This is a genomic window from Sphingomonas sp. T1 (assembly GCF_902506585.1).
Lineage (GTDB): Bacteria > Pseudomonadota > Alphaproteobacteria > Sphingomonadales > Sphingomonadaceae > Sphingomonas > Sphingomonas aerolata.
Window position 1 is genome coordinate 2,721,035 of record NZ_LR733875.1, and the last position, 108,557, is coordinate 2,829,591.

Annotated in this window: 109 protein-coding genes and 2 tRNA genes; 62 read left to right on the forward strand and 49 right to left on the reverse strand. The window is 67.4% G+C overall.

Annotated features, from left to right (window positions below):
* The 5 genes from GV027_RS12315 to GV027_RS12335 form a co-directional block, all read left to right on the forward strand.
* The coding region (locus tag GV027_RS12315) for an MFS transporter (protein ID WP_201302619.1) at positions 1 to 1,246 on the forward strand (1,246 nt) is incomplete at its 5' end.
* A gap of 102 nt (positions 1,247 to 1,348) precedes the next feature.
* Positions 1,349 to 2,926: an L-aspartate oxidase gene (gene nadB / locus GV027_RS12320; protein WP_031440868.1), complete on the forward strand. Its 1,578-nt coding sequence runs from the start codon at positions 1,349 to 1,351 to the stop codon at positions 2,924 to 2,926.
* A gap of 116 nt (positions 2,927 to 3,042) precedes the next feature.
* Positions 3,043 to 4,152, forward strand: coding sequence for a serine hydrolase (locus GV027_RS12325; RefSeq protein ID WP_201302620.1), 1,110 nt, complete (start codon positions 3,043 to 3,045; stop codon positions 4,150 to 4,152).
* Between the two features lie 78 nt (positions 4,153 to 4,230).
* A complete protein-coding gene (gene polA / locus GV027_RS12330) occupies positions 4,231 to 7,005 on the forward strand; it encodes a DNA polymerase I (RefSeq protein WP_159512051.1) in 2,775 nt (924 codons plus the stop codon).
* 118 nt (positions 7,006 to 7,123) lie between these two features.
* Entirely contained in the window at positions 7,124 to 8,641 is a 1,518-nt protein-coding gene (locus tag GV027_RS12335; protein WP_159512052.1) for a lipopolysaccharide biosynthesis protein, read from the forward strand.
* A gap of 33 nt (positions 8,642 to 8,674) precedes the next feature.
* Here GV027_RS12335 and purH read toward each other — a convergent pair whose 3' ends face one another.
* The 4 genes from purH to GV027_RS12355 form a co-directional block, all read right to left on the reverse strand.
* The gene (gene purH, locus GV027_RS12340) at positions 8,675 to 10,237 is read right to left on the reverse strand and encodes a bifunctional phosphoribosylaminoimidazolecarboxamide formyltransferase/IMP cyclohydrolase (protein ID WP_159512053.1); all 1,563 of its coding nucleotides are present in this window, start codon (positions 10,235 to 10,237) and stop codon (positions 8,675 to 8,677) included.
* Between the two features lie 253 nt (positions 10,238 to 10,490).
* Positions 10,491 to 12,194 (reverse strand): heparinase II/III family protein, encoded by a 1,704-nt coding sequence (locus tag GV027_RS12345; RefSeq protein ID WP_159512890.1) that lies wholly within the window; start codon positions 12,192 to 12,194, stop codon positions 10,491 to 10,493.
* A gap of 29 nt (positions 12,195 to 12,223) precedes the next feature.
* A complete protein-coding gene (gene rpe / locus GV027_RS12350; protein WP_031396295.1) occupies positions 12,224 to 12,883 on the reverse strand; it encodes a ribulose-phosphate 3-epimerase in 660 nt (219 codons plus the stop codon).
* Between the two features lie 70 nt (positions 12,884 to 12,953).
* A complete protein-coding gene (locus tag GV027_RS12355; protein WP_159512054.1) occupies positions 12,954 to 14,231 on the reverse strand; it encodes an RsmB/NOP family class I SAM-dependent RNA methyltransferase in 1,278 nt (425 codons plus the stop codon).
* Positions 14,232 to 14,333: 102 nt separating this feature from the next.
* Here GV027_RS12355 and GV027_RS12360 point away from each other — a divergent pair, with 102 nt between their 5' ends.
* Both GV027_RS12360 and GV027_RS12365 read left to right on the forward strand, forming a co-directional pair.
* The gene (locus GV027_RS12360; protein WP_081874308.1) at positions 14,334 to 14,492 is read left to right on the forward strand and encodes a DUF1674 domain-containing protein; all 159 of its coding nucleotides are present in this window, start codon (positions 14,334 to 14,336) and stop codon (positions 14,490 to 14,492) included.
* A gap of 231 nt (positions 14,493 to 14,723) precedes the next feature.
* Positions 14,724 to 16,553 carry an AsmA family protein gene (locus GV027_RS12365; protein ID WP_236559199.1) on the forward strand — a complete coding sequence of 610 codons (1,830 nt, stop codon included), beginning with the start codon at positions 14,724 to 14,726 and terminating at the stop codon, positions 16,551 to 16,553.
* Between the two features lie 45 nt (positions 16,554 to 16,598).
* On the opposite strand, the gene GV027_RS12370 is transcribed toward GV027_RS12365, so the two are convergent.
* The gene (locus tag GV027_RS12370) at positions 16,599 to 17,576 is read right to left on the reverse strand and encodes an NAD(P)H-dependent glycerol-3-phosphate dehydrogenase (RefSeq protein ID WP_159512056.1); all 978 of its coding nucleotides are present in this window, start codon (positions 17,574 to 17,576) and stop codon (positions 16,599 to 16,601) included.
* Complete coding sequence (gene tsaD, locus GV027_RS12375; RefSeq protein WP_159512057.1) at positions 17,573 to 18,601, reverse strand: tRNA (adenosine(37)-N6)-threonylcarbamoyltransferase complex transferase subunit TsaD; 1,029 nt, start codon at positions 18,599 to 18,601, stop codon at positions 17,573 to 17,575. Before tsaD ends, GV027_RS12370 begins: the two co-directional genes overlap by 4 nt.
* Before the next feature lie 75 nt (positions 18,602 to 18,676).
* Here tsaD and hemC point away from each other — a divergent pair, with 75 nt between their 5' ends.
* Both hemC and GV027_RS12385 read left to right on the forward strand, forming a co-directional pair.
* Positions 18,677 to 19,585, forward strand: a complete 909-nt coding sequence (gene hemC, locus GV027_RS12380; RefSeq protein WP_159512058.1) for a hydroxymethylbilane synthase — start codon at positions 18,677 to 18,679, stop codon at positions 19,583 to 19,585.
* Positions 19,582 to 21,228 carry a uroporphyrinogen-III synthase gene (locus GV027_RS12385; RefSeq protein ID WP_159512059.1) on the forward strand — a complete coding sequence of 549 codons (1,647 nt, stop codon included), beginning with the start codon at positions 19,582 to 19,584 and terminating at the stop codon, positions 21,226 to 21,228. Before hemC ends, GV027_RS12385 begins: the two co-directional genes overlap by 4 nt.
* Before the next feature lie 52 nt (positions 21,229 to 21,280).
* Here GV027_RS12385 and GV027_RS12390 read toward each other — a convergent pair whose 3' ends face one another.
* On the reverse strand, positions 21,281 to 22,792 hold the full coding sequence (locus GV027_RS12390) for a globin-coupled sensor protein (RefSeq protein ID WP_159512891.1): 1,512 nt from the start codon (positions 22,790 to 22,792) through the stop codon (positions 21,281 to 21,283).
* Positions 22,793 to 23,030: 238 nt separating this feature from the next.
* Positions 23,031 to 23,105 (reverse strand) — tRNA-Gly (locus GV027_RS12395).
* A gap of 163 nt (positions 23,106 to 23,268) precedes the next feature.
* Here GV027_RS12395 and GV027_RS12400 point away from each other — a divergent pair.
* The 7 genes from GV027_RS12400 (at position 23,269) to GV027_RS12430 (ending at position 31,332) form a co-directional block, all read left to right on the forward strand.
* Positions 23,269 to 24,066, forward strand: a complete 798-nt coding sequence (locus tag GV027_RS12400) for an ImuA family protein (protein ID WP_159512060.1) — start codon at positions 23,269 to 23,271, stop codon at positions 24,064 to 24,066.
* Entirely contained in the window at positions 24,035 to 25,540 is a 1,506-nt protein-coding gene (locus tag GV027_RS12405) for a Y-family DNA polymerase (RefSeq protein ID WP_236559338.1), read from the forward strand. The genes GV027_RS12400 and GV027_RS12405 overlap by 32 nt, the downstream gene beginning before the upstream one ends.
* Before the next feature lie 7 nt (positions 25,541 to 25,547).
* A complete protein-coding gene (locus GV027_RS12410; RefSeq protein WP_159512061.1) occupies positions 25,548 to 28,931 on the forward strand; it encodes an error-prone DNA polymerase in 3,384 nt (1,127 codons plus the stop codon).
* Between the two features lie 88 nt (positions 28,932 to 29,019).
* Positions 29,020 to 29,916 (forward strand): tetratricopeptide repeat protein, encoded by an 897-nt coding sequence (locus tag GV027_RS12415; RefSeq protein ID WP_159512893.1) that lies wholly within the window; start codon positions 29,020 to 29,022, stop codon positions 29,914 to 29,916.
* Positions 29,913 to 30,515, forward strand: coding sequence for an LON peptidase substrate-binding domain-containing protein (locus GV027_RS12420; protein WP_031395355.1), 603 nt, complete (start codon positions 29,913 to 29,915; stop codon positions 30,513 to 30,515). Before GV027_RS12415 ends, GV027_RS12420 begins: the two co-directional genes overlap by 4 nt.
* Entirely contained in the window at positions 30,512 to 30,700 is a 189-nt protein-coding gene (locus GV027_RS12425) for a Trm112 family protein (protein ID WP_159512062.1), read from the forward strand. Before GV027_RS12420 ends, GV027_RS12425 begins: the two co-directional genes overlap by 4 nt.
* On the forward strand, positions 30,700 to 31,332 hold the full coding sequence (locus GV027_RS12430; RefSeq protein ID WP_159512063.1) for a DUF2238 domain-containing protein: 633 nt from the start codon (positions 30,700 to 30,702) through the stop codon (positions 31,330 to 31,332). The genes GV027_RS12425 and GV027_RS12430 overlap by 1 nt, the downstream gene beginning before the upstream one ends.
* Here GV027_RS12430 and GV027_RS12435 read toward each other — a convergent pair.
* The gene (locus GV027_RS12435; protein WP_159512064.1) at positions 31,314 to 32,528 is read right to left on the reverse strand and encodes a UbiH/UbiF/VisC/COQ6 family ubiquinone biosynthesis hydroxylase; all 1,215 of its coding nucleotides are present in this window, start codon (positions 32,526 to 32,528) and stop codon (positions 31,314 to 31,316) included. The two genes, GV027_RS12430 and GV027_RS12435, sit on opposite strands and share 19 nt — an antisense overlap.
* A 143-nt stretch (positions 32,529 to 32,671) precedes the next feature.
* On the opposite strand from GV027_RS12435, the gene GV027_RS12440 reads away from it, so the two are divergent.
* From GV027_RS12440 to GV027_RS12460, 5 genes are all read left to right on the forward strand, one after another.
* Complete coding sequence (locus GV027_RS12440; RefSeq protein WP_056406624.1) at positions 32,672 to 34,987, forward strand: DNA translocase FtsK; 2,316 nt, start codon at positions 32,672 to 32,674, stop codon at positions 34,985 to 34,987.
* Positions 34,988 to 35,195: 208 nt separating this feature from the next.
* On the forward strand, positions 35,196 to 35,816 hold the full coding sequence (locus GV027_RS12445) for a LolA family protein (RefSeq protein WP_031395416.1): 621 nt from the start codon (positions 35,196 to 35,198) through the stop codon (positions 35,814 to 35,816).
* Positions 35,817 to 36,077: 261 nt separating this feature from the next.
* Complete coding sequence (xth, locus tag GV027_RS12450) at positions 36,078 to 36,860, forward strand: exodeoxyribonuclease III (protein WP_159512065.1); 783 nt, start codon at positions 36,078 to 36,080, stop codon at positions 36,858 to 36,860.
* Entirely contained in the window at positions 36,857 to 37,912 is a 1,056-nt protein-coding gene (ribA, locus tag GV027_RS12455; RefSeq protein WP_159512066.1) for a GTP cyclohydrolase II, read from the forward strand. The genes xth and ribA overlap by 4 nt, the downstream gene beginning before the upstream one ends.
* Positions 37,909 to 38,421 carry a YdcF family protein gene (locus GV027_RS12460; RefSeq protein ID WP_051916637.1) on the forward strand — a complete coding sequence of 171 codons (513 nt, stop codon included), beginning with the start codon at positions 37,909 to 37,911 and terminating at the stop codon, positions 38,419 to 38,421. The genes ribA and GV027_RS12460 overlap by 4 nt, the downstream gene beginning before the upstream one ends.
* Here GV027_RS12460 and GV027_RS12465 read toward each other — a convergent pair.
* Positions 38,418 to 39,101: an HAD family hydrolase gene (locus tag GV027_RS12465; RefSeq protein ID WP_159512067.1), complete on the reverse strand. Its 684-nt coding sequence runs from the start codon at positions 39,099 to 39,101 to the stop codon at positions 38,418 to 38,420. The genes GV027_RS12460 and GV027_RS12465 overlap by 4 nt on opposite strands.
* Entirely contained in the window at positions 39,098 to 39,778 is a 681-nt protein-coding gene (locus tag GV027_RS12470) for a YggS family pyridoxal phosphate-dependent enzyme (RefSeq protein WP_159512894.1), read from the reverse strand. Before GV027_RS12470 ends, GV027_RS12465 begins: the two co-directional genes overlap by 4 nt.
* Positions 39,779 to 39,818: 40 nt before the next feature.
* Between GV027_RS12470 and GV027_RS12475 the strand changes: the two genes are divergently transcribed.
* Positions 39,819 to 40,331, forward strand: coding sequence for a thiamine phosphate synthase (locus GV027_RS12475; protein WP_201302622.1), 513 nt, complete (start codon positions 39,819 to 39,821; stop codon positions 40,329 to 40,331).
* Between the two features lie 44 nt (positions 40,332 to 40,375).
* Here the strand turns inward: GV027_RS12475 and GV027_RS12480 are convergent, their stop codons facing one another.
* Positions 40,376 to 41,086 (reverse strand): hypothetical protein, encoded by a 711-nt coding sequence (locus GV027_RS12480; protein WP_234387526.1) that lies wholly within the window; start codon positions 41,084 to 41,086, stop codon positions 40,376 to 40,378.
* Positions 41,087 to 41,333: 247 nt separating this feature from the next.
* Here GV027_RS12480 and GV027_RS12485 point away from each other — a divergent pair, with 247 nt between their 5' ends.
* The 4 genes from GV027_RS12485 to holA are packed head-to-tail and all read left to right on the forward strand — an operon-like array spanning position 41,334 to position 45,820.
* Positions 41,334 to 41,765, forward strand: coding sequence for a DUF3576 domain-containing protein (locus tag GV027_RS12485; protein ID WP_031396163.1), 432 nt, complete (start codon positions 41,334 to 41,336; stop codon positions 41,763 to 41,765).
* Between the two features lie 10 nt (positions 41,766 to 41,775).
* Positions 41,776 to 44,289 (forward strand): leucine--tRNA ligase, encoded by a 2,514-nt coding sequence (gene leuS / locus GV027_RS12490; protein WP_159512068.1) that lies wholly within the window; start codon positions 41,776 to 41,778, stop codon positions 44,287 to 44,289.
* Positions 44,286 to 44,804, forward strand: coding sequence for an LPS assembly lipoprotein LptE (lptE, locus tag GV027_RS12495; protein ID WP_031396161.1), 519 nt, complete (start codon positions 44,286 to 44,288; stop codon positions 44,802 to 44,804). The genes leuS and lptE overlap by 4 nt, the downstream gene beginning before the upstream one ends.
* Positions 44,801 to 45,820, forward strand: coding sequence for a DNA polymerase III subunit delta (gene holA, locus GV027_RS12500; protein ID WP_159512069.1), 1,020 nt, complete (start codon positions 44,801 to 44,803; stop codon positions 45,818 to 45,820). The genes lptE and holA overlap by 4 nt, the downstream gene beginning before the upstream one ends.
* Before the next feature lie 71 nt (positions 45,821 to 45,891).
* Here holA and GV027_RS12505 read toward each other — a convergent pair whose 3' ends face one another.
* The 6 genes from GV027_RS12505 to GV027_RS12530 are packed head-to-tail and all read right to left on the reverse strand — an operon-like array spanning position 45,892 to position 51,643.
* Complete coding sequence (locus GV027_RS12505) at positions 45,892 to 46,803, reverse strand: ParB/RepB/Spo0J family partition protein (RefSeq protein WP_056406636.1); 912 nt, start codon at positions 46,801 to 46,803, stop codon at positions 45,892 to 45,894.
* Positions 46,804 to 46,813: 10 nt separating this feature from the next.
* A complete protein-coding gene (locus tag GV027_RS12510) occupies positions 46,814 to 47,596 on the reverse strand; it encodes a ParA family protein (protein ID WP_031396158.1) in 783 nt (260 codons plus the stop codon).
* Complete coding sequence (locus GV027_RS12515) at positions 47,593 to 48,213, reverse strand: 16S rRNA (guanine(527)-N(7))-methyltransferase RsmG (protein ID WP_159512070.1); 621 nt, start codon at positions 48,211 to 48,213, stop codon at positions 47,593 to 47,595. The genes GV027_RS12510 and GV027_RS12515 overlap by 4 nt, the downstream gene beginning before the upstream one ends.
* Positions 48,210 to 50,045 carry a tRNA uridine-5-carboxymethylaminomethyl(34) synthesis enzyme MnmG gene (mnmG, locus tag GV027_RS12520; protein ID WP_159512071.1) on the reverse strand — a complete coding sequence of 612 codons (1,836 nt, stop codon included), beginning with the start codon at positions 50,043 to 50,045 and terminating at the stop codon, positions 48,210 to 48,212. The genes GV027_RS12515 and mnmG overlap by 4 nt, the downstream gene beginning before the upstream one ends.
* Before the next feature lie 54 nt (positions 50,046 to 50,099).
* Positions 50,100 to 51,380: a tRNA uridine-5-carboxymethylaminomethyl(34) synthesis GTPase MnmE gene (mnmE, locus tag GV027_RS12525; protein ID WP_159512072.1), complete on the reverse strand. Its 1,281-nt coding sequence runs from the start codon at positions 51,378 to 51,380 to the stop codon at positions 50,100 to 50,102.
* An 8-nt stretch (positions 51,381 to 51,388) separates the two neighbouring features.
* Complete coding sequence (locus tag GV027_RS12530) at positions 51,389 to 51,643, reverse strand: DUF6489 family protein (protein WP_031440901.1); 255 nt, start codon at positions 51,641 to 51,643, stop codon at positions 51,389 to 51,391.
* A 56-nt stretch (positions 51,644 to 51,699) separates the two neighbouring features.
* On the opposite strand from GV027_RS12530, the gene GV027_RS12535 reads away from it, so the two are divergent.
* Both GV027_RS12535 and GV027_RS12540 read left to right on the forward strand, forming a co-directional pair.
* Positions 51,700 to 52,173, forward strand: coding sequence for a methylated-DNA--[protein]-cysteine S-methyltransferase (locus tag GV027_RS12535; RefSeq protein ID WP_159512073.1), 474 nt, complete (start codon positions 51,700 to 51,702; stop codon positions 52,171 to 52,173).
* Positions 52,170 to 52,871 (forward strand): dienelactone hydrolase family protein, encoded by a 702-nt coding sequence (locus GV027_RS12540; RefSeq protein WP_159512074.1) that lies wholly within the window; start codon positions 52,170 to 52,172, stop codon positions 52,869 to 52,871. The genes GV027_RS12535 and GV027_RS12540 overlap by 4 nt, the downstream gene beginning before the upstream one ends.
* Before the next feature lie 237 nt (positions 52,872 to 53,108).
* On the opposite strand, the gene GV027_RS12545 is transcribed toward GV027_RS12540, so the two are convergent.
* From GV027_RS12545 to hemE, 4 genes are all read right to left on the reverse strand, one after another.
* A complete protein-coding gene (locus tag GV027_RS12545; protein WP_037528574.1) occupies positions 53,109 to 53,828 on the reverse strand; it encodes a TerC family protein in 720 nt (239 codons plus the stop codon).
* A 230-nt stretch (positions 53,829 to 54,058) separates the two neighbouring features.
* Entirely contained in the window at positions 54,059 to 55,315 is a 1,257-nt protein-coding gene (gene rho, locus GV027_RS12550) for a transcription termination factor Rho (RefSeq protein WP_031395107.1), read from the reverse strand.
* 273 nt (positions 55,316 to 55,588) lie between these two features.
* Positions 55,589 to 56,050: a CopD family protein gene (locus GV027_RS12555; protein ID WP_031440904.1), complete on the reverse strand. Its 462-nt coding sequence runs from the start codon at positions 56,048 to 56,050 to the stop codon at positions 55,589 to 55,591.
* Positions 56,047 to 57,075 (reverse strand): uroporphyrinogen decarboxylase, encoded by a 1,029-nt coding sequence (gene hemE / locus GV027_RS12560; protein WP_159512075.1) that lies wholly within the window; start codon positions 57,073 to 57,075, stop codon positions 56,047 to 56,049. The genes GV027_RS12555 and hemE overlap by 4 nt, the downstream gene beginning before the upstream one ends.
* A 349-nt stretch (positions 57,076 to 57,424) precedes the next feature.
* Between hemE and GV027_RS12565 the strand changes: the two genes are divergently transcribed.
* The 11 genes from GV027_RS12565 to GV027_RS12615 all read left to right on the forward strand — a co-directional run bounded on the left by GV027_RS12565 (position 57,425) and on the right by GV027_RS12615 (position 64,505).
* Complete coding sequence (locus GV027_RS12565; RefSeq protein ID WP_159512076.1) at positions 57,425 to 58,240, forward strand: pyruvate, water dikinase regulatory protein; 816 nt, start codon at positions 57,425 to 57,427, stop codon at positions 58,238 to 58,240.
* Positions 58,237 to 58,830: a Maf family protein gene (locus tag GV027_RS12570; protein ID WP_159512077.1), complete on the forward strand. Its 594-nt coding sequence runs from the start codon at positions 58,237 to 58,239 to the stop codon at positions 58,828 to 58,830. The genes GV027_RS12565 and GV027_RS12570 overlap by 4 nt, the downstream gene beginning before the upstream one ends.
* A gap of 125 nt (positions 58,831 to 58,955) precedes the next feature.
* Positions 58,956 to 59,771, forward strand: coding sequence for a shikimate dehydrogenase family protein (locus tag GV027_RS12575; protein WP_159512078.1), 816 nt, complete (start codon positions 58,956 to 58,958; stop codon positions 59,769 to 59,771).
* Positions 59,768 to 60,355 carry a dephospho-CoA kinase gene (gene coaE, locus GV027_RS12580; RefSeq protein WP_159512079.1) on the forward strand — a complete coding sequence of 196 codons (588 nt, stop codon included), beginning with the start codon at positions 59,768 to 59,770 and terminating at the stop codon, positions 60,353 to 60,355. The genes GV027_RS12575 and coaE overlap by 4 nt, the downstream gene beginning before the upstream one ends.
* A 7-nt stretch (positions 60,356 to 60,362) precedes the next feature.
* A complete protein-coding gene (gene dnaQ, locus GV027_RS12585; RefSeq protein WP_159512080.1) occupies positions 60,363 to 61,055 on the forward strand; it encodes a DNA polymerase III subunit epsilon in 693 nt (230 codons plus the stop codon).
* A 49-nt stretch (positions 61,056 to 61,104) separates the two neighbouring features.
* The gene (gene hpf / locus GV027_RS12590; protein WP_159512081.1) at positions 61,105 to 61,701 is read left to right on the forward strand and encodes a ribosome hibernation-promoting factor, HPF/YfiA family; all 597 of its coding nucleotides are present in this window, start codon (positions 61,105 to 61,107) and stop codon (positions 61,699 to 61,701) included.
* A 101-nt stretch (positions 61,702 to 61,802) separates the two neighbouring features.
* Positions 61,803 to 62,270, forward strand: a complete 468-nt coding sequence (locus GV027_RS12595) for a PTS sugar transporter subunit IIA (RefSeq protein WP_107931477.1) — start codon at positions 61,803 to 61,805, stop codon at positions 62,268 to 62,270.
* The gene (locus GV027_RS12600) at positions 62,260 to 62,739 is read left to right on the forward strand and encodes a PaaI family thioesterase (protein WP_031395097.1); all 480 of its coding nucleotides are present in this window, start codon (positions 62,260 to 62,262) and stop codon (positions 62,737 to 62,739) included. The genes GV027_RS12595 and GV027_RS12600 overlap by 11 nt, the downstream gene beginning before the upstream one ends.
* Before the next feature lie 10 nt (positions 62,740 to 62,749).
* The gene (locus tag GV027_RS12605; protein ID WP_159512082.1) at positions 62,750 to 63,076 is read left to right on the forward strand and encodes a DUF1491 family protein; all 327 of its coding nucleotides are present in this window, start codon (positions 62,750 to 62,752) and stop codon (positions 63,074 to 63,076) included.
* Positions 63,077 to 63,265: 189 nt separating this feature from the next.
* Entirely contained in the window at positions 63,266 to 63,889 is a 624-nt protein-coding gene (locus tag GV027_RS12610) for a cell wall hydrolase (protein ID WP_236559201.1), read from the forward strand.
* A gap of 118 nt (positions 63,890 to 64,007) precedes the next feature.
* Positions 64,008 to 64,505: an MmcB family DNA repair protein gene (locus GV027_RS12615; RefSeq protein WP_031395094.1), complete on the forward strand. Its 498-nt coding sequence runs from the start codon at positions 64,008 to 64,010 to the stop codon at positions 64,503 to 64,505.
* A gap of 60 nt (positions 64,506 to 64,565) precedes the next feature.
* On the opposite strand, the gene GV027_RS12620 is transcribed toward GV027_RS12615, so the two are convergent.
* The gene (locus GV027_RS12620; protein ID WP_236559202.1) at positions 64,566 to 65,222 is read right to left on the reverse strand and encodes an ankyrin repeat domain-containing protein; all 657 of its coding nucleotides are present in this window, start codon (positions 65,220 to 65,222) and stop codon (positions 64,566 to 64,568) included.
* A gap of 74 nt (positions 65,223 to 65,296) precedes the next feature.
* Here GV027_RS12620 and GV027_RS12625 point away from each other — a divergent pair, with 74 nt between their 5' ends.
* The 3 genes from GV027_RS12625 to GV027_RS12635 are packed head-to-tail and all read left to right on the forward strand — an operon-like array spanning position 65,297 to position 67,006.
* The gene (locus tag GV027_RS12625) at positions 65,297 to 65,896 is read left to right on the forward strand and encodes an SCO family protein (RefSeq protein WP_159512084.1); all 600 of its coding nucleotides are present in this window, start codon (positions 65,297 to 65,299) and stop codon (positions 65,894 to 65,896) included.
* Complete coding sequence (locus tag GV027_RS12630; protein WP_031395091.1) at positions 65,893 to 66,327, forward strand: YcgN family cysteine cluster protein; 435 nt, start codon at positions 65,893 to 65,895, stop codon at positions 66,325 to 66,327. The genes GV027_RS12625 and GV027_RS12630 overlap by 4 nt, the downstream gene beginning before the upstream one ends.
* Before the next feature lie 4 nt (positions 66,328 to 66,331).
* Entirely contained in the window at positions 66,332 to 67,006 is a 675-nt protein-coding gene (locus GV027_RS12635) for a M48 family metallopeptidase (protein ID WP_159512085.1), read from the forward strand.
* On the opposite strand, the gene GV027_RS12640 is transcribed toward GV027_RS12635, so the two are convergent.
* From GV027_RS12640 to GV027_RS12660, 5 genes are all read right to left on the reverse strand, one after another.
* Positions 66,982 to 69,141 carry a transglycosylase domain-containing protein gene (locus tag GV027_RS12640; RefSeq protein WP_159512086.1) on the reverse strand — a complete coding sequence of 720 codons (2,160 nt, stop codon included), beginning with the start codon at positions 69,139 to 69,141 and terminating at the stop codon, positions 66,982 to 66,984. The genes GV027_RS12635 and GV027_RS12640 overlap by 25 nt on opposite strands.
* 119 nt (positions 69,142 to 69,260) lie before the next feature.
* A complete protein-coding gene (locus GV027_RS12645; protein ID WP_236559203.1) occupies positions 69,261 to 70,346 on the reverse strand; it encodes an NAD(P)/FAD-dependent oxidoreductase in 1,086 nt (361 codons plus the stop codon).
* Positions 70,343 to 71,041, reverse strand: coding sequence for a methyltransferase domain-containing protein (locus GV027_RS12650; RefSeq protein WP_159512088.1), 699 nt, complete (start codon positions 71,039 to 71,041; stop codon positions 70,343 to 70,345). Before GV027_RS12650 ends, GV027_RS12645 begins: the two co-directional genes overlap by 4 nt.
* Entirely contained in the window at positions 71,035 to 72,165 is a 1,131-nt protein-coding gene (locus GV027_RS12655; RefSeq protein WP_443029534.1) for a type III polyketide synthase, read from the reverse strand. Before GV027_RS12655 ends, GV027_RS12650 begins: the two co-directional genes overlap by 7 nt.
* Before the next feature lie 100 nt (positions 72,166 to 72,265).
* Entirely contained in the window at positions 72,266 to 72,427 is a 162-nt protein-coding gene (locus GV027_RS12660; protein WP_156360361.1) for a hypothetical protein, read from the reverse strand.
* Between the two features lie 325 nt (positions 72,428 to 72,752).
* Between GV027_RS12660 and GV027_RS12665 the strand changes: the two genes are divergently transcribed.
* The gene (locus tag GV027_RS12665) at positions 72,753 to 73,220 is read left to right on the forward strand and encodes a hypothetical protein (protein WP_031395526.1); all 468 of its coding nucleotides are present in this window, start codon (positions 72,753 to 72,755) and stop codon (positions 73,218 to 73,220) included.
* A gap of 212 nt (positions 73,221 to 73,432) precedes the next feature.
* Positions 73,433 to 74,140, forward strand: a complete 708-nt coding sequence (locus GV027_RS12670) for a PilZ domain-containing protein (protein ID WP_159512090.1) — start codon at positions 73,433 to 73,435, stop codon at positions 74,138 to 74,140.
* Here the strand turns inward: GV027_RS12670 and GV027_RS21260 are convergent.
* The 3 genes from GV027_RS21260 to GV027_RS21480 all read right to left on the reverse strand — a co-directional run bounded on the left by GV027_RS21260 (position 74,137) and on the right by GV027_RS21480 (position 75,620).
* Entirely contained in the window at positions 74,137 to 74,292 is a 156-nt protein-coding gene (locus GV027_RS21260; RefSeq protein ID WP_166746558.1) for a hypothetical protein, read from the reverse strand. The two genes, GV027_RS12670 and GV027_RS21260, sit on opposite strands and share 4 nt — an antisense overlap.
* Positions 74,293 to 74,384: 92 nt before the next feature.
* Positions 74,385 to 74,471, reverse strand: a tRNA-Leu gene (locus GV027_RS12675).
* Positions 74,472 to 74,633: 162 nt separating this feature from the next.
* Entirely contained in the window at positions 74,634 to 75,620 is a 987-nt protein-coding gene (locus GV027_RS21480; protein WP_236559204.1) for an MJ0042-type zinc finger domain-containing protein, read from the reverse strand.
* A gap of 198 nt (positions 75,621 to 75,818) precedes the next feature.
* On the opposite strand from GV027_RS21480, the gene ftsE reads away from it, so the two are divergent.
* The 4 genes from ftsE to GV027_RS12705 are packed head-to-tail and all read left to right on the forward strand — an operon-like array spanning position 75,819 to position 78,620.
* Positions 75,819 to 76,529, forward strand: a complete 711-nt coding sequence (gene ftsE / locus GV027_RS12690) for a cell division ATP-binding protein FtsE (protein ID WP_056406665.1) — start codon at positions 75,819 to 75,821, stop codon at positions 76,527 to 76,529.
* A complete protein-coding gene (locus GV027_RS12695; RefSeq protein ID WP_082446879.1) occupies positions 76,526 to 77,404 on the forward strand; it encodes a cell division protein FtsX in 879 nt (292 codons plus the stop codon). The genes ftsE and GV027_RS12695 overlap by 4 nt, the downstream gene beginning before the upstream one ends.
* A complete protein-coding gene (locus GV027_RS12700) occupies positions 77,401 to 77,937 on the forward strand; it encodes a YdcF family protein (protein ID WP_031393671.1) in 537 nt (178 codons plus the stop codon). Before GV027_RS12695 ends, GV027_RS12700 begins: the two co-directional genes overlap by 4 nt.
* Positions 77,934 to 78,620, forward strand: a complete 687-nt coding sequence (locus GV027_RS12705) for a lysophospholipid acyltransferase family protein (protein WP_056406671.1) — start codon at positions 77,934 to 77,936, stop codon at positions 78,618 to 78,620. The genes GV027_RS12700 and GV027_RS12705 overlap by 4 nt, the downstream gene beginning before the upstream one ends.
* 26 nt (positions 78,621 to 78,646) lie before the next feature.
* Here GV027_RS12705 and GV027_RS12710 read toward each other — a convergent pair whose 3' ends face one another.
* On the reverse strand, positions 78,647 to 79,555 hold the full coding sequence (locus tag GV027_RS12710) for a prephenate/arogenate dehydrogenase family protein (protein ID WP_159512091.1): 909 nt from the start codon (positions 79,553 to 79,555) through the stop codon (positions 78,647 to 78,649).
* Positions 79,555 to 80,652, reverse strand: a complete 1,098-nt coding sequence (hisC, locus tag GV027_RS12715; RefSeq protein ID WP_159512897.1) for a histidinol-phosphate transaminase — start codon at positions 80,650 to 80,652, stop codon at positions 79,555 to 79,557. The genes GV027_RS12710 and hisC overlap by 1 nt, the downstream gene beginning before the upstream one ends.
* Before the next feature lie 73 nt (positions 80,653 to 80,725).
* On the opposite strand from hisC, the gene metX reads away from it, so the two are divergent.
* The 3 genes from metX (at position 80,726) to GV027_RS12730 (ending at position 82,988) form a co-directional block, all read left to right on the forward strand.
* Entirely contained in the window at positions 80,726 to 81,865 is a 1,140-nt protein-coding gene (metX, locus tag GV027_RS12720) for a homoserine O-acetyltransferase MetX (protein ID WP_056673248.1), read from the forward strand.
* Positions 81,862 to 82,482 carry a methionine biosynthesis protein MetW gene (metW, locus tag GV027_RS12725; RefSeq protein WP_159512092.1) on the forward strand — a complete coding sequence of 207 codons (621 nt, stop codon included), beginning with the start codon at positions 81,862 to 81,864 and terminating at the stop codon, positions 82,480 to 82,482. The genes metX and metW overlap by 4 nt, the downstream gene beginning before the upstream one ends.
* Positions 82,483 to 82,592: 110 nt before the next feature.
* Positions 82,593 to 82,988 (forward strand): response regulator, encoded by a 396-nt coding sequence (locus tag GV027_RS12730; protein ID WP_159512093.1) that lies wholly within the window; start codon positions 82,593 to 82,595, stop codon positions 82,986 to 82,988.
* A gap of 16 nt (positions 82,989 to 83,004) precedes the next feature.
* On the opposite strand, the gene GV027_RS12735 is transcribed toward GV027_RS12730, so the two are convergent.
* The 6 genes from GV027_RS12735 to GV027_RS12760 form a co-directional block, all read right to left on the reverse strand.
* The gene (locus tag GV027_RS12735; protein WP_107931475.1) at positions 83,005 to 84,456 is read right to left on the reverse strand and encodes a sensor histidine kinase; all 1,452 of its coding nucleotides are present in this window, start codon (positions 84,454 to 84,456) and stop codon (positions 83,005 to 83,007) included.
* Positions 84,457 to 84,557: 101 nt separating this feature from the next.
* Positions 84,558 to 85,142 (reverse strand): single-stranded DNA-binding protein, encoded by a 585-nt coding sequence (ssb, locus tag GV027_RS12740; protein WP_056406676.1) that lies wholly within the window; start codon positions 85,140 to 85,142, stop codon positions 84,558 to 84,560.
* 8 nt (positions 85,143 to 85,150) lie between these two features.
* The gene (feoB, locus tag GV027_RS12745) at positions 85,151 to 87,013 is read right to left on the reverse strand and encodes a ferrous iron transport protein B (RefSeq protein ID WP_159512094.1); all 1,863 of its coding nucleotides are present in this window, start codon (positions 87,011 to 87,013) and stop codon (positions 85,151 to 85,153) included.
* 13 nt (positions 87,014 to 87,026) lie between these two features.
* Positions 87,027 to 87,302 carry a FeoA family protein gene (locus GV027_RS12750; RefSeq protein ID WP_159512095.1) on the reverse strand — a complete coding sequence of 92 codons (276 nt, stop codon included), beginning with the start codon at positions 87,300 to 87,302 and terminating at the stop codon, positions 87,027 to 87,029.
* 106 nt (positions 87,303 to 87,408) lie between these two features.
* Entirely contained in the window at positions 87,409 to 88,062 is a 654-nt protein-coding gene (locus GV027_RS12755; protein WP_031439775.1) for a COQ9 family protein, read from the reverse strand.
* On the reverse strand, positions 88,059 to 89,036 hold the full coding sequence (locus GV027_RS12760) for a DMT family transporter (protein WP_107931030.1): 978 nt from the start codon (positions 89,034 to 89,036) through the stop codon (positions 88,059 to 88,061). The genes GV027_RS12755 and GV027_RS12760 overlap by 4 nt, the downstream gene beginning before the upstream one ends.
* Before the next feature lie 50 nt (positions 89,037 to 89,086).
* Between GV027_RS12760 and GV027_RS12765 the strand changes: the two genes are divergently transcribed.
* Positions 89,087 to 90,175 carry an alkene reductase gene (locus tag GV027_RS12765; RefSeq protein ID WP_107931028.1) on the forward strand — a complete coding sequence of 363 codons (1,089 nt, stop codon included), beginning with the start codon at positions 89,087 to 89,089 and terminating at the stop codon, positions 90,173 to 90,175.
* A 90-nt stretch (positions 90,176 to 90,265) separates the two neighbouring features.
* Entirely contained in the window at positions 90,266 to 90,802 is a 537-nt protein-coding gene (locus tag GV027_RS12770; RefSeq protein ID WP_236559205.1) for a hypothetical protein, read from the forward strand.
* A 50-nt stretch (positions 90,803 to 90,852) separates the two neighbouring features.
* Here the strand turns inward: GV027_RS12770 and ribH are convergent, their stop codons facing one another.
* From ribH to gltX, 7 genes are all read right to left on the reverse strand, one after another.
* Complete coding sequence (ribH, locus tag GV027_RS12775) at positions 90,853 to 91,275, reverse strand: 6,7-dimethyl-8-ribityllumazine synthase (RefSeq protein ID WP_159512096.1); 423 nt, start codon at positions 91,273 to 91,275, stop codon at positions 90,853 to 90,855.
* Positions 91,275 to 92,438, reverse strand: a complete 1,164-nt coding sequence (gene ribB, locus GV027_RS12780; protein ID WP_031440487.1) for a 3,4-dihydroxy-2-butanone-4-phosphate synthase — start codon at positions 92,436 to 92,438, stop codon at positions 91,275 to 91,277. The genes ribH and ribB overlap by 1 nt, the downstream gene beginning before the upstream one ends.
* Entirely contained in the window at positions 92,428 to 93,069 is a 642-nt protein-coding gene (locus GV027_RS12785) for a riboflavin synthase (protein WP_159512097.1), read from the reverse strand. The genes ribB and GV027_RS12785 overlap by 11 nt, the downstream gene beginning before the upstream one ends.
* Positions 93,069 to 94,052 carry a bifunctional diaminohydroxyphosphoribosylaminopyrimidine deaminase/5-amino-6-(5-phosphoribosylamino)uracil reductase RibD gene (gene ribD, locus GV027_RS12790; protein ID WP_443029556.1) on the reverse strand — a complete coding sequence of 328 codons (984 nt, stop codon included), beginning with the start codon at positions 94,050 to 94,052 and terminating at the stop codon, positions 93,069 to 93,071. The genes GV027_RS12785 and ribD overlap by 1 nt, the downstream gene beginning before the upstream one ends.
* The gene (locus GV027_RS12795; protein ID WP_236559206.1) at positions 94,049 to 94,426 is read right to left on the reverse strand and encodes a hypothetical protein; all 378 of its coding nucleotides are present in this window, start codon (positions 94,424 to 94,426) and stop codon (positions 94,049 to 94,051) included. The genes ribD and GV027_RS12795 overlap by 4 nt, the downstream gene beginning before the upstream one ends.
* A 73-nt stretch (positions 94,427 to 94,499) precedes the next feature.
* Positions 94,500 to 95,165, reverse strand: coding sequence for an energy transducer TonB (locus GV027_RS12800; protein ID WP_159512098.1), 666 nt, complete (start codon positions 95,163 to 95,165; stop codon positions 94,500 to 94,502).
* 159 nt (positions 95,166 to 95,324) lie between these two features.
* Positions 95,325 to 96,668: a glutamate--tRNA ligase gene (gene gltX, locus GV027_RS12805; RefSeq protein WP_159512099.1), complete on the reverse strand. Its 1,344-nt coding sequence runs from the start codon at positions 96,666 to 96,668 to the stop codon at positions 95,325 to 95,327.
* Between the two features lie 106 nt (positions 96,669 to 96,774).
* On the opposite strand from gltX, the gene GV027_RS12810 reads away from it, so the two are divergent.
* Positions 96,775 to 97,713 carry a ribose-phosphate pyrophosphokinase gene (locus GV027_RS12810; RefSeq protein ID WP_056673279.1) on the forward strand — a complete coding sequence of 313 codons (939 nt, stop codon included), beginning with the start codon at positions 96,775 to 96,777 and terminating at the stop codon, positions 97,711 to 97,713.
* A gap of 36 nt (positions 97,714 to 97,749) precedes the next feature.
* Here the strand turns inward: GV027_RS12810 and GV027_RS12815 are convergent, their stop codons facing one another.
* The gene (locus GV027_RS12815) at positions 97,750 to 98,091 is read right to left on the reverse strand and encodes a PilZ domain-containing protein (protein WP_042466950.1); all 342 of its coding nucleotides are present in this window, start codon (positions 98,089 to 98,091) and stop codon (positions 97,750 to 97,752) included.
* Between the two features lie 230 nt (positions 98,092 to 98,321).
* Here GV027_RS12815 and sucC point away from each other — a divergent pair, with 230 nt between their 5' ends.
* From sucC to GV027_RS12850, 7 genes are all read left to right on the forward strand, one after another.
* Positions 98,322 to 99,524 carry an ADP-forming succinate--CoA ligase subunit beta gene (gene sucC / locus GV027_RS12820; RefSeq protein ID WP_159512100.1) on the forward strand — a complete coding sequence of 401 codons (1,203 nt, stop codon included), beginning with the start codon at positions 98,322 to 98,324 and terminating at the stop codon, positions 99,522 to 99,524.
* A gap of 231 nt (positions 99,525 to 99,755) precedes the next feature.
* Complete coding sequence (locus GV027_RS12825) at positions 99,756 to 100,502, forward strand: electron transfer flavoprotein subunit beta/FixA family protein (protein ID WP_031393439.1); 747 nt, start codon at positions 99,756 to 99,758, stop codon at positions 100,500 to 100,502.
* The gene (locus GV027_RS12830) at positions 100,499 to 101,428 is read left to right on the forward strand and encodes an electron transfer flavoprotein subunit alpha/FixB family protein (protein ID WP_159512101.1); all 930 of its coding nucleotides are present in this window, start codon (positions 100,499 to 100,501) and stop codon (positions 101,426 to 101,428) included. Before GV027_RS12825 ends, GV027_RS12830 begins: the two co-directional genes overlap by 4 nt.
* A gap of 177 nt (positions 101,429 to 101,605) precedes the next feature.
* Entirely contained in the window at positions 101,606 to 103,417 is a 1,812-nt protein-coding gene (locus GV027_RS12835; protein WP_159512102.1) for a DUF885 domain-containing protein, read from the forward strand.
* Positions 103,418 to 103,479: 62 nt separating this feature from the next.
* Positions 103,480 to 104,472, forward strand: coding sequence for a glycosyltransferase family 2 protein (locus GV027_RS12840; RefSeq protein ID WP_107930730.1), 993 nt, complete (start codon positions 103,480 to 103,482; stop codon positions 104,470 to 104,472).
* 123 nt (positions 104,473 to 104,595) lie between these two features.
* Positions 104,596 to 105,021 (forward strand): hypothetical protein, encoded by a 426-nt coding sequence (locus GV027_RS12845; protein WP_159512103.1) that lies wholly within the window; start codon positions 104,596 to 104,598, stop codon positions 105,019 to 105,021.
* Between the two features lie 248 nt (positions 105,022 to 105,269).
* Positions 105,270 to 105,509 carry a hypothetical protein gene (locus GV027_RS12850; protein WP_159512104.1) on the forward strand — a complete coding sequence of 80 codons (240 nt, stop codon included), beginning with the start codon at positions 105,270 to 105,272 and terminating at the stop codon, positions 105,507 to 105,509.
* Between the two features lie 36 nt (positions 105,510 to 105,545).
* Here the strand turns inward: GV027_RS12850 and GV027_RS12855 are convergent, their stop codons facing one another.
* Both GV027_RS12855 and GV027_RS12860 read right to left on the reverse strand, forming a co-directional pair.
* Entirely contained in the window at positions 105,546 to 106,274 is a 729-nt protein-coding gene (locus GV027_RS12855; RefSeq protein WP_056406929.1) for a class I SAM-dependent methyltransferase, read from the reverse strand.
* A 16-nt stretch (positions 106,275 to 106,290) separates the two neighbouring features.
* Positions 106,291 to 106,716 carry a GtrA family protein gene (locus tag GV027_RS12860; protein ID WP_192003263.1) on the reverse strand — a complete coding sequence of 142 codons (426 nt, stop codon included), beginning with the start codon at positions 106,714 to 106,716 and terminating at the stop codon, positions 106,291 to 106,293.
* Between the two features lie 91 nt (positions 106,717 to 106,807).
* On the opposite strand from GV027_RS12860, the gene GV027_RS12865 reads away from it, so the two are divergent.
* Positions 106,808 to 108,557: AcrB/AcrD/AcrF family protein (locus GV027_RS12865; RefSeq protein WP_159512105.1), on the forward strand; the 1,750-nt coding region annotated here is incomplete at its 3' end.

Below are 108,557 nucleotides of genomic sequence, written 5' to 3' on the forward strand. Positions count from 1 at the left end.
CCCCCCCGGCGGCAAGGCCCCGCACCGCCATGCACCGGCGGGACGCACGCTCGATGCGCTCAACTTCTTCCTCGCCGACGTGCGCGACGGGCTCGGGCCCTATCTCGCCATCTATCTGGTCGCGGTCCGCGGCCCCGCGCATGGCTGGAACGAGGCGACGGTCGGGCTGGTCCTGACGATCGCCGGGATCGTCGGCCTGATCGCGCAGACGCCCGCCGGCAGCCTGATCGACAAGAGCCGCAACAAGCCGCGGATCGTCATGGTGGCAGCGTTGCTGGTGACGTTGGCCAGCGTATCGCTGCCGTTCGTCACGGGCTTCACGGTGGTGACCATCACCCAGTCGGTCGCCGCCGTCGCGGGCGCGATCTTCGCCCCCGCGATCTCGGCGATCACGCTCGGTCTGGTCGGGCCGAAGATGTTCGCCAAGCGGGTCGGCCGTAACGAGGCGTTCAACCATGCCGGCAATGCGGTGTCCGCCGGGCTCGCGGGCGTACTCGCCTGGACGTTCGGACCGGTCGTGGTCTTCTGGCTGATGGGCGCGCTGACCGTCGCCAGCATCGTCACTGCGACGCGGCTCCACAACGACGATATCGACAATGCCGTCGCGCGTGGCCTCGACTGCGAGCCCGATGCGGACTGCGACGAGCCGAGCGGCTGGAAGACGCTGATCGAGAACCGGCCGCTGATGACCTTCGCGGTAATCGCGTTCCTCTTCCATCTGGCGAATGCCGCGATGCTGACCTCGGTCAGCCAGCTGCTCGCACGCACCGTCGGCAAGGATCAGGCGACGTCGCTGACCGCCGCGTGCATCGTCGCGGCACAGCTCGTGATGGTTCCCGTCGCGATCTTCGTCGGGCGTCATGCCGAACGGCTCGGCACCAAGCCGCTGTTCCTCGTCGCCTTCGGGTTCCTCGCCGCACGCGGCGCGCTCTACACGCTGTCCGACGATCCCTATTGGCTGGTCGGCGTGCAGGCACTGGACGGCGTCGGCGCGGGCATTTTCGGCGCGCTGTTCCCCGTCGTGATCGCCGACCTGACCGAGGGCAGCGGACGGTTCAACGTCAGTCAGGGCGCGGTCGCGACGACGCAGGGGCTCGGCGCGGCGCTGTCGGCGACGCTGGCGGGATCGATCATCGTCTGGGCAGGCTATAGCGCGAACTTCCTCACCCTCGCGGCGATCGCGGGATGCGGGTTTTTGCTCTATCTGGTCGCGATGCCCGAGACGAAGAAGCGCGCGCGCGGATAAGTCCGGGCGATCGATCCGAACACCCCCCTGTCCTGTGGTCTCACTTTCGTGCAACAGCAGGACCCCGCATCACCCTGTCCCCTGCCCCGGATCCCGAGCCGCATGACCAGTGACATTCTCATCATCGGCTCCGGCGCCGCCGGGCTGACCGCCGCGCTCACCCTCGCCGACCGTTTCACCGTCACCGTGCTCGCCAAGGGGGCGCTGAACGAAGGGTCGACCGCTTGGGCGCAGGGCGGGATCGCCGCGGTACTCGAACCCGGCGACACGTTCGAGAATCATGTCGAGGACACGATGGTCGCCGGCGCCGGGCTGAACGACCGCGGGATCGTCGAGATGGTGGTCGAGGGCGCCCCCGCCGCGATCGAACGGCTCACGCATCTCGGCGTGCCGTTCGAGACCGAGGGGAACGCGCTGCACCTGACGCGCGAGGGCGGCCACAGCCATCGGCGGATCGTCCATGTCGCCGACGCGACCGGCTGGGCGGTGCAGGAGGCGCTGCAAAGGGCCGCCGAGGCGCATCCCAACATCACGCTGGTCCCCGACCAGGTCGCGATCGACCTCGCCACCGGGCGGCACGAGATGCGCTATTCAGGCGCGGGCCGGGTCTGGGGCGTCTATGCGGTCGACCGCGGCACCGGTCGCGTCGCGCTCTACACGGCGCGCGCGACGATCCTCGCGACCGGGGGTGCGGGCCGCACCTATCTGTTCTCGACCGCGCCACGCGGCGCGACGGGCGACGGCATCGCGATGGCCTGGCGCGCGGGCGCGCGCGTGTCGAACATGGAGATGATGCAGTTCCACCCGACCTGCCTCTACAATCTGGAGGTCAAGAATTTCCTGATCACCGAGGCGGTGCGCGGCGAAGGCGGACGGTTGATCAACCCGACCACCGGCAAGCGTTTCATGACCTATTATGATCCCGTCCGGATGGAGCTGGCGCCGCGCGATATCGTCGCGCGCGCGATCGACGCCGAGATCAAGCGCTACGGGCTCGATTACGTTCATCTCGACATCAGCCACATGCCGGCCGACTTCATCCGGCATCATTTTCCGAACATTCACGAAAAGCTGCTGACGGTCGGGATCGACATGACGACGCAGCCGATCCCCGTCGTCCCCGCCCAGCATTACACCTGTGGCGGGATCGTCGTCGACGAGCATGGCAAGACCGACCTTCCCGGGCTCTACGCGGCGGGCGAATGCACCGAATCGGGGCTGCACGGCGCGAACCGGCTGGCGTCCAACTCGCTGCTCGAATGCTTCGTGTTCGGCGAGGCCGCGGCGGACAGCATCGCCGCCGATTGGGACAGCCTGCCCCCGCCGCCGCCGATCCGCCCCTGGGACGAAAGCCGCGTCACCGATTCGGACGAGGAGGTGGTCATCAAGCAGACCTGGACCGAAATCCGCCGCTTCATGTGGAATTATGTCGGCATCGTCCGCACCACCAAAAGGCTCGAACGCGCACAGCACCGGATCGCGATGCTGAACGAGGAGGTCGCCGAATATTACCAGCATTTCCGCGTCACGCCCGACCTGATCGAACTGCGCAACCTGCTTCAGACTGCCGAACTGATCGTCCGCTCGGCGCTGCACCGTCACGAAAGCCGTGGCCTGCACTACACGCTCGATTATCCGCAGATGCTGCCGGAGGCTGTCGATACGGTCCTGACGCCCTGACGTTCCGCGTCCCGGCGCATCGGACGTGCAGTTCGTCGCAGCCAGGCGCGCGGGGCGTATCGCGGCAGTCCGGACCGTATCAGGATCGTAGCGCTATCGCAGGATATCCGACACCCATGGCATTTGGCAGGTTCGCGCGTCTTTTCGTGACCGGCGGCATCGCGATCGCGCTGACCGGCTGTGGCTCGACGTCACGCCCCGGGGCGACCGGCGCCGCGCCGCAGGGCGATGGAACCGCCAGCGTATCGATCCCGGTCCCATTGCCCACCGCACGCGCCACCCGTGCCGCGCCCGCTCCGCTGGTCACCGCGATCGACGCCTTGCACCATGATTTTGCGGGCAAGGCGGGGATCGCGATCCGCGCGGTGGACGAGGGCTGGACGGTCGAGGCCGGCGGGCGCCAGCGCCTGCCGCAGCAATCGGTCAGCAAGCTCTGGGTCGCGATCACGCTGCTCGACCTTCGCGACCAGGGCAAGGCAAAGCTCGAGGATCCGGTCGTCGTCCGCGCGGAGGATCTGACGCTGTTCCATCAGCCGATCGCGATGCTCGTCACCGGCGACGGCTATCACACCACCGTCGGCGAATTGCTCAGGCGTGCGCTGACGCATAGCGACAATACCGCGAACGACCGGCTGCTGAGCTATGTCGGCGGCCCGCGCGCGGTGCGCGGCATGATCCTGCGCAAACAGCTGGGCGAGATCCGCTTCGGTCCGGGCGAGCGGCTGTTGCAGAGCGGGACGGCGGGGCTCGTCTGGCAACCCGCCTATGCGCTCGGCAACGCGTTTGCGGTCGCCCGCGCACGGCTCGATCCGCAGATCCGCGCCGCCGCACTCGACGCCTATGTCGCCAATCCGCCCGATGGCGCCGCGCCGATCGCGATCGCGGATGCGCTGGCCCGGCTCGCGCGGGGCGAATTGCTCAGCGCCAGCTCGACCCAGGTCCTGCTCGACACAATGGGCGCGTCGGTCACCGGCCGCGCGCGGTTGCGCGCCGCGCTGCCCGCGGGGTGGCGGATCGCGCACAAGACCGGCACCGGCCAGGATCTCGGTCATCGCAACGCCGGTTTCAACGATGTCGGACTTCTCACCGCGCCCGACGGCAAGCGCTATGCGATCGCGGTGATGATCGGCGACACGCTGCGGCCGATCCGCGAACGCCAGATGCTGATCCAGGCGGTCGCCGCGGCGGTCGCCGCGCATGCCGGTGGCGCCCGCCCGTCGGTCTGAGATTTTCCTCACACCTGATACCCAACAACCACGCTTCGCCCATTGGTCCGCGCGCGCGCATCCGCTAGACCGCGCGCGATGCCCCATCTCTATCTCGTCGACGGCTCCGGCTATATCTTCCGCGCCTATCACCGGCTGCCGCCGCTTACCAACAAGCATGGCGAGCCGGTCGGCGCGGTGTACGGCTATACCACCATGTTGTGGAAGCTCGCCGATGAGGTCCACGCCGCCGACGGCCCGACGCACATGGCGGTCATTCTCGACAAGTCGTCGAAGACGTTCCGCAACGATCTCTACGACAAGTACAAGGCCCAGCGTCCACCCCCGCCCGAGGATCTCGTCCCGCAGTTCCCGATGATCCGCGACGCGACGCGCGCCTTCTCGCTGCCGTGCATCGAGACCGAGGGGCTCGAGGCGGACGACATCATCGCCTGTTATTCGAAGGCGGCGCTGGCGCAGGGCTGGTCGGTCACGATCGTCTCGTCGGACAAGGACCTGATGCAGCTGATCGAGCCCGGGCTCGACATGTATGACACGATGAACAACCGCCGGCTGGGCGCGGAGCATGTTGCGGAGAAATTCCACGGCGTCACCCCGGCGCAGCTCGGCGACGTGCTCGCGCTGATGGGCGACAGCGTCGACAATGTGCCGGGCGTCCCCGGCGTCGGCCCGAAGACCGCCGCAAAGCTGATCCTCGAGCATGGCGATCTCGAATCGGTGCTTGCCGCCGCTAAGGGCATGAAGAAGGGCAAGCTGCGCGACAATCTGATCGAGCATGCCGAGATGGCGCGGCTGTCGAAGGTGCTGGTCACGCTCAGATGCGACGTCGCGCTGCCCGAGCCGCTCGAGGATCTCGAGCTCAAGGGCATCCCCGACGCACCCTTGCGCGCGTTCCTCGATCATCACGGCTTCAAGTCGCTGATCGCCAAATTGTCGGCCGTCGCCGAAGCACCGGTAGCCGAGTCGACCGTCGTCGCGGACATGGACGCGGACGAGCCCTGCAAGCACGACGATTACGAGACTGTCGTGGACGAGGCGGCGCTCGACCGCTGGATCACGCTGGCGAAGCATCAGGGCTGGATCGCGATCGACACCGAGACAACCGGGATCGACGCGACGCGGGCGGACCTCGTCGGGATCAGCCTCGCGCTGCATCCGAACCTCGCCTGCTACGTGCCCATCGCGCATGGCGGCACCGATCTGCTCGCGGAAAACCCGGTCCAGATCGACCGCGCGATCGTGCTGGCGAAGATGAAGCCGCTGCTGGAGGATCCGGGCATCCTCAAGATCGGCCATAATCTCAAATACGACATGATCGTCCTCGCCCGCGCCTATGCCGCCACCGGAGGCGTGACGATCGCGCCGTTCGACGACACGATCCTGATGAGCTTCGATCTCGATGCCGGGCTTCACGGTCACGGCATGGACGAGCTCGCCGCGACGCACCTTTCGCACAGCTGCATCGCGTTCAAGGACGTGGTCGGCACCGGCAAGTCGCAGCGCAGCTTCAACGAAATCGACCTCAAGGCCGCGACCCATTACGCCGCCGAGGACGCGGACGTGACGCTGCGCCTGTGGCGGCGGTTCAAGCGCCGCCTGCCCGCCGAGGGTTCGACCCGCGTCTACGAGATGGTCGACCGCCCGCTCGTCCCCGTCATCGCGCAGATGGAGATGCACGGGATCAAGGTCGACGCGGCGAAACTGTCGAAGCTGTCGACCGAGTTCGCCGCACAGATGGCGAGCCTCGAGACCGAGATCCACGCACTTGCCGGCGGCCCCTTCACGATCGGCAGCCCCAAGCAGCTCGGCGACGTGCTGTTCGAGAAGATGGGCATCAAGGGCGGCCGCAAGGGCAAGTCCGGAGTCTATTCGACCGACGTCACCGAACTCGAGCGGATCGCCGCCGACAAGGATTCGCCCGGCGCGGTGATCGCGCGCAAGGTGCTCGACTGGCGCCAGCTCTCGAAGCTGAAATCGACCTATACCGATGCGTTGCAGGCGCAGATCAACCCGGCGACGGGCCGCGTCCACACGTCCTACTCGCTGACGGGCGCGCAGACCGGACGGCTGTCGTCGACCGATCCCAACCTGCAGAACATCCCGATCCGCACCGAGATCGGCCGCCAGATCCGTGACGCGTTCGTGGCGGAGCCCGGGAACGTGATCCTCGCCGCCGACTACTCGCAGATCGAACTGCGACTGGCCGCGCACATGGCCAACGTCCCCGCGCTGAAGCAGGCGTTCGCGAATGGCGACGACATCCACAGCCTGACTGCGCAGGAGCTGTTCGGCGAGGTCAACCGCGACACGCGCGGTCGCGCCAAGACGATCAACTTCGCGATCCTCTACGGCATCTCGCGCTGGGGGCTCGCCGGCCGGCTCGACGTGTCCGCGGACGAAGCGCAGGCGATGATCGACCGCTATTTCGATCGCTTCCCCGGCATCTCCAGCTACATCGTCGACACCACCGAAAGCGTTCGCGCGACCGGGTTCACGACGACGCTGTTCGGCCGCAAGACGCATTTCCCGCGGATCCGCTCGAAGATCCAGCATGAACGCCAGGGCGCCGAGCGCGCCGCGATCAACGCGCCGATCCAGGGGACGAGCGCGGACATCATCAAGCGCGCGATGGTCCGCATGGGGCCGGCGCTGCTCGAAGCGGGCCTGCCGAACGTGCGCATGCTGCTCCAAGTCCACGACGAACTCGTGTTCGAACTGCCCGAGGGCGATGTCGAGGCGGCCAAGCCCGTCATCGAACGCGTGATGGCGTCCGCGGCCGAGCCGGCGGTGACGCTCGACGTGCCGCTGGGGATCGAGATCGGCACCGGCCTGAGCTGGGGCGCAGCGCATTGATCGCGCAGGGCGGCAGCCGGCCACGCCCGGCTGACTCGCACCAGCGCGGCTGGCGGAGCGCTTGCTCCGACCGACGACGCGGCCGTGCCGCGGCGCGGCGCACCAGCGGCGCCCGCCAGTGACCGAATCGACCAAGGATATCGACACGCTCGCCAAGGGCGGTCGGACCAACATTGCGGGCTTTGTCCTCCGCCTCGCCGCGCGCATCCCGTTCCTGTTCATCGCGGGCCGCATTTACGGCCCGGACCTGGTCGGCCGGTTCGCGATCGCGGTCGTGGTGGTCGAACTCGCCGCGCTGCTGGCGACGCTCGGCCTCAAGCGCGGTCTCGCGCAGGCGCTGAGCAGCACCGAGCGGCCGCACGCCTATGTCGTGTGGGATGCGATGGCGGTGGCGTTCGTCGCGTCGCTGATCGCGAGCGCGGTGCTCTTCACCTTTCCCGAGATCATGTACCCCAATACGGCGATCACCGGGCTCGACCGGTTCCTGCCGCTGATCATCGTCGCGGTCGCCTGGTCCGACGTCAGCCTGGCGGCACTCGCCTATCGGCTGAACGTCAAGGCCGCGGTCACCGCGCGCGCGGTGGTCGAGCCGTGGACGATCTCGATCGCCGCCTGGGCCTTCTCCTATTTCACGATCCGCGACGGGCTTGTGCTGAGCTATGTCGCGTCGATGACCGCGGCGCTGATCGCCAGCCTCGTGCCGTTCGTGCGCAGCTACGGGCTGCCGCGCGGCTGGTCGCCGCATCTGCGCCCGCTCTACGCGCTCGCCCGCGCCAATGTGCCGCTGGCGGGCGCGGACATCCTCGAATGGGGCAGCCGCAACGTCGACCGCTTCATCCTCGGCGTGATGTTCGAGCCCAAGGTCGTCGGCATCTATTATATGGCGCAACAGGTCGCGAGCCTGCCGCAGAAACTCAAGACGAGCTTCGACCCGATCCTCGGCCCCGTCATCACGCAGAGTCTTGCGATCAACGACCGCGCAGCGATCGCCAATCAGGTCCGCCAGGTCGCGTTCTGGATCATGGCCGCACAGGGCGGCCTCGCGCTGATGGGCTCGATTCCCGGCGAGGCGGTGATGGGCGTGGTCGGGCCGCAATTCGTTGCTGGCACCGCCGCGCTCGCCTTCCTGCTGACCGCCGAATTCCTCGCCTCAAGCGGTGCGGTCAGCGAATCCGCACTCGTCTATATCGCGCGGCACCGCAATCTGATGATCTCGGCGGTGATGCTCGCATTCCAGATTGGCCTCAGCTTCGCGCTGATCTTCACGATCCGCCGCCTTGGCTATCCGGTCAATTATCAGGCTGCGGGGCCCGCGATCGCGCTCATGATCTCGGTCGCGCTGACCTCGGTGATCAAGTCGCGGCTGCTCGGAAGCCTGCTCGGCGCGAGCGTCTCGCCGTGGCGCTGGCCGCTGGTCTGGGCGGCGCTTGCGGCGATCGTCGTGGGCGCGGGCTTTACCGCGCTGCCCAAACGGCTCGAATGGGTCGAACTCGCGGTCGGCGAGCCGGCGATCGCCGCGACCTATCTCTTCATCCTGTGGAAATGGGCGTTCGGGCCAGCCGACCGCGCCCTGTTCGCCAAGACCCCCAAGCCCAGCGAAGCGACGCTGCCGCGGAGCGGGTCGCCGGTCCGCTGATCCGGCCCCCCGAAGCCGGGGGGCCGCCGGCGATCAATGGCGGAAGTGGCGCATCCCGGTAAACACCATCGCCAGCCCCGCCTCGTCAGCCGCCGCGATCACGTCGGCATCGCGGATCGACCCGCCCGGCTGGATCACCGCGGTCGCGCCTGCCTCGACCGCCGCGAGCAGCCCGTCGGCAAACGGGAAGAACGCGTCGGAGGCAACCGCCGAGCCGATCGTCCGCGGCGTCGCCCAGCCCGCCTTGTCCGCCGCATCCTTGGCCTTCCACGCGGCGATGCGCGCGGATTCGAGGCGGTTCATCTGCCCCGCGCCGATGCCTGCGGTGCTGCCGTCCTTGGCATAGACGATCGCGTTCGACTTGGTGTGCTTGGCAACCGTCCAGGCGAAGCGGCAGTCGGAGAGTTCCTGCGGCGTGGGCTGGCGCTTCGTCACGACCTGCAATTCGCCGGGCGTGCCGTTGTCGCGCCCCTGGACGAGCCAGCCGCCCGCGATCGACTTGGCGGTGAGCCCTGCGCGCGCCGCATCGGGCAGGTCGCCGGTCAGAAGCAGACGCAGGTTCTTCTTCGCGGCGAACAACGCGATCGCCTCCTCATCGGCATCGGGTGCGACGACGACTTCGGTAAAGATGCCGGTGATCGCGCGCGCCGTCTCGACATCAAGGTGGCGGTTGACCGCGATGATCCCGCCGAACGCCGACACGGTGTCGCAGGCGAACGCCGCGGCATAGGCCTCCTCAAGCGTCGCGGCGGTCGCGACGCCGCACGGATTGGCGTGCTTGACGATGACGACCGAGGGGGCGGCATCACGGAACTCGGCGACGAGTTCGAGCGCGGCGTCCGCGTCGTTGAGATTGTTGTAGCTCAGCGCCTTGCCCTGCACCTGACGCGCCTGGCCGATGCCGCGGACGCCATCGGTCGCGGTGTAGAAGGCCGCCGACTGGTGCGGGTTCTCGCCGTAGCGGAGCGCATCGCCGCGCTTGAGCGTGATCGGCAACGTGGCCGGAAACTGTTCGCCCTGGTCGACCGTGCCGAACCAGGTCGCGATCGCCGAGTCATAGGCGGCCGTGGTCGCGAACGCCTTGGCGGCGAGGCGCTTGCGGTCGTCGAGCGTCGTGCTGCCGCCCGCGACCAGCGCATAGTCCGCGGGATCGGTGACGATCGCGACATAGGCGTGGTTCTTGGCGGCCGAGCGCACCATGCTGGGGCCGCCAATGTCGATATTCTCGATCACCGTGTCGCGGTCCGCACCCTTCGCGACGGTCGCCTCGAACGGGTAGAGATTGACGATCACGAGGTCGATCGCGCCGATCTGGTGCTCCTCCATCGACGCGGCATGCCCCGCATCGTCGCGCACCGCGAGCAGCCCGCCATGGACCATCGGGTGCAGCGTCTTGACGCGGCCGTCCATCATCTCGGGAAAGCCGGTCAGCTCCGACACGTCGCGCACCGTGAGGCCTGCCGCCCGCAGCGCGGTGGCGGTACCGCCGGTCGATACCAGTTCCACACCGTGGCTCGCAAGCGCGGTGCCGAGATCGACGATCCCGGTCTTGTCGGAGACGGACAGGAGTGCGCGCTTTATCGGGATGCTGGTCATGACAGGTCTTTCGTGATCCGGGTTTCGCCGTGCGGCGGGCCTTAGCGTCGGTTGACGTTGGGGAACAGGGGGCGGGTCGCGCGCAGATGCCGCTGGCTCGCCTCACGCCACGAATATAGCACCTCCCCGGCGGAGGCCGGGGTCCAGTTGGGGAACGTCGCCAACCCAAGACGACGCTTCGTCCCCGCCACCTTTCCAACTGGACCCCGGCCTCCGCCGGGGAGGGTGATTGTAAACGCTCTCGGTTTGGAGCTCAGGCCTTTTTCAGCGCCCAGCTCACGCTGGCGCCACCCGCGGCGGCCTCGCCGGTGATCATCAGTTGCTGCGTCGCGACGGGGCGACCATCCGCGTCGATCCAGACGCTGTCCTCGACCACCAGCGCGCCGCCGCGGCAGCGGAACTGCCAGATCGCGCCGCCCGGCAGGCGGAGGATCGCGCCCAGACCGTCCGCGGTCGGCGACACCTGCACCCCCGCACCCAGATGGAAGCGGATCGCGAACAGCGAAAGGCCCAGGCGCCGCTTGCTGCCCTTGGGCAACAACGCGTCTTCGCCCCGTAATTCACGGCCGTCGCCGGTCAGCATCAGCTGCCGGCGGTGCACAAAGCCCCAGCGCCGGACATAGCCGTCATGGCTCGCTTCGATCCGGCTCGCTGCCTCCGATTCTTGCCGGCTCAGCTCGACTTCGGCAACGCCGCGGCCGAGCGTTCCGTCGGCGTGGATCGCGGTCGAGTTGCTGTCGGCGATCGTCAGCGTCGAATGCGCGGCGGTCGACCGCAGACCTTCGACCATTGCCGGCGGCAGTTGCGCGATCCCTGCCCGTGCGCCGCCGCAATTGACGACAAGCCGCGCCGGGCCATCGGAGAATTCGAACGCGAGCGTCGAAGCGCACCCGCCTTCGACCAGGCGTGCGACGGGTGGCGGCGCGGCGTCGACGATCAGCACCGAGGAGGCCGCCGCCAGCCGCTGATAGCCCCAGTCGCGCGCCTGGCGGAGCGGCCGGGTCCGGACGCCGCTCGCCTCGATCACCGCGGCGACCTGGGTCTCGCTTGCGGGGCCCCCGCCCTGCCAGCTCGACAGCCCAAGATCGCCATGCGTCACGCCGAGCAGCGCCGCGACCATCCTGGTGAGCGTCGTCGCGACGGGTTCGGGCAAGGCCAGATTGCGCGCCAGATAGCTGTCCTGGAGCAGCGTCAGAAGCTGGATCGAGTCGAGCAGCATCGCCGGGCTGCGCGAGACCGAACCGCCATCGTCGAACAACCCCGTGCCGAGCGCGCGCAGCAGCCCGGCCTCACCGAACGCGCGGCGTGGGTCACCGCCCGGGATCAGCAGCCCGGCGGCGACGACGCCGCACCATGCCGCGATCCGCGGTGCGCCCGCGGGCACCTTGTCCGCGCTGCGATCGAGGTGCAGCGCGCCCCGCGCGAGCGCGTTCAGCACCTTCGAGCGGTAGACCAGATCGGACGACGACAGGATCAGCGGCGCATGCGCGGTCCAGAACAGGATCCGCCTGCCCCAGAGGTCCGGCCGCCACGCGATCCCGCCCGGCGCGTCGGCATAGGCGGTCAGCCACAGCCCCATGAGATATTCAGCGATCGGCGCCCCGCGCGCGCGGGTTGCGACGGTCGACAGGTCGCGCAGCCAGGCAAAGCTGTGAAAATAGTCGGCAAAGGGACCGGGCAACGGCTTTGCCAGATCGAGCGTCTCGATATCGCGCGCCTCGCCGCGGAACGACAGCAGGCCCTCGAGCAGCATCGTGCCCCGCGGGATGTCGCCGAGCACCGGATCCTCGGGGACTGCGATCAGCTTGAGCGGATAGCGTCCCTTGAGCCGCAAGGCATGGAGCGGCGTACGCCAGGTCAGGCGGTGAAAGCGCTCCGCCAGCCGGTCGGCGAGCGACAGCCCGTTGTCGCCGCCGAGCCGGATCAGGCGACGTCCTTCGTCGATACCGTCGAGCATTGGATCGGTCACGGGATCGGGCTGGTCGGTCAATCGCCCCTCAATGCCGCGATGTTGGCGGCATACTGTGCCGGCCCCCCGCGAAACACCGACGTCCCCGCGACCAGCGCGTCCGCACCCGCATCGATGCAGCGCTTCGCCCATTCGGCGTCGACACCGCCATCGACCTCGAGATCGATCATGCGACCGCTCTTCTCGATCATCGTCCGGATCGCGGTGATCTTCTTGAGCTGGCTGGGGATGAAGCTCTGCCCGCCAAACCCGGGATTGACGCTCATCACGAGCACGAGGTCGACCATGTCGAGCAGGTAATCGAGCATCTTCGCCGGCGTACCGGGGCAGATCACGACGCCCGCACGCTTGCCGAGCGACTTGATGTGCTGGAGCGAGCGGTGGATGTGCGGGCTGGCCTCGTAATGCACGGTGATGCAGTCCGCGCCGGCCTCCGCGAACGCATCGAGATACGCGTCGACGGGGGCGATCATCAGATGGACGTCGAACGGCTTGGCGGTGACGCCGCGCACCGACTTCATGACTGCGGGGCCGAACGAGATGTTGGGCACGAAATGCCCGTCCATGACGTCGATATGGATCCAGTCGGCGCCAGCCGCATCGATGGCGCGGACCTCCTCACCCAGTTTGGCGAAGTCGGCGGACAGGATCGAGGGGGCGATGCGGACGGGTTGCATGAATGTGTCCTAGCGGGGGATTCACGTGGTGCGAAGGCCTTCAATCCTCCCCCAGGCGGGGGAGGATTGATCAGGCGCGCTTCAGACGGGTGATGAAGAAGCCGTCGCAACCGCCTTGTTCGGCGAGCATGCCCGGCAGCGTGCGAACGGTGCCGGTTTCGGTCGGCGTGATCCCGGCGGGGAGCTCTGCCTGGTCGACCGGCACGATCGAATAGTCGCTGCGCGCAGACAGGAACGCGTCGAGCTGCGCCTCGCCTTCCGACGGTTCGAGCGAGCAGGTGGCGTAGACGAGCGTGCCGCCGGGCTTCACCCAGTCGGCCGCGCGCGCGAAGATCCGCGCCTGCAGCGCGGCGGTCTCGGCGATGATCGAGGGGCGGACGCGGTGGAGCACGTCGGGGTGGCGGCGGAAGATACCGGTCGCGCTGCACGGCGCGTCGATCAGGATCGCGTCGGCGGGCTCGGCGGGCGCCCATTCGAGGAGGTCGGCGTTGACGACCTCGGCCTTCAGATGCGTCCGGTAGAGATTCTCGCGCAGCCGCTTGATCCGGCTCTGCGAATTGTCGACCGAGGTGACGGTCCAGCCCGCCGAAGCGAGCTGCAGCGTCTTGCCGCCGGGCGCCGCGCACAGATCGAGGACATGGCCCTCCCCCTTGCCCAGCAAGCGCGCGGGAAGCGAGGCGGCGATGTCCTGCACCCACCAGGCGCCGTCGCCAAAGCCCTCCATGTCGGGGACCGAGGCGTGATCACCGAGCCGCAGATGCCCGGGCATGAAGCTCTCGCCGCCAAGCTTTTCGCGCCAGCCTTCGGTCTCGGCGGGGTCGGCGATCGTCAGGTCGAGCGGCGGCGGTGCGGCGATCGCACGGCCCGCATCGTCGACCATCTCCTCGCCCCATGCGGCTTCCCAGCGCAGCTCGACCGGAGCGGGCAGCGTTGGCACCTCGGGCAGCAGCATGTTGGCGCGGAACAGCGTCCCGAACACGCCGTGGACCAGCTTGCGCGGGCCACCATCGACCAGCGGCAGCACGGTCGAGATCGCGGCGTGCGACGGCGTGCCCAGGATCAGCACCTGGACGAGCGCGATCCGCAGCGCCATCCGCGCCTTCGCATCGTCGGGCAGATTGGTCTTGGTGACCGAATCGATCATCGCGTCGAGATCGGGGAGCCGGCGCAGCGTCTCGGCGGCGATCGCATGCGCAAGCCCGCGATCGGGTCCGTGGATCGCGCGGGTCGCGGCGGGCAGCGCGGATTCGAGCGATTCCCCGCGACGCAGCACCGCGTCGAGCAGGCGCAGCGCGGCGCGGCGGGTGGGGACGCCAAGCGGCTCGGGGGCGTGGGTATAGTCGGGCATGAGAAGGTCCTTCGCGTTCGGGTGCAGCGCGCTGCATTGGCAAGTCGCACGGCGCGCCCCATGTGGCGGTTACGACGCCAACACGCAATCCGGAGAGCCATGATGGGCCAGCGCCCCGACCATGTGAAGCCACCCGCCTATCTGTCGAAGGATACACCGGTGCCACAGCCCGAGCCGATCGTGCCCGACAAGGACCCCGAACCGCGCGACCCGACGCGCTATGGCGACTGGGAACTCAAGGGCATGGCGATCGACTTCTGATCGCTTCCGACTTCTAATCGCTTCGTCATTCACCCTCCGTCATCCTGACGAAAGTCAGGATCCAGGACCACGAACGGTGACGCTACTGGCTCTGGATCCTGACTTTCGTCAGGATGACGGGGTCAAGTCAGGTTGACGGGGTAAATCTGCGGCAGCGGTCCTGACGCAGGCGGAACGTATTTCACGGCGGCGCGTCGCGGTAGGATGAGGGGATTCTTCGCAAAACGCTGGGTGAAAATCACCGGCATCGTCGTCGCTGGCGTGCTGGTGCTGGGGTTGATCGTGCTCGCCGCCTTCCCTTGGGGGTCTCTCAAGGGGGTGATCCAGCGGCAGCTCACCGCGCGGTTCGGCCGGCCGGTGACGATCGGCGGGATCGAGCGCGTCGACACGTTCGGGTTCAACCCGACAATCCGGATCACCGACGTCCGTATTCCGCAGGCGGAATGGGCCGGAACGGGCGATTTCGTCCGGTTGCGCGAGGCCGAAGCCACCTTTTCCGGGCTCGCACTGCTGAAAGGTGCGTTCGGGCCGCGCGACGTGAAGGCGCGCGGACTGCGGCTTGTGCTGGTCCGCGACAGGAACGGCCGCACCAATTGGGAACGCCCGGGCAAGCCGAAGGGCGGCGGGAGCTCCACCGACCTCGACGGGCTGACGATCAGCGACAGCGTGATCGCCTATCGCGACGACAAGCAGGACCGGTTCGTCACCGCACGCTTCGCCTCCGATCCGGTGCACGGCATCCGCGCGGCCGGCAACGGCACGATCCGCGGTGCGGCGGTGCGGATCGCCGTGGCGGGGCCTTCGGTCGAGCGGTTCCGGGGCAAGCCCTGGCCGTTCACCGCGACGATCGACGGCGACGCGCTTTCGATCACCGCGAAGGGCCGGATGGACCACCCGCTCGACACCGACGCGATGGAGCTCGACGTGACCGCACGCGCGACCGACCTCAAGCTGATCGACGCGGTGATCGAGGCGGGGCTGTTCCGCACGCAACCGGTGTCGTTCTCCGCGCATGTCCGCCACGACCAGCCTAAATGGACCGTCACGCAGCTGAAGGGTGTGGTCGGACGGTCCGATTTCACGGGGCATGTCAGCGTCGACAAGCAGCCCGGCCGGAGCAAGGTCGACGGCGCGATCGTGTCGCGACAGTTTGATTTTGGTGATCTGGCGTCGGACGAGGGGAAGGCGAAGGGGGCCGCGCTCGAACGCGCAATCGGCCCACGGCTCGTGCCCAATACGCGGATCGATATCGGCAAGATCGACACCACCGACGCGCGGATGGCGTTCCGGATCAGGCGGATCGTGAGCGCCAAGGGCGCGTCACCGATCCTGTCCGCCAGGGGCGTGCTGGCGATCGACCACCAGTTGCTGACGCTCAGTGACCTCGACGCGCGATTGCCGCATGGCCGGGTCGAGGGGAAGCTGACGGTCGACCAGCGCGGCGACCGCAAGGTGCCGATGGTTGATATCAACCTACGGCTGCGTGGCAGCAGCGTGCAGGATCTCGCGGGCGGCGGCGGCGATTTCAGCGGCAATGTCAGCGCGCGCGCACGACTGAGGGGGCCCGGCACGACGATCCGCGCGGCGGTCGGCAATGCGAACGGCACGATCGGGTTCGTCGCGCGTGACGGGCAATTGCCGCAGGGAATCGCGGCGGCTCTGGGGTTCGATGCGGCGCGCGCGCTGCTGGCGAAGGATGGCGAGCGCGCGGGGCTGCGTTGCGTCGTGCTGAAACTCGACGTGACGCGCGGCCATGGTCGGATCGATCCGATGATCGTGGACACGACCGCCAGCCTGTTGCGCGGTCAGGGAAGCGTGGTGTTTCCAGGCGAGACGCTGAACATCCGGCTGAGCGGCACGCCGAAACAGCATGCGCTGCTGCGCGTGCCGGGCTCAGCCTATATGACCGGCACGATCGAGCGGCCGGCGGTGACGATCCCGCCCGAGGTGAAGTCGGTCGGCAACATCTTCAAGGCGATCGGCCGCGCGATCACGGGGAAACAGGGCCCGACCGCAAGAGATGCGGATTGCTCGGGGCTCGCGGCGCGCGTGCTGCGCTAGACTGATCCTCCCCCGCCAGGGGGCGGATGAAGCAATCGCCTCCTCTCAGCCCGCCTCGTCCTTGAGCGGTCGCGCGAGGAGGTCGCCGATCACGTCGCGAACCGGTGTCCCTTCCAGCAGGCGGCAGACGGCCTCGGTGATCGGCATGTCGACGCCCGCGTCACGCGCGGCCTCGCCCAGCACGGGGGCGGTGAATGCGCCTTCCGCGACCGTGCGGCGATCAGCCAGCAACGCGGCCGCCGCCTCGCCCCGTCCGAGCCCCACCCCGAGCGAGAAATTGCGCGAACTCGTCGAGGAACAGGTGAGCACGAGGTCGCCGAGCCCCGACAGCCCGGCGAGCGTCTCCGCGCGCGCGCCGCGCGCAAGCCCGAACCGCGTCATCTCGGCAAAGCCGCGCGCGATCAGCGCCGCACGCGCATTCTGGCCAAGCCCGGCCCCTTCGACCACGCCACAGCCGATCGCGAGCACGTTCTTCACTGCCCCGCCAATCTCCGCACCCGCGACGTCGGTCGACGCATAGGTCCGGAAATGCCGCGCCGCGAGCCGGGTCGCGAGTGCCTCGCCAAGCGCCTCGTCCTCGCAGGCAAGCGTCACCGCGGTCGGCAGCCCCGCCGCTACCTCATGCGCGAAGGTCGGCCCCGACAGCACCGCGATCGGCGCGTCGGGATGCACCGCACGCGCGACCTCGCCGACCAGCCGCTTGCTCCCCGCCTCGATCCCCTTGGCGCACAGCACCAGCGGAATGCCGCCGATCGGCGCGGCGGCGAGCACGCTGCCGACATGCTGCGCCGGCGCGACGACAAGGATCGCGTCCATGTCCGCCAGCGCGCCAAGGTCGCCGGTCGCGCGGATCGTCGGCGACAGCGCAACGCCGGCGAGAAACAGCGCGTTCGCATGAGTCGCGTTGATCGAGTCGACGACGGCCGGCTCGCGCGCCCACAGGATCACGTCGCGGCCTTCATGCGCCGCGACCTGTGCCAGCGCGGTGCCCCAGGCGCCGCCACCGATGACGCCGATCCTCATGCCTTCACCCCTGCGCCGCGCACCGCCTCGGCGTCGGGATCAAGCGGCCAGCGCGGGCGAGCCGCGGTATCGAGCGGATCGGTCAGTCCGGCGGCGAACCGCTCCGCCCCGGCCCAGGCGATCATCGCCGCATTGTCCGTGCACAGCCAGAGCGGCGGCGCGACGAACCGCAGGCCGCGGGTCGCGGCAAGCGTCTGCAGTGCGCTGCGGACCGCGCCGTTCGCCGCGACCCCGCCCGCGACGACGAGCGCGGTGGGTGTGACCCTGAGACCGTTCAGCGCCCTGGTCGTGCGGTCGATCAGGCAATCGACCACCGCGGCCTGGAACGACGCAGCGATATCCTCCGGCGGATAGTCCCCGACGACCCGCGCGACCGCGCTTTTAAGACCGGCAAAGGAGAAATGCGGTTCGGCCGAACCCTTGAGCGGGCGCGGCAGCGGCACGGCCTTTGGATTACCCAGCGCGGCGGCGCGCTCGACCGCGGGGCCACCGGGAAAGCCGAGGCCGAGAATCTTCGCAGTCTTGTCGAACGCCTCACCGGCCGCATCGTCGATCGTCGTCGCGAGTCGTCGATACGCGCCGACCCCTTCGACCAGCAGCAACTGGCAATGCCCGCCCGACACGAGCAGCAGGAGATAGGGGAAGGTGAGATCGGGATCGGACAGCCGCGGCGACAGCGCATGGCCTTCCAGATGGTTGACCGCGATCAACGGCTTGCCCGCGGCGTGCGCGAGCGCCTTGCCGGTGACGAGCCCGACCATGACCCCACCGATCAGCCCCGGCCCGGCCGTCGCGGCGATCGCATCGACATCGGCCAGCTTGAGCCCCGCATCGGCCAGGGCCGCGACGATCAGCGGCTCGAGCGCCTCGACATGCGCGCGTGCCGCGATCTCCGGCACGACCCCGCCGAACGGCGCATGCGCCGCCTCCTGCCCGAGCAACCGGTGCGCCAGCACCTGTCGATCGGCGGTGACGAGCGCGGCGGCGGTTTCGTCGCAGGAGGATTCGATACCCAGAATGATCATCCCATATCCCTATCGCGCCGGACAAGGCTTGTCCTCACGCTTGTCGAACGCGCCGCGTTTCTGCATGCAGGCGTCATGACTAGTTTTCGGCTCGGCACACGTGGCTCGCCTCTCGCCCTCGCGCAGGCAGGCATGGTGCGCGACGCCCTGTGCGCCGCGCATGGCTGGTCCCCGGATCGGATCGAGACCGTCGTGATCCGTACCACGGGCGACCGTGTGCAGGATCGCGCGCTCGCCGAGATCGGCGGCAAGGCGCTGTGGACGAAGGAACTCGATCGCGCGCTGCACGACGGCGAGATCGATTGCGCCGTGCATTCGATGAAGGATGTCGAGACGATCCGCCCGCAGACCCTGCAGATCGCCGCTATGCTGCCGCGCGCGGACGTGCGAGACCGGCTGATCGGCGCGGAAACGCTTGCCGACCTGCGCCAGGGTGCTGTCGTCGGCACCAGCTCGCCGCGGCGACGCGCGCAGATGCTGCGATCGCGCCCCGATCTCGACATCGTGCTGATCCGCGGCAACGTCGATACGCGGCTCGCGCGGGTCGCGGCCGGGGACATGGATGCGACGCTGCTCGCCGCCGCCGGGCTCGATCGCCTTGGACGCACGGCGATCGGTCATGCCATCCCCACCGACATCATGCTGCCCGCGCCGGCGCAGGGCGCGGTCGGAATCGAGACCTTGGTCGGTAAGCCGGCCCATGCGATCGTCGCGGCGATCGATCACGCCGATACCAGCCTGTGCGTCCGGACCGAACGCGTGCTGCTCGCGCGGCTGGGAGCGGATTGCCATTCGCCGGTGGCAGCCCTTGCCTCGCTCGCCGGCGAGACGCTGACGCTGCGCGGCGAACTGATCGCCGAGGACGGGTCGTGCGACGTCGCCGGCGCGATCGAAGGCGGGATCGACGAAGATCTGGGTACCGCGCTCGCGCTCGATCTGCTGACCCGCGCCCCCGCCAGCGTCCGGCGCCTGTTCGCCGCATGACCCGCATCGTCGTGCTGCGCCCGGAACCGGGCAATGCCGACACATGCGCCAAGCTTCGCAAGCTGGGGCTCGAGCCCCTGGCGATGCCGGTGTTCACGGTCGTGCCCGTCGCCTGGACGCCGCCCGACCTCGGCGGGTTCGATGCCGTTCTGCTGACCAGCGCGAACGCGATTCGCCATGGCGCCCTGCCCGACACGCTCAAGACGCTGCCGGTGATTGCGGTCGGCGACGCCACCGCCGCCGCCGCCCGGCGCGCAGGCTTCAGTGTCGCGGTGACCGGCACCAGCGACGTCGATGCCGCGATTGACGCGGCGCGGGCATCCGGGTTCGACCGCCTGTTCCACCCGGCGGGTCGCGACCGCAGGCCGACCGGCCCGGGCGTCGTCGCGTGCACCGTCTATGCGAGTGAAGCGCTGCGGATCGGCGATAGCGTGTTGCCTCGGCACGAAGACCTGCTCGTGCTGATCCATTCGCCCCGCGCCGCGCATGCGTTCGCCGAGCATGTCGCACAGGCCGGCGTCGACCGGTCGCGCATCACGATCGCGGCGATCAGCCGCACCGCGGCCGACGCGGCGGGCAGCGGCTGGGCCGCGCTGGTCGTGGCGGAGACTCCCACCGACGATGCGCTTGTCACGATCGCCGCAAAGCGCGCGATTGACCCTGACGCGCGTCGCGGGGATAAGCGCGTCATGAGCGACCACGTGCCGATCGAGCGTCCCCGGGCACGCGGCCCCCGCCTGGGTGTTATCATCATAGTGATCGGACTGGCTTTTATCGCCGGATCGGTGGCGATGGGCTATGCGCTGAAAACGATGCCATGGTTTGGTCAGCGCACCGGTCTGACGGCCGCTGGATCGACTACGGCCGCGGCGGCATCGGGCAATCCCGATTTCACCCCCGCGCAACCGCTCAACGCAAATGGCGAACAGCCGCGGGTCGACACCGCAATGCTGGCGACGCGCGAGGCGACGCTGGCGGGCCAGCTCACCGCGCTCGAGGCCCGGACCGCGGCCGTGTCGAGCGACGCGATGGCAGCCGGGGGTCAGGCGACCCGCGCGGAAGGCCTGATGGTCGCGTTCGCCGCGCGTCGGGCGATCGATCGTGGGGTCGGACTGGGCTATATCGAGGAGCAGCTACGGCTGCGCTTCGGTCGCGCCCAGCCGCGCGCCACGGCCGCGGTGATCCAGGCCGCGCACCAGCCGGTCACGATCGAGGATCTGCGCCAGGGGCTCGATACGATCGCGCCGCAGATCACCAGCACCAACGGGACCACCAATGACAGCTGGCTGCAGACCGTGCGGCGCGAATTCAGCAACCTGATTGTGCTGCGCGAGGAGAGCATGGCCTCGCCCATGCCCGCCGACCGCCTTGCACGGGCGCGTCGTCTGCTCGAGGCCGGCCAGGTCGAGGCGGCCCGCGCCGAGGTCGAGCGCCTGCCCGGCGCGACGCAGGCGAGCAACTGGATGGACGCCGCCCGCCGTTACATCGTCGCGCGCAAGGCGCTGGATATTCTCGAGAACACGGCACTGATGGGCCAGGCAGGCCAGCCCCAGCCCAGCCCGATCGTGGTCACCACCCCGGTGCTGCCACCGGTCGCGACATCGACGCAGAGCGAGGCGCCGGTCGCCGTACCCGCCCCCTGACGCCCCGCCCGGGCGACCGGCCGAGGGCTGTCGCCTAGGACTTGTCAGGGCGTCAGAAGGAGTTCCAGTCGTCCTCGTGGCGAACCATCGCCGGGATTGCGGCTGGCGGCAGCGGCTTGACCGGCGACGTATAGCTTTCGGGCTGGCCATAATCCTGTTTCGGAGATGCGACCGGCGGTCTGGCAACGCGGGAATCGCCGGTGCGGAACCGTCGGGCCTGGTCGGCCAGCGTGCCCACCTCGGCGGCTAGGTTGCGCGCCGCCGCCGACGTTTCCTCCACCATCGCGGCATTTTGCTGCGTCGTCTGGTCCATCGTCCCGATCGTCGCGGAAATCTCGGTGATCGCGACCGACTGCGCCTGATTGTCCCGCGCCATGGTGGCGAGCAGGGCGTGAACCTGAGCCACGTCGTCCGATATCGCCGCGAGCGCGCCATCGACCTTCGTCACCGCATCGACCGCGGTGACGATGTCGGTCTGCGTCACCGTCAGCTGGTCGCGCGCGCGCTTGGCCTCTTCCTCCGCACGCATCGCGAGCGCGGATACCAGATCGGCCACGACCGCGAATCCGCGACCCGCATCGCCGGCCCTTCCCGCCTCGACCGCGGCGTTCATCGCCAGCACGCGCGTCTGGAAGGCGATCTTGTCCAGCCCCTCGATCACGCTGTCGATACCCTTGGCGCTGTCCGATACACGGCCCATCGCCTGAACCGCCAGATCCGCCACCGTGCGACCGCCCCCGACCGTCGCGATCGCCTGATCGGCGCGTTCGACGGTCTGGCCGGCCGCGGTCACGGAAGCACGAAGCCGGCCATCCATCTGAGTTACCGACGCGGCGGTCTCCTCGAGCGACGCGGCATTGCTCTCGGTCCGGCGGGCGAGATCCTCCGACGCCTGCGCGATCTCGTTCGATCCGGTACGGATCGCGGTGGCGCTTTCGGACACCGCGCCGATCAGCGTCCGCAACTGGTTGAGCGCGTCGTTATAGCTGTCCTCGAGCGGCGCGAAGCTGGCCGGGAGCCCCGTCAGCGTCGTCGACAGATCCCCGGCGGCAAGCGCATTGAGCGCCTTGCCCATGGTCGTGATCGCCGCGTTGCGTTCAACCTGGGCTTCCTCGAAATACACCGACAGCGACAATTCCATGTCGAGCAGCGCCGCCTTGACGATCGCGATGCTGGCATCGGTCGCGCTCGGCGTGCGGAGCCCCTTCACCAGCCGCCGCCAGGGACTGTAGTGGCGGCCGATCCCCTCAAGCAGATTTTCGAGGACGAGCGCATAGGCGCCGACATACCATCGCGGCTCGAGCCCGATCCGCGCGTGAACGGTCCCGATCCGCCGTACGCTGTCATAGAAGCTCGCGTCGAACTGGCCTCGCGCGATGTTCATCCAGTGCTTGGCCTGAGCCGACTTGGCCGAAGTCATGTGGCCGGCATCGCGAAAGAAGGGCGAGGTTTCGGGCTGATTGCGGACCCGGTCGTAGAATTTGTCGAGCGCGCCGCCTATCAGGGATTCGATCAAGGGCCGGACGGCGGCGACGGTCGCCTGCTGATCGGCTCCCATTTCCATGAATGCGAGACGCGACGAAACTTGGTCAACGGACACGGACGGCTCCGAATATAGCGGTAGATGACCAATTTATAGCAACGCGGCGCCGCTATCGGTCAGGTCCGCCTCAACAAATCGTCACCGTCGGGCATACATAGATCAAGCATGCCGTACGCACGGCGTGACAGCATCTGATGGTCTGATGTGGAGACTTGGAATAACCCTATCGGCAGAAGTCGCTGCCGTTCGAGGCAGCGACTGGAGCGGGCGAAGGGATTCGAACCCTCGACCCCAACCTTGGCAAGGTTGTGCTCTACCCCTGAGCTACGCCCGCTCTGGCGCCTGTGCCGCCGGTCAGTAACGACACGGTGGCGGGGTGAGGCGCGCTATTAGCCCGGGGTTTCGGATCCGGCAAGCGCCTTCTTTGCAAAATTTGCAGCGATCATCGCGAAGAATGTCCTTGGCGACTCCCCCAATAGAACATTACAAGAACAATTGTGAACGACTCGACCGCCCTGATCGCCCGCCTCAAGCGGATCGCGACGACCGGCCTGCCATCGCAGCGCGATGGCCGGGCGGTCGAGGCCTGGATGACCGAGGGGATGGCCAAGGCGCAGCTGCACGAGATCTTCGCGTCGGTCGACGATTCGGCAAGCGCCGCGGGTTTCGCGGTCGCCACGACTCTGGCCGCACGAGCGGTGCCGCTATTGTGGCTGCGCACCGAGGCGAGCGAGCGCCAGGGCGGGCAACTCCACGCAAACGGTCTGGTGGAAATGGGGCTCGACGTCTCGTCGCTGGTGCTCGCGCTGGTCGATGACGAGGCCAGCCTGTTGCGCACCGCCGCGGATGCCGCACGTTGCCAGGGGCTGGGAACGCTGGTCATCGAATCCTGGGGTCGGGCGGCGAGCATCGACCTGACGGCGACGCGTCGGCTGATGCTGGCCGCCGAAACCTCGGGCGTGACCATCCTCAGCCTCAGGATCGACGCGGCCCCCGTGCCCAGCGCCGCCGCGACGCGATGGCAGGTGACATCGTGCCGGTCGCAACCGCTGGACGCGGACGCCCCGGGCAAGCCGGCCTTCGATATCGAATTGCTGCGTCGACGCGGAGGCCAGGCCGGCCTGCGCTGGCGCGTGGAGTGGAATCGTGACGCGTATGACTTCGAACAAGCCCTCCCCCAACCCGACATCGAAACCGGCATCGATACCGCGCCGCTATCTGGCGCTGGTATTCCCATGGTTGCCGATCGAGCGGCTGCGGACGATGCGTCCCCATCTGTTCGTCGGACGGGCTGAGGCACCGATCGCGTTCGTCGAGACGGTTGCGGGCGGGGTACGGCTCAAGTCGCTCGATCGCGAAGCCGTCCGCGCGGGACTCGAACCCGGACTGACGCTCGCCGATGCTCGGGCGCGCGTACCCGGACTCGAAACCTATCAGCATGATCCGCATGCCGATCACGAATGGCTCGAACGGCTGGCGGACGGATGTCAGCGCTATACCCCGTCGGTCGCGCTCGACGCCCCGGACGGGCTGATCCTCGACATCGCTGGCTGTGTCCATGAATTCGAGGGTGAACGCCGGCTTGCCGCCGATCTCGAGGAACGGCTGGCCCGCCGCGGCTTGCTGGTGCGACATGCCTTTGGCGACACGCCGGATACCGCGCGGGCGCTTGCGCGGTTCGCGGGGGCGCCTGCCCCCGACGAACGCCGCGCGGTGAAGCGCCTGCCGGTCGCAGCACTCGGCCTCGACGACGATGCGACGACCGCCTTGTCGCGCGCCGGGTTGAAGACGGTGGGCGACGTGATGGCACGCCCGCTCAGCGTGATCGCGGCGCGATTCGGCGAAGACGCCGCGATGATGATCCGCAGACTCGACGGATCGGTGAAAGGCCCGATCGTGCCGCGGCAGACGATCGCACGGATCGGCGTCGAACGCCGCTTTGCCGAGCCGATCGCGCGGACCGACTATGCGCTCGAGATCCTGTCTGAGCTTGCGACCGAGGCCGGGATCCAGCTCGCCGAACGCCATGAGGGTGGCAGGCGCTGGGAGGCGAGGCTGTTTCGCGCCGATGGGCTTGTCCAGCGGTTGCGGATCGAGACGGGCCAGCCGACGCGCGACGTCGCCGTGCTGATGCGGCTGTTCCGCGAACGGATCGACAGTCTCGCCGACCCGCTCGACCCCGGCTTCGGCTATGACCTGATCCGCCTCGACATCGCGCTCGCCGAAAGACTGGATGCGACTCAGCTGAAACTGGAGGGCGGGCAGAAGGGAGACGGCCAGGACCGGGATGGCCAGAACCGGAACGTGGCGCAGCTCGTCGACCAGCTCGGCACGCGGCTCGGTCGGGCACGGGTAAGGCGGTTCGCGGCGCGTGACAGCCATATTCCCGAACAGGCCGAACTGATGCTGCCGGCGGCGGACGCCGCCGCGGTCAGTGCACGCCCGGCGCCGTGGGCCGCCCCTGAATCGGGCGAACCGCCGCTGCGCCCGATCTATATGTTCGATCCCCCGCACCCGATCGAATCGATGATGGCCGAGGTCCCGGACGGTCCGCCGCACCGGTTCCGCTGGCGCCGCACCGTCCACGACGTCGCGCACAGCGAAGGCCCCGAACGCATCGCAGGCGAATGGTGGCGGCGTCAGGACATTCCGACGCGCGATTACTACCGGGTCGAGGATCGCCGCGGCCGCCGCTTCTGGATCTTCCGTCACGGCCTGTATTCCGAGGTCGAGACCCCGCGCTGGTATCTCCACGGCGTCTTCGCATGACCGCGCCGTGACCGCCTTTGCCGATTCCGCCTTTGCCGAACTCGTCGCGGCGACCAATTTCTCGTTCCTCGACGGCGCGAGCGATGCCGGAACCATGGTCGGTCGCGCGGTCGAGCTGGGCCTTGGCGGCGTCGGCATCGCCGACCGCAACACCGTCGCCGGCGTGGTCCGCGCGCACCAGGCGTTGAAGAAGGCCAAAGACGGACTGCTGGGGATGATGCTGCCGCCGATCGACTTCCGGCTGATCGTCGGGGCGCGGCTGGTGTTCGAGGACGGGACCCCCGACATCGTCGCCTATCCCTCGACCCGGCGCGGCTGGGGGCGACTTACTCGCTTGCTCACCGTCGGCAACCGTCGCGCCGAAAAAGGCGGCTGCATCTTAGGGCTCGGCGATCTGATCGCGCATCATGCCGACATGATGCTCGTGGTGATGCCCGAGAGCAGCTCGCGTGGCGCAACGGCCGTCTCGCCGCTGCCCGACGGTGACATGCTGCCCGAACGCCGCGACCGCGACCTGTCGAGTGTCCTCCACGCGGTGAAGCGGCTGGGGGCGGAGTGTGTCTGGCTCGGCGTAACGATGCCGCGCGGCGGACGCGATCGGCGGCGGCTGGCACGGCTGGCGGGTCTCGCCGACGCCGCGGGCATACCCGTGCTCGCGACCACCGACGCGCTCTATGCCTATCCCGACGACCGCGACCTGCACGACATCGTCACCTGCATCCGCGAGGGCACCAGCATCCACAAGGCCGGTCGCCTGCTCGCCGCCAATGGCGAACGCCATCTGAAGGACACATACGAGATGGCGCGGCTGTTCCGCGATCGTCCCGATGCGGTCGGGCAAAGCGCCCGCCTGATGGCGCGGATCGCGTTCTCGCTCGACGACCTGCGCTACGAATATCCGCACGAGCCTGTCCCGCCGGGATGGGAGGCGCAGGACTGGCTGGAGCATCTCGTCTGGCAGACCGCGCTCGAACGCTATGACGACCGCGTACCCGACAGGATGCTGGCGCTGCTCCACGAGGAGTTCACGCTGATCCGCGAGAAGAACTACGCCTATTACTTCCTGACCGTCTCCGACATCGTCCGGTTTGCGCGCAGCTGCGACCCGCCGATCCTGTGTCAGGGGCGCGGCTCGGCGGCCAATTCGGTGGTCTGCTATCTGCTCGGCGTCACCTCGGTCGATCCGATGAAATACGACCTGCTCTTCTCGCGCTTCGTGTCCAGCGAACGCGACGAGCCCCCCGATATCGACGTCGATTTCGAGCATGAACGGCGCGAGGAGGTGATGCAGTATATTTATCGTCGCTATGGCCGCGACCGCGCGGCGATCGCCGCGACGGTCATCCATTATCGCCCCAAGAGCACGGTGCGCGAGGTCGGCAAGGCGCTGGGCCTGACCGAAGACGTGACGCAAAAACTGACGAGCACCGTCTGGGGCAGTTTTTCGAGCCGGTTCGACGAACGCCGCTTCACCGAAACCGGGTTCGATCCCGACAATCCGGAGATCGCGCGGCTTCGCGAGATGGTCGACCGGCTGCTCGAATTTCCGCGGCATCTGTCGCAGCATGTCGGCGGGTTCGTGCTGACGCAGGGACGGCTCGACGAAATGGTGCCGATCCACAACGGTGCGATGGCGGACCGCACCTTCATCGAATGGGACAAGGACGATATCGACGCGCTGGGGCTGATGAAGGTCGATATCCTCGCGCTCGGCATGCTGACCTGCATCCGCAAGAGCTTCGACCTGATGCGCGAGCATGGCCACGGCGATCACCTGCTCGACACGATTGCCGTCGCCGAGGACGACCGTGTCTATGACATGCTGTGCAGGGGCGACAGCATCGGCGTGTTCCAGGTCGAAAGCCGCGCGCAGATCAACATGCTGCCGCGGCTGCGTCCGCGCAAACTCTATGATCTGGTCGTACAGGTCGCGATCGTCCGCCCCGGACCGATCGAGGGCGACATGGTCCATCCCTATCTCCGCCGCCGCAGCGGCAAGGAGAAGGTCGACTTCCCCTCGCCCCACCCGCGTTTCGGTCCGCCCGACGAACTTCAGCAACTGCTGCGCTTCACCTATGGCGTGCCGCTGTTCCAGGAACAGGCGATGAAGCTGGCGATCGTCGCGGCCGGGTTCACGCCGAGCGAGGCGAACCAGTTGCGCAAGTCGATGGCGACGTTCCGCAAGGTCGGCGGCATGGATAATTTCCAGGCCAAGCTGATCAGTGGCATGGTCCGCCGTGGCTATGAGGCGGAGTTTGCCGAACGCTGTTTCAAACAGATTGAGGGGTTCGGATCCTACGGCTTTCCCGAAAGCCATGCGCTGTCCTTCGCGCGGCTGGTCTATGTCTCGTCGTGGATCAAATGCTTCCACCCCGCCGTATTCGCCTGCGCGCTGCTCAATTCGCAGCCCATGGGGTTCTATGCCCCGGCACAGCTGGTGCGCGACGCGGTCGAACACGGGGTGACCGTGCTGCCCGTCGATGTGAATGCGAGCCTGTGGGACAATGGCCTCGAAGCTGGCACCACCGCCGGGCAGGAGGCGTTGCGCCTCGGCTTTCGGCAGGTCGACGGGTTCCGCGCGGAATGGGCGCACAATCTCGTCGCGGCGCGCACGCTCGCGCGCTTCACCGGGATCGAGGATCTTGCCCGCCGCGCCGACCTGCCGCAGCGCGCGATGAACCTGCTCGCCGATGCGGATGCGTTCCGCTCGCTCGCCAAGGACCGTCGCGAGGCGCTGTGGGACGTCCGCCGCACCCCGCCCAAACAGCTCGCGCTGTTCGCCGCCGCCGACGTACCCGAGCTGGGCGTCGAACCCGATGCACAGCTTCCCGCGATGCCCCTGTCCGAACAGGTCGCCGCCGATTACCAGACGACCGGCCTGTCGCTGAAGGCGCATCCGATGGCGTTCCTGCGCGATCGCTTCGCCGCCGAGGGGATCCTGTCGAGCGCCCAGGCCTGTGCCACCAGGGACGGCCGGCGCGCCAGAGTTGCAGGCATCGTCCTCGTCCGCCAGCGCCCGGGCAAGGGCAATGCGATTTTCGTGACGATCGAGGACGAGACCGGCGTCACCAACGGGCTGATCTGGGCGCGCGATTTTGAGGCGAACCGCCGCGCGGTGATGGCCTCGCGGCTGATGGTTCTCGAAGGGGTGATCCAGCGCAGCGAGGAAGGTGTCACGCATCTGATCGCATCGCGCGTCCAGGATCGCAGCGCGATGCTCCGGTTCCTGTCCGAGGACCATGCACTCGATGCGCCATTGTGCCGCGCAGATGAAGTGGTCCGATCCGTCCCGACGCGCAGTCCGGATTCACGGACGTCGCTGTCGCAACCCTCGCGCGCGCAGCATCCCCGCGACGTGCGTGTCCTGCCCAAGTCGCGCGACTTCCATTGAGAGTGTCGGTAAGATGGTGGCAATCACCGCGCCGCCGCCCCAGATAGCGCAGAGTTCAATACGGGAGTGTATGTTGGCCACGCTTGGAATGTCGCCTGCCGAGAAGGACGCCGTCGAGGCGTTCCGTCGCGATGTCGTCGAACCGTCGATGACGAAACTCGTGATCATCGACTTCTGGGCGGAATGGTGCGGGCCGTGCAAGGCGCTCGGTCCGACGCTGGAAAAGGTCGCCGCCGATTATGCGGACAAGGGCGTCGTGCTGGCGAAGGTCGACACCGACAAGAACCAGTTCATTGCCGCGCAATTTCAGATCAAGTCGATCCCGACCGTCTATGCGATGTACCAGGGGCAGCTGGTCGCCGACATGACCAGCGCGCGCACCGATTCACAGCTGCGCGTGATCCTCGATCAGTTGCTCAAGCAGCTGCCGATCGAAGCGGAGGCCAATACCGACGCCCCCGACATCGAACCGCTTATCGCGATGGGCGAGGAGGTCCTTGCCGAGGGTGATGGGGAGCGTGCGCTGGGGATCTTCCGCCAGATCGCCGACATGGCGCCCGAGCACCCCGCGGTCCATGCCGGCTTCGTCCGCGCGCTCGTCCTGACCGGGCAGCTCGATGAGGCGGCCGACTGGCTTGCGAACCTGGACCCCGCGATCTCCAAGGATCCGGCGATCCACCGCGCGCAGGCCGCGCTGGCGCTGGCCCAGTCTGCCCCCCCGGTCGCCGACCTGTCACCGCTGATCGCCGCGGTCGAGGCAGCACCAGACGACCTGGCCGCACGCTTCGCACTCGCCAACGGCCAGATGGCGGCGAACGACCGCGATGCCGCCGCGGACAGCTTCCTCGCCATCATCGCTGCGGATCGCGACTGGAACGAGAGCGCCGCGCGGACGCAGCTGCTGAAATTGTTCGAGGTGGTGGGCCTTGAGGATCCCTGGGTCTCTGGACAGCGGCGGCGCCTGTCTGCGATCCTGTTCGGATGACGACCCGGCTCTCCATCTTCCCCCTGCCCGGCGCGCTGCTGTTCCCGGGCATGCAGTTGCCGCTGCACCTGTTCGAGCCGCGCTATCGGGCGATGATCAGCGATGCGATGGCGCGCGACCGGCGGATCGGCATGATCCAGCCGCGCGGTGATGATGGAGAGCTCTACGCACTGGGCTGCGTCGGCAAGATCGCCGAGGTCGAGGCGCTCGAGGACGGCCGGTACAATGTCGTGCTGGAGGGCGTCGCGATGTTTCGCATCGTCCGCGAACTCGATGTCACCACGCCCTTCCGCCAGGTCGAGGCAGAACTGCTGCCAGTGATCGAGGACGACACGCTGTCGCTCGGCCGGCGCTCGTCGCTCGAACTCGAATCGCGTCGCTTTGCCGACGTGCAGGGCTATGCGGTCGACTGGGACGCGGTCGCGCGGCTCGACGATGAGAGCTTGGTCAACGGCATCGCGCAGATCGCCCCGTTCGATTCGGCCGCCAAGCAGGCGCTGCTCGAGGCCCCCGACATCGAAACGCGCGCCGAGCTGATCATCCAGCTGATGCAGTTTTTCGGGCGACACGACGGCGACGAACAGGTGACGCTGCAATGAGCGGGCTCGATCCCTGGCTGCTCGAACGCCTCGTCTGTCCGGTGTCGCGCACCCCCCTGCGCTACGACGAGGCCGCGCAGGAGCTGATCTCCGATGCCGCCGGGCTCGCCTATCCGGTGCGCGACGGCGTGCCGGTGATGCTTGTCGAAGAGGCGCGGCCAATCGATGGTGTCGCAACCGCCTGATGTCGAAACCCGACCGCCGCCTCGTCATTCTGGGGGTGGCCTGGAGCATCGGGCTCGCGGCATCGGGATGGTCGCCCTTCGACCGCGCCACCTGGTGGATGGAGGTAGCGCCCGTCCTGATTGCCTTTCCGATCCTGGTGGCGCTGCGTCACCGGTTCGCCTTCACCCCTCTGGCGCTGGTCCTGATCGCGTTTCACGGCTTCGTGCTGATGCTGGGTGGCGCCTATAGCTATGCCCGCGTCCCGGTCGGTTTCATGGTGCAGGATTGGCTGCATCTGGCGCGCAATCCCTATGACCGGTTCGGTCACCTGATCCAGGGGTTCGTCCCCGCGATCGTGCTGCGCGAGCTGTTGATCCGGGGTCGGCATATCGCGTCGCCACGGCTGCTGACCATCACCGTCCTCGCCTATTGCCTCGCCATCAGCGCGCTGTACGAACTGATCGAATTCGGTGCGGCGGTTTCGCTCGGCGAGGGCGCAGACGCGTTTCTCGGTACGCAGGGCGACCCCTGGGATACGCAGTGGGACATGCTGATGTGCCTGGTCGGCGCCGCGCTTGCCGTCATGCTGCTGTCCCGCCCGCACGATCGCCAGATCGCGCGGACGGGTGATGGTCAGATCGTCAGGCCCTGAAGCAGCTTGGGCAGGTCGCCGCTCTCGCCGCGCGCCTCTGCCATGAAGCGATCCTTGAGCGGCGGTAGTGCGTTGACCGCGCTGATGCCGAAGCGGCGCACCGCGCTCGCGGTCTTGCCGGGCATGCCGAACAGCCGGGTCAACGTGTCGGTCGCGGCCGCGGTCATGAACGTGTCGAGCCCGCGCCAGCGCTGGTAACGCGCGAGAAGCGCCGCGTCGCCGAGGTCGAGGCCGAGGCGTTTGCCCTCGACCAGCACCTCGGCGAGCGTCGCCACGTCGCGAAAGCCGAGATTGAGCCCCTGTCCGGCGATCGGGTGGATGCCGTGCGCTGCATCGCCGACCAGCGCGAGCCGCGTGTCGGTGATCCGCGCGGCATGCTGAAAGCCGAGCGGATAGGAGGAGCGCGGCGTCAGCATCGACAGCTCGCCGAGAAAGCCGCCCATGCGCTTGGTCGCTTCGGCGAGGAAGGCGCGGTCACCCATCTTGAGCATGCCCGCGGCGTTTTTCGTGTCGACCGTCCACACGATCGCCGAGCGATGCCCCTCCGCATCGTCGGGCAACGGCAGCAGCGCGAACGGGCCGCTGGCGTAGAAGATCTCGTAAGCGACATCCTCATGCGAGCGTTCGTGATGAAAGGCGGCGATGATCGCGGTGTGATCATAGGACCAGTGCGCCATCGTGATCCCGGCGGCCTCGCGCGTCGGCGACTTGCGCCCCTCGGCGACGACGACCAGCGGCGCGCGGACCACCGCGCCCGAATCAAGCGTCGCGGTCACCCCCGCAGCGCTGCGGTCGAGATCGGTCGCGCGCGTCATCATCCGCAGGTCGACATGCGCCGCCGCGCTCGCGGCATCGAACAGCGTGTGACGGAGCAGCTTGTTCTCGTACATCGTGCCCAGCGCGCCGTCGTCCGCGGCGGGGACGAAATCGAGCTTGCCCGGTTCCAGCCCGTCGCTGACGCGGATCTGGCGGATCGCGCAGCCCTGCCCCGCCAACGTCGCGCCGACGCCGATCGCATCGAGCATCCGGTGGCTCGCGCTCGCGACGGCCGAGGCGCGGCCATCGAAGCCCGCCGCCAGCGTGACCGCGGGGTCCGCCGGATCGATCACGATCGTCGAGATGCCGTGCACGTCGAGCGCCACGGCGAGCGTCGCACCGACCAGCCCGCCACCGAGGATGAGTACATCTGTGTCCATGGTGCCGCTCTATCCCGCCCGCCCGCCGCTGCCAACGCAGATCCGGGGTCGCTTTAACCCGTGTTGTCGCGTGCTCGCCTTGACGTCGGACCCGCCCGGCGCGATGAAAAGTCGGATTTTCGCACATTGAAGGATTTGAGGTCATGGCCAGCCGCGCGCAGCCAGCCTTATGGCGTGAGACGGTAAAGGCGGGAGCGGTGCGCAGCGGCGCGCTGATTGCCGCGATCGCGCTGTTCGTCGCGACGTTGCTGATGGCACTGGCTTTGGCCAGCTATCATGCCAGCGATCCGGCGCTGAACACCGCGTCGGGCGGCTATCCCGCCAACCTGATCGGCCCGCCGGGCGCGTGGTTCGCCGATATCGCGCTGTCGCTGTTCGGCCCCGCCGTCGCGCTGCTGCTGCCGGTCGGGCCGATCCTCGCGATGCGGCTGTGGCGCGACCTGCCGGTCGGACGCTGGGCACGGATGCTGCGCGGTGCGGCGCTCGGCGTCGCGCTGATGGCCAGCGCGCTCGCCTTCGTGTCCGACGCGTCGGTGCTCGCACTTCCTGCAGGCTGGGGTGGCATCATCGGCCTGTCGGTCGCCAATGCCGTGCATTGGGGTCTTGGATTCCTGGGTCAGCCGGTCGCCGAACTCTGGTCGGCGCGCGCCGTCGGCCTTGTCGCCGCGATCGCCGGCGCGATCGTCTGGGGCAAGAGCATCGAGATCGATCTGGGTGAGCGCAAGTGGCGCTTCCGGCGCAACCGGATCCCGGCGCTCGGCTATGATGACGGGGCCGACGGCTATGTCGGTGGGCCTGACGACGAGGACGAGCCGCTGACGCTGACGCGCAAGCCCGTCGAGCCGCGCGCGATCGCCGAACCCGATCCACGCCCCGCGCCCGTCATCGCCGACCGCCAGAACGCGCCGTCGCAGGCGAAACCCAAGGAACGCCAGCTCGACCTGCGCGACAATTACACGCTGCCGAGCGTCGACCTGCTGACGCCGTCGCCGCCGAGCCAGGGCAATGTCGTCGACAAGGCCGGGCTCGAACGCAACGCGCGGCTGCTGGAGAATGTGCTCGATGATTTCCACGTCAAGGGATCGATCATCGAGGTGCGGCCGGGCCCGGTCGTGACGATGTACGAGCTCGAGCCCGCACCCGGCATCAAGGCGAGCCGCGTGATCGCGCTGGCCGACGACATCGCGCGCAACATGTCGGCGATCTCCGCGCGCGTCGCGGTGATCCCGGGGCGCAATGTGATCGGTATCGAACTGCCCAATGCGCGGCGCGAGGCGGTGTCGCTCCACGAGCTCGTCGGCAGCCAGACGTTCGAGGATCAGGCCGCGCAGCTGCCGATCATCCTGGGCAAGAACATCGCGGGCGATTCGGTGATCGCCGACCTCGCGCCGATGCCGCATCTGCTCGTCGCCGGGACGACGGGCTCGGGCAAGTCGGTCGGGCTCAACAGCATGATCCTGTCGCTGCTGTACAAGCTGACGCCGAACCAGTGCCGGATGATCATGATCGATCCGAAGATGCTCGAACTGAGCATGTACGACGATATCCCGCATCTGCTGTCGCCGGTCGTGACCGATCCCGCCAAGGCGGTGCGCGCGCTGAAATGGGCGGTCGAGACGATGGAGGATCGCTATCGCCAGATGTCCTCCGTCGGCGTGCGCAGCCTCGCCGGCTTCAACGACAAGGTACGCGGTGCCAAGGCCAAGGGGCAACCCCTGGGTCGGAAGGTGCAGACCGGCTATCATCCCGACACCGGCGCGCCGATGTACGAGGAGGAGAAGCTCGAATATGACGTGCTGCCGCAGATCGTGGTGATCGTCGACGAGCTCGCCGACCTGATGATGACCGCGGGCAAGGAGGTCGAATTCCTCATCCAGCGATTGGCGCAGAAGGCACGCGCGGCGGGTATCCACCTGATCATGGCGACTCAGCGGCCGTCGGTCGACGTCATCACCGGCGTCATCAAAGCCAATCTGCCGACGCGAATCAGCTTCCACGTCACGTCGAAGATCGATTCGCGCACCATTCTCGGCGAACAGGGTGCCGAACAGCTGCTCGGCAAGGGCGACATGCTCTACATGCCCGGCGGCAAGGGTATCGTCCGCGTCCACGGTCCGTTCGTCAGCGACGACGAGGTCCGGCTGGTGGCGGATCACTGGCGGTCGCAGGGCCTGCCCGATTACATCTCGTCGGTAACCGAGGAGCCCGAGGACGGCTTCACGCTCGAAGGCTCGCCGACCGGCGAGGATTCGGCGGAGGATCAGCAATATCGCAACGCCATCCAGCTGGTCTGCGAATCGCAAAAGGCGTCGACTTCGTGGCTGCAGCGGCAGTTGCGGATCGGCTACAACTCGGCCGCGCGATTGATCGAGCGGATGGAAAAGGACGGCATCGTCGGCCGGCCCGATCATGTCGGACGCCGCGAGGTCCTGCGCGATACCGAAGGGCATGCGATCTGAGGGGTTGAGGGGGGCGTCCACCACACCCTGCCCGTCATCCCAGCGAGGTCTGGGATCCAGAGCCACGCAGTCCGGCGCTCGTCATCCTGGATCCTGGGTCGAGCCCAGGATGACGGAGGCTCTGGCGGCAATGACCGATCCTCACGCATCCCAGTTCACAACCCGTTCAAGCCGGGCCCGGCATTGCCCGGCGTCCAAGGAGATTTCGATGTTCAACACCCGCCCCGCGGTGATCGCGACGATCGCCGCCCTCTCGGTCGCCGCCGTGCCGTCGCCGATCGCCGCACAGGCGACCGGCGACCTCGCCGCCGTGCAGAAGCACCTGCAATCGGTCACGACGATGACCGCCGACTTCTCGCAGGCGGATCGCAACGGCAAGGTGCTGACCGGCGTGCTGACGCTCAAGAAGCCGGGCAAGCTGCGGTTTCAGTATGAGAAGGGCGTGCCAATCCTGATCGTCGCCGAGGGCGGCGCGCTGACCTTCATCGACTATTCGGTGAAGCAGGTGCAGCGCTGGCCGATCAAGAATTCGCCTCTCGGCGTGCTGCTCGACCCGAGCCGCGACATCACGCGCTATGCCAAGCTGGTCCCCGGCTATGACAACCGCGTCGTCTCGGTCGAGGCGAACGACCCCAAGCACCCCGAATATGGCCGCATCACTTTAGTCTTCGCACGCGATGCCGCCGCCCCCGGCGGGCTGATGCTGCAGGGCTGGGTCGCGCTCGACAGCCAGAACAACCGGACCACCATCCGCCTGTCCAAGCAGAAATTCGGTGGACCGGTCAGCGACAACACCTTCCGGTGGAACGACCCGCGCCGGACGCGGTGAGCCTGGCCACCTCCTGAAAATGAACGGCATTGTCGTTTCATTCATCCCGGCGACAGGTTCCTGGCGCTAGGGCCTGAGTCGCGGATGTGGGGCATTCGGGATTTTTCCCCCTGTTGCCCGGATGGTGTCCCCATTGTCTGCCTGCGTGACGAACGCTGAGTCGGCCCTCGCTCCACGCCCCCGGAGCGGGGGTCTTTTCATTGATCGGCACGCCGCCGCGCGATCCTTGTCGCCACCCCCACGCGGCGCTACATCGCACGCGTGAAAATCGTCTCCTGGAACATCAACTCGGTCCGCTTCCGGATCGCCATCGTCGAGCAGTTTCTGAAGGAAGCCGCGCCCGACATCCTGTGCCTCCAGGAAACCAAGGTCGTCGACGACGACTTCCCCTTCGAGACGTTCCGCGCGCTCGGCTATGATCATATCGTGCTCCACGGCCAGCGCATGCATCACGGCGTCGCGATCCTGAGCAAGGTGCCGATCGTCGCCGACGACCGGTTCGACTGGCAGGCGAACAGCGAAGCCCGCCACGTCGGCGTACGCCTGGAAAACGGCGTGCGGCTGGAGAATGTCTATATTCCTGCGGGCGGCGATGTCCCCGACCGCGACGCCAATCCGAAATTCGGCCAGAAGCTGGATTTTCTGGAGCGGATGACGCGCTGGTCGGAAACGCTCAGCGGCCCGACGATCCTGGTCGGCGATTTCAACATCGCGCCGCTCGAGGCGGACGTCTGGAGCCACAAGCAGCTGCTCGACGTCGTCAGCCACACGCCGGTCGAGGTCGAAGCGCTGGCCCGGCTCCAGGCCGCGGGAAACTGGGTCGATCTCGGCCGCCGCTTCCATCCCGCCCCCGCGCGGCTGTTCACCTGGTGGAGCTACCGCGCGAAGGACTGGGCGACGTCCGATCGCGGGCGGCGGCTTGATCACATGTGGGCGACGGGCGCGGCCGCGGACGCCGCCGTCGCGCATCACGTCTTCGAGCCGTGCCGCAGTTGGCTCAAGCCCTCCGACCATATCCCGATCCTGACCGAGTTCGCCTTTTGAGCGATCGCGCCAATCCGCGCGCCGCGGCCCGCGCGGTCGATGCCCTGCGCCGCGGCTGGCCGATCGCGATCGACGGACTGACGTTGCTCGCGGTCGAGACGGCGGACGCGGATCGGCTCGCGACATTCGATCCGCCGGCGACCGGCGGGGTGCTGATCTCGTCGGGACGGGCGGTGACGCTGAAGCTCGCCAATCAGCTCGAGGCGGCCGACCCGACTGCCCCCGTCCTAGTCGATCGCGCGCCCTGGATCGACTTTCCCGCCGCGACCGCGCTTGCCGATCCGCAGTTCGACCTCGCGACGCCGCTCAAGGGTCCGTTCCGCACCCTGCCCGTCCCGCATCCCGACGCCGCCGCGGCGGCGTTGCGGCTCGCACGGATCGCCGGGCTGTTGCCCGCCTTCTTCCTGGGCAGCGGTGCGCCCGAGGCGACCGCGACCGCCGCCGATATCGACGCGCATGAGGATGCGACCCGGCTGGTCATCGCGACCCGCGCACGCTTGCCGGTCGAGGGTGCGGAGGATGCCGAGATCGTCGCCTTCCGTTCGCCGGAAAGCGCCGACGAACACATCGCCCTCCTGATCGGGCAGCCGAACGGCGATGCCCCGCTCGTCCGGCTGCACAGTGAATGCCTGACCGGTGACGTGCTCGGCAGCCTCAAATGCGACTGCGGGCCGCAGCTCCACGCCGCGATTCACGCGATCCAGCACAGCGGCTGGGGCATATTGCTCTATCTGCGTCAGGAGGGGCGCGGCATCGGCCTGGTCAACAAGCTGCGCGCCTATGCGCTGCAGGATCAGGGGTTCGACACGGTCGATGCGAACACCCGGCTAGGCTTTGCGATCGATGCACGCGATTTCGGCGTTGCCGCGCGGATGCTGAGCCTGCTCGGCCAGAACCGGGTCCGGTTGCTCACCAACAATCCGGCCAAGGTCGCCGGACTCGAAGCGACTGGTGTGACGGTGGCGGAGCGCGTCCCCCATGCGCTGCCCGCCAATCCGCACAATGCCCGCTATCTCGCGACCAAGCGCGACCGCACCGGACATCAGCTTTGATCGATATACCTCCCTCGCGGCGGCTGATCGTCGTGTTCGGCGCCGCGGTCCGCGCGGATGGCAGCCCGAGCCCGACGCTCGAACGACGGATCGCGTTCGCGGCGGCGGCAGCGGCACGCTATACCGAGGCGGACCTGTTCTGCTCGGGGGCGATCGGCCGTCATGGTCCGTCGGAGGCGTCGGTGATGGCCGACCGGCTGGCGGAAACGGTCGATCGGTCGCGGATCCATCTCGACGAAGCCAGTCTCGATACGCTGCAGAGCGTGGTCGCGGCGACCCGGTTCGCCCGCGCGGGGCAGTATGCCCAGTGCATGATCTGCACCGACGGCTATCACCAGCCCCGCATCCGCATGTTGTTCGCGATGCTGGGCATGCCCGCCAGCGCGATTCACGTCCCGCATGGCGGCAGCCGCCGCTACCAGATCAAGATGCGCGCTCGCGAGGCTGCGGCGATCCCCTATGACCTGGTCGCGGGCGTCGGCGCGATCCTGCGCAGGCGGCGGGCCTAGGCCCCCTCTCGCAGGACGCGTGCCACCGCGTCGAAATCGTCGGCCAGCGCATCGACGCCGATCGCCTTCAGCCGCGCGCCGTGGTCCGGCCCGCAATGCGACCCTGCCGACAGTCCGATGACATAGCCGCCCGACGCCACCGCGCCGGTCGCACCGACCGGCGAATCCTCGAGAATGGCGGTCCGGCCGATGTCGACGCCGAGCCGCTCGGCACCGTAGAGATAGAGGTCAGGCGCGGGCTTGCCGTTCGTGACATGCTCGCGGCCGCTGTAGAGATGATCGCCGAACGCGTCGCGCAGGCCGATATGGTCGAGGTGCCGCGCGATCCAGCGGGTCGGGCTCGACGAGACGATCGCCTTGGGCAGGTCGCCCGGCAAGGCGCGCACGAAGGCGACCGCACCCGCGATCGCTTCGATACCGGCGGCCATCACGCGGTCGTCCTCCGCCTTGCGCGCCGCGTAGAACGCCTCGGGCAGCGGCCGGTCGATCCAGCGCTCGATCGCGTCGACGAACTGCGGCCCGGCAAGCCCCATGAAGTTCGCCATCGACTCCTCCGCGGTGATCGGATGCCCTGCCGCGGTCAGCCATTCGGCGATATGCCGGTTGCCGAGCGCCTCGCTGTCGATCAGCACACCGTCGAAATCGAACAGCAGCGCATCGAACCGGACTGCACCGGTCATGCGCGATGCCCCCGCGCGCCGAACAGTGCGCTGCCGATCCGGACGTGCGTCGCGCCGATCGTCACCGCGGTCTCGAAGTCGTCGGACATACCCATGCTCAGCCCCGACAGCCCGCAATCGCGCGCAAGCTTTGCCAGCAGCGCGAAATAGGGCGCAGGCTCGACGTCGGCGGGAGGCAGGCACATCAGCCCCGCGACCGGGAGGTCGGCCGCGCGGGCCGCGTCGAGCAGCGCGGGCAGGTCGGCGATCGCACAGCCGCCCTTTTGCGGCTCATCACCGATATTCACCTGGAGATAGCAGTCGGGGCGCCGCCCGCTCTCGCGCATCGCCTTGCCGAGCGCCGTGACCAGCGACGGGCGATCGACCACATGGATACAGTCGAACAACGCGACGGCATCCGCCGCCTTGTTCGACTGCAACTGCCCGATCAGGTGCAGGACGACGTCGGGGTACCGCGCCTTGAGCGCTGGCCATTTGTCCGCCGCTTCCTGGACGCGGTTCTCGCCGAATACCCGCTGGCCCTGTTCGAGCAGGGGTTCGATCGCCGTCGCCGGATGAGTCTTCGACACCGCGATCAAGGCGACGCCCTCGGGCTTGCGACCGGCAATCTCGGCAGCCTTGGCGATCCGCGCGCGGATCTCGGCCAGGCGCTGCGTGCGGTCGGTTTCGTCGGTCATGCCGTTCGTGTCTGTCATGCGGGGCGCTATAGGCAGCAAGATGCCGCACCGAAACCCCGTCCCGCGCCTCTGGCTGATGACCGACGAGCGGATGAGCGATGCGCTATGGCATGCGCTGCAGCGTATTCCGCCCGGATCGGGGGTCGTGGTCCGCCATTACCAGACGCCCCCGGCGCAGCGTCGGGCGCTGGCGCTACGCATCCGCCGCATTGCGCGGGCGCGACGGCTGGTGGTGGTCGCGCGGCCCGGATTTGCCGGGATCGATGGCGTGCATGGCGCCGGCCGCTGTGGGAGCTTGCGGACCTGGCCCGCGCATGATCGGCGCGAGGCGATGCTCGGCGCGCGGGCCGGTGCCGACGCGCTGTTCGTGTCGCCGATCTATCCGACGCGATCGCATCCGGGAGCGCCAGCGATCGGTCCCGCAGCCGCGCTGCGGGCAGCGCGCGGACTCGGCCTGCCGGTCATCGCGCTGGGCGGTATGACGGCCGCACGGTGGCGACGGCTTCGGGTATTGGGCTTTCACGGCTGGGCCGCGATCGATGCGTGGACGTGATGCGGGGCGGTTCACGGCTTATCGCCGGTCAGGCTGCGCCCGGATCAGAAGCGGAAGGCGGTTCCGAGATAGACGGCCTGACTGTCGCGACGATCGTCCTCGAGCCGAACGAACCGCTCACGATCCGACCGATAGCGGACGCCGGCGGTCACATCGATGTTCCGCGTCAGCGAATAGGATCCGCCAAGATCGACCGAATAGCTCGGCGCATCCTCGACGAGACGCGGCGTATTGGCGAGCGGACGATCCGCCGCAGCCTTGACGCTGCCCGTGAACCGCTTGCCCGCATAGCTGACCGCCACATCGGCGGAGCTCCGGCTGCCCGGCATCCCGGCCAGATCCACGCGTGCCAGATCGCCCGACACCGCAAACCGCTTCCAGCCGACCGACATGCCCAGATTATACGCTATCGGCGCCAATCCGACGGTCGGAGCGGTGCTGGTCGCGAGACGCGTGGTATCGATACCACGGTTGGTCTGCGCGCGGACAGCGACGGTGACGGCGCGATTGTCGCGACGCGTTTCGGCCGGGGTGAAGCGGAAGCTACCGGCATCGAACCCGCCGCGCGCGAACAGCGCCGCAAGCCGGGGATCCGCCGCCGATGGGGTAAAGCCGCCCGTGCCCCGCACCGACAGCGCCGGGCGCTTGGCGATGCGGACCTGCTGTTCGGAGGCGCCGAACGCGGGCGCGACGAAGACCGCAGCGGCAGCAGCCACTCCGGCGAACATCCCGACCATCACGCGCTTGGCGACCAAAACAACAACTCCCTGCGAATCTTTTATAGACGAATCTTGTTACGATTCCTTCGCTGAACGGCAGCTAACACAGATCGATCCCCGTCAGCTATCCGCACCTAATGATTATCCAAAGGTGTTGCATCAGACACACAGAACAGGTCGACCGCCTCGGTTGCCGGACGAATTGCAGACGCCCACCCCATCCTTGCGGGTAGCAGGCCCGCCCTGTAGAGGCTGACGACGATCTATTGCCAGGATGATGCCGATGTTCCGCCCGCGTACCGCCCTCGTGGTTCTCGCCGCTCTGCCGCTGGTTGCGTGCGGCGGCGGCAGCGCCCGTCCCAAGGCCGATCTGGCCGCGTCGAAGATCACCACGATCGGCGTCAACAGCTATCTCTGGCGCGCGACGCTCGACACGCTGAGCTTCATGCCGCTGCTCCAGACCGACTCCAATGGCGGCGTCATCGTCACCGACTGGTACGTCAACCCGCAGACCCCGGCCGAGCGGATGAAGGTAACGGTATCGATCCTCGACCAGGACCTGCGTGCCGATGCCGTCCGCGTCGCGGCGCTGCGCGAGATCAACCGCAACGGCCAGTGGGTGTCCGCACCCGTCCAGGCCGCGACCACGCAGAAGCTCGAGGATATCATCCTGACCAAGGCCCGCGACCTGCGTCGCGCCTCGATCGCGGGCTGAGGACGACATCATGGCGTCGCGTTTCAATGCGTTGAAGGCGGACGCGGCGTGGCAGAAGGTCTGGGACGAACGCAACACGTTCGCCGCCGACGATTCTTCGACCAAGCCGCGCTCGTACGTGCTCGAGATGTTTCCCTATCCGTCGGGGCGCATCCACATGGGGCATGTCCGGAACTACACGATGGGGGACGTGCTCGCGCGGTTCCGTCGGATGAAGGGCATGGAAGTGCTCCATCCGATGGGCTGGGACGCGTTCGGCATGCCCGCCGAGAACGCGGCGATGGAAAAGGGCGTGCATCCGGGCAATTGGACGCGCGCCAACATCGCGACGATGAAGGCGCAGCTGAAGCGGCTGGGCTTCGCGCTCGACTGGACGCGCGAACTGGCGACGTGCGAGCCTGACTATTACGGGCATGAGCAGGCGCTGTTCCTCGACCTGTTCGCGGCAGGCCTGGTCTACCGCAAGGAATCGGCGGTCAACTGGGATCCGGTCGACATGACCGTGCTCGCCAACGAACAGGTGATCGACGGGCGCGGCTGGCGCTCGGGCGCGCTGGTCGAGCGGCGCAAGCTGTCGCAGTGGTTCCTGAAGATCACCGATTTCGCCGACGAGCTGGTCGACGGGCTCGGCGCGCTCGAGCACTGGCCCGACAAGGTCAAGCTGATGCAGGAGAACTGGATCGGCCGCAGCCAGGGCCTGCAGTTCAAGTTCGCGCTGGCGGGCAATGCGACCGGCATCGACTCGGTCGAGGTGTTCACGACGCGTCCCGACACGATGTTCGGGTCGAGCTTCGTCGCGGTCGCTGCGGATCATCCGATCGCGCGCGCCATCGCCGAGACGGACACCGATGCGGCTGCGTTCATCGAACTCTGCAAGCGTGGCGGCACCACCGCGGCCGAACTCGACACGCAGGAGAAGCTGGGCTTCGACACCGGTATCCGCGCGACGCACCCGCTCGACAAGAGCTGGGAGCTTCCGGTCTACATCGCGAACTTCGTGCTGATGGAATATGGCACCGGCGCGGTGTTCGGCGTCCCCGCACATGACCAGCGCGATCTCGATTTCGCGCGCAAATACGATCTGCCCGTCAAGCGCGTCGTCTCCGAAGGCGATGACGAGGCCCCCGTGTTCGTCGGCGACACCGCCTGGACGGGTGCGGGCGCTCTGGTGAACTCGCACTTCCTCGACGGCATGGACATCGAGGACGCCAAGCGCGTCGTGATCGAGCGCGCCGAGGGCGAAGGCTGGGGCAAGGGCACGACCGTGTTCCGCCTGCGCGACTGGGGCGTCAGCCGCCAGCGTTACTGGGGCACGCCGATCCCGATCATCCACTGCGACGCGTGCGGCGCGGTGCCGGTGCCCAAGGACCAGCTGCCGATCGTGCTGCCCGAGGACGTGTCGTTCGACATTCCCGGCAACCCGCTCGATCGCCATCCGACGTGGAAGAACGTCCCCTGCCCTAGCTGTGGCGGGAATGCGCGACGCGAGACCGATACGCTCGACACGTTTGTCGATTCATCGTGGTATTTCATCCGCTTCGCCAGCCAGCCGGACGCCAAGCCGTTCGACCGGACGGGCGCGGAGAAGTGGCTGCCGGTCAACCAGTATATTGGCGGCGTCGAGCATGCGATCCTGCATCTGCTCTACGCCCGCTTCTGGACGCGCGCGCTGAAGCATATCGGCATGCTCGACATCGCCGAGCCGTTTGCTGGGCTGTTCACGCAGGGGATGGTCACGCACGAAACGTACAAGTCCGCGGACGGCCGTTGGCTCGGCCCCGACGACGTGCGCGACGGCATCGAGATCGCGACGGGTGACGCGATCACCGTCGGCCGCGTCGAGAAGATGTCGAAGTCGAAGAAGAACACCGTCGATCCCGAGCCGATCGTCGACCAGTATGGCGCCGATGCGGTGCGCTGGTTCGTGCTCTCCGACTCGCCGCCCGAGCGCGACCTTCCCTGGAGTGAGTCGGGCATTGAGGGCGCGTGGCGGTTCGTCCAGCGTCTCTGGCGCCTGATCGAGGCCGACGGTGCCGCCAAGGCCGAGGGCGACGACATCGCCCTGCGCAAGCTGTGCCATCGCACCACGGTGGGTATCGAGAGCGATATCAATGGCTTGCAGTTCAACAAGGCGGTCGCGCGGCTCTACAGCCTGTGCAGCGCAATCGAGAAGGCACCGCAGTCTGCCGACCGCGAACAGGCGATCCGTACGTTGCTGCTGCTCGTCAGCCCGATGGTCCCGCACGTTGCCGAGGAAGCCTGGGCGACCGCGGGTAACGACGGCCTGATCGCCGACGCTGTGTGGCCCGAAGTCGATCCGGCACTACTGGTCGATGACGAGGTCACCATCGCGGTGCAGGTCAACGGCAAGCTGCGTGATACGCTCGTCTTCCCCAAGGGCGCGCCGAAGGACGAGGTCGAGGCGGCCGCGCTGGCCTCCGACAAGATCGTCCGCCTGCTCGAGGGCAAGCCGCCCCGGAAAGTGATCGTCGTGCCCGACCGCCTCGTGAACATCGTCGCATGACGCGGTACGCGCTTCTTGCCGGAGCCCTGTTGCTCTCGACCAGCCTGGCGGGTTGCGGGCTGCATCCGCTCTATTCGGGCGGCAGCAGCGGCGCGGTTGCCGGCACGCTCGGCCAGGTCGAGATCACGCCGATCGAGGGCAAGTCCGGGTGGCTGATGGCGACCGCGCTCCGCGACCGGTTGCCGTCGAACGGCGCGGCGCCGCTGTATCGGATCGACATCCGGCTCGAGGACCAGATCAACGGCCTCGGCGTTCGTCGCGACGACAGCGTCTCGCGCGAACGCCGGATCCTGCGCGCGCGCTATCAGCTCGTCCGGATCGGTGACGGCACCGTCCTGCTCGACGCGACCGCCGGATCCGACGCCGGCATCGATGTCGTCCGGTCCGAATATGCCACGATCGCCGCGGAAAACACTGCGCTGGAACGTCTGTCGGGAATCGTCGCGGATCAGATCGTCGCGCGGATCGCGCTCTATGCGCAGCGGACCCCGCCGGCCCCCACGCCGGCCCCGTGAAGGCCAGCGCCAACCAGATCCGCGCGGCATTGGCCAGGCCCGGCCCCGATATCCGTCTCTATCTTCTCCACGGCCCTGACGAGGCCGGCGCAAGCGACCTCGCCCGCACGCTCGCCAAGGCGATGGGCCCCGATGCGGAGCGCGTCGATCTGGATGGCGCACAGCTCAGATCGGATCCCTCGCGGCTCGCCGACGAGGCGGCCGCCCTGTCGCTCTTCGCCACCGCGCGTCACGTCCGCGTCGCGTCGGCTGGCGAGGAGAGCCTCGATGCGTTCACCACGCTGTTGAACGCTGATCGCGCGGGCAACCCGGTCGTCGCGATCGCGCCCAACGTCAAGACGAGTGCGAAGATCGTCAAGCTGGCGCTGGAATCGCCGCGTGCGATGGCGTTCGCCTGCTACGCACCGACCGCCGCCGATGCAGAGCGGCTTGCCAGCACGATGGCAGGCGAGCAGGGCCTGCGCCCTGCCCCCGGCGTCGCGCGCCGCCTCGTCGAAACCACCGGTGGCGACCGTGCGGTCATCGCGCGCGAGATCGACAAGCTCGCGCTGTATCTCGACGCGAGCCCCGAACGACCGCATGATCTCGACCACGCTGCGCTCGATGCGATCGGCGCAGACCTCGGCGAGGCGGAGATGGGTCAGGCGATCGACGCGGCGATCGAGGGGCGTGTCGCCGATCTCGGGACCGAACTCGCGCGGCTGGAAGAAGCCGGTACCTCGCCGATCCCGTGGCTGCGGCAGCTCGTCCGCAGGCTGATCGCGCTTGCCGAGATGCGCGGCGAGATCGATCGCGGCGAAGCGGTCGATACGGTGATGAAGCGCCACCGCGTCTTCTTCCGCGACGAGGCACAGACCGCCAAGTCGCTCCGCCGCTGGTCGCCAGTGATGCTCGCTACGGCCATCGCCCGAGTCCGCACCGCCGAACGCGCGATCATGGCCCCGGGCAATCCCGGCGGGGTCGTCGCGGATGCCGCCATCGTCGCCCTTGCCCAGGCGATCGCGCGCAGAAACTGAAGCGGGTAAATGCCTTCCCCGTCAGGCGGACTTACCGGAGGAGAGGACGCTAACCGCTCCGCCCCGGACGTTCAGATCGCCCCGCCCGTCAGCCGCTGGCACACCATGTCGAGCTGATCGAGCGTCGAATAACTCAGCGTCAGCGTGCCGCCGGTCTCACTATGCGCAACGCGCACTTGAAGCCCCAGCAGATCGGCCAGCTGCCGCTCCAGAGCCGCGATATCCGCGTCGGGGATCCGTGCCTCGTTCACCGTAGTCGCCGCAGCTCCGCCCGACCGAGTCCGGCCCGGCTTGGCATCACGCGCCAGCTTTTCGGTCTCGCGCACCGATAGGCCGCGGGCGATCACCTGGTCCGCCAGTGTCTCGACATCGGGCGAACCAAGCAGCGCGCGCGCATGGCCCATCGACAGCGATCCTTCGACCACCTGCGACTGAACCTGTGCAGGCAGTTCGAGCAGCCGCAACAAATTGGCGACATGGCTGCGCGACTTATGGACGATCTTGGCCAGCACCTCCTGTGTATGGCCATATTCGCCCGCCAGCCGCTGATAGGCCTGTGCCTCCTCGATCGCGTTGAGATCCTCGCGCTGGATGTTCTCGATCAGCGCAATTTCGAGCGTCTCGGCGTCGTCGAAGTCGCGGACGACCACCGGGACCTCATGCAGCCGCGCCCGTTGCGCCGCGCGCCAACGGCGCTCGCCCGCGACGATCTGATAATCATGGCCGTGCGGCCGAACGATGATCGGCTGGATCAAGCCGCGTGCAGCGATCGAGGCGGCAAGTTCGCTCAGCATCGCTTCGTCGAAATGTCGGCGGGGCTGGTCCGGATGCGGCGACAGCGAACTGACCGGCAGCATGCGCACGCCGCTATTGATCGGCGCATCACCGCTCGCGCTGACCGGCGCCTCGCGGGCCATCTCGCCGAGCAGCGCGTTCAGCCCGCGCCCAAGTCCCGGCCGGCCGCGCTTGGTACCTTCACTCATGCCAATACCCTCACGCGGCTGCTCGTGCCGATACCGGAAGCCGGCCGATCATCTCGCGGGCGAGCGCGATATACGCCTGCGATCCGCTGCAGCGATGGTCGTAGATCAGCGCCGGAAGTCCGTGACTGGGTGCTTCCGACAGCCGTACGTTACGCGGGATGACCGTTTCGAACACGACCTTGCCCAGCACCGCGCGGACATCCGCCGAGACCTGATCGGTCAGCCGGTTGCGGCGATCATACATTGTCAGTGCAACGCCCAGGATCGACAGGCCGGGGTTGAACCGCTGACGGATACGTTCGACCGTGCTGAGCAACTGCGACAGGCCCTCGAGCGCGAAGAATTCGCACTGGAGCGGCACGAGCAGCGCATCCGCTGCAACCATCGCATTGATCGTAAGCAGCCCGAGCGACGGCGGACAATCGATCAGCGCGATATCCCAATGCCCTGTCGAGTCCTGCATCGCACGATCGAGCCGATGCGTCCGCGCATCGAATTCTACGAGCTCGATCTCTGCCCCCGACAGATCGACCGTCGCGGGGATCACGTCCAACCGGGGCACGCGGCTGTGCACCACGGCCTGGTCGATCGTCGCTTCGCCGATGAGGACGTCATAGCTAGATTTGACGCGTTGCGCATGGCCGATGCCAAGGCCGGTCGAGGCGTTGCCCTGCGGGTCGATATCGACCAGCAGCACCCGCATTCCCGTCGCCGCCAATGCGGTCGCGAGATTGATGGCACTGGTGGTCTTGCCCACCCCACCCTTCTGATTGGCGACCGCGATGGTGATCATCGCGCGCGGACTCGATCCAGAACCACGATAGACGACTCCGGGTTCGTGACGCTTTGTTCCACGTGGAACATAAAGTGCCAAGGCTTCTGAAGCGCGGTGATCTCTGCCTCATCGAGACGCCCCCGAGGCAACAGCCACCGCGTCTCTGTTGTGGCGCAGTGCGCCGCGCCACGCAAAAGGTTTTCGAGCGAGGCGACGGCGCGCGCCGAAATGATCCGCGCCGTTGCAGTGACGGACTCGACCTTGGTCGGATGCACCCGGACCTGCTCGCCAAGCCCGAGCCTGGCGACGCAGAGCTGGAGAAAGTCCGCGCGACGCCGGCGTGGTTCGACGAGATCGACCGGCCCATTGCGGACCAGTGCGACGACCATGCCAGGAAATCCACCTCCGGTCCCGATGTCGAGCCAGCGCATCGCATCTGTCTCCGGGCCCGCGAGTGCAACCAGCTGAAGCGAGTCGACGACATGCCGCTCCCAGATCGTCGGGATCGTCGAAGGTGCGATCAGATTCTGATGCGCGGCTTCCTCGACGACCATCGTGACGAACGTCGCAACCCGCTCGGTCGCGACGGGGCCAAACCGCTCGAGGACCCAGGTCCGTGCTTCGTCTTCGGTCATGCCGGTACTCGTTTCGTATGGAGAAGCACCGCAGACAGCGCCGCAGGCGTGATGCCCCGGATCCGTGCCGCGGCGGCCAGGGACAGCGGTCGTGCCGCACTCAATCGATCGATCATCTCGTTCGACAGACCCGGAACCCGATCATAGGCGAGATCCTGGGGTAACAGGATCGCCTCGTCCGCGCGCAACCGCGCGACCTCCTGCGCCTGCCGTTCGATATAAGGGGCGTAGCGCGCATCCTCGACGACCTCGTCGACCACTGCCGCCGGGATTCCGATCGCCGCATCGGGCGCGACATGCGCAAGCTTCACGCCCTCGAAGCGCAACCAGTCGAACGCCGTCCGGCGCGCGCCGTCGCGGCCGACCGCAACACCCTGATCCGCGATCTCCGTCGCGGTCCGTTCGCCGTGCAGTGCGGATCGGAATCGCACCCGGTCTTCGCCACGCGCGCGCTGATGCGCGAGCCGCGCGGTGCAGAGGCATCCCGCCGCCTCCGCAATCCCGCCCAGCCGTGTCTCGGCATTGTCCGCGCGGAGCGACAGCCGGAACTCGGCACGCGCGGTCAGCATCCGGTACGGCTCGGTAACGCCCTGCAGGACAAGGTCGTCGATCATCACGCCAAGATAGCTCGATGCGCGATCGAGGATCACCGGTGCCAGATCACAGGCATGCGCCGCGGCGTTCAGGCCAGCGACCAGCCCCTGCCCCGCTGCCTCTTCATAGCCCGTGGTCCCGTTAAGCTGGCCGGCACAGAACACGCCGTCGATCGCGGGAAGCGCCAATCGCGGATCGAGCGCGCGCGGATCGATATAATCATATTCGACGGCATAGCCCGGCATCGTCATCACGACACGCTCGAGCCCGGGAATGCTCGCGAGCATCGCTGCCTGCACCTCGACCGGCAAGGACGTCGACAGACCATTGGGATAGATCGTTGGGTCGTCGAGACCCTCGGGTTCGAGGAACAGCTGATGGCCGTCGCGGTCACCAAAGCGGGAAACCTTGTCCTCGATCGACGGACAGTAGCGCGGGCCGGCCGCCTCGATCGCGCCGGTGAACAGCGGCGATCGGTGGAACGCGTCGCGGATGATCGCATGCGTCTCGTCCGTCGTCCGCGTGATGGCACAGGCGACCTGCGGCAGGATACGGCCGGTCGTCATCGGCGACATCGTCCATGGCTCGGGATCGGAGGGTTGCTCGGCAAGCGCCCCCCAGTTGATCGTCCGACCGTCGAGCCGTGGTGGAGTTCCCGTCTTCAGCCGCGCCATGGGCAGCGCGCGCGCGCGGAGCTGGTCCGCCAGTGGCTTCGCCGCACGCTCCCCGATCCGGCCCCCCTCCTCACGGTCATCACCGCGGAAGATCCGCCCGCCCAGAAACGTCCCGGTCGCGAGGACCACCGCGCGCGCTGCGACCACGGCGCCGTCGGCGAGCACGACACCCGCGACGCGATCACCGTCCAGATGCAGCGCGCTGACCTCGCCGGCGATGATCGACAAGTTTGGCGTCGCCGCCAGCTGTGCCTGGATCGCCGCCGCATAGAGCCTGCGGTCCGCCTGGATCCTCGGCCCCTGGACCGCGGATCCCTTGCTGCGATTGAGCATCCGGTGATGGATTGCTGCGGCATCGGCAGCACGACCGATCAGCCCGTCAAAGGCATCGACCTCGCGCACCATATGGCCCTTGCCAAGCCCGCCGATCGCCGGGTTGCATGACATCGCACCGATCTGCCGCGCGTCGAACGACACCAGCGCAGTACGCGCGCCTCTCCGCGCTGCCGCGGCTGCGGCCTCGGTCCCGGCATGGCCACCGCCAACCACCACTACATCGAACATGCCATCGCCGTAGAGCGACGCAACGATCGCGTCAAAGTTGTTCCACGTGGAACATCATTTGCCGATACAGAACCGGCCGAACAGTGCGTCGAGCATCTCCCCGGTTGCGTCGAGACCCAGCACCGCGGCGAGCCCGGTGCGGGCTTCGCGAAGATGCTCCGCAACGATCAACGGGTCGTTGCCCGCCGCACGCAGTGTCACCGCAGCCCGCTCGCAGCGCAGGCGTTGATCTGCCTTGAGCGCCAGATCGTCGTTGCGCGGAAGCAAAGCGGCTGCGCGATCATGGACGACAGCCCAGAGCCGATCGAGCGATGCCTGGTCGCTTTGTGAGAAGGCAATTACCCGACCGGGCGGGACGCCCCCGTCCCGCCCCGGCAGATCGGCTCGGGCGTGAACCCAGATCGCATCCTCGCGTGGCGGCGCCGTGTCAGCCAGCCACAGCAGCAGGTCCGCCGTCGCCATCGCCGTCTCCGCCCGGGCAACACCGATCGCCTCGATCGGATCGATGGTATCGACCAGCCCCGCGGTATCGGTCAGGACGTAGGCGACCCCGTTCCGCAGGACGGGGACATCGATGCGGTCACGCGTCGTTCCAGAGATCGGCGATACGATCGCCGCATCGCGCTCCCCCATCAGATTGAGCAAGGTCGATTTGCCGCTGTTGGGGGGCCCGCCGATCACGACGCGAAGACCGTCTTTCAGTCGCTCGACCGGGGGGCTCGCCACCACCGTCTCGATCTCAGCCGCCAGCGCTGCGATATCGGCGAGCACCGCGTCGAAGGCCGCCGCATCGCTGGTCACGTCATCCTCGTCGGCAAAGTCGAGCATCGCCTCGATCCGTGCGGACAGCATCGCGACCGCGTCCATCCAGCCGCGCACCGCTTGGCTCACCCGCCCCTCGGTCGCGTTGATCGCGGCAACACGCTGCGCTTCGGTTTCGGCTTCGAGCAGATCCGCGAGCCCTTCGGCTTGGGTCAGGTCGATCCGTCCGTTGCCAAGCGCGCGACGGGTGAATTCGCCCGGCTCGGCCAGTCGTAACCCGGTCATCGCCGCAAGCGTGCGTTCGACTGCGGCGATGACCGCCCGCCCCCCGTGACAGTGGAGCTCGACCAGATCCTCGCCCGTCGCAGTGGTCGGGCCCGGAAAGATGATGACCAATGCACGATCGAGCATCGTCCCGCTCGCATCACGCAGAGCACGCAAACTGGCATGCCGCGCGGTGGGGAGCGGCCCGGCGAGCGCGACGGCTGCCGCAAACGCCTCGGGCCCCGATATCCGCACCACCGCGATCGCCGCGGGCGGGCGTCCGTTCGACACCGCAAAGATCGTCGTCATTCTGTTGCTCAACCGCCCGTTTTGCCCGTCTGCGTCGCGCCGTCGAACATCCGTTTCCAGAACGCCATCCCCGCTTCGCCCATCGGCTGCCACCCGCGCATCATCGTCTCGATCATCTCGGGCTGCATCGCCCCGTCGCCGAGCCCAGGCATCGCCTCGATCATCATCGCGACATAGCGGTCATGGATCGGCGTCAGGTCGGGCAGCCCGACCGCGCGGCGGGCCTCTTCGGGCGTGCATTCGATTTCGATGTTCATCTTCATGGACAGCCCTTTCGGTGGCGCTTGAGCCGCACGGCGGGGCACGGCATAGCGTGGCAATGTATGCGCGGGATGCCGCCTCGATCGCAACGCCTATCGGGCTGATCCGCGTGACCGGCAGCACCGACCGGATCGACGCGATCGCGATCGACCGGGACGGCATCGTCGAGGCGACCACGAACCCGGCGATCCACGAAGCGCTCCGCCAGCTCGACGCGTATTTCGCCGGTCGTCTCACCGTCTTCGACCTCCCGCTCGCGCCGTCCCTTACCCCCCGCGGCGACGCGCTGCGCCAGGCGATCGTTGCGGTCCCTTACGGCCGGACCGCCAGCTATGGCGACCTCGCCCGGGCGATCGGGTCGAGCCCGCGCGCGATCGGTCAGGCCTGTGCGCGCAATCCGTTTCCGATCGTCGTCCCCTGCCACCGAATTCTCGGAGCCGGGGGCAGGCTTGGTGCGTATTCCGCAGGCCAAGGCCCGATCACAAAATCCCGGCTGCTCGATCTCGAACGGCCGCAAGGAGCATTGCTATGACCAACACCACCACCATCCCGACGCTCGCGGGCGACGGCAGCTTCACCGCCTATCGCGCGGTCCCCGCCGGCACGCCCAAGGCCGCGATCGTCGTGATCCAGGAAATCTTCGGCGTGAATGCCGGCATCCGCCGCAAGTGCGACACGCTCGCTGAGGCCGGCTATCTCGCGATCGCCCCGGACCTGTTCTGGCGGCTGGAGCCGGGCATCGAGCTCGACCCGGACGTGAAGCCCGAATTCGAGCGTGCACTCGAACTCATGGGCCAGTTCGACCAGGACAAGGGTATCGCCGATATCGAGGCAACGATCCGCGCCGCGCGCGGCGAACTTGGTGACGGCGCAAAGGTCGGCGCGGTCGGCTATTGCCTGGGTGGCCGCCTCGCCTTCATGACCGCGGCGCGTACCAACATCGATGCGAGCGTCGGCTATTACGGCGTCGGGATCGACGGCCTGCTCGGCGAGAAGCACGCGGTCGCAAACCCAGTGCTGCTCCACGTCCCCGAGGAGGATCACTTCGTCGACAAGGACGCGCAGGCGGCGATGCACGTCGGGCTCGACGATCACCCCAAGGTCACGATCTACGATTATGCAGGCGAGGATCACGGCTTCGCGACCGAGTTCGGCGAGCGCCGGTCGGATGCATCGGCCAAGCTGGCGGACGAACGCACCGCGGCGTTCTTTGCCGAGCATCTGGGCTGAGGGCAGAAAGGCACCCCTCCCCCCTCGTCATTCCCGCGAAGGCGGGAATCCATACTGGCTGGCGTCGCTTACGAGATCGCCGACCTTTGAGGATATGGATCCCCGCCTCCGCGGGGATGACGGTGGGGATCGTGTCTGAACGCACTATAAGCGGCATGACAAACGAACAAACGCCACAAAAAAGGCCTCGCCGGACGATCCCGGCGAGGCCTTTTCCTTATCCGGACACTGCCCCGATCAGCCGAGCAGCGACACAATTCCGAGCGTTTCGCCGGTACCGGTCCAGCCCTCGTAGATCATCTTCACCGCGACCACGAGGATCACCGCCAGGCCGATATAGGCGATCCAGCGATAGCGGTTGATGATCCGCGCGATGAAGTTCGCTGCCAGGCCCATCATCGCGACCGACAGCAACAGGCCGATCACGAGGATCCCCGGATGCTCGCGCGCTGCGCCCGCGACCGCGAGCACATTGTCGAGGCTCATCGACACGTCGGCGACCGCGACCGCCCAGGCGGCGCTGGCAAAGCCCTTGGACGACTTGATGCCCGAACGCTCGTCGCCCTCGATTTCCTCGGAGCCGGCGTTCTCCGCACCCTCGCGGATTTCACGCCAGAACTTCCAGCTGACCCACAGCAGCAGCAGGCCGCCCGCAAAGATCAGCCCGACGATCCCCATCAGCCACGTTACGATCAGCGCGAAGAAGATGCGCAGGACGAGCGCCGCACCGATGCCGATCAGGATGACCTTCTTGCGCTGGTCGGCGGGAAGCCCCGCGGCGAGCGCGCCGACGACGATCGCATTGTCGCCGGCAAGGACGAGGTCGATCATCAGGACCGATCCGAACGCGGCCAGCGCCTTCGGGTCGCCGAGATTGGAGAAGTCGGCGACGATGTGCTGCCAGATTTCCAGCGGTGAACCGGGTCCGGTTACTCCCGATGCCGCGGTGGCCAGCATGGCGATGATACTCAAGATGTCAGCTCCCGGTGACGGGCCACCACCGACGTGCGGAGATGGCGGATTTCAATGGGTTTCATAGCAAAGCGGCACACGAAAGCCATTGCTCTCGCGTGCCGCTGCGGAACTGTTGGCCGGCGCCGCGGCAAAGCCGCGTCGTCGGTCGGGGCGGTGCCCCGCCGGCCGGATCGATGCGAGTCCCGCTGCAGCGTGCAGCGGGCCGCATTCGATCACTGATTCATGCTGTCGAAGAAATTCTCGTTGGTCTTCGAATCCTTCATCTTGTCGAGCAGGAACTCCATCGCGTCGATCGTGCCCATCTGCATGAGGATACGACGCAGCACCCACATCTTGGAGAGCTTGGCCTTGTCGACCAGCAGCTCTTCCTTGCGGGTACCCGACTTGCCGACGTCGAGCGCCGGGAAGATGCGCTTGTCCGCGACCTTGCGATCGAGCACGATTTCCGAGTTGCCGGTGCCCTTGAACTCCTCGAAGATCACCTCGTCCATGCGGCTGCCCGTGTCGATCAGCGCGGTCGCTATGATCGAGAGCGAGCCGCCCTCCTCGATGTTGCGCGCGGCACCGAAGAAGCGCTTCGGACGCTGCAGCGCGTTCGCATCGACACCGCCGGTCAGGACCTTGCCCGACGACGGCACGACGGTGTTATACGCACGACCCAGACGCGTGATCGAGTCGAGCAGGATCACCACGTCCTTCTTGTGCTCGACCAGGCGCTTGGCCTTTTCGATCACCATCTCGGCGACCTGCACGTGGCGCTGCGCGGGTTCGTCGAACGTCGAGCTTACGACCTCGCCCTTCACGCTGCGCTGCATGTCGGTGACTTCCTCGGGGCGCTCGTCGATCAGCAGGACGATCAGGAACACCTCGGGGTGATTGTCGGTGATCGCCTTGGCCATATTCTGCAACATGACCGTCTTGCCGACGCGCGGCGGGGCGACGATCAGCGTGCGCTGGCCCTTGCCCTGCGGCGACACGATGTCGATCACCCGCGCCGACTTGTCCTTGACGGTCGGGTCGGCGGGATCGAGCGTCAGCTTGCTCTCGGGATAGAGAGGCGTGAGATTGTCGAAATTGACGCGGTGGCGCACGACGTCGGGATCGTCGAAATTGACCGCCGTCAGCTTCACCAGCGAGAAATAGCGTTCGCCATCCTTCGGCCCGCGAATCTCGCCCTCGACCGTGTCACCGGTGCGCAGGCCGAACTTCCGCACCTGGTTCGGCGAGATGTAGATGTCGTCGGGCCCTGCGAGATAGTTGGACTCGGGCGAGCGCAGGAAGCCGAAACCATCGGGCAGCACTTCGATCGTGCCGAGCCCCATGATCTGGTCGCCATTGTCCGCCTGCACCTTCAGGATCGCGAACAACAGGTCCTGCTTGCGCAGCGTCGAGGCGCTCTCGACCCCCAGTTCCTCGGCCAGCTGGACCAGCTCGGCGGGTTTCTTCTTCTTCAGGTCTTTGAGATGCATGGGGATTTCCGGATAGCGATCAACGGGAACAGGTTCGGTCTGCGGGTGCGCTGGAAAGCGGAACTGGGCGAGCCGAACAGGCAGGACCACACGACCGGGCAGGACGCCAGGAGGCCGTGCTGGGAATCGAGGTAGAATTGGGGGGACGGTTAGTCAAGCAGAGACGGGGCGACCGCCCTCGCCGTCATCCTGGGCTCGACCCAGGATCCAGAGCCACAAACGGTGTCCTCCGCCGCTCTGGATCCTGGATCAAGTCCAGGATGACGTGGGGAGTCAGAACGGCTTGACGATCACCAGCACGACGATGAGCGTCACCGCCAGCGCAGGAATCTCATTGAGCATCCGCAACTGCTTGCCCGTCAGCGTCGGCTTCCCCGCCGCGAGCTTCTTCGCATAGCCGACCGTCCAGCCATGATAGCCCGTCAGCAGGAACACCAGCAGCAGCTTGAGATGCAGCCACCCCAGCCCCGGCGCGCCGTCCGCCAGCCCGAGGTTGAGCGCGAGCGCGAGGCCCAGCACCCAGACGACGATCATCGCCGGCGTCAGGATGATCTTGCGGATCTTGCCCTCGCGCTCGATCCAGCTCGCCGCCTCGGCTGCATTGCCCGCGGCCAGCGCTTCCTGATGATAGACGAGATAGCGCGGCAGCATGAACAGCCCCGCCATCCAGAAGATCACGAAGATCAGGTGCGCGGCCTTCACCCAGTCATAGGCCGCCCCGAGAAAACCGCTCATGTCGTGCTCCTGACGCGGGCGATCAGTTGCTCGACATGCGTGATTGGCGTGTCGGGCAGGATACCATGCCCCAGATTGAAGACGTGCGGACGATCACCGAACGCCCCGAGGATCCGGTCGATCGCGGCATCGAGATCCGCACCGCCCGCGATCAGCGCGAGCGGATCGAGATTGCCCTGCACCGGCAGGTCGGCGGGCAGTGACGCGTGTGCCCAGACCGGATCGACCGTCTCGTCGAGCCCGATTGCATCGGCACCCGTCTCGCGCGCATAGGCGGGAAGCTTGCCCCCTGCCCCCTTCGGAAAGCCGATCACCGGCACGCCGGGGCAGCGCGCATGGAGGTCGTCGATGATCCGCGCGGTCGGCGCGATCACCCAGCGTTCGAACTGTGCGGGCGACAACGATCCCGACCAGCTGTCGAACAACTGGACCGCATCGACCCCCGCCTCGATCTGGCGGACAAGATACTCGACGGTGTTGCACGCGATCGCATCGATGATCGCTCCGAAGGCCGCCGGATCGCGATAGGCGAAACGTCGCGTCTCGCCCTGATCCTTGCTGCCCTTGCCCGCCACCATATAGGTCGCAACCGTCCAGGGAGACCCCGCAAAGCCCAGGAACGTCGTCTCGGGCGGCAAGGCCTCGGCGACCCGTGCGACGGTCTCGTAGACCGGCTCCAGCCGCTCCGGCACCGACTGCAGGCGATCAAGCGCATGATCGACCAGCGCGGGTTCGAGCCGCGGCCCCTCGCCCACCCCGAAGCTCAGATCCTGCCCCAGTGCCCAGGGAATCATCAGGATGTCCGAGAACAGGATCGAGCCGTCGAAGCCGAACCGGCGGATCGGTTGCAGCGTCACCTCGCCTGCGGCCTCGGGATCGGTCGCGAGCGCGAGGAACCCGCCCTTTTCCGCTCTAAGCGCGCGATATTCGGGAAGATAGCGCCCGGCCTGGCGCATCAACCACAGCGGCGGAGTCGCCTGACGGTCGCCGCGCAATGTCGCCAGAAGCGGCTTGAAAGTCGGCATATTGGGGGTCGGATCGGTCAGCGGAGCACCCTTCTTCTACTATAAGAAGATTCAAGAAAGAGGTTGTTGCAGTGGTTGGGCGGTTGATCACGGGACTTATGCGGTGATCCCGGAAATGCCAACAGCTTGACCTCTGCACACCCGTACAAACGCGCTGATTCGATTCAACCGTTCCCGCAACCCACAGCCTGTGGATAACTTTTCGGCCTGTGCGCGGCCCTGTGGATAAAAGGTGACTTATCCACAGCAACCGGCCTGCTTGGCGGGAGGCGTGAGTTACGCTAGCCCTTATCCGCATGTTATCCACAGATTCATCCCGATGGCCCCTCGCAGCAGGGCTATGCGACCTATGATACGGCTCCATCTTCACCTGCTGTCGGACTCGACGGGCGAGACGCTGGAGAACATCGCCAAGGCGGCGCTCGCGCAATATGACGATGTCGAGACCGTCCGCCATTTCTGGCCGATGGTCCGTACCGAGGCGCATCTCGAGCGCATCCTTCAGGAGGTCGCGCAGAATCCCGGGCTCGTGATCTTCACCCTGGTGAACCCCGCGACGCGGCGGATCCTCGAACAACGCTGCCTTGCGCTTGGTCTCCCCGCGGTCGCGCCGCTCGATCCGGTCAACGATGCGCTGTCGGGACTGCTGGGTCAGCAGGCCAAGGCGCGGCCGGGTCGCCAGCACGTCCTCGACGCCGCCTATTTCGCGCGCGTCGACGCGATCCAGTGGACGATCGCGCATGACGACGGGATCGCGTGGGAAGAATGGGAGGAGGCCGACATCGTCCTCGCCGGCGTCTCGCGCTCGTCGAAAACGCCGACCTCGATCTATCTCGCCAATCGCGGCTACAAGACCGCCAACATTCCGGTCGTCGTCGAAAGCCCGCCGCCGAAGATCCTCTACACCTTGCGGAAGCCGCTGATCGTCGGGCTGACGACGAGCGCTGACCGGCTGATCCAGGTGCGCCGCAACCGTCTGCTGTCACTGCATCAGGCACCGGACACCTCCTATGTCGAGGAAGAGGCCGTGATGCGCGAACTCGCCTTTGCGCGGCGGATGTTCGCGGACAATGGCTGGCCGGTGATCGACGTGACACGGCGGTCGATCGAGGAAACCGCGGCGGCGATCATCGCGCTGTGCAACCAGCGCCGGCCCGAGGCATGAGCCTGGTGATCCTCGCCTCGCAGAGTGCGTCGCGTCGCGCGATGCTCACCGCGGCGGGCGTCGCGTTCGATGCGACCTTTGCAGGGGTCGACGAGGATGCGGCCAAGGCGGCCCTGGTCGCGCTGTCACCGCGCGATCTGGCCGACGCGCTTGCCGAGCTCAAGGCGACGAAGGTCTCGACGCGGATGCCGGGGCATCTCGTCCTCGGCAGTGACTCGCTTGTCGCGCTGGAGGACGGCACGATCCTCGACAAACCGGTCGATCGCGATGACGCGGCCGCGCATCTGCGACGGATGTCGGGCACCCATCATGACTTGTGGAGCGCGGCGGTCATCGCGGAGAATGGCCGACCGGTGTGGCGCCATGTCGAGCGTGCGCGGATGCATGTCCGGCCGCTGTCCGACGCCTTCATCGAAACCTATCTCGAAGCCGAGTGGCCGGCGATCGCGGGGTGCGTCGGCTGTTACCGGATCGAGGGTCCGGGCGCGCAGCTCTTCACGAAGATCGACGGCAGCCAGTTCACCGTTCTCGGCATGCCGCTGCTGAACGTGCTCGATTTTCTCCGCACACGCGGTGCACTCCCCGCCTAGCACGTGGGCCGCTGACGGGCATCGGCGTTCGTCTGGCAATCCCGGCGGTATCGATTACACGCGATCGATGCGCGGTGGCGGCGTCGAACGCCGGCCAGCCAGCCCGGGATCTTATGGAGCTCTGAATGACCCCTCGCCCCTATGCTGAAGTGATCGGCGATCCGATCGCCCAATCGAAATCGCCGCTGATCCACGGCTTCTGGCTCGACGCGCTCGGGGTCGACGCCGAGTACCGGCACAAGCACGTTACCGCGGAAGAGCTTCCCGCCTATTTTGCCGAGCGGAAGAGCGATCCCGCATGGCGGGGGTGCAATATCACCATGCCGCACAAGCTGGCGGCGCTCGACCACGTGTCCGACCCCGGCGACGTCCGGGGTTCGATCGGCGCGATCAATACCGTGTTCCGCAATTCCGCCGGGGATTGCATCGGTACGAATACCGATGCCGCGGGGTTCTGGGCGCCGATCGATGATCTCGATATCGCCGGCCAGCCCGTCACCGTGATCGGTGCAGGCGGCGCAGCGCGCGCGATTCTGTTCGCGCTGTCGCGTATGGGCGTCGGTCCGGTGACGATCTTCAACCGCAATTCTTTGAAGGCGGCGGCGTTGCTGTCGACATTCGGGCTCAAGGGACAGGCGCTGCCGATCGGCCCGGCGGTCCCGCCGTCGCGGCTGCTGGTCAATGCGAGCATCCTCGGCATGGCCGGTCAGCCGCCCCTCGACCTCGATCTCGGCGCGCTCGATCCCGACTCGCTCGTCTATGACATCGTCTATTCGCCGCTCGAGACCGGACTGCTCAAGGCCGCCCGGGCGCGTGATCTCGAAACCGTCGACGGGCTCGAAATGCTGATCGGTCAGGCGGCGGTCGCGTTCGAGATTTTGTTCCACGTGGAACCTCCGCGGGATCGCGACGAGGCCTTGCGCGTGCTGCTCACCGCATGATTATCGGCCTCACCGGCTCGATCGGCATGGGCAAATCCGCCGTTGCCGCGATGTTCGCGGAAGAAGGCGTCCCCGTGTTCGACGCTGATGCGACGGTCCACCGACTGCAGAGTGTCGGTGGCCGACTCGTCGAACCGATCGGCGCCGCGTTTCCCGGCACCGTCCAGGACGGCGCGGTCGACCGTACACGCCTGGGGGCGGCGGTGTTCGGCGACGACGATGCGATCCGCCGTCTCGAGGCGATCGTGCATCCCGCGGTCGGTGAGGAGCGTCAGGCGTTTCTCGATTCTCATGCCGGCGCACTGGTCGTGTTCGACGTGCCGCTGTTGTTCGAAACCGGCGGTGACGCGCGCGTTGACTGCATCGTCGTCGTGACCGCCGCCGCCGATGTCCAGCGGGCCCGCGTGCTTGCCCGCCCCGGCATGACAGCCGAGCGTTTCGCCGCAATCCTCGCCCGCCAGACACCCGATTCCGAAAAACGCGCGCGTGCCGATCATGTCATTCGGACCGACACGAGTTTCGACGAAACCCGCGCGCAGGTTCGTGCGGTGATCGCTTGCGTGACGGGACGTGAGCGCCGATAACAGCCGGATGCGTGAGATCGTCTTCGATACCGAAACCACCGGCCTCAGCTTTTTCGGTGGCGATCGCATGGTCGAGATCGGCTGTGTCGAGATGGTCAACCGGGTCGAGACCGGGCGCACCTTCCACGCTTATTACCATCCCGAACGGGACATGCCGGTCGAGGCGTTCAACGTCCACGGGCTGAGCCAGGCGTTCCTCGCCGACAAGCCGCGGTTCGGCGACGGCGTGGCGGACCTGCTCGATTTCGTCGGCGATGCGCCGATGATCGCGCATAATGCGAGCTTCGATTTCTCGTTTCTCAACGGCGAGCTCGTCAAATGCGGACGGCCGATTATTCACCTGAACCGGATGATCGATACGCTGCAGATCGCCCGCAGCCGTCATCCGGGCGCGAAGCATTCGCTTGATGCGCTGTGTTCGCGGTTCGGGATCGATCGGAGTCACCGCGTTCTCCACGGCGCGCTGCTCGACGCGCAGCTTCTGGCGCAGGTCTATGTCGAGCTGTTGGGTGGTCGCCAGATCGGTCTCGGCCTGCTCAGCGAGCGGACCGTCACCGCTGCGACTCCGGTCGTCGCACCGGCGCCTCGTGTCGTTCGGCAACCGCGTGTTTTCACGGTCAGCAAGGGAGACCTTGCGGCCCATGCCGCGTTTATGAAGGGGATCAAGGATCCGATTTGGGGGGCCGTGGCGTCCGGATGACGCCGGGCGGACGGAGCCAATAGGACCGTCCGATGAGAAGGAGACGATAATGGATATCCGGATTTCTGGTCATCAGGTCGCCACTGGCGATGCGCTCAACAGCCATGTGGAAGACCGACTCCAGGGTATCGCCGACAAGTATTTCTCGCGCGCCATTTCTGCCGAGGTCACGTTCGGCAAGGGGCCGCATGATGCCGGCTTCAAATGCGATATCGTCGCGCATGTCATGAAGGGGCTGGTGCTCAAGGGCCATGCCGATGCCTATGACGCCCGTGCCGCGTTCGACGGCGCCGCGGCCAAGATCGAAACCCAGCTTCGCCGCTATATGCGTCGCCTCAAGGATCGCCATGCCGGTGAAGCCGTGGCGATCGCGGAAAGCAACGGCTATGACAATGCAAGCTATACGCTGTTTCAGGAGCAGGTCACCGAGGACGATGCCCCCGATGCGCCCCTGATCATTGCCGAGACGCGCGTCGACATTCCCGAGGCCAGCGTATCCGACGCGGTGATGATGCTCGATCTTCGCAATACCGCCGCACTATTGTTTATGAATGCGGGTACTGGCGCGCATAACATGGTCTATCGCCGCGGTGACGGCACGATCGGCTGGGTCGAACCGCAACGCTCCGCATCCGCCGCACCCTAATAGAGCGCGCGAGCCGCAACAGCTGTTGTGACGCTGCGCTTTACGCCCCCGTGCAAACCGTTAAGGCGGGGCGTGCGGGGGCGCTTTGAGACATGAACAGCATGAATGACTTCAGTGATATGCTGCGTCCGGACGCGGTCCTGACCGGCATGGTCGCGGCAAACAAAAAGGCCGTGCTTCACCATGTCGCCACGCTTGCGGCCGACATTGTCGAAGGCGACGCAAAAACTATCGCGGACCGTCTGATTGCCCGCGAAAAGCTGGGCTCGACGGGATTTGGCGGTGGTGTCGCGATCCCGCATGCCAAGCTCGACGGACTGACACAGGTCACGGCGGTGTTCGCGCGACTGGCGCAGCCGATCGATTTTCAGGCCGTCGACGATCTGCCTGTCGATCTCGTCTTCATGCTGTTGTCGCCGACCGATGCGGGCGCGGTTCACCTGAAGGCGCTTGCCCGGATATCGCGGCGGCTGCGCGACAAGCTGTTCCTTGACAAGCTCCGCGGTGCGGGTTCGACCGATGCGCTTTATGCGCTGTTCACCGCCGATGCGGTCCGCGATGCCGCCTGAACTGGCCTCCGCCGGCGCCGAGGCGCATTTTCGCGCGCTGGAATCGCTCTACGCCTGTGCGCCGATCAACCGCTTCTTCGAATCGACGCTCGAGATACCAGAGGCCGGTGTTGCGCGGATCCGGTTCACGATCGACGAACGTCATTATCATGCCGGCGGTGCCGCGCACGGGACGAGCTATTTCAAGATGCTCGACGATGCCGCCTTCTATGCCGCCAACAGTCTCGTCACCGATCGCTTTCTCCTGACGACCGCGTTCAACCTGTTGCTGACCCGCCCGTTAAAGGCGGGGCCGGTCATCGCCGAAGGCCGCTGGATCAGCGGGAAGCGCCGCGTGTTCGTCGCCGATGCCCGGCTGATCGACGCCGAGGGGGAGGAGGCGGCGCGGGGCACGGGTACGTTCATGCGCTCACGGATCGCCCTGGCCGGGCTTCCCGGATACCGCGTCTCGCCGCGCCCGCTGCCGTGATCGTCCTGCGATGAGCGGCCGTCTTCCCAGCGGCGTCGTCGTCAGTGCGCTGCTCCGACGGGTCAACGACGCCGGCGGTTTTGGCGCGGTGCTCGCCAAAGGGGACGCGCAGGGCGGCGCGATCCTCGTGATCGCCATCGACCGTGGTGCCCTGCCCCGCCTGCTCGAGCGCGGAATCGGCGCCGACGGGCGAACGGCGCTGATCGACTCGACTCCGGCCGAAGATCTCGACGGCTATTGGCGTCGACGGCGGTCGAGCGATCCAGATCTCTGGGTGATCGAGGTGGATGTCGCAGCGGCGGAACGGTTCGCCGCTGAAACGATCCTGGCCGATTGACTCCAAAGTCCCCCCGATAGAGGGGATATTCAACATTGATTGGCGTTGTGCTGGGACGGGTGCGATCCGGATCAGTTACGCAGTCGGGGGGATGCCTGGACGATCGGCTCGTACGATTGGTTCCGTGGTCCAACCGCATCTGAATAAGTTTGAATGACGATTTTGCAGCGGGCCGCAACGATTGTGGTCATGACCTTCTCTCTCGCCGGCCTGTTCGGCAACAGCGCGCCCAGCCAGGCGACCGGCGTCGATCGCTCGACCGCCAGCCTCACCGCACTCGCAAATCTAAACGCCCTCTCCTCTCAGAATGTTCCGCAGACCGTTCCCGCCGTGACGCCCGTCACCGCCGTCGAGCCCGCTGCACAGACCGCCGTCCCGACGTCGGCCGAAATCGAAGACGAAGAATTCGAAACGCTCGCCCAGGCCGTTGCCGCGCAGGATAGCGCCGCCGCCGACGAAGCGCTCCAGTGCCTTGCCGGCGCCATCTATTTTGAATCCAAGGGCGAGCCGCTCACCGGTCAGCTCGCCGTCGCCGAAGTCATCATCAACCGCGCCAAGTCGGGCCGCTTCCCCGCCGACGTCTGCGACGTCGTCAAGCAGCGCGGCCAGTTCAGCTTTGTCCGCGGCGGTCAGATCCCCGCGATCAACAAGGGCACGTCGTACCGCACCGCCATCGCCGTCGCGAAGGTCGCACTGGCCGATGCATGGAACAGCCCGGCCGAGAAGGCGCTGTATTTCAACACCGCCGATCGCCGCCCTGCGGGCCGCGTGATCAAGGTCGCTTCGATCGGCAACCACGTCTTTTATCGCTGATCGACAGCCGATCCGGAGAGGGTCCGGGATCATGATCAGGATCCCACCTGCATCGCTAACGCTATAAACAATCCGTGAACGCGCTTGCGTCGTTCGCGGATTGTTCTATTTCTGGCGCATGCTCGACAGCCCCCCGGACTCCTGCATCGACGAACCCGGATCGCCCTTATGTGCCGCCGACGTGGCACGCGGCGTGATCCGGATGTTATTGCGCCACGACTTGACCGCGATGGCGGAAGTTCCCCTCGACGGGGGGCGTCGCGCCGATCTGATGGCGATCGATGCCCGCGGGCAGATCGTCGTCGTCGAGATCAAGGTGTCGCGCGCGGATCTGGTCGGGGATGGCAAATGGCCTGAGTATCTCGGGCATTGCGATCGCTATTTCTGGGCGGTGCCGGCCGGGTTCGACATGCGGCCGCTGCAGGGGGCGGCGTTTCTGCCCGAACGTACCGGGATCATCGTCGCTGACCGCTATGACGCCGCGATCGTCCGTGAGGCGCATACGACCCCCCTGCCCGCGCATGTCCGCAAGCGCTGCACTTTAGCCTTTGCCAGACGCGCCGCACGACGCCTGATCGCACAGGTCGATCCCGACGCCGCCGGTCTTGCCTTCTGATCCGGCTGGCGGCTGATCCTCACGATACGCGGCAGGATCAGCCGCCCGGCGACGTGATCGTCAGAATTTCGGCCCCGCGACCGCCTTGCGGGTCTTCTTCGGCGCATCGGCCAGCAGCTTGGTCACCACGACGTTGCGACCATCCTGCTTGGCATAATCGCGCGCCGACATGCCGGCGATGATATCGGCCTGATCGGGGTCGGCGTTTTCGTTGAGCAGCACGCGGATCATGGCAACGTCGCGGCGCTGAACGGCGCGGATCAACGGCGTTTCCCCTGCCGAATTGGCAAGATTCGGATTGGCGCCGGCTGCGGTCAGGATCGGGATCATGTCTGTCTGGCCGAGCGTCACCGCGAGGAGCAGCGGCGTGTTGCCCTTGCCGTCGCGCAGATTGGCGTCGGCGCCTTTCTGCAGCAGGAACCGCAGATAGGTCTCGTCGGCACGTTTGATGACGATGTGCAGCGCACCCTCGCCGGTCGAGACGTCGCGCGCATTGACGATGCTGCTGCCCGGACGCCCGAGCATTTCGAGGACCTCGTTGTTCTTCGACTCGCGAACCGCGTTCAGGAATTTATAGCCTTCCGACTGGTTCTGGGCATGCGCGGCACGCGGGGCGACCACAGTGGCGGCGGGAAGCGCGATCACGGCTCCCATCAACAGGGCGCCCATGGTCTTGGCGCCCGTCGTCAGGGCGGGGCACTGGCGGATATACGACATCGATAGATCCTCGGGACGCGGGTGATGTGCGACGCTTGCGCCGCACGGGCTAACAGATCAAGGCTGGCTGTATCATGACCAATCGACGCCCCGCCCTTCTCGCCGCCCTCGCGCTCGCGGCGTGCAGCCCCTCTGCGCCCGATACGCCCGCGGCGCCCGCGACGCCGCCGCTTGCCGGCGCGCGGATCGGCGGGCCGTTCACGCTCGTCGATCAGGACGGGCAACAGGTCAGCGACCGCCGGTTCGCGGGCAAATACCGGATCATGTATTTCGGCTACACCTTCTGTCCCGATGTCTGTCCGACCGACATGCAGACGATCGGCGGCGCGATGAAACTGCTCGAGGCCAGCGACCCGGCGCTCGCGGCGCGGATCGTGCCGATCTTCGTGACCGTCGATCCGACGCGTGACACACCTGCGGTCGTCAAGCAGTTCGTCACCGCCTTTCATCCGCGCATCGTCGGGCTCACCGGCAGTCCCGCGGCGATCGAGACCGTAAAGAAGGAATTCGCGATCTTCTCGGCCAAGGGGGATGCCGCGCCCGGTGGCGGTTACCTCGTAAATCACTCGCGTCAGGCCTATCTGATGGATCCGGACGGCAAGCCTCTCGCGCTGCTGCCACAGGATAAGGGACCACAGGCCTTGGCCGACGACATCAAGCGCTGGGCCCGATGAGCGCCAGATTCTGGGAAGACACGCCGATCGAGAAGCTCGACCGCGGCCAGTGGGAAGCCCTGTGCGACGGTTGCGGCAAATGCTGCATCCACAAACTCGAGGACGAGGATACGGGCGAGCTCGTCGCGACCAACGTATCGTGCCGGCTGCTCGACCGGCGCAGCGGGCAGTGTTCGGACTATCGCCACCGCCACGCCTATGTCGCCGAATGCGTGCGCCTCACGACGTCGAACGTCCGCGACATCGACTGGCTGCCCTCGACCTGCGCCTACCGCCTGCGCGCGGCGGGCGAGCAGCTTCCCGAGTGGCATTATCTCGTCTGCGGCGACCGCGAGGCGGTGCACCGCGCCAAACAGTCGGTCCGCGGCTGGACGATCAGCGAGGACGAGGCCGGCGAGCTCGAATATCACGTGATCGACCGCGAACTCTGACCCGGTGATCGACGGCCTCGAGATCATCCGGCATGCGCGCGCGCGCAGGGCTCGGTTGTCGATCGATCCCGCCAGCGGCCGTGCCAAGCTCGTCCTGCCCAAGCGGGCGGCGCTGAAGCAGGCACTGGCCTGGGCGGAGGAGAAGGCGGACTGGATCGCCGAGCAGCGCGCGCGTCTGCCGCAGCCGCAGCCCTTCGTTCCCGGTGCGGTCGTGATGGTCGCCGATGAGCCGGTGACGATCGCGTGGACCCCGGGCAGCCGCCGCACGGTGGTCCGCGACGGCGCGATCCTGTCGCTGTCCGGCCCCGTCGAGACGATTCCGCGCCGTGTCGAGGCATGGCTCAAGCGTACCGCGCTGGGCCTGCTGGACCAGGAAACCGCCGAATATGCCGCCAAGGCTGGGGTCAGCGTCACGCAGGTCGCGATCGGCGATGCCAGGGGCCGCTGGGGGAGCTGCGCGTCGAGCGGGGTGATCCGCTACAGCTGGCGGCTGATCCTCGCCCCCGGCTTCGTGCGGCGGGCAACGGTGGCGCACGAGGTCGCCCACCGCGTCCACATGAACCACGCGCCCGCCTTCCACGCGCTCGTCGCCGATCTCTATGGTGAGGACCCCACCCCTGCGCGCGTCTGGCTACGCACGCATGGCGCGGCGCTTCACTGGGTCGGTCGATCGTCCTGAAAGCGGTCGCGCGAACTCTCGCGTGACCAGTCCCGCTGGGGCGCGCGCGGCTGCGGCGCGGCGGGATCGCGCCGTGGTGCGTCCCGGCCCGTCACCCTGTCGATCCAGTCCTGGTTCAACTGCTGCTGCGGCACCGGCGGTGTCTGGTCGGACGGGTCCGCATCGGGGCGCGGTATCGGCTCACCCGCCGGGGCATCGCTCGGCATATCCGGAACACCGCCAGGCTCGATCGGATTGCCATTCTCGTCGACCATCATCTGGCCGTTGTCGGGCTGGCCGAAATAGCTCTCCTCATCGGGTTCGAGCTGCCATTCGGGCAGGGTCACCTGCGTCTCGAACTGCTCGATCGGGCGATTGGCCGTGGCGGGCTTCATGAATGCCGCCCAAGCGCGCGCCGGCGCCGTACCGCCGTGCAGTCCCGAGATCGGCTTGGCATCGTCGCGACCCATCCACACGCCGGTGGTGATGCCGCTGGAGAAGCCGAGGAACCAGCCATCCTTCGACGAACTGGTCGTTCCCGTCTTGCCCGCCACCGGGCGGCCGATCTGCGCGGCGCGGCCGGTACCGGTGTTGACCGCGGTCTGCAACAGGTCGGTCATCTCGGCGGCGACATAGGGGGCGACGAGGACGTGGCTGCGATCGACCTCATGCGTGTAGATCGTCTGGCCGTTCGCGGTCACGCGGGTGATGCCATAGGGGGTCACCGCGACGCCCTTGCTCGCGACGCTGGCAAAGGCACGCGTCATGTCGATCACGCGGACCTCCGACGTGCCCAGCACCATCGAGGGATGCGTGTTGACCGTCGTCGTGATCCCGAACCGCCGCGCCATGTCCGCGACCGTCGTGAAACCGACCTCCTGCCCCAGCTTGGCCGCGACGGTGTTCAGCGAATAGGCAAAGGCCGTGCGCAGGCTGACGGCGCCGGAATTGCGCCGCGAATCGTTGCGCGGGCTCCATCCATCGATCGTCACGGGTTCGTCGACGATCGAATCCTCGGGCTTGTGCCCGGCCTCGAGCGCGGCGAGATACACGAACAGCTTAAACGCCGAACCCGGCTGGCGGACCGCCTGCGTCGCGCGGTTGTAGATCGACGAGACATAGTCCTTGCCGCCGACCATCGCCTTGACCGCGCCATCGCGGTCGAGCGACACCAGCGCGCCTTGCGCACCCGGGGGGGCATTCGCCCGGATCGCGGCATCGGCATCGCGCTGCATCGACAGGTCGAGCGTCGTCCACACCTCGAGCGGCGCCTCGGTCTCGTCAATCAGCGTGTCGAGCTGCGGCAAGGCCCAGTCGGTGAAGTAGCGGACGCTGTTCTGCTTCGGCTCGGGTGCCAGTTTGAGCCCCTGCACATCGGCATCGGCGGCCTCGCCCGCGCTGATGACGCCGGTTTCCGCCATCGTCTTCAGCACGACGCCCGCACGGCCCATCGCCGCCTCGGCATCGGCAGTCGGCGAATAGTTGGACGGTGCCTTGACGAGCCCGGCGATTACCGCCGCTTCGGCCAACGACAGGCGGTCCGCCCCGTGGCCGAAGAACTTGCGCGACGCGGCGTCGATTCCGTAGGCGCCGCCGCCATAATAGACCTTGTTAAGGTAGAGTTCGAGGATCTGGTCCTTGCTGAACTTGCGCTCGAGCGCGAACGCCAGGATCCACTCGCGGAACTTGCGCCCGAACTTCTTCTGGTTGTTCAGGAAGACGTTGCGCGCCAATTGCTGCGTGATCGTCGACCCGCCCTGCGTCCAGCGCCCGCGATCGAACCGGACCTTGACCGACCGTGCGATCCCGACCGGATCGACGCCGAGATGTGAGCGAAAGCGCCGATCCTCGACCGCGACGGTCGCGTCGCGCATCACCGCGGGGATCTGGCCATAGGAAAGCCATTCGCCGAAACTCGGCCCCATCGACACGATCACGCTGCCATCGGCGGCATGTACCCGGATCATCTGGCCGTTGGGCGAGGATTTGAGGCTTTCGAAGCTCGGCAGCTGCGCGCGGGCGATATAGATCGCGATCACCAGCGCGCCGAGCGCGAGGATGGCAATACCGGCGAGAACCTTCAGGAGGAGGACAAACCGGCGGCGCCATGAGGAGCGAGGCCGAGAGGGGCGGGAAGCGGGACGCGCGCGAGCCATGAAGGGTCGACGAAATACGCCTTAACCGCGGCGCCGACAAGCGGTTCGCGTGTACGCCCGCGGCACGCGCACTCCGCCCGGCGTTTCGTCGACAGCATTCATCGCCGCGCGACGGCGCGTCACGCGCCGATCCGCGTCGCCTGCGCGAGCATTCGGATCAGTGCAGGATGCGCGAAGGAGATAAGCCGGGCTGCACCGCGGCTTTCGGCCACCCGGCGCACCGCGCCCGCTACCCCGATCGGCCGCGCGAGCGTGCGCGCCAGCTGCTGCTGCCATGCCGCTGCGCCCCCTGCCCCGTCGGTGCGATAGGCGCGCGCGGCGGCGAGTCCGCTGGCCAGCGCGATGCCCATGCCCTCGCCGGCCAGCGACGGGATCACCCCCGCCTGGTCGCCCAGCCGGTACTGCCCCGCCTGCCCCGTCGTCTGGCGCCAGCCATAGGGGACGTTGGCAATCGCATCGATCGTCGCATCCGGCGCGATCGCGGCGACCCATTCGCCGAGCGCCGGTATCGCGCGGCCGAGCTCTGCGAGCAGATCCGCCGGCGTTCCCGCCTCCTGTAACCGCGAGCGGTGTACTGCCATGCACAGGTTCGCGCTGCCATCCTCCTGCATCGCAAGCCCGGCATAGCCCCGGTCGAAGAGATACAGGTCGATCTGCCCCGCCAGCGCCCGTGCCATCGCTGGCGGGGGCATGATGCGGACGCGTATCCCCAGCGTCGGATCGGCGCCGCGGGCGCTTGCCGGCCGTGCGGTCCCGCGGACATCCGACTTGCCATTGGCGAGGAACAGCGCGGGCGCGGCGAGTACCGCGCCATCGGCGGTCCGCACCTGGCCGTCTTCGATCGCCCGGACGGTCACCCCGCGTTCGATCGCTGCGCCCTGCGCCACCGCGGCGGCGAGCAGAACGGTGTCGAGTCGCCGTCGCGACACCGATAGTGCAGGCCTTGGCAGCGCGGCATGCGCGACGCGGCTACCGGCGAAGATCCGGACGGTCGTCGTTCGCGCCGGGTTGAGCTGATCCGGATCGATTCCCAGCCGCGACAGCGTGTCGAGCGTCCGCCAGCTGAGGAACCCGCCGCACAAGGCGTCGCCCGTCTCGCGGCTACGCTCGATCAACAGATGCGGCAGGCCCGCGCGTGCAAGTTCGATCGCGACCGCCGCCCCTGCCGGCCCGCCGCCGACGATCAGCGCGCGCGTCGCGGTCACCGCAGCCGTTCGACGCACAGTCGGAACGGGAACGCCCGGAACACGCGCGCACCGCGGATCCCCGCCTCGTCGAGGATCGCCGGCCATTCGTCGGGCCGGTACGACCGCGCGATCGACAGCGTCCCGTCGTGACGCACGATCGGATGCCAGCGCGCGAGCCGTGCCAGAATCGGAAATCCGCGATGCGCAAAGCCGTGGCGATGCAGGTCGTTGATCAGCCAGCACCGCGCATGCGTGTCCATGAACCGAAGGAAGGCGATCAGTTGCGCATGGCTCATATGGTGCGCGACCAGGCTGCTGACGATCGCGTCCCAGCGGGGTTCGGCGCCCCTCTGACCGGCGAGATCGGTGTAATCCCCCGTGACATAGCGGATCGTCGATCCCGCGTCCGTATGCCTGCGCGCGGCCTGTTCGCTGCGGGGATTGAGGTCGACCCCGACCAGTTCGGTGTTCACGCCTCGCCTGCGGGCCCAGCGCTCGATCGTCCTCAGCATGTCGCCATCGCCGAACCCGACATCGAGCAGCCTCAGCCGCGTCCGGCCCGCGATGACCCGCTTTAGAAAGGCAAGCGTCGGACGCGCCGCCATCGTCACGACATTCACCTTCGCAAGATCGGCGACCACCGCGGCATAGGTTTCCGGCGAAAGGTCGTCGGCGTCCATCAGTTCCTCGGCTTGCGCCCGCGTCGTCAACATCGCGGTGCGCTTCGGAAGCCGATACCCTCGGCTGCGAGACCCGGGCCGAACGCCAGCGCGACGCCGCGCGCGATGTCCGGCCCGGCGAGCAACCGCTGCAGCACGAACATCAGCGTCGCCGACGACATGTTGCCGTTCGCCGACAGCACCGCACGCGACGCGTCGAGCGCATCCGCCGGGAGCGCCAGGGCATGCTCGACCGCATCGAGGATCGATCGCCCGCCGGCATGGACCGCCCATCCGTCGACCGTATCGGCGGGGCGTCCGCCGCTCGCTGCGGCACGGAAGGCGGGATCGGCGAGCGCCTGCGCGATCCGCCCCGGTACTTCTCCCGACAGGTGCATCGCAAAGCCCTGGTCAGTGATGTCCCAGCGGATCAGCGCCTCGCTGTCGGGCAATGCGGTGGCGAACGGTGCTTCGAGTTCAAATCCGCTCGGATCGCTGGTCACCAGCGCCGCGGCGGCACCGTCGCCGAACTGGAGCATCGCCAGCAGCGGCTCGATCTCGGACACCGCCTGCAGGTGCAGCGTGGACAATTCGACGGTGACGACCAGCACCCGTGCACCGGGCTCTGACCGGACGATATGCCGCGCGCTGCGGAGCGCGACGACCGCGGCATAGCATCCCATGAACCCGATCAGCAGCCGCTCGACCGTCGCGGGCAGCGCGAGCCTGCGGGCGATGATCTGGTCGATGCCGGGCGCGACGAACCCGGTGCAGCTCGCCACCACCAGATGCGTTATCGTGCCGAGCGCGATTGTTTCCTGAAGCGCGGCGATGGCCTCGAGGGCAAGACCGGGTGCGGCGTCGGCATAGATGGCCATCCGCTCCGCGGTGCCGGGATGCGGATCGATCGCGTAAAAGCCGCCCGGGTCGACCGGAGACCCGGCATGCAGCCGCTGCGTGTCGCCGCTGTCGACGCCGTCCGCGACCGCGATGGCCTTTGTCGGGGGCAGGACCGACCAGCGGTGCGCGATACCCGATCGCCCCGCCATACGATCGAAAAGCTTGGCCGAACGGGCATCGACCCGGTCGCGCGCCCAGCGGATAAACGCCTCGTGAATGTCATGGCCGGGGACCGCAGTCCCGATCGCGTTCAGATAGGCAGGCAGGGAAGCGGGCACGACATCCTTTCGCACGGTTGATACGGCCAACGCGTGACGTCCGGACATCGGCCCGACATGCGGCTATAACAAGCCCTTGGCATGCGGAACCGCGCTGGCTTTAGTCCTGATCGATCGGGTCGAGATGGTCGTGCCCGACCAGGTACTTCTCCTCGACCATCGCCATGCTGACACCGACATAGGCCGCAATCGCATGATCGCCCGCCTGTTCGAGCGCGCGACAGGCTTCCTGCAGAAGCTCATAGGTGCGTGCAGCATTCATCGCGTATCTCCGAGGAGGGCGTCCGAGCCGGAGGATCATCCCAGACGCGGGCAAAATCGATCAAACCTTATATTGGTTTCACATTGGTACAAAATTCTACCTGTTGCAGCCCAAAAACCCACACGGGGCAAGCCACCAATCACAACCAAACTGAACAGATTTCAAACCGTTTTGCATATCTTAAGAGAGTTCCGAGACTATCGCGTGTACCGAAAAGAATAGAGCGGTAAAACAGATAGCTGAATGATGTTGACCATTATGCCGGCCTGCCGCCATATTTGGATCATTATGGGCTTAAGACCCTGTGGGCGACCGGGAGCATGTGGTGAAAGACGAATCCGTTGCCGACTTGATCAAGGATCTGGGATCGAGGCTGGCCGCCGTCAGCGAGGAGTTCACGGCGCGGGCATCGCGGGTCGTCGACCAGCGGGCCGAGGATGCGACGAGCCCGATCAGCGAGGAAATGCTCGTCGCCCGGGCCAAGGAGATTCTGGCGCATCGTAAACTGCGCCGTCGCTTCCTGCCGGGCGAATTGTTTCACGAGCCGGCCTGGGACATGCTCGTCGCATTGTTCGTTTCGCACCGCGATCACCGGCCGACCAACGTCAAGGCGCTGGTCGCGATGGCGGATGCACCGGTCACCACGTCGCAACGCTGGATCGAGCATCTTCACAAGCTGAAGCTGATCGACCGCGTTAACGACCCGACCGATCGGCGTCGCATCGAAATCTCGCTGAGCGCAGCTGGCTATGACGCGGTCGCCGGCTACCTCACCGCGATCGCCCGACGCTGACCGGCATTCAGCATGGTATTACAGTAATTTCGGTTTTGTAGTAATTAGTTAAGCCGCGCCTAGCACGGTTCGCCGACACCGTTCGGGGATATCAAATGTGCGGCAAGGCAGATCAGGCTCAAGCACCAGATGGCGCGATCGCGCACCGAAAGGGCGGTGCGTGCTGATCGCGCGTCGCGCCTCCCGATCGCATGGCGGCGGGGAGACGGCGCGTGCTCTCGGGGCCTGACGAAGGAGACGAAACCGGCGGTGACGGCGGGAGCGGAGCAGATCTGCGCCGGCCCGCGGACCGCGACCGGCGTGCCGGTCGACGCCATGCGACCGTCCTGCTGATCGGCCGGGTCATGCATGCCGACCGCGGCTCGATCTGTCTCGTCCATGACATTTCGACCGTCGGTCTGAAGGCGCGCTTCACCACGCTGCCGGCGCTTGGTGAGACGCTCGAGATCAAGGTGCGGGGCATGCCGTTGCTTCGCGCCACCGTCCGCTGGGTCGACGGGTTTCGCGCAGGAGTCGATTTTGACGAGCCGCATGTGATCGACCCCGTCTTCGCGACGCGCGACGCCGCCGGGATGACCGCCCGATCGCCGCGATTCGTCGTCTCGGCACCAGTCAGGCTGAATGTCGAGGGGTATTGGTATGCTGCACGGCTGGTCGACGTCTCGACCGGTGGCGCGAAACTCGAGGTCGCGACGTCGCTCTGCGAGCATTTTTCACAGGGGCAGGCGGCCCAGCTCGTCGTCGATCCCGGCGGACTCGCGATTTTTGCGGCAATCTGCTGGCGGCGTGGCAACCGATTCGGGCTTCGCTTCGTTGCGCCGCTATCGCTCGTGACTTTGTCCCGGGTGCTGGAGTCAAACCCCGATTGTCAGGTCCCCATCCCCCCTCCCAGGGGCCTGGCAACGACGACCGGCGACTAAACCTCGTCGGTCGTCAACTTCACCTTGTTGGGAAGCTTCTTGCCCTTGGTGCGGCGCGACGGGAGCTGCACGGGGTGCTTCTTCTTCCACTGCGCGAACGTCATCGGGCCATCGGGCGTTTCGATGATCTGGTCGTCGATCGAATCGGCCATCGCCGTGCTCCGCTTTGACAGGATCCCGCAGGACGGACCGTCATGTCCCCCATGGGGGTGGTTCTGATCCGGGTCGGTAGAAACGAGGAAAGTGGTGCGGCCGAGAAGACTCGAACTTCCACGGGCTTTCGCCCACAACGACCTCAACGTTGCGCGTCTACCAGTTCCGCCACGGCCGCACGTGAAACACTGACCGGACAAGCCGGCTAGCTGGTAGGCCGGTGCCACTAGCAAGGCTTTTGCGATCCCGCAACGCCCTTTCGCCATCGAATGCGCGCCGCTGCGAGAAAATCATGTCGCAGGGCCCTATGCCGCCACCGCGTCGGGGCGGCGGAACCGGATCAGGAGGCGTTTTCGCCGGCAAAGCTCAGCTCGAGCCGTTTCGAATTCGACGGCACGTCGAGTTTGGCGGAATTGAAATCGATCGCCGCGCCAGGTGTCAGCGTCCGCTTTTGCGGGGTGATCGTCCAGCTATACACGATCCGGCCCTGCGCATCGCGCAGCTCGGCGCGGATGTCGGGCACGCGCTGCGTCGAATCGGAGGGATTGGTGACCTGGCCGCTGACCGCGAACAGCTCGGATCCGTTGTCCAGTTCGCGGCGCTCGATCGGATTGTCGCGCAGTCGCAGCGGTGTCTCGTCCACGCCCGTCACCAGTCCCAGCTGCGTCGCAAGGCCAGGCGCGCCGACATAGAGGATCGCAGCGACGCCCAGCAGCATCAGAAGCCCGGCCGCCACCGCACCGATCGTCCACAGCCGGGTGGTGTTGCGCCGTGCGCGGAACGGCGGGGCATGTGCGAATGCTTCATAGGAATCGGCGTCGCTCCGGCTTCCCGCATAGGAGGACGGAGCGGCGCTGTCGGTGGTCGTGGCGGACACGGTCGTCGCAGCCGCAGGCGGCACGGCCTGCACATCTTCGACATCCGGTGCGGCAGCGGGCGGGGCAGCCGGCGCGGCGACCAATGGCGCAAAGGGTCGGATGATCGGCGGCGGCAGATCGTCGGCGGTCTGCGCAGCCGAAGGCGGCGAAGACATCGGAACCCCGGACGGGGTGGGCGAGGACGGATTGGGCCACGCCGGATTGGGCCAGACCGGGGGCGCGGCGGGCTCGGCGTCGAACGCCGCGCCGAACGGCGGCGCGGGCGCGAAGCCCAGCGGGGCCGCAGGCATCGCCTCCGCGGCGGCTGGCGCGTCGGGCGCCGTGATGTCCGTCGCGGCCTGGAACCAGCTGTGGCGGCAATTGGCACAGCGCACGGTCCGACCTTCGGTGCCGATTGCGCTGTCGGGGACCAGATAGCGTGTGCTGCACTCGGGGCATTGGAGGATCATCGGGCACGATTCACTGCGGGCCGCGGGACGGGGCCGTTCGCCGTCAAACTAAGCACGTGGCCCCCGCTCGTGGCAAGCATCATGCGCCCGGATGCTGTCTGCCGCGCTGCAGATGGCCGCCAGCTTGAAGCCGCGCGCGCTTTCATGCGAAAGCGAGGCTCACGGCACAGGCGAACTCGGGCGGGCGCGACCAATTTCATGGCGAATATCGTGCAGTTCGAAAATGTTGGCTTGCGCTACGACACCGGCGCGGAAACGCTGTCCGACATCTCGTTCACGCTGCGCAGCGGCGCCTTCTACTTTCTGACCGGCGCAAGCGGCGCGGGCAAGACGTCGCTGCTCCGGCTGCTCTATCTCGCCCAGCGCCCGAGCCGCGGCGTGATCCGGCTGTTCGGCGAGGATGCCGTGCTGCTCCCGCGTGACCGGATGCCGGGGTTCCGCCGCCGCATCGGCGTGGTGTTCCAGGATTTCCGGCTCGTCCCGCATCTGTCGACCTGGGACAATATCGCTCTGCCGTTGCGCGTCGCGGGTATGCCCGAGGCGGATCTGCGCCAACCGGTCGAGGAGATGCTCGCCTGGGTCGGCCTGACCGAACGGGCCGAGGCACGACCGGCGACCTTGTCGGGCGGTGAGCAGCAACGCGTCGCGATCGCCCGCGCGGTGATCGCCCGGCCCGAGATGCTGGTCGCGGACGAGCCGACCGGCAATGTCGATCCCGACATGGCCGAGCGGCTGCTGCATTTGTTCGAATCGCTCAACAAGCTCGGCACGACGGTGGTGGTCGCGACGCATGATCTGCACCTTCTCAACCGGATTCCGACCGCGCAGATGATGCGGCTCGATCACGGCCGGTTGCTCGATCCGACCGGGTCGTTGCAGTACCCCCCATCGCCCCGGGCCGAGCCATGAGCCGCGCATCCGAACGTCGCGTGCTCGACGAGGCCGGCGGCGTCCGTGCCATGACCTGGGTCATGGCGATCATGCTGTTCCTCACCATGCTTGCCGCCGCGCTGGGGCTGGGGACCGCGGGTGCCGCCCGCGCGCTCGATCGTCAGCTGGCGGGGCGATTGACGGTCCAGATCATCGACGGCGACCCGGTCCGGCGCGACGCCAGTGCCGCCCGCGTCCTCGCGACGCTGCGGACGCTGCCGGAGGTGACCCGCGTCGCCGCGGTCGATCGCGCCGAGCTGACGCGGCTGTTGCGACCCTGGCTCGGCAGCGACGGCGCCGATCCGGGGCTGCCGGTGCCGGCGATGATCGACGTCGATCTGGGCGGCCAGGACGATGCCGCGGTCGCTGCGGTCGCGCGCGCGGTTCGCGGCGTCGCGCCGACCGCGCGCGTCGACCGGCACGAAACCTGGATGTCACCCGTCAGCGGGGTGATGCGTTCGCTGACGCTGCTCGCGCTCGGTATCGTCCTGCTGATGGCCGGCGCGACCGCAGCGGTGGTCGTGCTGGCGGCGCGCGCGGGACTTGAAACGCACCGCGCGACGATCGAGGTCATGCACATGCTGGGGTCGACCGATCTGCAGGTCGCGCGTCTCTTCCAGCGTCGGGTGGCGATCGACGCCGCGATCGGCGGCGTGGCCGGTGCCGGCGTCGCGATCGCCGTCATTTTGCTGATCATGACCCGGTTGCAGGGGCTGGGCTCCGAACTGCTCGACGGGGGGCGGTTGTCCTCGACCGACTGGGCCACGCTGGGCGCGATGCCGATCGGGTTCATCGTGCTGGCGATGGTCGCCGCGCGCGCGACGATCGTGCGCGCGATGAGGACGACCCTTTGATCGTCCGCCTTCTGGGTGTCGGTGTGCTCGTCTGGGCGCTGGGGTTCGCCGCGTTCATGCTACTCCTGCCGCCGCCGCTCAACGGCTCGACCACCGATGCGATCGTCGTGCCGACCGGCGGGGCAGGGCGGATCGATCGCGGTCTGGCGCTGCTGCGCGACCGCCAGGCGAAGCGGATGCTGGTGACCGGAGTCGCGCCGGGCGTCCGCCCGATCGACCTTGCACTCGAATATCGCACCTCGCCCAGCGTGTTCGCCTGTTGCGTCGATCTTGGCGCGGATGCGGTGGATACGCGGTCGAATGCCGAGGAAACCGCGCGCTGGGTCAAGACGCACGACTATCGCACCGTGCGCCTCGTCACCTCGGACTGGCATGTCCCGCGCGCCAAGATGGAGCTTGCCGCAGTGCTCGGGCCGCGGGTGCTGGTGCTCGGCGACGGCGTCCCCGGCACGCCGCGGCTTGGGACGCTGGTCAACGAATACAACAAGTTGATCCTGCGACGGATCGCATTGTGGATAGGATTTGGCGCATGATCGCCTGGTTACGAACGATCGTCTTCATGATCGTCTTTTACAGTATCTCGGCGCCGATCGTGCTGACCGTGCCGATCAGCGCACTGTTCGGGTCGCGCGCGGTGATCGTCCATTCGACGGTGTGGACGCGGTTCCACCGCTGGGCGACGCGCTGGATCCTCGGCATCCGGATCCGGATCGAGGGGACGCGGCCCGACGGCGCGGCCTTCTACGCCTGCAAGCACCAGGCGATGTTCGAGACACTCGAGCTCCAGGCGCTGCTCGACGGGCCGGCGATCGTGCTCAAGCGCGAACTGGCGGACATCCCCGCCTGGGGCTGGGCGGCGCGGCGCTATGGTGCGATCGTCGTCGACCGCGACGCGTCGGCCAAGGCGCTGCGCAACATGATGCGCGAGGCGATCGCGGCCAAGGCGACCGGGCGCTCGGTCCTGATCTTCCCCGAAGGCACCCGGGTCGCGCCGGGAGAGCATCCGCCGCTCAAGCCGGGTTTTGCGGGCCTCTACCGCGCGCTCGGCATGCCGACGGTCCCGATCGCCTGCGACAGCGGCACCGTCTGGCCGCGCAAGGGGCCCAAGCGGGCGGGCGTCATCACCTTCCGCTTCGGCGAGGTCGTCCCCGCCGGTCTCAAGCGCGAGGAGGCCGAGGCGCGCGTCCATGCGGCGATGAACGCGCTCGACGGCTGACGCCGCTGGCGGCGCTCCGAGCGGGGTCAGTCGTGCGTGCGGCCGAAATCGGCGGCGTCGTCGTCCTGACCCTGTTCGACGATCGACCGGCGCACCGCGCGCGTGCGCGTGAACAGGTCGAACAGCTCGTCGCCCTTGCCCCAGCGGATGGCGCGTTGCAGCGCGCTCAGATCCTCCGAAAATCGCTGCAGCATGTCGAGCACCGCCTCGCGGTTGGTCAGGAACACGTCGCGCCACATCGTTGGATCCGACGCGGCGATACGCGTGAAATCGCGAAAGCCGCCCGCCGAATATTTGATCACCTCGGACTGGGTGACCTCTTCCAGATCGCTCGCGGTACCGACGATCGTGTAGGCGATCAGATGGGGCAGATGGCTGGTGATCGCCAGCACCCGGTCATGATGATCGGGGGCCATGAACTCGATCTGCGCGCCCAGCCGCCGCCAGAATTCGGCGACCCGCTCGACCGCAGCCGGATCGGCGCCCTCGGGGGGCGTGACGATGCACCAGCGATGGTTGAACAGCGTCGCGAACCCCGCCTCGGGCCCGCTGCGCTCGGTCCCTGCGACCGGATGCGCGGGGATCACCGTCGCACCCGGCAGCGCCTCCGCCAGCACGCGCGCGACCTCGGTCTTGCTGCTGCCGACATCGCTGACGATCGCTTCGGCGGGCAGGTCCGCGGCAAACTCCGCCGCGACCGCCGCCATCGCGCCGACGGGGACGCACAGGATCACCAGATCGGCGTCGATCACCGCACTGCCCGCGGTGTCGGCGATATCGTGGCACAGCTCGAGCCGGTCCGCGGTCGCACGCACCGCGGGATCGGCGTCATAGCCGGTGAGCCGCACCGTCGGCATCGCCTGCAGCACGCCGCGCGCGATCGACGACCCGATCAGCCCCAGTCCCAAAATCGTGACGCGTGCGAACGGCAGCATCAGCCCCGCTCGACCAGCGCGCGTAGCGCTGCGATCACGCCGCGCGTCTCATCCTCGGTGCCGATCGTGATGCGCAGCGCGTTGGGAAGGCCCTGTCCGGGCAGCCAGCGGACGATATACCCCGCCTCCATCAGCCCGTGATAGGCCGAGTCGGCGGTCAGCTGGCCTTCGAACAGGACGAGCACGAAATTCGCTTTGGAGGGCACGCAGCGCAGGCCGGCATTGCCCATCTGAGCGACCTGCTCGACGAACCAGCCGCGCCAGCGGTCGTTGTGCGCGCGAGTCGCATCGACGAAGCCGGTATCCGCCAGCGCCGCAACCGCCGCCGCCTGGCCCGCCGTCGTGACGTTGAAGGGCGCGCGGATGCGGTGCATCGCATCGATGATCGGCGCACAGGCATAGCCCCAGCCGATCCGCTCGGCGGCCAGACCGTGGATCTTCGAGAAGGTTCGCGTGACGAGCACGTTGGCCTCGGTCATCGCCAGCGCGAGGCCGGCATCGTCCTCCTCGGGGCTGAGATATTCGGCATAGGCCTGGTCGAGCACGAGCAGCACCGAGCGCGGCAGGCCGGCGTGCAACCGGGCGATCTCGGCGCGCGGCGTGAACGTGCCGGTCGGGTTGTTCGGGTTGGCGACGAACACGACGCGGGTGCGTTCGGTGACCGCGGCGAGGATCGCATCGACATCGGTTGCATAGTCGCGGTCGTCGACGACGACCGGCTCGGCGCCGACGCGCCGCGTCGCGATCTCGTACACCGCAAAGCCGTAGCGGACATGGATGATCTCGTCGCCGGGGCCCGCATAGGCGCCTGCGACCAGATGCAGGATCTCGTCCGATCCGGTGCCATAGATCACGCGTGCCGGATCCAGATCGTAATGCGCCGCCAGTGCCTCGCGCAGCGCGGTCGCGCTGGCGTCGGGATAGCGTTCGAGCGTGTGATCCGCGCCATCGAACGCGGCCTTTGCCGCGGGGCTCGTCCCGAGCGGGTTCTCGTTCGACGACAGCTTGATCACCGTGCGGCCATCATCGGTCGTCGAGCGACCGGGCGTGTACGGCGCGATCCCCAGGATCCAGGGCTTCGGCGTGGGTGCGGGCATGATGTTTGTCATGGCCGCGGGGCATAGCGGTCGGTGTGGCGCAGTGGCAAATGGTTGTGGTAGCGGACGCGTCATGCTCGACACGATTGATCCCGACCGGACGACCGACGCGCGCTTCGGCCTGGCGCGTCGCGTGACCTTGCCGGGACCGTTGCGGCTCGATGGCGGCGTCCTGCTGTCGCCGGTCGACATTGCCTATGAAACCTATGGCACGCTGAATGCCGACGCCTCGAACGCGGTCCTGATCTGTCATGCGCTGACCGGTGATCAGCATGTCGCCTCGACGCATCCCCGGACCGGCAAGCCCGGCTGGTGGACGCGGATGGTCGGTGAGGGGCGACCGATCGATCCCGCGCGGCATTTCATCGTCTGCGCCAATGTGCTCGGCAGCTGCATGGGCTCGTCGGGACCGGCGACGATCAACCCTGCGACCGGGCGCGCCTGGGCGATGGGGTTTCCGGTCATCACGATCCGCGACATGGTTCGCGCGCAGGCGATGCTGCTCGACCATCTCGGCATCGACGTACTGCAGGCAGTGGTCGGCGGATCGATGGGCGGGATGCAGGCGCTGAGCTGGCCCGCGACCTTCCCCGACCGCGTCCGCGCCTGTGTCGTGATCGCGTCGACCGCGCGCCACACCGCGCAGAACATCGCCTTTCACGAGGTTGGCCGTCAGGCGGTGATGGCCGATCCGAACTGGCGCGGCGGCGATTATCACGACGAGTCCGCGCCGACCGCGGGGCTCGCGGTCGCGCGGATGGCGGCGCACATCACCTATCTGTCGGAAGCGGGACTGACCGAGAAGTTCGGACGCCGGCTGCAGGCGCGCGATGCCAAGTCGTTCGGCTTTGACGCCGATTTCCAGGTCGAGAGCTATCTGCGGCATCAGGGGCTCGCCTTCACCGACCGGTTCGACGCCAACTCCTATCTCTATATCACACGCGCGATGGACTATTTCGATCTTGCGGAGGAGCATGGCGGGCTGCTCGCCAACGCCTTTCGCGCGACCAGGGCGCGCTTCTGCCTCGTCAGCTTCGACACCGACTGGCTCTATCCGACCGCGGAATCGCGCAGCATCGTTCAGGCGCTCAATGCCGCAGGCGCGCCGGTCAGCTTCGTCGAGCTCAGCAGCCCGTACGGCCATGACGCGTTCCTGCTCGAGGCGCCCGAACTCAACCGCGTCGTCGACGGATTTCTGAGGGCAGGGGCATGAGCACCCCGACGCCGCAGGAGACGCTGCGCGCCGACCTGGGGATCATCGCGCATCACGTGGCCCGTGGGTCGCGCGTGCTCGACGTCGGATGCGGCGACGGCGCGCTGATGGCGGCGCTTCGCGACGAGCGCGGTGTCGATGCGCGCGGGCTGGAGATTGATCCGGGCAACGTTGCGGCCGCGGTAGGGCGCGGCCTGTCGGTGATCCAAGGCGACGCCGATGTCGACCTGCAGGGCTATCCCGATGCCAGCTTCGACTATGCGATCCTCAGCCAGACATTGCAGACCGCGCGCGCGCCCGACCTGGTGCTCGACCATCTGCTGCGGATCGGTCGGCGCGCCTTTGTCAGCTTTCCCAACTTCGCGCATTGGCGCGTGCGGGTGTCACTGCTGTGGGGCGGGCGGATGCCGGTCACGCGGCAATTGCCCGAAAGCTGGTACGACACCCCCAACATCCATCACGTCACGATCGACGACTTCCGTGCGTTCCTCCGGCAGCGCGGCGTGATCGTCGAGGGCGCCTGGTTCCTGTCGGGCGACAAGCAGACGACGTCGGCGGCCGCCAACCTGCTCGCCGAGCACGCCGTATTCCTGTTGCGGGGCGAACCGGGGGCATGACCCGGGCGCTCCCCCGGTAACACAGGTTATTTGTTTCAATTCGCTACACGTTCTTGATTCAAATCAATAAACCGAAGGAACGGATAGCCCGGCCAACGGTTGCCACGACAATGACCAAGACCGCCATGATCGTTGAGGATGAGATCTTCGTCGCGCTGGATCTCGAAAGGATCCTGATCGACGCCGGATATCACGTCGTGGCGATCGCGGCGGATCGCGAAAGCGCGCTCGTCGCTGCGGCGGGATGCGACTTCGCCTTTGTCGACGTCAATCTGCGCGACGGTCCGACCGGTCCGTCGATTGCGGAGACGATTGCGCGCGATCACGGCGTGAAGGTCGTCTTCGTCACCGCCAATCCCAGCCAGATCGGCGATGCCGATTGCCTCGGCTATATCCGCAAGCCGTTCAACGATGCCGCGATCCTCGCCGCCGCCGAACTGGCGACCACGGGTCAGGCGCTACGCGGCGGTAGCGAACTGATCCAGATCCGACGGCGCGGGAACTGACGGGGAGACCGCGCGGTCAGCGGCAGAAGGAGGGGAGGGGGACCCCGATCTCGACGCACAGCCCCTCGGGACGCCAGTCGCGCCGCACCGTGCCGCCCAACTGGCGAACCGCACTCATTTCGATCAGCTGACTGCCGAAACCCTTATGGCTCGTCGGGTGTGCGATCGGCGGACCACCCTGCTCGCGCCAGATCAGGCGCACCATGCCTGTGGCGCCATCTTCGTCATGCCCGATCGTCAGCGCAACATGCCCATCGACAGTCGACAGCGCGCCGTATTTCGTCGCGTTCGTCGCAAGCTCGTGGAACAGCAGGGCGAGCGGGGTCGCGGAACGATCGTCGATCCGCACATCGTCGCCGATCACGATCAGACGATCCGTCCCATCCTCGCGATAGGGTTCGAACAGATCGCCCAGCAGGCCCTTCAGACTGTCCTGCGGGGCTTCCGGACGCGACTGGGTGCTGTGCGGGCGGACGAAGTCGTGTGCACGGCCCAGTGCCGTGATGCGGTGGCGCAGATCGGTCGCGATCCCGGCAAATTCGGGTTTGCCGCGCGCGGAAAAGGCGATGAGTCCGGCGATGACGGCGAAGATGTTCTTGATCCGGTGGCTCAGCTCCTGGCTGATCACCTCGCGCTCTTCATAGGCGAGCTTCTGCTCGTGGATGTCGGTGCAGGTCCCGAACCAGCGCGTGATCGCGCCCTGGTCGTCGCGCACGGGCAGCGCGCGGCCGAGCACCCAGCGATAGGTGCCGTCCCGGTGCCGCAACCGATATTCGATCGTATAGGGCTCGCCGCTCGCGAGCGAATGGCGCCAGATCGTCCAGGCGCGGTCCTGGTCCTCGGGATGGAACACGTCGTTCCAGCCCTCGCCATCGGTCGTGCCGGGCGTCGTGCCGGTAAACTCGTACCAGCGCGCATTGTAATAATCATGGAAGCCGTCGGGCAGCGTCGACCAGACCATCTGCGGCATCGTGTCGGCCAGCGTCCGGAACCGCAGATCGCTCGCCTCGAGCGTACGCCGCGCCCGCGCCTCGGCAAAGGCCTGTTCGCGCGCGGTCCGGCGATCGTCGAGCCGCCCCATCGCCGCCTTGGCCAGCAGCGTCAGCCCGTCACGCTGGAACGGCGTAAGCCCCGCCCGCGACGTCGTCGCCAGCACGCACAGCGCGCCGAGCGGCACGCCTTCGCTCGATACCAGAGGCGCCCCCGCGTAGAAGCGGACATGCGGAGCACCGGTGACGAGCGCGTTGTCCACGAACCGCGGATCGGCCTGCGCGTCGGGCACTTCCATCACGTCGTGATGGTGCATCGCATGCGCACAGAAGGACTGGCTCCGCGGCGTCTGGTCGAGATCGGTGCCGCTGCGTGAGAGGAACCGCTGATATTCCTCCTCGACCAGGCTCAGCAGCGCGATCGGCGCATCGCACAACCGGGCTGCGAACGACACGATGTCGTCCAGCTCACCCTGCATGCGCGCGCCCGCGACATCGTAGGACGAGATGACGCGTGATCGCGCCGCCTCGTCGAACACGCTCGGCGCTACTGGAGTCGAAACGGGTGGCGTCACGACGCTTAGAACGGCACGTCGTCGTCAAGATCGTCCGAGAACCCGCCGGTCTGGCCAAAGCTGCCGCCGCGCGCGCCGCCGCCACTGCCGCCACCCGACGGCGCCGAGCGGCCACCGCCGCCGCCGTAACCGCCGCCGCCCGACGAGCCGCCGCCAAAGTCGTTGCCGCCGCCGGCCCAGTCGTCGCCGCCGCCGCGGCTACCACCGCCACCGCCTGCGCCGCCGCCCTGGCCGCCATTCGGGCCGTCGAGCATCGTCAGCACGCTGTTGAAGCCCTGCAGCACGATCTCGGTCGAATACTTGTCCTGGCCCTGCGCGTCCTGCCATTTGCGGGTCTGGAGCGCGCCCTCGATATAGACCTTCGAGCCCTTGCGCAGATACTTCTCCGCGACGTTGGCGAGGCCTTCGTTGAAGATGGCGACCGAATGCCATTCGGTCTTTTCCTTGCGCTCGCCCGACATCTTGTCCTTCCAGGACTCGGACGTCGCGATGCGCAGATTGACGACCTTGCCGCCGTTCTGGAACTGCTTGCTTTCGGGATCGCGGCCGAGATTGCCGACGATGATGACCTTGTTGACGCTGCCTGCCATGATGCCCCTCAGAGGCCGGCGAACACCGCCAGCCAATATGTGATTCCGGCCATGATGTAGGCGGCGGCGAACAAATAGCCAACCATGAACGCCGGCCATTTCCACCCGTTCGTCTCGCGACGCGTGACGGCGATCGTCGAGATGCACTGCGGCGCAAACACGAACCACATCAGGAAGGCGAGCGCGGTCGGCAGGGTCCAGCGGCCACGCAGATTCTCGACCATCGCCTTCCCGCCCTGGTTGCTTTCGGGATCGTCGATCGCATAGACGGTGCCGATCGCCGCGACGGCGACCTCGCGCGCGGCCATCGCCGGGATCAGCGCGAGCACGATGTCGCGGTTGAAGCCGATCGGCGCGAACACCGGGGCGATGCCATTGGCGATCCGTCCCGCCGCCGAATAATCGACCGGCGATACCTTGCTGCCCTCGGGCGGCTTGGGGAAGCTCAGCATCACCCAGAGGATGACGGTGGAGATCAGGATGATGCCGCCCGCGCGCTTCAGGAAGATCTGCGCGCGGCTCCACAGGCCGATGCCGACGTCGCGCCACTGCGGCCACTGATATTTCGGCATCTCCATCATGAAGCCCGACGACACGCCCTTGGTGACCGTCCGGCGCAGCACCAGCGCGGCGACGAACGCACCGACGATGCCCATCACGTACAGCCCGAGCATCACCAGCCCCTGAAGGCCGACGAACGGCAGCACCTGCGTGTTGGGAATGAACGCGCCGATGATCAGCGTGTAGACCGGCAGCCGCGCGGAGCAGGTCATCAGCGGTGCGATCAGGATCGTCGTCAGCCGGTCCTTCTCGTCGTCGATCGTCCGCGTCGCCATGATCCCGGGGATCGCGCAGGCGAAACTCGACAGCAGCGGGATGAACGCGCGCCCCGACAGCCCCACGCTCGCCATCACGCGGTCCATCAGGAACGCCGCGCGGACCATGTAGCCGCTCGCCTCGAGTACGAGGATGAACAGGAACAGGATCAGGATCTGCGGCAGGAACACGATCACAGCGCCGACGCCCTTGATCACCCCGTCGACCAGCAGCGACCGGAGCAGCGAATCGGGAAGCTCCGACGTGATGAACGCCTGCAGCGCCGTGAAGCCGCCGTCGATCAGGTCCATGAACGGCTGCGCCCAGCTGAAGACCGCCTGGAACATCAGGAACATGATCGCCAGCAGTAGCACCGGCCCGGCGATGGGATGCAGCGCGACCGCGTCGAGCATGTGCGTCCAGCGCCGTACCGGTGTCTCGGACAACGTGGCGGCCGTCGCGATGTCGCGCGCGCGCCGTTGCAGCGTGACGATGTCGTCCTGCACGCTGCCATCCGACTTGCGCAGCCGGATCGGACCATTGACGACGGTCTGCGTCAGGATCGCACGCAGCGCGTCGAGCCCGCGTTTGCGGACCGCGACGGTCGGGATCACCGGCACGCCAAGTTCTCGCGAAAGCACCGCCGCATCGAGTTTCAACCCGTCGCGTTCGGCGAGATCGACCATGTTGAGCGCCACCACGACGGGCAGGCCGAGCGCGATCAGCTGGAGCGTGAAGCGCAGATGATTGTCGAGATTGGCGGCATCGACGACCACGACCAGCGCGTCGGGCAGGCGTTCGCCGTCCTGCGTGCCGGTGACGACGTCGCGCGTGACGCGCTCGTCGGGGGACGATGGCTCGAGGCTGTAGGCGCCCGGCAGGTCGACCAGCTCGACCGGGCGGCCGTCGTCGAGCGTCAGCCGTCCGGCCTTGCGCTCGACCGTCACGCCTGGATAATTGCCGACCTTCTGCCGCGCACCTGTCAGCGCATTGAACAGCGCGCTCTTGCCGGCATTGGGATTGCCGACCAGCGCGACCAGCGGTGCTGCGTTCATAATGTCAGGCTGATTATTCTGCGGCGGCTGGCGTGGGTGATACGCGAATCGCACCTGCGACCGCACGCCGCAATGCGACGGTCATCCGGCCGATCCGGCAGGCGATCGGACCCTGGCCCAGCGTCGCGCGGTGAAGAACCTCGACATCGACACCCTCGTCAAAGCCCAGTTCGCGCAACCGGCGTGCCTCCGGGCCTGCCAGTTTGGCCCAGTCGATCGCAGCAACGATGCCATGCTGCTTGCGGGGCAGCGTTTCGAGACTGACGGAACGATCGGGGCGAGTGTCCATGATGCGACTGATTATCAGTAACGGATCACCAAGGGAAGCCCCGGCACGCGCGCTTGACGCAGATTGCGTGCATTCCATCGCCGCGTGACGGCGCGCCGCGACAGGCTCATGCCACCGGATAGCGCAACCGCCCGACGAACCGCGACAGGCTGAAGCCATGCTCTGTCCGCTTGAGAAAGCCCGACTTTGCGGTTTCGAACCGCATGATGCCGTCGATCCGACGGCTGAGGAACGCGCGCGTCTCGGCAAACCCCTCGCTGTCGTCGTCGAGGAAGACCGTGACCGTCGCGGCATAGACGCCGAGCAGGATCGTCCGCTTGGTATAATGATTATAATCGGTCGCGACGTCGCCCGCGGCGCGCCAGATCGTGTCGACCGTCCGCCAGCCGAGCCGCCCCGCCTTGGTCAGATTCTGCGGCAGGGCGAGGATCGCCAGCGCGCGGCGCAGCGATTCGCGGTCGGCGGCGGTCGCCTGCAGCCGGGCCTCGATCAGCGCGGCGATCCGGGCGCGGATCTTCATCGCCGACAGCCGTTCGGGTGGCACGCTTTCGAGCATCGCGACGTCGATATCGGCGAACCAGGCGTCGATCATGTCGACCGGTCCCTCTTCGAAGGCGAGCGCGGCGACGTCGCGGTCGATGCCCGCCGCGTCCGCCGCCATGTCGCGCGCCGCGTCGCTCCACCCGTCGAACGCCGCATTGGCGGCGATGCCGGGGGCGAGCAGCGAGCGGATTTCGTCGAGCGTGAGGTCTTGGGTCATACCGTCTCCTGCCGTCCAAGATCAGGCGTGTCGAGCGCCTCTTCAATAGGGGGGCGATCGGCCGGGGTCCGGCGGACCAGCACCAGCGCGATCGCCACCATGACGACGCCGACCAGATCGGGCAGGCCGAGCCGCTCGCCATAGACCAGCCAGCCGACCGTTCCCGCGACGACCGGCTGGATCAGCAGCGCGATGCCGATCACCAGCGGCGAAAACCGTCCGAGCGCATAGATCATCAACCCCTGGCCCAGCACCTGGCTGCACAGCGCGAGCCCGATCAGCGGGCCCCACTGCGCCGGCACGATCCGCTCGCCCATCGCCAGCGCGAACACCAGCAGCGGCACGATGCCCGCCAGGGTCGACAGCACCAGCGCGGACAAGGGGGCGAGCGTCGTCCGCGCGCGCGCCATCAGGATGAAATACACCGTGTAGAGCAGCCCCGCGAGGATGCAGAGCAGATCACCCGCCAGGTTCTTCGTATCGAGCTGATAGGAGCGCCCGAGCAGCAGTGCCGCACCTGCCGCCGCTAGCATCAGCGCCCAGCCCTGCGTCCGCGTCGGCCAGGTTCGCGCGACGAGAAACCCGTAGATCGGAAACATCAGCGTCGCCGCATTGCCGAACAGCGTCGCATTGGCGAGCGTGGTGCGCAGGATGCCGAGATGCCAGCTGCCGAGATCCGCGGCAAAGCACACGCCGCCCGCGATCAGCCCGATCCAGACGCCGCGCCCGAGCCGCGTCGGTCGCGCGCCCTGCTGCGCTGCGAGCAGGACGAGAAACGGCACCGCCAGCGTCAGCCGCCAGAATCCTGCCGCGACCGGTCCGACCTCGGTCGCGCGGACGAACCACGGCCCGAATGCGAGCGCGACATTGGCGATCAGCAGCGCGCCGAACGCGAGCGTGCCGGGGGCACCGGTCGTCGTCGCCGTCGGCGTTTCGGGCACGCTAGATATTCTTTGCGGGGCGGGGCGATGCATGCCGCGCTGTAGCGTCCTATCTTGCCCCCGTCAGGCATTAAGGAGCCCCCATGCCAAGCCTTTTCGATCCCATCACGCTCGGCGCCGTCGAAGCGCCCAACCGCATCCTCATGGCGCCGCTCACCCGCGGGCGTTCGGACAAGGACGCCGTCCCGTCCGACCTCATGGTCGACTATTACACGCAGCGCGCCAGCGCCGGCCTAATCATCTCGGAAGCCACCGGCATCAGCCGCGAAGGTCTGGGCTGGCCGTTCGCGCCGGGTCTGTGGACGCAGGCTCAGGTCGAGGCGTGGAAGCCCGTCACCGCAGCGGTGCACGCCGCCGGCGGCCGCATCATCGCGCAGCTCTGGCATATGGGCCGCCAGGTCCATTCGTCGGTGATCGGCGGCCAGCCCGTCTCGTCGTCCGCAACCAAGACCGAAGGCCAGGCGCACACGTTCGAAGGCAAGAAGGATTTCGAGGTCGCGCGTCCGCTCGAGCTGAACGAGATTCCGCGGCTGCTGAACGACTATGAGCTGGCGACGAAGAACGCGCTCGAGGCCGGGTTCGACGGCGTCCAGATCCACGCCGCGAACGGCTATCTGATCGACCAGTTCCTGCGCGACAACGCGAACAGCCGCACCGATGACTATGGTGGCAGCATCGAGAACCGCATTCGCCTGCTTCGCGAAGTCACCGAGCGCGTGATCTCGGTCGCCGGCGCCGATCGCACCAGCGTCCGCCTTTCGCCCAATGGCGATTCGCAGGGCGTTGACGACAGCAACCCCGAGCCTCTGTTCACCGCCGCCGCCAAGGCGCTGTCCGATCTCGGCATCGCCTTCCTCGAGCTGCGCGAGCCCGGCCCCGACGGCACCTTCGGCAAGACCGACGTGCCAAAGCTCAGCCCGGCGATCCGCAAGGTCTTTAAGGGCGTGCTGGTCGTGAACTCGGATTACGACACGCTCGAAAAGGCGCAGGCCGAGCTCGACAAGGGCGATGCCGATGCGATCAGCTTCGGCCGGACGTTCATCGCGAACCCCGACCTGCCCGAGCGCCTGCGCACCGGCGCACCGCTGGCGCAGGATAACCCGAAGACCTGGTACAGCCAGGGCCCTGAGGGCTATATCGACTATCCGGCGCTGGAAACGGTGCCCGCCTAAGCCGACCGCCTGATTGTCACCGGTGACGCCATCGCATAGCAGCGCGGCTTTCGCGTCGTGCGCGGCGCACCGGTGACGACAGGACATGACATGACCGACGGCTGGGGCCCGCCGAAATCGCCCCCCAAATCCAGCCTCGCATCGGCCTGGCCGCTGAACGATCGCGGCCCCGGCCCGTTGCTGCCCGGCACCGCGGATCGCGCTGCCCGCCGCGCTGAAGAGCGTGCACGCGAGCGGGAACAGCGCGCCCAGGACCACCTCGCCGCGACTGATCAGCGCGCCGAAGCGCGCGCCGCGCAACGCGATGCGCTCTCGCAGGACCGTGAACGTGCGCGCGAAGCCCGCCGGGTCGAGGAAGCGCAGCGGATCCGCGCGCGCCTCGACGCGCCGCCCGCCAATGACGAGGAAGCGCTCAAGATCGCGAAGCGCCGCCGCTCGGGCGCGCGTGCGCGTAGCGGCGAGGAAACGAAGACCGAACGCGACACGCGCGGCTATACGACGATCGTCGACCCCGCCCGCATCTGCACGCTCGCCGCACGCGGCGCGTCGATCGCCGCGCTGGCCGCCGCGTTCGGAATTACTGCCGAAGAGGTCGAGGCCGCCCTGCGCGACACTCCCGAGGAATGACCAGGGCGATCGTGGGTGGATGAGGGCGGACGTCCGAACGCCCAGGCATCCTACGCGACGAAGCGGTCCTTCAGCGCCAGCATCGCGAGCGCCGCCTTGGCCGCGGCGCCGCCCTTGTCGCCCTCGGTCGGGCGCGCGCGGGTGAGCGCCTGCGCCTCGTTCTCGGTGGTCAGGATGCCGTTGCCGATCGGCAGGCCGTCCATCGTCAGCGCCATGATCCCGCGCGCGCTCTCGCCCGCGACGATCTCGAAATGATAGGTTTCGCCGCGGATCACGACGCCCAGCGCGACATAGCCGTCATAGGTCTCGCTTTCGGCCGCCAGCGCGATCGCGCCGGGCACCTCGAGCGCGCCGGGGACGGTGATCGTCTCGTGGCTGTGCCCCGCCGCCTCGATCGCCGCGCGCGCGCCCTCGATCAGCAGGTCGTTCAGATGGTCGTAGAACCGCGCTTCGACGATCAGGATATGCGCCATCAGTTGGGAGCCTTTTCGGTGTCGAGGGGAGCGATCGGGCGTTCGCCGACGATCGACAGGCCATAGCCGTCGAGCCCGACCAGCGTGTGGTGCGTGTTGGTGATCAGGACCATGTCATGGACGCCGAGCTCGGTCAGGATCATCGCGCCGACGCCGTAGTCGCGCAGCTCTTCCATGTCCGGGGTGATCTCCGCGCCTGCCTTCTTCAGCACGGCAGAGGTGAACGCGTTGCCGCGCGGCCGGTTGATGACGACGATCACGCCCGCGCCCTCGTCCGCGATCATCTGCATCGACCGCGCGAGGATCCGGCCGCGATCGCCCGATTCGCCGAAGATGTCGGCGAACGGCGACAGCGCATGCATTCGGACGAGCGTCGGCTTTGCGGGGTCGATCCGGCCCTTGACCAGCGCGACCTGCTCGGTGCCCGTCGCCTTGTTCCAGAAGGTCAGCGCAGTCCAGTCGCCGCCCCATTCAGACGTGAACCTGGCCTCGGCGCGCTTCTCGACGAGATGGTCGTAGCGGCGGCGATACGCGATCAGGTCGCGGATCGTGCCGATCTTGATGTTGTGGAACTGCGCGAAGGTGACGAGGTCGTCCATCCGCGCCATCGTCCCGTCCTCGTTCATGATCTCGCAGATCACGCCCGAGGGGTTGAGCCCGGCCAGCCGCGCGACGTCGACCGCCGCCTCGGTATGGCCGGCGCGGATCAGCACGCCGCCGTCGCGCGCGACCAGCGGGAAGACATGGCCTGGGGTGACGATGTCCGCCTTCTGCTTGGTCGCATCGATCGCCACTGCGATCGTCCGCGCGCGATCCGCCGCAGAGATGCCCGTGGTGACGCCTTCGAGCGCCTCGATCGACACGGTGAACGCGGTCTCGTGCCGCGTGCCGTTGTTGCGGCTCATCAGCTCGAGTCCGAGCTCTTCGGTCCGCGTCTTGGTCAGCGCAAGACAGATCAGCCCGCGACCGAACTTCGCCATGAAGTTGATCTTCTCGGGCGTCGCCATCTGCGCGGGGATGACCAGGTCGCCCTCGTTCTCGCGGTCCTCGTCATCGACCAGGATGAACATCCGGCCGTTGCGCGCCTCGTCGATGATCTCTTCGGGGCTCGACAGATATCCATGCTTCAGGCGCCCGAGTTCGGCGCTGCGTTCAGCTGGCATTGACACGGTAATGCTCCATCCGTTGGAGATAGCGGGCAAGGACGTCGATCTCGATATTGACCGTCCGGTCCGTCTCGATCGTCCCGAGCGTGGTCACGCCCCAGGTATGCGGAATGATGTTCAGCCCGAACTCGACCGCGCGTTGCCCGTCGGGGCCGTCGACGTCGCGGACGGTGTTGACGGTCAGCGACACGCCGTCGATCGTGACCGATCCCTTGGCGGCGATGAACGGCGCGATGTCGGTGCCGGCGCGGACGGTGACGCGGTGCGAGCCGCCTTCCTCGACGACCGACACGACCGTCCCCAGCCCGTCGACATGGCCGGTGACGATGTGTCCGCCCAGTTCCTCGCCGAGCTTCAGCGCGCGTTCGAGGTTCAGCGGGCGACCTTGCGTCCACTGGTCGCGCGCGGTGCGGCTGATCGTCTCGCCCGAGACGTCGACCGCGAACCAGTGCGGTCCGTCGCCACCCGCGGACTTGTCGACCACGGTCAGGCAGACGCCTGAACACGCGATTGACGCGCCCAGGTCGATCGTGGCGGGATCATAGGCGGTCGCGATGACCACGCGCGTGTCGCCCTGCTGCGCCACGCTGGTGATTGTGCCGATGTCGGTGACGATTCCGGTAAACATTATCCCTCGTTTCGCTCGCGCTCGTAGACCTCGACTCGGTCGCTGCCAAGTTGCCGTGAATCGACGATCGACCAGCGCCCATGCGCGCTGGAAAGATCGCCGAGACCAATATCGCCAATGGAATGCCGGCCGTTCCCGATCAGGATCGGCGCGCGGTACAGCAGCAGCCGGTCGACCAGATCCGCGGCAAGGAACGCTGACGCTACGGCCGCGCCGCCCTCGACCAGCAGATGGTCGCCGGGCAAGGCCGAAATATCCTGCGGATCGGCGATGACGTGCCACCCCGCGTCCGCATCGGGCACCGTCCGCGACAGCAGCACGCGAAGCGGCGCCCGCGACTCTAGTCCCGCAAGCCGCACGTCGAGTCGCGGCGCATCCGCCTCGAACGTCCCGCGCCCGACCAGGATTGCCTCGTGCCGGCTGCGTTCGAGATGCGCATGCGCGCGCGCCTGTGGCCCGGTGATCCAGCGGCTCGACCCGTCCGCCATCGCGATACAGCCGTCGAGCGAGGTCGCGAGCTTCAGCGTGACATGCGGCCGACCGCGAACGAGTCGTGTAAGGAACCCCGCCATTGACCGTCGCGCCTCGGCGGCGCGCACGCCCGTCTCGACGCGGATCCCGGCGTCGCGCAACCGCGCGAACCCGCGCCCCGCCGTCCGCGGATCGGGATCCTCCAGCGCCGCGACGACCCGCGCCACGCCCGCTGCGATCAACAGGTCGCTGCACGCCGGTCCGCGCGGTGATTCATGCGCGCAGGGCTCGAGCGTCACATAGGCCGTGGCTCCCCGCGCCTCCGCGCCCGCCTGCGCCAGTGCCATCGCCTCGGCATGCGGCCGACCGCCTGCTTGCGTCCAGCCGCGCCCGACGACGCGCCCGTCCGAGACGATCACGCAGCCTACACAAGGGTTGGGTGCCGTCCGCCCACGTCCCCGCGCGGCCAGCGCCAGCGCTGCCCCGACAAACCGGCCGGATTCGATGGTCAGATCCCCAGCGCCTTCAGCTTGTCGTCCATCCGCTTGAACGACGCGCGGGTTTCCTCCTCGCGCTTCTTCTGTTCGGCAAGCCGCGCGGCCTTGATCGGCGCGTCGATCTTCTGCTGGGCGACGATCTGCGCATCGGTGCGATCCGCGGGCCATTGCTCGACATAGACGATGTTCGGCCGATATTCGCGCTCGGCATAGCTGTCCTTCGAGAAGGCGTAGATCAGGAAGCCCGTGACGAGCATCGCCAGCGCGAGAAAGCCGAGCTCGTACGGCTGCCGGCCCCGGAGGAACAGGCGGAGGTCGCGATAGGCGCGGACCGGCGAGAAACGACTGAAAGAGCCCATCGCGCAAAGATAGGCATGCAGGCCCCCCAAGGCCAGTACCTTGGGCGACGACCCGGGGGGCCGACCTGCAGGCCCATCCTTGCGACGGGTCGCCGCCCGCGGTTCAGTTTTCCAGCACGAACGACAGGTTCATCGTCTTCCACGCCTCGACCGCGACCCCGTCGCGCGTCGCCGGCCTGAACCGCCACTTCGTCAGCGCACGGTCCAGCGTCGCGCGGTAAAAGGCGTCGCTGGTGGCGGTGACCCGCTCGACCTGTTTCACGCGCCCGTCCGCGCCGATCAGCACGCGCAGGACGACTCGCCCCTCGCGCCCGGCCCGGCGTTCCTCGGACGGATAACCCGGCTGGAAATCCGCGGCATAGCGCGGGTCGATGCCCGGCTGAACGACCAGGGGCGACGGCTTGGGCGGATCGACCGTCACGCTGCCTGTGCCCGTGCCGACGACGTCGATCGGCGGGGTGAAGGGCAGGGGGTCCGGCACGACCTCGAACCCTTCGGTGGCTGGCGTCGGCACCTGCCGGACCGGTGCATCGGGTCGCGGCGCTGGGCGCGGCTGCTGGCGGACCAAAGGATCGGCGGGCGGCACCGGCGTGGGCGGCGGCGGGGTGTGCGGGATATAGATTGTGAGCGGCGGGTCGGGCGGCGCGAACGGCACCAGTTCCGGTGCTGCAAAGAACAACGCCCCGATCACCACGCCGTTGATCGCCAGCGCGACGCCCAGGCTTCCGGGGTTCAATCCGCCCGTCCGGCTCATTCTGTTCGCGTACATCCGTCCGTCTCCTTCGCATCTCCTCGAGGATGGCGGCGCGATCGATACCGCCGAATGAAATGGTACATCATTACATATACATCGCAAGCGCGATTGGTACCGTATTAGACGCCGTTTGATTAGGGACAGCGAGCGGGGTTCAGCCCGCCCGGCCAAGCCTCAGCCGGCGCGTGCGGCCACCAGTCGCGCCAGTGCCCGCTCGCGCCCGATCAGCGGCAGCAGCGCGGCCATGTCGGGCCCGTGATCGCGCCCGGTCAGCGCGCGGCGCAGCGGCAGGAACAGCGCCTTGCCCTTGCGCCCCGTCTCCGCCTTCAACCGGCTCGTCAGCGCGTGCCAGGGGTCACTTGCCCAGTCGATTGCCGTAGCGGCCGCCAGCGCCTGGTCGAGATACGTCGCCTCCTCGTCCCCGCCGACCGGCTCGACCGCGACCGGCCCCTCGATCACCCGCCACCAGTCGGCGGCATCGGCGAGCGTCACCAGGTTCGGGCGCACCGCCTCCCATGCGGCCTCGCCCATCCCCGCGGGCAGGCGGTCGGCGACGTCGGCAAAGGGCAGCGCATGCAGGATCCGCGCATTCAGCTGCGCCAGCTCCCCCTCGTCGAACCGCGCCGGCGCGCGGCCGAACCGCGCGAAGTCGAACGTCGCGATCAACGGCGCAGCGTTGGCGATCGGCTCGACCGGATCGCTCGTCCCGATCCGCGCGAGCAGCGCGCGCACCGCCTGCGGCTCGATCCCGACGTCCCGGAAATGATCCGCGCCGAGCGAGCCCAGCCGCTTGGATAATTTCCCTTCTGCGCCGGTCAGCAGCGCTTCGTGCGCAAACTGCGGCGCGGGTGCGCCAAGTGCTGCGAACATCTGCAGCTGCAGCGCGGTGTTCGACACATGATCCTCGCCGCGCACGACATGAGTCACGCCCATATCGGCATCGTCGATCGCCGACGGCAGCATGTACAGCCACGACCCGTCCGCGCGCCGGATCACCGGGTCGCTCATCGTCCGCGCCTCGAAATGCTGGTCGCCGCGGATCAGGTCGGTCCAGGCGATCGGCGTGTCGTGATCGAGCTTGAATCGCCAGTGCGGCGCCACCCCGTCGCGCTCGTACGCCGCGCGCTGCGCCTCGGTGAGCGCCAGCGCCGCGCGATCATAGATCGGCGGCAATCCGCGCCCCGCCTGAATCTTGCGCTTCAGGTCAAGCTCCTGCGCGCTCTCATACGCCGGATAGATATGCCCGCTCTCGACCAGCGCCGCGAACCGCGCCTCGTACAGCGCGAACCGCGCTGACTGGCGTTCCTCGCCATCGGGCGTCATCCCCAGCCAGTCGAGATCGCTACGGATCGCGTCGACGAACCGTTCCTCGCTGCGCGCCGCATCGGTGTCGTCGATCCGCAGCAGGAAGCGTCCGCCTTGCGCGCGCGCGAACATCCAGTTGTGGAGCGCGGTACGGATGTTGCCGACGTGCAGCCGGCCGGTGGGCGAGGGGGCGAAACGGGTTATGACGGTCATGCCCTGCGCTGTACGAAGCGGCGCGCGCGCCGGCAAACCCCTTCGGCCCTTTCCCCATTGGAACACCGGGACTAAGGGGCGTGCGACTGGGCGTGGAGCGATTTTGATGAAACTGATGACCGGCAATTCCAACCTGCCTCTGGCGCAGGAGATCGCCGCCTATCTCGAAATCCCGCTGACCGATGTCAGCGTCCGCCGCTTTGCCGACGAGGAAGTGTTCGTCGAGATCAACGAGAATGTCCGCGGCGAGGACGTGTTCGTGATCCAGTCGACCGGCTTTCCGGCGAACGACAACCTCATGGAATTGCTCATCATGATCGACGCGCTGAAGCGCGCGTCGGCACGCCGCATCACCGCGGTCATCCCCTATATGGGTTATGCCCGCCAGGACCGGAAACCCGGCCCGCGTACGCCGATCTCGGCCAAGCTCGTCGCGAACCTCATCACCGTCGCGGGCGCCAACCGCGTCCTCTCGGTCGATCTCCATGCCGGGCAGATCCAGGGCTTCTTCGATATCCCGACCGACAATCTCTATGCGGCGCCGGTCATGTCCGCGGATATCCTTGCGCGGTTCAAGGGCAAGAACCTGATGGTCGTCTCCCCCGACGTCGGCGGCGTGGTGCGCGCGCGCGTGCTCGCCAAGCGCCTTAACAACGCGCCACTCGCGATCGTCGACAAGCGTCGCGAGCGCGCAGGCGAATCGGAGGTGATGAACATCATCGGCGAGGTCGAGGGCCGCTTCTGCATCCTGGTCGACGACATCGTCGATTCGGCAGGCACGCTGTGCAATGCGGCGGCCGCGCTGATGGAGGCGGGCGCCGAGGGCGTCGTCGCCTATGTCACGCACGGCGTGCTGTCGGGCGGCGCGGTCGCGCGGGTCGAGGGCTCCGAACTGCGCGAGCTCGTCATCACCGATTCGATCGGCAATCACGACGTGATCAAGGGCGCGCATGGCAAGATCCGCCACCTGCAGATCGCACCACTGCTCGGCGAGGCGATCAAGCGGATCGCGGATGAAACCAGCGTCTCGAGCCTGTTCGACTGAGGCGCGCCGCTGTCGGATCGTGGTGCGGTCGCCGGGTTACCGCTGCGACAGCGCCACGATGTGGTCGAACACCGCAGGGTGTAGCGGCTTGGCGAAGGCGCAGCCATATTTGAACTTGTCGCGCCACGCGACCACCGCCTCGAGCGCGGCGAGGCCGGGCAATGTCAGCCACACGACCGTCCCCGGCCAGAGCGTGAAGCTCGTCTCGGCCCGGAACCCCGATAGCGACAAGTCGGTCACTTCGATCTCGAACCGCGTCTGGCCGCGGTCGCGCAGATGCGCACGCATCCTGACGGATTTGCGCAACGCCCGGCGCAACTCTCCACCGGGCTCTTCACCGGTCCGAGTCTCAGGCGAGTCGTAGGCGGGGTCTGTCATGGTTCAACTCTGGCACGAAAAGGGTTACTTTTCCGCAAATGTTTGTGATCCGGCAGGCGTTTCGATCCGCGGCGGCGCGCATCCGCAAAATGGCCAAAAATCAGCGATCCCCTCACTCTATTGCGAACGAGACGCAAGTGCAAATGCCTTAAGGGTGGATTTGCGGCGCGCCCTGTGCTTTACGCGCTGGTAATTCCCGAGTTTCCCAAAAATTGCGTGGAGCCTTCCCGATGAACATCCATGAATACCAGGCCAAGGAACTGCTGGCCAAGTTCGGCGTCCCCGTCCCCGCCGGTTTCGCGGCGCTGACCGTCGAGGAAGCCGTCGAGGCCTCGAAGAAGCTCCCCGGACCGCTCTACGTCGTCAAGGCGCAGATCCACGCCGGCGGCCGCGGCAAGGGCAAGTTCGTCGAGCTCGGCCCCGACGCCAAGGGCGGCGTCCGCCTCGCCAAGACCGAGGACGAGGTTCGCGCGGCCGCGACCGACATGCTCGGCAACACGCTCGTCACCATCCAGACGGGTGACGCGGGCAAGCAGGTCAATCGCCTGTACGTCACCGACGGCGTCGACATCGACAAGGAATTCTACCTCGCGCTGACGCTCAACCGCACCACCGGCCGGGTGATGATGGTGGCCTCGACCGAAGGCGGCATGGACATCGAGGCGGTCGCACACGACACGCCCGAGAAGATCCAGTCGATCGACATCGACCAGGCGACCGGCTTCATGCCGCATCACGGCCGCGCCGTTGCCGCAGCACTCCAGCTGACCGGCGATCTCGCCAAGCAGGCCGCGAACACCGCGTCGAAGCTGTATGACGCGTTCATGGGCACCGATGCCGAGCAGATCGAGATCAACCCGCTCGCGGTCACCAACGACGGCAAGCTGATGGTGCTCGACGCGAAGGTCGCGTTCGACGGCAACGCGCTGTTCCGCCACAAGGACCTGCTCCAGCTGCGCGACGAGACCGAGGAAGATCCCGCCGAGCTCGAGGCGTCGAAGTACGACCTCGCCTATATCAAGCTCGACGGCGACATCGGCTGCATGGTCAACGGCGCAGGCCTCGCCATGGCGACGATGGACATCATCAAGCTCAACGGCATGTTCCCGGCCAACTTCCTCGACGTCGGCGGCGGCGCCAACAAGGAGAAGGTGACGGCCGCGTTCAAGATCATCCTCGCGGATCCGAACGTGAAGGGCATTCTCGTCAACATCTTCGGCGGCATCATGAAGTGCGACATCATCGCCGACGGCATCGTCGCGGCGGCGAAGGAAGTGAACCTGTCGGTCCCGCTCGTCGTCCGCCTCGAGGGCACGAATGTCGAGAAGGGCAAGGAGATCCTCGCGAACTCCGGCCTGGCGATCGTCCCGGCGAACGACCTTGGCGACGCCGCCAAGAAGATCGTCGCAGAGGTGCAGAAGGTCGCGGCGTAAACGCTGTCGGCCTCGCATACTGACTTCGCGAAAAACGGGGCTCGGACGGAAACGTCCGGGCCCTTTTTCGTTGGTATCGCAGCCGGTCCGACGGGGCGGTCGTCGTGACGCTACGGTATCCGATGTTTCCGTACCGCACTTGCGAAAACGACGCGAAACCGCCATCTGTCGCACCAACGCAGCCGGTAACCGGCGGGCGAAACGAACATATTCACCTTGGAAGGAATCCTGATGAAGGTGCTGGTGCCGGTCAAGCGTGTGCTTGACTACAACGTTAAGCCTCGCGTGAAGGCGGACGGAACGGGCGTCGATCTGGCGAACGTCAAGATGAGCATGAATCCGTTCGACGAGATCGCGGTCGAGGAAGCGATCCGCCTGAAGGACAAGGGCGTGACAGAGATCGTCGTCGTGTCGATCGGCGAGCAGAAATCGCAGGAAACGCTGCGCACTGCGCTCGCCATGGGTGCCGACCGCGCGATCCTCGTCCTCAGCGAGACCAAGGTCGAGCCATTGGGCGTCGCCAAGATCCTCGCCAAGATCGTCGAGGAAGAACAGCCCGACCTCGTCATCCTCGGCAAGCAGGCGATCGACGACGACAACAACCAGACCGGGCAGATGCTCGCCGGCCTCCTTAACTGGGGCCAGGGCACGTTCGCGTCGAAGGTCGAGATCGCTGACGGCTCGGTCCATGTGACGCGCGAAGTCGATGGCGGCGCGGAGACCGACACGCTCAAGCTGCCCGCGATCATCACCACCGATCTTCGCCTCAACGAGCCGCGCTATGCGTCGCTGCCGAACATCATGAAGGCCAAGTCGAAGCCGATGGCGACCAAGGCGCCGGCCGACTTCGGTGTCGACGTGACGCCGCGGCTGACCACGCTGAAGGTCGTCGAGCCCGCCAAGCGCTCGGCGGGGATCAAGGTCGCTGACGTCGACGAGCTCGTCGGCAAACTCAAGACGATGGGAGTCGCAAAGTGAAGACGCTCGTTTGGGTCGAACATGACGGTCAGGTCGTCAAGGACGCCACGCTTTCCGCGGTCACTGCCGCGAGCAAGCTCGGCGAGGTCCATTTGCTGGTCGCAGGGCAGGGGGTCGACGCCGTCGCCGCCGCCGCCGCGAAGATTGCCGGCGTCGGCAAGGTGCACGTCGCCGACGACGCAGCGTTCGCGCACGCGCTCGCCGAAAACGTCGCGCCGCTGATCGTCGAGCTGATGGGGCATCACGACGCGTTCGTCGCGCCGTCGACCACGCACGGCAAGAATATCGCGCCGCGCGTCGCAGCCCTGCTCGACGTCATGCAGATCAGCGACATCCTCTCGGTCGAGAGCGACGACACGTTTACGCGCCCGATCTATGCGGGCAACGCGATCGCCACCGTCCAGTCGTCGGACGCGAAGAAGGTCATCACCGTCCGCGGCACCGCGTTCGAAAAGGCCGCCACCGAAGGCGGCTCTGGCGATATCGAGGCGGTCGCCTCGACCGGCGACAAGGGTCTGTCGACCTTTGCCGGCGCGGAGATCGCGAAGAACGAGCGTCCCGAACTGACCAGCGCGAAGGTCATCGTTTCGGGCGGCCGTGCGCTGGCCTCGAGCGACCAGTTCCACGCGCTCATCGATCCGCTCGCGGACAAGCTTGGCGCGGGCGTCGGTGCAAGCCGCGCCGCGGTCGATGCGGGCTATGCCCCGAACGACTATCAGGTCGGCCAGACGGGCAAGATCGTCGCCCCCGAAGTCTATGTCGCAGTCGGCATCTCGGGCGCGATCCAGCATCTCGCGGGCATGAAGGATTCGAAGACGATCATCGCGATCAACAAGGACGAGGACGCGCCGATCTTCCAGGTCGCGGACATCGGCCTGGTCGGCGATCTGTTCAAGATCGTCCCCGAACTGACCGAAAAGCTCTGACGCCGCCCCTCCTCCCCCGCCAGGGGGAGGTGGCAGGCATAGCCTGACGGAAGGGGAGGATAGGCGGACCCATATTGCCTGTCCTCCTCCCCCACCCACCAAACCCCCGGACAGCGCCGCTTGCCCCGCACAGATCCCCGGCTACTATCCCCCGCAACACCCCGGGGGACCCATCACATGAACCGTCGCGCCTTCCTCTCGTCCGCGAGCATGCTCGCCACCCTCGCCCTCGTCCCGCGCGCAGCCCTCGCCGCCGGCGCCACCCCCGGCGACGCGAAGCTCGACGCGCTCCTCACCTCGATCTTCGACGCGAACCTCAAATACGCCCCCGAATTCGCCACCCAGCTCGGGCTCGACAAGGGCGCCAACGCCGCGCTGAAAAGCCGGCTCGGCGATTACACCCCCGGCGCGGTCAGGGCGAACCTCGCGCGCACCACCCGCACGATCGCGCAGATCGAGGCCGTGCCCCCCGCCACCCTCTCCGACGCCGGCCGCCTCAACCGCGAGGTGGTGCTCTATTCGCAGAACCAGCAGCGCACCGCCGCCGAGCGGTTCGGGCTCGGCTCCCCCACCAACCCCTATGTTATCAGCCAGCAGGACGGCGCCTATTTCGACGTCCCCGACTTCCTCGACAGCGCGCACACGATCAAGACCGCCGCCGACGCGGACGCCTATTGCGCGCGCCTCGACGCGTTCGCGACCGCGCTCGACGGCGACACCGCGACGCAGGCCGAGCGCGCGAAACGCGGCCTCGTCGCCCCCGGCATCTCGCTCGACCTCGCGCTCGGCCAGATGGCGGCGCTGCGCGCCCCCGCGCCCGCGCAGAGCGGCCTCGTCACCTCGGTCGCGACGCGCACCAGGGCCGCCGGGCTGACCGGCGACTGGGACCGCCGCGCCACCGCGCTCGTGACGGACAAGGTCTATCCCGCGCTCGACCGCCAGATCGCGCTGGTCAAGCAGCTCCGCACCACGGCCCGCACCGAGGCCGGGCTCTGGGCGATCCCCGGCGGCGACGCGATCTACGCCGCCGCGCTCGCGCAGGCGACCACCACCAATTTCACCCCCGACGAGGTCCACAAGCTCGGCCTCGACCAGGTCGCGCAGATCGGCGCCGAACTCGACACCATCCTCAAGGCGCAGGGCCTGACTAAGGGCAGCATCGGCGCACGCCTCGCCGCCTTCAACGCCACCCCGGCACAGCTCTATCCCGACACGCCCGCCGGCCGCACCGACCTCATCGCCGGGCTCAACACCGGGCTCGCCGCGATGCAGGCCAAGCTCCCCCAGGCGTTCATAAACCCGCCGTCCGCCCCGCTCCAGATCCGCGCAGTCCCGACCGATATCCAGGACGGCGCCTCGAACGGCTATTACCGGCTCGCCGCGCTCGACGGCTCGCGCCCGGCGATCTACTTCATCAACCTGAAAAGCGTCGCCGACTGGCCCAAATACACGCTCCCCTCGCTCACCTATCACGAGGGCGTGCCGGGCCATCATCTCCAGCTCAGCCTCGTCGCCGGGCTCGACACGCCGCTGCTGCGCAAATTCTCGTTCTTCGGCGCCTATGTCGAGGGCTGGGCGCTCTACGCCGAACAGCTCGCCGACGAACTCGGCGGCTATGCCGGCCCGATCGAACGCGCGGGCTATCTCCAGTCCTTCCTCTTCCGCGCCGCGCGCCTCGTCGCCGACACCGGCATCCACGCCAAGCGCTGGACGCGCGAACAGGCGACCGACTATTTCGTCGACACCGTCGGCTTCGCCCGCCCCCGCTCGCAGCGCGAGATCGAGCGTTACTGCACGATGCCGGGCCAGGCCTGCAGCTACAAACTCGGCCACATCAGCTGGCTCCGCGCCCGCGACACCGCGAAGAAGATCCTCGGCGACAAGTTCGACGTGAAGCAGTTCCACGAAGTGCTGCGCGACGGCGCCGTCCCCCTCACGATCCTCGAACGCCTCGTCGAAGCCCGCGCCACCGCGCTGGCCAAGGCCTGACGCCTAATCCTCCCCCAAGAACAAACGATGACGCCGCGCAACGGGGCGGCTAGAGAGCGGGGATGCACCGTCCCGCGCTCTCCGTCGTCGTCCCCTGCTATAACGAGGCCGCCTGCCTCGACCTCCTCCACGCGCGCATCTCCGGCGCGGCGCAGAGCGCGGTCGGTGAGGATTACGAGATCGTCCTGATCAACGACGGCTCGCGCGACGACAGCTGGTCGGTGATGCAGCGTCTCGCCGCCGCCGATCCCCGGCTCGTCGCGATCAACCTGTCGCGCAACCACGGGCATCAGCTCGCGCTCACCGCCGGGCTCGACCTGTGCGCGGGCGAGCAGATCCTGATCATCGACGCCGATCTCCAGGATCCCCCCGAGCTCCTCCCCCAGATGCGCGCCGCGATGGCCGAGCAGCAGGCCGACGTCGTCTACGCGGTCCGCCGCCAGCGCGCGGGCGAGACCGTGTTCAAGAAAGCCACCGCCGCCGCCTTCTACCGGCTGCTGACCAAGATGACCGACACGCCGATCCCGGTCGACACCGGCGATTTCCGGCTGATGAGCCGGCGCGCATTGGACGCGTTCCTGTCGCTCCCCGAACAGGCGCGCTTCATCCGCGGCATGGTCGCCTGGATCGGCTTCCGCCAAATCCCCTTCGCCTATGACCGCGCCGAGCGGCACGCGGGCGAGACCAACTATCCGCTCGCCAAGATGATGCGGCTCGCCTTCGACGCGGTCACCGGCTTCTCGACCGCCCCGTTGCGCTTCGCCAGCCATGCCGGCCTCGCGCTCACCGGCGTCTCGCTGCTGCTGTTCGTCTACATCGCGATCGGCTGGCTCTCGGGCAGCGCGGTGCAGGGCTGGACCTCGACGATGCTGGTGACGGTGTTCCTCGGCGCGGTGCAGATGTTCGTACTCGGCATGATCGGCGAATATCTCGGCCGCCTCTACGTCGAATCCAAACGCCGCCCCCTCTACATCGTCGCCGACATCGCCGGCCCCATCCAGGGCAAGGCCACATTGGGCTTCCGCGCCGAACCCACCGAAACCCCCGTTACGTAAAATAGCCCCTCCTCTTCAGGGGAGGGGTTGGGGTGGGGGCTCACCCCGCAAGCACCCGCCCGACACCAATATTGACGCGCCCTGCAAAGCGGCGCAGCCTTCCACCCGCAAGAGGGAGGCAGCATGATGCTAAGGCTCATCGTGTCGATCATGGCCGGCCTGGCCATCGCGGTCCTGCTCATCGTCGCCACCGACACGCTGTTCCACACCGTCTCGACCACGCCCCCGCCCGATCCCGGCAACGCCGACGCGATGCGCGACTATGTCGCCCGTCAGCCGCCGGCCCTGCTCGGCGGGATCGTCCTGGGCTGGTCGCTCGCGGCCTTTTCGGGCGCGGCCGTGGCGGCGCGCGTCGCCGGACGTCGCCGGGGTGCTGGCTGGAGTGTCACGCTGCTCGTCCTGCTCGCGACCGCGGCGAATTTCGTGCTGGTCGAGCATCCCGCCTGGATGGCCGCAACCGCGCTCCTCGCCATTCCCGCCGCCGGCGCGCTAGCCACCCGCCTCGCCACCCCGGCGAAGGCCGGGGCCCAGTTGGGAAGGTCAGAGTAACGAAGCGCCACAGCCGTCAGCACCGTCCCCCAACTGAACCCCGGCCTCCGCCGGGGAGGAATTGGAGAGACGTCACGTGCGAAACCCACCCAACTACAGCCCCCCCCGTTCGTGCTGAGCGCAGTCGAAGCACCGCCCCACGGCACCCATCCTTCGACTGCGCTCAGGGCGAACGAACATGGGACGGCGCCTGGCCAGATTGCGGACATAAGACCGTCGTGACATGTCTTCACGCAGAGGAGATTGGGATGGCGACGGTAACGGCACGGTTGGCGAACAGGCTGCCCCCGCGGCTGCGTATGGCCATGACGCCATTTCTGTCGTTTGCGATCGGTTGGCTCGCCCTGACCGGTCTGATCGAGACCGTGCAGAACGGCGACGCTTTCGACCTGGTGAAGCTCGGCGCACTGATCGTCGGGTGCGTCCTGGCGGCGTTCGTCCGTCCGATCCCGGATAGATATCGGCAATCACCGGACCAGCAAGAGTGACGGAGAGCGCAGACACAGTGTCGCGCTCGCCACCCCCTACCCCGGCACCGCCAGCGTCACGATAGACACCCCCGGCGTCATCGGCACGCGCCCGACCAGATGCCGCTCCAGCCGGAAGATCCGCTCGAACAGCGCATTCAGCGGCTTGGCGGGCGGCGAATCGTCGCTGTCGTCGCGGCCCGACAGCCGTCCGGCGATCCGCGCCGCCGCTGCCAGCGGGAACAGCAGCGAATTGAAATAGCCGAGCTTGTCGGGCTTCAGCCCCGCCGCCGCGATCGCCGTCTTCAGCGTCGCCTTCGAATAGCGCCGATGGTGATGGTTGACCGTGTCGTGCGCGCTCCACAGCCACTGGTGCGCCGGCACCGCGATCAGGATCTTGCCGCCGGGCGCGAGGCACTGCGCCATCGCCTTCAGCGCCGCGACGTCGTCCGCGATATGCTCGACCACGTCGAGCACCGCGATCAGGTCGTAATGCCCGCGCGGCACCCCCGGCAGCTCCGGCAAAGGCGCCGCCCCGACCGGCTTGCCGAGCCGTGCGCTCGCGATCTCGCGCGCCGCCGGGTCGATCTCGATCGCGTCGATCTCGCCGAACCCCGCCAGCATCGGCAGATTATGCCCCGTTCCGCAGCCGATCTCGAGGATCTTCGCATCCGCCGGCAGGCCGCCATAGCGCGTCAGATAATCCGCCAGGATGTCGCGGCGCGCGCGGTACCACCAGTGCGTGGAATCATGCGCGGCCATCCGGTCGTAAACGATGCGGTCCATCAGCAATCGGCCATAATCAAGAGAATACCCAGAAGCGGTTGAGCACGAACGTCACGATCGCGGCAAGGAACACCGCGGGGACCAGCGGTACCCAGGGATGCAGATGAAGGAACGCGGTCCCGACCCAGGTGATCAGCGCGTTGAGCGCGAGCCCCGTCCCCTGCACCAGCACGAACTTGACGTGCTTGGCCCCGCCCGGCTCGGCGGCATGCCCCTTGAAGCTCCACCGGCTGTGCAGGAAATAGCCCGCGGTCACCGCGACGGCAAAGGCGAACGGCACCGCCGCGACCGCCTGCTCGGGCGGAAACACGAACTTGGTCAGCGGCAGATAGACGAGCGAATAGATCACGCTCGACAGCCCGCCCGCAATCCCGAAGCGGAAGAGCTGGCCGAGCACGCCGCTCGCCCGCATCTGGTCCATCTGTCGCCTGATCGCCTGCATGCCCGCCTTGTTCTTTACACGCGCGTCGATACAGCGGCGCTCAACGTCACGCCCCGCGCATTAGTCCGCGCGCGGTCAGGAGGAAAGCGTTTTGGATCAGCCCCACCAGTCCCCATGGCAGCGGGGGCGCGACCTGCTCGATCGCCACTGGGTCGCGTTGACGCTGCTGGCATGGCTCGGCGTCGCCGCCTGGTCGCTGGCCGACCGCTGGGGTCAGGTCCGCTGGCTGTCGCTCGGCGATACCGACGACAATATGCGCCTGATGCAGGTCCGCGCATGGCTGGACGGCCAGGGCTGGTATGATCTGCGCCAGTACCGGATGAACCCGCCCGCCGGCTTCGACATCCACTGGAGCCGGATCGTCGACCTGCCGATCGCCGGCCTCATCCTCTTCTTCCGCCTGTTCACCAGCAACAGCTGGGCCGAACGGCTCGCCTGCGGGATCGCGCCCTTGCTGCCGCTGTCGATCGCGATGCTCGGCATCGGCGCGACCGTGCGGCGGCTGATCCACCCGCTCGCCTGGCCGCTCGCGATCCTGTTCCTCGTCGGCGCGACCGCGACGATGCTGATGTACATGCCCGAACGCATCGACCATCACGGCTGGCAGCTCGCGATGCTCAGCCTCACGCTCGCCGGCCTGTGCGACCCGCGCGCGCGACGCGGCGGCGCGCTGGTCGGGATCGCGAGCGCGGTGTCGCTCTCGATCGGGCTCGAACTTCTCCCCTATGCCGCGATGGCGGGCGCGATCATCGCACTGCGCTGGGTCTGGGACCGCGCCGAGGCGCCGCGGCTCGCGGTCTATGCGCTGACGCTGGGTGGCGGCAGCACGCTCGGTTTCGCACTGTTCGCCTCGAACGCGAACCAGGCGATGCGCTGCGACGCGCTGACGCCCGTGTGGCTCAGCGTGATGATCGCCGCCGGAATGCTCCTCTTCCTGCTCGCGCGCTTCGGCCCTGCATCACGCGGGGTGCGGCTCGCGCTCGCGGTCGCGGCGGGCGCGGCGATCGTGATCGGCTTCGCGCTGATGTTCCCGCAATGCCTCGCCCGGCCCGAGGGCGTCTCGCCCGAGCTTCAGCGCAACTGGCTGAACAATGTCCGTGAGGCGAAACCGATCTACAAGCACAGCTGGCGCACCGGCGTCGCGATCGCGACGCTGCCGGTGATCGGCCTGCTTGGCGCGCTGTTCGCCGCATGGCGCGCACGCCGCCGCCCGAGCGCGATCGGCTGGGTCGCGGTCGCGCTGTTCACCACCTTCGCGGTGCTGATGCTGTTGTGGCAGGTCCGCGCCGGTCCCGCGGCGCAGATGCTCGCGGTCCCCGGCGGCGTCGCGCTCGCCTGGGTGATCGTCCCCCGGCTGCTCGGCCACCGCTCGATGCTGGTGCGCGTGCTCGGCACCGCGGGCGCGCTGGTGATCGTCTCGGGCTTCTTCGTCGGCATCGCGCTCAAATACGTCCCCGTGGGCAAGCCCAAGGGCTATGAAAAGCGCGTCAACATGGCGACCGGCAACTGCCTGCGCACCACCGTGCTGCTCGCGCTGAACAAATACCCCGCGCAGACGATCTTCACCTTCGTCGACATGGGTCCGCGGCTGATCACGATCACGCACCACAATGCGATCGCCGGCCCCTATCACCGCAACGGCGCTGCGATCCTCGACGTCCAGCACGCCTTCGGCCGCACCCCCGACGAAGCCCACGCGATCATCAAACGCCACGGCGCGACCCTGTTGCTGCTCTGCCCCAACGCGGCGGAATCGACCAACTACAAGGCCCGCAGCCCCAACGGCTTCTACGCGCAGATGGCAAAGAACCAGGTCCCCACCTGGCTGACCCCGCTCCCCC

What these genes read in the sequence shown, in the direction of transcription:
- GV027_RS12650 (WP_159512088.1), bottom strand. Translation starts at nt 71,041, where the DNA reads ATGTTGACGACGCGGGCGCAAGCCGAGGAACTGATGGACGCCGACGAC.
- tsaD (WP_159512057.1), bottom strand. Translation starts at nt 18,601, where the DNA reads ATGATCATTCTGGGTATCGAATCCTCCTGCGACGAAACCGCCGCCGCG.
- GV027_RS12535 (WP_159512073.1), top strand. Translation starts at nt 51,700, where the DNA reads ATGTATGCGCGGGATGCCGCCTCGATCGCAACGCCTATCGGGCTGATC.
- GV027_RS12785 (WP_159512097.1), bottom strand. Translation starts at nt 93,069, where the DNA reads ATGTTTACCGGAATCGTCACCGACATCGGCACAATCACCAGCGTGGCG.
- GV027_RS12770 (WP_236559205.1), top strand. Translation starts at nt 90,266, where the DNA reads ATGACCGACGGCTGGGGCCCGCCGAAATCGCCCCCCAAATCCAGCCTC.
- GV027_RS12385 (WP_159512059.1), top strand. Translation starts at nt 19,582, where the DNA reads ATGACCCGCATCGTCGTGCTGCGCCCGGAACCGGGCAATGCCGACACA.
- GV027_RS12730 (WP_159512093.1), top strand. Translation starts at nt 82,593, where the DNA reads ATGACCAAGACCGCCATGATCGTTGAGGATGAGATCTTCGTCGCGCTG.
- GV027_RS12405 (WP_236559338.1), top strand. Translation starts at nt 24,035, where the DNA reads ATGCGTCCCCATCTGTTCGTCGGACGGGCTGAGGCACCGATCGCGTTC.
- GV027_RS12565 (WP_159512076.1), top strand. Translation starts at nt 57,425, where the DNA reads ATGATACGGCTCCATCTTCACCTGCTGTCGGACTCGACGGGCGAGACG.
- GV027_RS12600 (WP_031395097.1), top strand. Translation starts at nt 62,260, where the DNA reads ATGCCGCCTGAACTGGCCTCCGCCGGCGCCGAGGCGCATTTTCGCGCG.
- GV027_RS12540 (WP_159512074.1), top strand. Translation starts at nt 52,170, where the DNA reads ATGACCAACACCACCACCATCCCGACGCTCGCGGGCGACGGCAGCTTC.
- GV027_RS12605 (WP_159512082.1), top strand. Translation starts at nt 62,750, where the DNA reads ATGAGCGGCCGTCTTCCCAGCGGCGTCGTCGTCAGTGCGCTGCTCCGA.
- hisC (WP_159512897.1), bottom strand. Translation starts at nt 80,652, where the DNA reads ATGCCCGCACCCACGCCGAAGCCCTGGATCCTGGGGATCGCGCCGTAC.
- ribH (WP_159512096.1), bottom strand. Translation starts at nt 91,275, where the DNA reads ATGGCGCATATCCTGATCGTCGAAGCGCGGTTCTACGACCATCTGAAC.
- GV027_RS12430 (WP_159512063.1), top strand. Translation starts at nt 30,700, where the DNA reads ATGTCGAAACCCGACCGCCGCCTCGTCATTCTGGGGGTGGCCTGGAGC.
- lptE (WP_031396161.1), top strand. Translation starts at nt 44,286, where the DNA reads ATGACGCGGTACGCGCTTCTTGCCGGAGCCCTGTTGCTCTCGACCAGC.
- GV027_RS12810 (WP_056673279.1), top strand. Translation starts at nt 96,775, where the DNA reads ATGAAACTGATGACCGGCAATTCCAACCTGCCTCTGGCGCAGGAGATC.
- GV027_RS12415 (WP_159512893.1), top strand. Translation starts at nt 29,020, where the DNA reads ATGTCGCCTGCCGAGAAGGACGCCGTCGAGGCGTTCCGTCGCGATGTC.
- GV027_RS12465 (WP_159512067.1), bottom strand. Translation starts at nt 39,101, where the DNA reads ATGACCGGTGCAGTCCGGTTCGATGCGCTGCTGTTCGATTTCGACGGT.
- GV027_RS12370 (WP_159512056.1), bottom strand. Translation starts at nt 17,576, where the DNA reads ATGAGGATCGGCGTCATCGGTGGCGGCGCCTGGGGCACCGCGCTGGCA.
- GV027_RS12735 (WP_107931475.1), bottom strand. Translation starts at nt 84,456, where the DNA reads ATGCAGGGTGAGCTGGACGACATCGTGTCGTTCGCAGCCCGGTTGTGC.
- GV027_RS12475 (WP_201302622.1), top strand. Translation starts at nt 39,819, where the DNA reads ATGCCGCACCGAAACCCCGTCCCGCGCCTCTGGCTGATGACCGACGAG.
- GV027_RS12545 (WP_037528574.1), bottom strand. Translation starts at nt 53,828, where the DNA reads ATGCTGGCCACCGCGGCATCGGGAGTAACCGGACCCGGTTCACCGCTG.
- GV027_RS21480 (WP_236559204.1), bottom strand. Translation starts at nt 75,620, where the DNA reads ATGATCCTCCAATGCCCCGAGTGCAGCACACGCTATCTGGTCCCCGAC.
- GV027_RS12760 (WP_107931030.1), bottom strand. Translation starts at nt 89,036, where the DNA reads ATGCATCGCCCCGCCCCGCAAAGAATATCTAGCGTGCCCGAAACGCCG.
- GV027_RS21260 (WP_166746558.1), bottom strand. Translation starts at nt 74,292, where the DNA reads ATGGCCGATTCGATCGACGACCAGATCATCGAAACGCCCGATGGCCCG.
- GV027_RS12505 (WP_056406636.1), bottom strand. Translation starts at nt 46,803, where the DNA reads ATGAGTGAAGGTACCAAGCGCGGCCGGCCGGGACTTGGGCGCGGGCTG.
- polA (WP_159512051.1), top strand. Translation starts at nt 4,231, where the DNA reads ATGCCCCATCTCTATCTCGTCGACGGCTCCGGCTATATCTTCCGCGCC.
- sucC (WP_159512100.1), top strand. Translation starts at nt 98,322, where the DNA reads ATGAACATCCATGAATACCAGGCCAAGGAACTGCTGGCCAAGTTCGGC.
- GV027_RS12705 (WP_056406671.1), top strand. Translation starts at nt 77,934, where the DNA reads ATGATCGCCTGGTTACGAACGATCGTCTTCATGATCGTCTTTTACAGT.
- GV027_RS12390 (WP_159512891.1), bottom strand. Translation starts at nt 22,792, where the DNA reads ATGGAAATGGGAGCCGATCAGCAGGCGACCGTCGCCGCCGTCCGGCCC.
- GV027_RS12360 (WP_081874308.1), top strand. Translation starts at nt 14,334, where the DNA reads ATGGGCCAGCGCCCCGACCATGTGAAGCCACCCGCCTATCTGTCGAAG.
- GV027_RS12470 (WP_159512894.1), bottom strand. Translation starts at nt 39,778, where the DNA reads ATGACCGACGAAACCGACCGCACGCAGCGCCTGGCCGAGATCCGCGCG.
- GV027_RS12695 (WP_082446879.1), top strand. Translation starts at nt 76,526, where the DNA reads ATGAGCCGCGCATCCGAACGTCGCGTGCTCGACGAGGCCGGCGGCGTC.
- mnmG (WP_159512071.1), bottom strand. Translation starts at nt 50,045, where the DNA reads ATGTTCGATGTAGTGGTGGTTGGCGGTGGCCATGCCGGGACCGAGGCC.
- GV027_RS12530 (WP_031440901.1), bottom strand. Translation starts at nt 51,643, where the DNA reads ATGAAGATGAACATCGAAATCGAATGCACGCCCGAAGAGGCCCGCCGC.
- GV027_RS12615 (WP_031395094.1), top strand. Translation starts at nt 64,008, where the DNA reads ATGCTCGACAGCCCCCCGGACTCCTGCATCGACGAACCCGGATCGCCC.
- metW (WP_159512092.1), top strand. Translation starts at nt 81,862, where the DNA reads ATGAGCACCCCGACGCCGCAGGAGACGCTGCGCGCCGACCTGGGGATC.
- ribB (WP_031440487.1), bottom strand. Translation starts at nt 92,438, where the DNA reads ATGCCAGCTGAACGCAGCGCCGAACTCGGGCGCCTGAAGCATGGATAT.
- GV027_RS12660 (WP_156360361.1), bottom strand. Translation starts at nt 72,427, where the DNA reads ATGAATGCTGCACGCACCTATGAGCTTCTGCAGGAAGCCTGTCGCGCG.
- purH (WP_159512053.1), bottom strand. Translation starts at nt 10,237, where the DNA reads ATGACCAGCATCCCGATAAAGCGCGCACTCCTGTCCGTCTCCGACAAG.
- metX (WP_056673248.1), top strand. Translation starts at nt 80,726, where the DNA reads ATGCTCGACACGATTGATCCCGACCGGACGACCGACGCGCGCTTCGGC.
- GV027_RS12825 (WP_031393439.1), top strand. Translation starts at nt 99,756, where the DNA reads ATGAAGGTGCTGGTGCCGGTCAAGCGTGTGCTTGACTACAACGTTAAG.
- GV027_RS12345 (WP_159512890.1), bottom strand. Translation starts at nt 12,194, where the DNA reads ATGCTCGACGGTATCGACGAAGGACGTCGCCTGATCCGGCTCGGCGGC.
- coaE (WP_159512079.1), top strand. Translation starts at nt 59,768, where the DNA reads ATGATTATCGGCCTCACCGGCTCGATCGGCATGGGCAAATCCGCCGTT.
- GV027_RS12445 (WP_031395416.1), top strand. Translation starts at nt 35,196, where the DNA reads ATGTTCAACACCCGCCCCGCGGTGATCGCGACGATCGCCGCCCTCTCG.
- GV027_RS12420 (WP_031395355.1), top strand. Translation starts at nt 29,913, where the DNA reads ATGACGACCCGGCTCTCCATCTTCCCCCTGCCCGGCGCGCTGCTGTTC.
- GV027_RS12765 (WP_107931028.1), top strand. Translation starts at nt 89,087, where the DNA reads ATGCCAAGCCTTTTCGATCCCATCACGCTCGGCGCCGTCGAAGCGCCC.
- GV027_RS12835 (WP_159512102.1), top strand. Translation starts at nt 101,606, where the DNA reads ATGAACCGTCGCGCCTTCCTCTCGTCCGCGAGCATGCTCGCCACCCTC.
- GV027_RS12355 (WP_159512054.1), bottom strand. Translation starts at nt 14,231, where the DNA reads ATGCCCGACTATACCCACGCCCCCGAGCCGCTTGGCGTCCCCACCCGC.
- GV027_RS12515 (WP_159512070.1), bottom strand. Translation starts at nt 48,213, where the DNA reads ATGACCGAAGACGAAGCACGGACCTGGGTCCTCGAGCGGTTTGGCCCC.
- gltX (WP_159512099.1), bottom strand. Translation starts at nt 96,668, where the DNA reads ATGACCGTCATAACCCGTTTCGCCCCCTCGCCCACCGGCCGGCTGCAC.
- GV027_RS12840 (WP_107930730.1), top strand. Translation starts at nt 103,480, where the DNA reads ATGCACCGTCCCGCGCTCTCCGTCGTCGTCCCCTGCTATAACGAGGCC.
- rho (WP_031395107.1), bottom strand. Translation starts at nt 55,315, where the DNA reads ATGCATCTCAAAGACCTGAAGAAGAAGAAACCCGCCGAGCTGGTCCAG.
- GV027_RS12850 (WP_159512104.1), top strand. Translation starts at nt 105,270, where the DNA reads ATGGCGACGGTAACGGCACGGTTGGCGAACAGGCTGCCCCCGCGGCTG.
- GV027_RS12630 (WP_031395091.1), top strand. Translation starts at nt 65,893, where the DNA reads ATGAGCGCCAGATTCTGGGAAGACACGCCGATCGAGAAGCTCGACCGC.
- GV027_RS12555 (WP_031440904.1), bottom strand. Translation starts at nt 56,050, where the DNA reads ATGAGCGGTTTTCTCGGGGCGGCCTATGACTGGGTGAAGGCCGCGCAC.
- GV027_RS12325 (WP_201302620.1), top strand. Translation starts at nt 3,043, where the DNA reads ATGGCATTTGGCAGGTTCGCGCGTCTTTTCGTGACCGGCGGCATCGCG.
- GV027_RS12845 (WP_159512103.1), top strand. Translation starts at nt 104,596, where the DNA reads ATGATGCTAAGGCTCATCGTGTCGATCATGGCCGGCCTGGCCATCGCG.
- GV027_RS12710 (WP_159512091.1), bottom strand. Translation starts at nt 79,555, where the DNA reads ATGCTGCCGTTCGCACGCGTCACGATTTTGGGACTGGGGCTGATCGGG.
- GV027_RS12610 (WP_236559201.1), top strand. Translation starts at nt 63,266, where the DNA reads ATGACCTTCTCTCTCGCCGGCCTGTTCGGCAACAGCGCGCCCAGCCAG.
- leuS (WP_159512068.1), top strand. Translation starts at nt 41,776, where the DNA reads ATGGCGTCGCGTTTCAATGCGTTGAAGGCGGACGCGGCGTGGCAGAAG.
- GV027_RS12755 (WP_031439775.1), bottom strand. Translation starts at nt 88,062, where the DNA reads ATGACCCAAGACCTCACGCTCGACGAAATCCGCTCGCTGCTCGCCCCC.
- GV027_RS12750 (WP_159512095.1), bottom strand. Translation starts at nt 87,302, where the DNA reads ATGGACACTCGCCCCGATCGTTCCGTCAGTCTCGAAACGCTGCCCCGC.
- GV027_RS12815 (WP_042466950.1), bottom strand. Translation starts at nt 98,091, where the DNA reads ATGACAGACCCCGCCTACGACTCGCCTGAGACTCGGACCGGTGAAGAG.
- GV027_RS12425 (WP_159512062.1), top strand. Translation starts at nt 30,512, where the DNA reads ATGAGCGGGCTCGATCCCTGGCTGCTCGAACGCCTCGTCTGTCCGGTG.
- hpf (WP_159512081.1), top strand. Translation starts at nt 61,105, where the DNA reads ATGGATATCCGGATTTCTGGTCATCAGGTCGCCACTGGCGATGCGCTC.
- GV027_RS12570 (WP_159512077.1), top strand. Translation starts at nt 58,237, where the DNA reads ATGAGCCTGGTGATCCTCGCCTCGCAGAGTGCGTCGCGTCGCGCGATG.
- GV027_RS12640 (WP_159512086.1), bottom strand. Translation starts at nt 69,141, where the DNA reads ATGGCTCGCGCGCGTCCCGCTTCCCGCCCCTCTCGGCCTCGCTCCTCA.
- GV027_RS12510 (WP_031396158.1), bottom strand. Translation starts at nt 47,596, where the DNA reads ATGATCACCATCGCGGTCGCCAATCAGAAGGGTGGGGTGGGCAAGACC.
- GV027_RS12620 (WP_236559202.1), bottom strand. Translation starts at nt 65,222, where the DNA reads ATGTCGTATATCCGCCAGTGCCCCGCCCTGACGACGGGCGCCAAGACC.
- GV027_RS12435 (WP_159512064.1), bottom strand. Translation starts at nt 32,528, where the DNA reads ATGGACACAGATGTACTCATCCTCGGTGGCGGGCTGGTCGGTGCGACG.
- GV027_RS12860 (WP_192003263.1), bottom strand. Translation starts at nt 106,716, where the DNA reads ATGCAGGCGATCAGGCGACAGATGGACCAGATGCGGGCGAGCGGCGTG.
- nadB (WP_031440868.1), top strand. Translation starts at nt 1,349, where the DNA reads ATGACCAGTGACATTCTCATCATCGGCTCCGGCGCCGCCGGGCTGACC.
- hemC (WP_159512058.1), top strand. Translation starts at nt 18,677, where the DNA reads ATGACTAGTTTTCGGCTCGGCACACGTGGCTCGCCTCTCGCCCTCGCG.
- GV027_RS12575 (WP_159512078.1), top strand. Translation starts at nt 58,956, where the DNA reads ATGACCCCTCGCCCCTATGCTGAAGTGATCGGCGATCCGATCGCCCAA.
- rpe (WP_031396295.1), bottom strand. Translation starts at nt 12,883, where the DNA reads ATGCAACCCGTCCGCATCGCCCCCTCGATCCTGTCCGCCGACTTCGCC.
- GV027_RS12595 (WP_107931477.1), top strand. Translation starts at nt 61,803, where the DNA reads ATGAATGACTTCAGTGATATGCTGCGTCCGGACGCGGTCCTGACCGGC.
- mnmE (WP_159512072.1), bottom strand. Translation starts at nt 51,380, where the DNA reads ATGACGACGATCTTTGCGGTGTCGAACGGACGCCCGCCCGCGGCGATC.
- GV027_RS12625 (WP_159512084.1), top strand. Translation starts at nt 65,297, where the DNA reads ATGACCAATCGACGCCCCGCCCTTCTCGCCGCCCTCGCGCTCGCGGCG.
- GV027_RS12485 (WP_031396163.1), top strand. Translation starts at nt 41,334, where the DNA reads ATGTTCCGCCCGCGTACCGCCCTCGTGGTTCTCGCCGCTCTGCCGCTG.
- GV027_RS12855 (WP_056406929.1), bottom strand. Translation starts at nt 106,274, where the DNA reads ATGGACCGCATCGTTTACGACCGGATGGCCGCGCATGATTCCACGCAC.
- dnaQ (WP_159512080.1), top strand. Translation starts at nt 60,363, where the DNA reads ATGCGTGAGATCGTCTTCGATACCGAAACCACCGGCCTCAGCTTTTTC.
- GV027_RS12440 (WP_056406624.1), top strand. Translation starts at nt 32,672, where the DNA reads ATGGCCAGCCGCGCGCAGCCAGCCTTATGGCGTGAGACGGTAAAGGCG.
- hemE (WP_159512075.1), bottom strand. Translation starts at nt 57,075, where the DNA reads ATGCCGACTTTCAAGCCGCTTCTGGCGACATTGCGCGGCGACCGTCAG.
- ssb (WP_056406676.1), bottom strand. Translation starts at nt 85,142, where the DNA reads ATGGCAGGCAGCGTCAACAAGGTCATCATCGTCGGCAATCTCGGCCGC.
- GV027_RS12800 (WP_159512098.1), bottom strand. Translation starts at nt 95,165, where the DNA reads ATGTACGCGAACAGAATGAGCCGGACGGGCGGATTGAACCCCGGAAGC.
- ftsE (WP_056406665.1), top strand. Translation starts at nt 75,819, where the DNA reads ATGGCGAATATCGTGCAGTTCGAAAATGTTGGCTTGCGCTACGACACC.
- feoB (WP_159512094.1), bottom strand. Translation starts at nt 87,013, where the DNA reads ATGAACGCAGCACCGCTGGTCGCGCTGGTCGGCAATCCCAATGCCGGC.